Annotated in this window: 54 protein-coding genes, 1 tRNA gene and 1 pseudogene (2 of these 56 cut by a window edge); 29 read left to right on the forward strand and 27 right to left on the reverse strand. The window is 73.3% G+C overall.

The annotated features are described in order from the left end of the window. From ACFZDL_RS24745 to ACFZDL_RS24755, 3 genes are all read left to right on the forward strand, one after another. Positions 1 to 980, forward strand: partial view of a glycerol-3-phosphate dehydrogenase/oxidase gene (locus ACFZDL_RS24745; RefSeq protein WP_353592751.1) — the 3' portion only. 634 nt of this gene lie to the left of the window's left edge; the window shows 980 of its 1,614 coding nt (coding positions 635-1,614); its start codon lies off the left edge, out of view; its stop codon occupies positions 978 to 980. 366 nt (positions 981 to 1,346) lie between these two features. Next, complete coding sequence (locus tag ACFZDL_RS24750; RefSeq protein ID WP_353592750.1) at positions 1,347 to 1,817, forward strand: hypothetical protein; 471 nt, start codon at positions 1,347 to 1,349, stop codon at positions 1,815 to 1,817. Positions 1,818 to 1,986: 169 nt separating this feature from the next. Beyond that, entirely contained in the window at positions 1,987 to 2,658 is a 672-nt protein-coding gene (locus ACFZDL_RS24755; RefSeq protein WP_353592749.1) for a FadR/GntR family transcriptional regulator, read from the forward strand. Between the two features lie 85 nt (positions 2,659 to 2,743). Here ACFZDL_RS24755 and ACFZDL_RS24760 read toward each other — a convergent pair whose 3' ends face one another. From ACFZDL_RS24760 to ACFZDL_RS24790, 7 genes are all read right to left on the reverse strand, one after another. After that, complete coding sequence (locus ACFZDL_RS24760) at positions 2,744 to 3,592, reverse strand: amidohydrolase family protein (RefSeq protein WP_353592748.1); 849 nt, start codon at positions 3,590 to 3,592, stop codon at positions 2,744 to 2,746. A 52-nt stretch (positions 3,593 to 3,644) separates the two neighbouring features. After that, positions 3,645 to 4,652 (reverse strand): aldo/keto reductase, encoded by a 1,008-nt coding sequence (locus ACFZDL_RS24765; RefSeq protein WP_353592747.1) that lies wholly within the window; start codon positions 4,650 to 4,652, stop codon positions 3,645 to 3,647. Positions 4,653 to 4,670: 18 nt separating this feature from the next. Continuing rightward, the gene (locus tag ACFZDL_RS24770) at positions 4,671 to 5,717 is read right to left on the reverse strand and encodes an ABC transporter permease (protein ID WP_353592746.1); all 1,047 of its coding nucleotides are present in this window, start codon (positions 5,715 to 5,717) and stop codon (positions 4,671 to 4,673) included. After that, positions 5,714 to 7,345: a sugar ABC transporter ATP-binding protein gene (locus tag ACFZDL_RS24775; protein ID WP_353592745.1), complete on the reverse strand. Its 1,632-nt coding sequence runs from the start codon at positions 7,343 to 7,345 to the stop codon at positions 5,714 to 5,716. Before ACFZDL_RS24775 ends, ACFZDL_RS24770 begins: the two co-directional genes overlap by 4 nt. Positions 7,346 to 7,347: 2 nt before the next feature. Further along, a complete protein-coding gene (locus ACFZDL_RS24780) occupies positions 7,348 to 8,382 on the reverse strand; it encodes a sugar ABC transporter substrate-binding protein (protein ID WP_353592744.1) in 1,035 nt (344 codons plus the stop codon). A gap of 66 nt (positions 8,383 to 8,448) precedes the next feature. Beyond that, positions 8,449 to 9,234 (reverse strand): SDR family oxidoreductase, encoded by a 786-nt coding sequence (locus tag ACFZDL_RS24785; RefSeq protein ID WP_353592743.1) that lies wholly within the window; start codon positions 9,232 to 9,234, stop codon positions 8,449 to 8,451. Next, positions 9,231 to 10,634: an enolase C-terminal domain-like protein gene (locus ACFZDL_RS24790; RefSeq protein ID WP_353592838.1), complete on the reverse strand. Its 1,404-nt coding sequence runs from the start codon at positions 10,632 to 10,634 to the stop codon at positions 9,231 to 9,233. Before ACFZDL_RS24790 ends, ACFZDL_RS24785 begins: the two co-directional genes overlap by 4 nt. 316 nt (positions 10,635 to 10,950) lie before the next feature. Here ACFZDL_RS24790 and ACFZDL_RS24795 point away from each other — a divergent pair, with 316 nt between their 5' ends. Further along, on the forward strand, positions 10,951 to 12,090 hold the full coding sequence (locus ACFZDL_RS24795) for a PAC2 family protein (RefSeq protein ID WP_353592742.1): 1,140 nt from the start codon (positions 10,951 to 10,953) through the stop codon (positions 12,088 to 12,090). Between the two features lie 358 nt (positions 12,091 to 12,448). Here ACFZDL_RS24795 and mshC read toward each other — a convergent pair whose 3' ends face one another. The 4 genes from mshC to ACFZDL_RS24815 all read right to left on the reverse strand — a co-directional run bounded on the left by mshC (position 12,449) and on the right by ACFZDL_RS24815 (position 16,131). Next, the gene (gene mshC, locus ACFZDL_RS24800; protein ID WP_353592741.1) at positions 12,449 to 13,678 is read right to left on the reverse strand and encodes a cysteine--1-D-myo-inosityl 2-amino-2-deoxy-alpha-D-glucopyranoside ligase; all 1,230 of its coding nucleotides are present in this window, start codon (positions 13,676 to 13,678) and stop codon (positions 12,449 to 12,451) included. Positions 13,679 to 13,834: 156 nt separating this feature from the next. Continuing rightward, positions 13,835 to 14,725, reverse strand: coding sequence for an SCO1664 family protein (locus ACFZDL_RS24805; protein ID WP_353592740.1), 891 nt, complete (start codon positions 14,723 to 14,725; stop codon positions 13,835 to 13,837). Further along, complete coding sequence (locus ACFZDL_RS24810; RefSeq protein ID WP_353592739.1) at positions 14,689 to 15,279, reverse strand: DUF3090 domain-containing protein; 591 nt, start codon at positions 15,277 to 15,279, stop codon at positions 14,689 to 14,691. Before ACFZDL_RS24810 ends, ACFZDL_RS24805 begins: the two co-directional genes overlap by 37 nt. Positions 15,280 to 15,432: 153 nt before the next feature. Continuing rightward, a complete protein-coding gene (locus ACFZDL_RS24815; RefSeq protein ID WP_353592738.1) occupies positions 15,433 to 16,131 on the reverse strand; it encodes a histidine phosphatase family protein in 699 nt (232 codons plus the stop codon). A gap of 83 nt (positions 16,132 to 16,214) precedes the next feature. Between ACFZDL_RS24815 and corA the strand changes: the two genes are divergently transcribed. Further along, positions 16,215 to 17,204 (forward strand): magnesium/cobalt transporter CorA, encoded by a 990-nt coding sequence (gene corA / locus ACFZDL_RS24820; RefSeq protein WP_353592737.1) that lies wholly within the window; start codon positions 16,215 to 16,217, stop codon positions 17,202 to 17,204. 33 nt (positions 17,205 to 17,237) lie between these two features. Here corA and ACFZDL_RS24825 read toward each other — a convergent pair whose 3' ends face one another. Together ACFZDL_RS24825 and ACFZDL_RS24830 are read right to left on the reverse strand one after the other, a co-directional pair. Then, complete coding sequence (locus ACFZDL_RS24825) at positions 17,238 to 18,026, reverse strand: ferritin-like domain-containing protein (RefSeq protein WP_353592736.1); 789 nt, start codon at positions 18,024 to 18,026, stop codon at positions 17,238 to 17,240. A gap of 384 nt (positions 18,027 to 18,410) precedes the next feature. Beyond that, entirely contained in the window at positions 18,411 to 19,460 is a 1,050-nt protein-coding gene (locus tag ACFZDL_RS24830) for an LLM class F420-dependent oxidoreductase (protein WP_353592735.1), read from the reverse strand. Between the two features lie 127 nt (positions 19,461 to 19,587). On the opposite strand from ACFZDL_RS24830, the gene ACFZDL_RS24835 reads away from it, so the two are divergent. Beyond that, on the forward strand, positions 19,588 to 20,571 hold the full coding sequence (locus ACFZDL_RS24835) for an aldo/keto reductase (RefSeq protein ID WP_353592734.1): 984 nt from the start codon (positions 19,588 to 19,590) through the stop codon (positions 20,569 to 20,571). Then, a complete protein-coding gene (locus tag ACFZDL_RS24840) occupies positions 20,568 to 23,162 on the forward strand; it encodes a helix-hairpin-helix domain-containing protein (protein WP_353592733.1) in 2,595 nt (864 codons plus the stop codon). The genes ACFZDL_RS24835 and ACFZDL_RS24840 overlap by 4 nt, the downstream gene beginning before the upstream one ends. A gap of 449 nt (positions 23,163 to 23,611) precedes the next feature. On the opposite strand, the gene ACFZDL_RS24845 is transcribed toward ACFZDL_RS24840, so the two are convergent. Then, entirely contained in the window at positions 23,612 to 24,337 is a 726-nt protein-coding gene (locus ACFZDL_RS24845) for a hypothetical protein (protein ID WP_353592732.1), read from the reverse strand. Positions 24,338 to 24,384: 47 nt separating this feature from the next. Between ACFZDL_RS24845 and ACFZDL_RS24850 the strand changes: the two genes are divergently transcribed. Beyond that, positions 24,385 to 24,573, forward strand: coding sequence for a DUF5703 family protein (locus tag ACFZDL_RS24850; RefSeq protein ID WP_018537156.1), 189 nt, complete (start codon positions 24,385 to 24,387; stop codon positions 24,571 to 24,573). Between the two features lie 111 nt (positions 24,574 to 24,684). On the opposite strand, the gene ACFZDL_RS24855 is transcribed toward ACFZDL_RS24850, so the two are convergent. Together ACFZDL_RS24855 and ACFZDL_RS24860 are read right to left on the reverse strand one after the other, a co-directional pair. Further along, positions 24,685 to 25,545, reverse strand: coding sequence for a chaplin (locus ACFZDL_RS24855; protein WP_353592731.1), 861 nt, complete (start codon positions 25,543 to 25,545; stop codon positions 24,685 to 24,687). Between the two features lie 313 nt (positions 25,546 to 25,858). Further along, positions 25,859 to 27,196, reverse strand: a complete 1,338-nt coding sequence (locus tag ACFZDL_RS24860) for a M20/M25/M40 family metallo-hydrolase (protein WP_353592730.1) — start codon at positions 27,194 to 27,196, stop codon at positions 25,859 to 25,861. Between the two features lie 268 nt (positions 27,197 to 27,464). Between ACFZDL_RS24860 and ACFZDL_RS24865 the strand changes: the two genes are divergently transcribed. Continuing rightward, a tRNA-Leu gene (locus ACFZDL_RS24865) sits at positions 27,465 to 27,549 on the forward strand. A gap of 53 nt (positions 27,550 to 27,602) precedes the next feature. Here ACFZDL_RS24865 and ACFZDL_RS24870 read toward each other — a convergent pair. Continuing rightward, positions 27,603 to 30,278 (reverse strand): hypothetical protein, encoded by a 2,676-nt coding sequence (locus ACFZDL_RS24870; protein ID WP_353592729.1) that lies wholly within the window; start codon positions 30,276 to 30,278, stop codon positions 27,603 to 27,605. 496 nt (positions 30,279 to 30,774) lie between these two features. On the opposite strand from ACFZDL_RS24870, the gene ACFZDL_RS24875 reads away from it, so the two are divergent. Further along, the gene (locus tag ACFZDL_RS24875) at positions 30,775 to 31,005 is read left to right on the forward strand and encodes an antitoxin (protein WP_353592728.1); all 231 of its coding nucleotides are present in this window, start codon (positions 30,775 to 30,777) and stop codon (positions 31,003 to 31,005) included. Continuing rightward, on the forward strand, positions 31,002 to 31,421 hold the full coding sequence (locus ACFZDL_RS24880; protein WP_353592727.1) for a type II toxin-antitoxin system VapC family toxin: 420 nt from the start codon (positions 31,002 to 31,004) through the stop codon (positions 31,419 to 31,421). Before ACFZDL_RS24875 ends, ACFZDL_RS24880 begins: the two co-directional genes overlap by 4 nt. 452 nt (positions 31,422 to 31,873) lie before the next feature. Here ACFZDL_RS24880 and ACFZDL_RS24885 read toward each other — a convergent pair whose 3' ends face one another. Then, positions 31,874 to 33,883: a right-handed parallel beta-helix repeat-containing protein gene (locus tag ACFZDL_RS24885; protein WP_353592726.1), complete on the reverse strand. Its 2,010-nt coding sequence runs from the start codon at positions 33,881 to 33,883 to the stop codon at positions 31,874 to 31,876. 607 nt (positions 33,884 to 34,490) lie between these two features. Here ACFZDL_RS24885 and ACFZDL_RS24890 point away from each other — a divergent pair. The 4 genes and pseudogenes from ACFZDL_RS24890 to ACFZDL_RS24905 all read left to right on the forward strand — a co-directional run bounded on the left by ACFZDL_RS24890 (position 34,491) and on the right by ACFZDL_RS24905 (position 39,253). Beyond that, positions 34,491 to 35,237, forward strand: a complete 747-nt coding sequence (locus tag ACFZDL_RS24890) for an FCD domain-containing protein (RefSeq protein WP_353592837.1) — start codon at positions 34,491 to 34,493, stop codon at positions 35,235 to 35,237. Positions 35,238 to 35,629: 392 nt separating this feature from the next. Beyond that, positions 35,630 to 36,595, forward strand: a pseudogene (locus ACFZDL_RS24895) (arabinofuranosidase catalytic domain-containing protein); the annotation flags it as partial. Positions 36,596 to 36,778: 183 nt separating this feature from the next. Next, positions 36,779 to 38,143 (forward strand): glycoside hydrolase family 43 protein, encoded by a 1,365-nt coding sequence (locus ACFZDL_RS24900; RefSeq protein ID WP_353592725.1) that lies wholly within the window; start codon positions 36,779 to 36,781, stop codon positions 38,141 to 38,143. Between the two features lie 168 nt (positions 38,144 to 38,311). Further along, positions 38,312 to 39,253 carry an alpha/beta hydrolase gene (locus ACFZDL_RS24905; RefSeq protein WP_353592724.1) on the forward strand — a complete coding sequence of 314 codons (942 nt, stop codon included), beginning with the start codon at positions 38,312 to 38,314 and terminating at the stop codon, positions 39,251 to 39,253. A 171-nt stretch (positions 39,254 to 39,424) separates the two neighbouring features. Here ACFZDL_RS24905 and ACFZDL_RS24910 read toward each other — a convergent pair whose 3' ends face one another. Then, on the reverse strand, positions 39,425 to 40,087 hold the full coding sequence (locus tag ACFZDL_RS24910) for a GDSL-type esterase/lipase family protein (RefSeq protein WP_353592723.1): 663 nt from the start codon (positions 40,085 to 40,087) through the stop codon (positions 39,425 to 39,427). 760 nt (positions 40,088 to 40,847) lie between these two features. On the opposite strand from ACFZDL_RS24910, the gene ACFZDL_RS24915 reads away from it, so the two are divergent. Further along, the gene (locus ACFZDL_RS24915; protein ID WP_391192376.1) at positions 40,848 to 42,014 is read left to right on the forward strand and encodes an MFS transporter; all 1,167 of its coding nucleotides are present in this window, start codon (positions 40,848 to 40,850) and stop codon (positions 42,012 to 42,014) included. A gap of 334 nt (positions 42,015 to 42,348) precedes the next feature. Further along, entirely contained in the window at positions 42,349 to 43,005 is a 657-nt protein-coding gene (locus tag ACFZDL_RS24920; protein ID WP_391192379.1) for a response regulator, read from the forward strand. Here the strand turns inward: ACFZDL_RS24920 and ACFZDL_RS24925 are convergent. Then, on the reverse strand, positions 42,911 to 44,110 hold the full coding sequence (locus tag ACFZDL_RS24925; protein ID WP_353592720.1) for a hypothetical protein: 1,200 nt from the start codon (positions 44,108 to 44,110) through the stop codon (positions 42,911 to 42,913). The genes ACFZDL_RS24920 and ACFZDL_RS24925 overlap by 95 nt on opposite strands. Further along, on the reverse strand, positions 44,103 to 45,293 hold the full coding sequence (locus ACFZDL_RS24930) for an ATP-binding protein (RefSeq protein WP_353592719.1): 1,191 nt from the start codon (positions 45,291 to 45,293) through the stop codon (positions 44,103 to 44,105). The genes ACFZDL_RS24925 and ACFZDL_RS24930 overlap by 8 nt, the downstream gene beginning before the upstream one ends. Before the next feature lie 292 nt (positions 45,294 to 45,585). On the opposite strand from ACFZDL_RS24930, the gene ACFZDL_RS24935 reads away from it, so the two are divergent. After that, positions 45,586 to 45,798 carry a DUF5988 family protein gene (locus ACFZDL_RS24935; RefSeq protein ID WP_353592718.1) on the forward strand — a complete coding sequence of 71 codons (213 nt, stop codon included), beginning with the start codon at positions 45,586 to 45,588 and terminating at the stop codon, positions 45,796 to 45,798. A gap of 116 nt (positions 45,799 to 45,914) precedes the next feature. On the opposite strand, the gene ACFZDL_RS24940 is transcribed toward ACFZDL_RS24935, so the two are convergent. Continuing rightward, positions 45,915 to 46,655 carry an AfsR/SARP family transcriptional regulator gene (locus tag ACFZDL_RS24940; protein WP_353592717.1) on the reverse strand — a complete coding sequence of 247 codons (741 nt, stop codon included), beginning with the start codon at positions 46,653 to 46,655 and terminating at the stop codon, positions 45,915 to 45,917. 61 nt (positions 46,656 to 46,716) lie between these two features. Further along, complete coding sequence (locus tag ACFZDL_RS24945) at positions 46,717 to 47,478, reverse strand: AfsR/SARP family transcriptional regulator (protein WP_353592716.1); 762 nt, start codon at positions 47,476 to 47,478, stop codon at positions 46,717 to 46,719. Positions 47,479 to 48,168: 690 nt separating this feature from the next. On the opposite strand from ACFZDL_RS24945, the gene ACFZDL_RS24950 reads away from it, so the two are divergent. From ACFZDL_RS24950 to ACFZDL_RS24980, 7 genes are all read left to right on the forward strand, one after another. Next, positions 48,169 to 56,829, forward strand: a complete 8,661-nt coding sequence (locus ACFZDL_RS24950; protein ID WP_353592715.1) for a type I polyketide synthase — start codon at positions 48,169 to 48,171, stop codon at positions 56,827 to 56,829. 14 nt (positions 56,830 to 56,843) lie between these two features. Next, a complete protein-coding gene (locus tag ACFZDL_RS24955; protein ID WP_353592714.1) occupies positions 56,844 to 63,527 on the forward strand; it encodes an SDR family NAD(P)-dependent oxidoreductase in 6,684 nt (2,227 codons plus the stop codon). A 59-nt stretch (positions 63,528 to 63,586) separates the two neighbouring features. Further along, entirely contained in the window at positions 63,587 to 75,712 is a 12,126-nt protein-coding gene (locus ACFZDL_RS24960) for an SDR family NAD(P)-dependent oxidoreductase (protein WP_353592713.1), read from the forward strand. Positions 75,713 to 75,732: 20 nt separating this feature from the next. After that, complete coding sequence (locus tag ACFZDL_RS24965; protein WP_353592712.1) at positions 75,733 to 87,516, forward strand: SDR family NAD(P)-dependent oxidoreductase; 11,784 nt, start codon at positions 75,733 to 75,735, stop codon at positions 87,514 to 87,516. A gap of 45 nt (positions 87,517 to 87,561) precedes the next feature. Beyond that, positions 87,562 to 99,495 (forward strand): SDR family NAD(P)-dependent oxidoreductase, encoded by an 11,934-nt coding sequence (locus ACFZDL_RS24970; RefSeq protein WP_353592711.1) that lies wholly within the window; start codon positions 87,562 to 87,564, stop codon positions 99,493 to 99,495. A 20-nt stretch (positions 99,496 to 99,515) separates the two neighbouring features. Further along, entirely contained in the window at positions 99,516 to 104,537 is a 5,022-nt protein-coding gene (locus tag ACFZDL_RS24975; protein ID WP_353592710.1) for a type I polyketide synthase, read from the forward strand. A 161-nt stretch (positions 104,538 to 104,698) separates the two neighbouring features. After that, complete coding sequence (locus ACFZDL_RS24980) at positions 104,699 to 105,898, forward strand: cytochrome P450 (RefSeq protein WP_353592709.1); 1,200 nt, start codon at positions 104,699 to 104,701, stop codon at positions 105,896 to 105,898. Positions 105,899 to 106,015: 117 nt separating this feature from the next. On the opposite strand, the gene ACFZDL_RS24985 is transcribed toward ACFZDL_RS24980, so the two are convergent. Further along, positions 106,016 to 107,311, reverse strand: a complete 1,296-nt coding sequence (locus ACFZDL_RS24985) for an activator-dependent family glycosyltransferase (RefSeq protein ID WP_353592708.1) — start codon at positions 107,309 to 107,311, stop codon at positions 106,016 to 106,018. Positions 107,312 to 107,494: 183 nt separating this feature from the next. Between ACFZDL_RS24985 and ACFZDL_RS24990 the strand changes: the two genes are divergently transcribed. Genes ACFZDL_RS24990 through rfbH form a run of 3 tightly spaced genes read left to right on the forward strand, consistent with a single transcriptional unit; the run spans position 107,495 to position 110,807 of the window. Beyond that, the gene (locus ACFZDL_RS24990; protein ID WP_353592707.1) at positions 107,495 to 108,427 is read left to right on the forward strand and encodes a putative sugar O-methyltransferase; all 933 of its coding nucleotides are present in this window, start codon (positions 107,495 to 107,497) and stop codon (positions 108,425 to 108,427) included. 23 nt (positions 108,428 to 108,450) lie between these two features. Continuing rightward, positions 108,451 to 109,506 (forward strand): NAD(P)-dependent oxidoreductase, encoded by a 1,056-nt coding sequence (locus ACFZDL_RS24995; RefSeq protein ID WP_353592706.1) that lies wholly within the window; start codon positions 108,451 to 108,453, stop codon positions 109,504 to 109,506. After that, positions 109,503 to 110,807, forward strand: a complete 1,305-nt coding sequence (gene rfbH / locus ACFZDL_RS25000; RefSeq protein ID WP_353592705.1) for a lipopolysaccharide biosynthesis protein RfbH — start codon at positions 109,503 to 109,505, stop codon at positions 110,805 to 110,807. Before ACFZDL_RS24995 ends, rfbH begins: the two co-directional genes overlap by 4 nt. A gap of 42 nt (positions 110,808 to 110,849) precedes the next feature. Here rfbH and rfbB read toward each other — a convergent pair whose 3' ends face one another. Further along, the gene (rfbB, locus tag ACFZDL_RS25005; protein WP_353592704.1) at positions 110,850 to 111,842 is read right to left on the reverse strand and encodes a dTDP-glucose 4,6-dehydratase; all 993 of its coding nucleotides are present in this window, start codon (positions 111,840 to 111,842) and stop codon (positions 110,850 to 110,852) included. After that, the gene (gene rfbA / locus ACFZDL_RS25010; RefSeq protein ID WP_353592836.1) at positions 111,839 to 112,747 is read right to left on the reverse strand and encodes a glucose-1-phosphate thymidylyltransferase RfbA; all 909 of its coding nucleotides are present in this window, start codon (positions 112,745 to 112,747) and stop codon (positions 111,839 to 111,841) included. The genes rfbB and rfbA overlap by 4 nt, the downstream gene beginning before the upstream one ends. Positions 112,748 to 112,891: 144 nt before the next feature. Between rfbA and ACFZDL_RS25015 the strand changes: the two genes are divergently transcribed. Further along, entirely contained in the window at positions 112,892 to 113,890 is a 999-nt protein-coding gene (locus ACFZDL_RS25015) for a nucleotide disphospho-sugar-binding domain-containing protein (RefSeq protein WP_353592703.1), read from the forward strand. A gap of 91 nt (positions 113,891 to 113,981) precedes the next feature. Here ACFZDL_RS25015 and ACFZDL_RS25020 read toward each other — a convergent pair whose 3' ends face one another. After that, positions 113,982 to 115,343: the 3' portion of a type I polyketide synthase gene (locus ACFZDL_RS25020; RefSeq protein WP_353592702.1), read on the reverse strand. Its footprint extends 3,630 nt past the window's final position; the window shows 1,362 of its 4,992 coding nt (coding positions 3,631-4,992); the start codon falls outside the window, past its right edge; it ends in the stop codon at positions 113,982 to 113,984.

A 115,343-nucleotide genomic window follows, 5' to 3' on the forward strand; every position in this document is an offset into this window, starting at 1 on the left:
GGAAGACCGACGGCCGGGTCACCGGCGCCGAGCTGCGGGACCGGCTGGACGGGGCCGAGTTCGGGGTGAACGCCCGGCTGGTGCTGAACGCCACCGGCCCGTGGGTGGACCACCTGCGCAGGATGGAGGACCCGAACGCGGCCCCGTCCATCCGGCTCTCCAAGGGCGCGCACCTGGTCCTCAAGCGCACCGCGCCGTGGCGGGCGGCGCTGGCGACCCCGATCGACAAGTACCGCATCACCTTCGCCCTCCCCTGGGAGGACATGCTGCTGCTCGGCACCACCGACGAGGCGTACGAGGGCGACCCGGCCGATGTCCGGGTGAACGAGAAGGACATCGCCCAGATCCTCGACGAGGCCGCCTTCTCCATCCGGGACCAGCAGCTGAACCGCGACCTGATCACCTACGCCTTCGCCGGTCTGCGGGTGCTGCCCGGCGGCCCCGGGGACACCGCCAAGGCGAAGCGGGAGACCGTCGTCACCGAGGGCCGCGGTGGCATGCTCTCCATCGCGGGCGGCAAGTGGACCACCTTCCGCCACATCGGCCGCACGGTCATGAACAAGCTCGCGCAGCTGCCGGGCCATCCGCTGGCGGATGACATGGAGCCCATATCCCAGCTGCCCAAGCACGTCCCGCTGCCGGGCCTGGCCAACCCGCACGCGGTCGCGCACCGGCTGCTGGTCGACGGCGGCGCCCCCGGCCCGCGCATGGCCGCGGACACCGCGCGCCACCTGGCGACGCACTACGGTTCGCTCTCCTTCGACATCGCGCGGCTGGCCAACGAGGACCCGGCGCTCGGCGAGCGGATCCACCCGGACGCCCCGGAGATCTGGGCCCAGGTCGTGTACGCCCGCGACCACGAGTGGGCGCAGACCGCGGACGATGTGCTGCGCCGCCGCACCACGCTGACGATCCGCGGACTGGACACCGAGGAGGTGCGCGCCGGGGTCCAGGAGCTGCTGGACCGCCGCGCGGTCTGACCGGCCCGGCCCGTACGCCCGTACGCTCTCCGCACACCCGAGGGGGAGGCTCCGCCGTGGAGCCTCCCCCTCGGCTAACTGACTCGCCAGTAAAAAATCAGTGAATCGCTCTTGCGTTCTTCGATGGCGCGCGCATCAATAACAGCGCCCCTCCTGACGTCACGTCAGGGCTGGTGGGCGGTCCGCGCGAGGCCCGAGCCGCAGCCCCGCGCGATCTCACCCCCCGCACCGCGCACACGTACGCAGCGACGCGCCCTCGGGCGCGCCCGGGATCCCGCCGCGCCCCGTGTGCGCCGCTCCACGCAACAAGTCAACAAGCACCGCCGCGGCTTGGCAGGCACTTCCCCCACATCGGAAGGCAATCCCATGAGACGCATGAAACTCGGGATCGGCACGGCACTGGGAGCAGCGGGAATGGCCATGGGCGCGCTCGCGCTGGCGCCGACCGCCACCGCGGTCACCCCGACCACCGCGACCCTGACGGCCGAGTGCGGGACGTACGGCTCCGGCCTGGCCACCCTCACGGCCACGCAGAGCGGGACCTCCGCGACCATCACCCTGTCCTCAGGTGCCATCAAGGCGCCCATCGACGTTCCGGCGGGCTCGGTCAACTCGACGCTGACGCTGTCGAAGAACGGCTCCGGAACCACCACGTTCACCGGCAACTCCAACCCGGCCATCAAGACCGGGGCCGACGTGACCACCGGCCCGCTCAAGGGCACGGTCGCCGCCGGTGACAAGCTCGAGGCCAAGTCGCTGAAGCTGGTGATCTTCGGTCTCATCACGGTGAACTGCACCGCCACCTCGGCCCAGTCGCCGGGACCGTTCACCTTCTGATCGCGTACAGCGCGTCCAGGCACCCCATGTGATCGCCAGCGGACCGGCGTCCACCCCGGCAGGGGACGCCGGTCCGTTCGGCGTGCCCTGCCACCCTCGTCGGCGGACAGGCCACGCCAGGCGCCATAATGGAGGCAGACATCGGATGTCTGACCCGGGGAGGTCCATCATGGCGGTCACCGACGAGGCGATCGAAAAGATCAAAGGCATGATCGTCTCGGGTGCGCTGCGCCCGGGTGACCGGCTTCCGAAGGAGAGTGAACTCGCCTCCGAGCTGGGTCTGTCCCGCAACTCGCTGCGCGAGGCGGTGCGCGCCCTGTCGCTGATCCGGATCCTGGACGTGCGTCAGGGCGACGGCACCTACGTCACCAGCCTGGACCCGCAGCTGCTGCTGGAGGCGCTGAGCTTCGTCGTCGACTTCCACCGGGACGACACGGTGCTGGAGTTCCTGGCGGTCCGGCGCATCCTGGAGCCCGCGGCCACGGCGCAGGCCTGTGCCCGGATCAGCGACGCCACGCTGGACGCCCTGGGCGCGCAGCTGGACGCGCTCGGGCCGGAGCCGTCGGTGGAGGAGCTGGTCGCCTGCGACCTGGAGTTCCACCGGGGCATCGTCCAGGCCTCCGGCAACTCGGTGCTGTGCTCGCTGCTGGACGGCCTGTCCGGGCCCACCACCCGCGCCCGCGTCTGGCGCGGGCTGACCCAGGAGGACGCGGTCAGCCGCACGCTGCACGAGCACCGGGCGATCCTGGGCGCGCTGCGGGACCGCGACGCGGAGGCGGCGCGGTCCTGGGCGACGGTGCATGTCGCGAGCGTGGAGCAGTGGCTGCGCTCCACGCTGTGACGAGGCGTTCGGGGCGTGCGCGGTGAGAGTCCGGGACGCGGTGGTCGGGCGGTCGGGCCGTACGCCCTGAGGCCGTGCGCGGTGGCTACGCCTTCAGGCCGTACGCACGGACCGCGGTGCCCCCGAACACCGCCGCCCGCTCCGCCTCGGTGAGGCGGAGCGTGGCGCGGCCGGCCAGGTCGACCACCTGGTCGTAGGTGGCGGCGAGGGTGCACACCGGCCAGTCGGAGCCGAAGAGCACCCGGTCGGGGCCGAAGGCGTCCAGCACATGCCGGGCGTAGGGCAGCACCTGCTCCGGCAGCCAGGAGTCCCAGTCGGCCTCGGTCACCAGGCCGGAGAGTTTGCAGACGACGTTCGGCAGCGCCGCCAGCTCGGTCAGCTGCCGGTCCCACGGGTCGCGGGCGCCGCTCGCGACGGGCGGCTTGGCCGCGTGGTCGAGGACGAAGCGGACCTCGGGCAGCTCGCGGACGGCGTCGATCGCCGCGGGCAGCTCGCGCGGGGTGACCAGCAGGTCGTAGGCGAGGTCCGCCTCGCCCAGCCGGGCCAGCCCCTGGCGGACGTCGGGGCGGCCCAGCCACCGCGGGTCCGGCTCGTCCTGCACCTGGTGGCGCAGGCCGACGAGCCGGTCGCCGCCGGGCGCGGCGCGCAGGGCCGCGAGCACATCGGGCAGACGGGGGTCGGTGAGGTCGGCCCAGCCCACGACGCCCGCGACGCGGTCCGATGCCTCGGCCGCGGCGAGGAGTTCGAGCGTCTCCTCGTGCGAGGAGCTGGACTGGACGACGACGGTGGCGTCGACGCCGTGCGCGGCGAGGTGCGGCTCCAGGTCCGCGAGGGTGAACGTACGGTGGATCGGGTCGGCCCAGGGGCCGTCCATCCACGGCTGTTCGCGTCGGGCCAGGTCCCACAGGTGGTGGTGGGCGTCGATGCGCGGCACGGAGGGGAGCTCCTCGGGATCGGCGGCGGTTCGTCGGGCAGTGGGCAGTCGGTCAGCGGGCGATCGGCAAGGGGACATCCTCGTCGAGCAGGCCCCGGTCCACCAGGGCCCGCCACAGCTCGTCCGGGATGTCATGGCCGAACATCTCGGCGTTGTCCCGCACCTCCTCCGGCGAGGCGCAGCCGACGACCGCCGCGGCCACGGCCGGGTGGCCGAAGGGGAAGCGCAGGGCCGCCGCGCGCAGCGGCACCCCGAACTCGCCGCAGACCGCGGCCAGGTGCCGGGCGCGCTCCAGCACGTCGGCCGGAGCCCGTTCGTAGTTGTAGTGCGCGTCGGGGCCGGGGCCGGCGAGCAGCCCGGAGTTGTAGACACCGCCGACCACCACGGAGGTGCCGCGGCGCTCGCACACCGGCAGCAGGTCGTCGTAGGCGGTGCGCTCCAGGAGGGTCCAGCGGCCGGCGCACAGCACCACGTCGACATCGAGGTCGGCCACGAACCGCGCGAGCACATCGCTGTGGTTCATGCCGAAGCCGATGGCGCGTACGCGCTTTTGGTCGCGCAGCTCGGCCAGGGCCGGGAAGGCGGTCTCATAGACCTCAGGGATGTGGTTTTCCACATCGTGGAGGTAGACGATGTCCACGCTCTCCAGGCCGAGGCGGTCCAGCGAGGACTCCAGGGTGGCGCGGATCCCGTCCCGGGTCAGCGTCCACTCCCGGACGCGGTCCGGGGTCTCCACGAACCCCTGGGCGTCGACCGGCTCCCCGGGCCTCCGGGGCCGCAGGGCGCGCCCCACCTTGGTGGACACGGTGTACGAGGCGCGGTCGCGGCCCGCCAGGGCGCGCCCGAGGCGCTCCTCCGACAGGCCGACCCCATAGTGCGGCGCGGTGTCCATATAGGTGCATCCGGCCTCGAAAGCGGCCTGGACCGTGGCCAGGGCGCGCTCGTCGGGCATGGCCGTGTACAGATTGCCCAGGGTCGCGCAGCCGAGCCCGAGCGCCGGTACGTACACGCCCGTGCGCCCCAGCTCGCGCGGCCCTCCGGCCCCAAGTGGCTGCGCCATGGGTCACCGCCTTTCGGGTCAGTCCTGCTTCTCGCCGCTGGCGTAGCGGGAGATGATGAGCGCGACGATGATGATCGAGCCGTTGATGAACTGGTTCCACAGGGGCGGTACGCCGCCGAGCGTCATCACGTTGACCACCAACTGCAGCGTAAGCACACCGGTGAGCGCCCCGAAGAGCGTGCCGCGGCCGCCTTTGAGGCTGATGCCCCCGATGACCGCGGCGGCGAACACCTGGAAGATCCAGCCGTTGCCCTGGGTGGCGGCCACCGAGCCGTAGTGGCCGGTGTAGAGGATGCCGGCGAAGGCGGCGAGCAGCCCGCCGACGGACAGCACGATCCAGGTGATCCGGTCGACCCGGACGCCCGCCGCGCGGGCGGCCTCCGGGTTCCCGCCGATGGCGTACAGCGCGCGCCCGTGGCGCAGATAGCCAAGCGCCAGACCGCCGACGGCGTACAGCCCCAGGCAGATCCACACGGCCGCCGGGGCGCCCATCCAGCTGGCCTTGCCCAGGTAGCGGAAGGACTCGGGGACGTTGATGATCGACTGGCCCTCGGCGACGCCGACCTGGAGGCCGCGCAGCATGGTGAGCATGCCGAGGGTGGCGATGAAGCCGTTGACGCGCAGTTTGAGGATGAGGAAGCCGTTGGCCGCCCCGATCGCGGCGCCGACGGCCAGGCACAGCGGGATCGCGGTCCAGGTGGGCAGCAGGCCCAGGCCCTCGAACCGGGCGCCGTGGGCGGGCAGCACCAGCCACAGGGCGATCACGGGCGCGACGGCGATCGTCGACTCCAGGGAGAGGTCCATCCGCCCGCAGATCAGGATCAGCGCCTCGCCAAGCACCAGCAGCCCCAGCTCGGTGGACTGCTGGACGACGCCGATCAGATTGTCCTGGGTGAGGAAGGCGGGAGAGACGATGAAGCCGATCACGCCCAGGACGAAGATCACCGGGACCAGGGACAGATCGCGCCATCGGGCGATGTCGATCTTCGGCCGCGCCCGTCCCGCCGTCGCCGGTGCGCCGTCCGCCACCACGTCGGCGGGGCGCTGCCGTGCGGTATCGGTCATGACTGGCTTCCCTCTCTCCCCTTGATTCCGCCGCTCTGCCTTGTCTGCTCCGCGCCGTGCCCCGCGTCGTGCGGCGCGGTCTCCGGTTCTGTCATCCCCTCCATGGCGGCGACCAGCCCGCGGTCACTCCAGTCGCTGCCGAACTCGGCGACGACCCGCCCGTGGAAGAACGCCAGAACGCGGTCGCACACCCGCAGGTCGTCCAGTTCGTCGGAGACGATCAGCGCGCCGCTGCCGGCCGCCGCCACCTCCCGTACGACGCCCAGCAGCGCGTCCTTGGACTTCACGTCCACGCCCGCGGTCGGGCGGATGGCCACCAGGACGCTGGGCTCGCGCGCCAGCGCCCGCGCGATGACGACCTTCTGCTGGTTGCCGCCCGACAGGCCGGAGACGGCCTGGCCGGGGCCCGAGGTCTTGATGTCGAGCGAGGCGATCATGCGGCTCGCGAAGGCGCGGGTCCGGGAGGGCAGCACCGTCCCGAAGGGCCCCAGCTGGTCGGTCACGGTCAGCGTGGCGTTCTCGGCCACGCTGCGGCCCAGGACCAGGCCCTGACGGTGCCGGTCTTCGGGCACGTACCCGATGCCCGCGTCGATGGCGTGCGGCACGCTTCCGGGGCGTACGGCACGGCCGCGCACCACCACCCGCCCGCCGTCCGGTTTGCGCAGCCCCACCAGGGTCTCGCCGACCGCGGTGTTGCCGCTGGCCGTCGCCCCGGCCAGGCCCACCACCTCGCCCGGCCGCACCGCCAGGTCCAGGGGGTCGAACTCGCCCGCGCGGGCGAGCCCTTCGGTGCGCAGCACCGGCTCCGCGCCCGGGCCGGCCTCCTGGCGCGGTACGGGGGCGGGCACCGCGCCCCGCACCCCCTTCGGCGGCCCTGCTTCGGTGTCCCCGGTCATCGCCGCGACCAGCTCGTCCTTGGGCAGCTCGGCGACCGGGGCGGTCACCACGTGCCGGGCGTCGCGGAAGACGGTGACGGTGTCGCAGAGTTCGTAGACCTCCTGCAGGTGGTGCGAGATGAACAGGAAGGCCACGCCCTGGCCGCGCAGCTCGCGCAGCTTGGTGAAGAGCCGTTCGATGCCGCCCGCGTCGAGCTGTGCGGTGGGCTCGTCGAGGATGATCAGACGGGCGCCGAAGGACAGCGCCCTGGCGATCTCGACGAACTGCCCCTGCTCGACGGTGAGGTCCTTGGCGCGGGTCTGCGGGTCGACGTCCACCCCGTACTCGGCCAGCAGGGCGCGGGCGTCCTCGCGCAGCGCGCGCCAGCGGATCCGTCCGGTGCCCTGGAAGCGGCCGAGGTAGAGGTTTTCGGCGACCGTCAGATCGGGCACCACCATGGACTTCTGGTAGACGCAGGCCACCTTGCGCTGCCAGGCGGCCGTGTCGCCGTAGCCGGGGGCGGGCTCGTCCGAGAAGGTGACGGCGCCCTCGTCGGGGCGCTCCATGCCGGTCAGCACGGACACCAGCGTGGACTTGCCCGCCCCGTTGCGCCCGACCAGCGCATGGGCTTCCCCCGGCCGTACGGCCAGATGCGCGCGGTCCAGGGCCAGGGTCGGCCCGAACCGTTTGACGATGCGCTCCGCCCGTACGACGGTGGGCTCCGCGGCGGCGGGCTGGTCAGCGGCAGCCATGGCTACTTCTTCTCGAGCTGGTTGGCCCACAGCTTCTTGTCGTCGACGTTCTCCTTGGTGACCAGCGGCGCCGGGAGCTGGTCCTCCAGACCGTTCTTGATCTTGACGATCTCGGAGTCGTGGTCGGTCTTGCCAGGTTTGAACGTCTTGCCGTCCAGAGCCGCCTTGGCGTACTCCAGCGCGTACTTGGCGTACAGGTCTGCGGGCTGGGAGAGGGTGGCGTCGATCTTCCCGGAGCGGATCGCGTCCAGCTCCTCCGGGATGCCGTCGTTGGAGATGATCGTGATGTGCCCCTCGGACCCGGCGGGCTTGAGCAGCTTCTTCTGCTCCAGCAGCGCGAGCGTGGGCTGCAGGAACGCGCCGCCGGCCTGCATGTAGATGCCGTCGAGGTCCTTGTGCTGGGCCAGCAGGCTCTGCAGCTTGGCCGAGGCGACGTCGCCCTTCCAGTCGGTGGGCAGCTCGTGCACCTTGATGCCCGGGAACTTGTCCTTCATGCAGGAGGCGAAGGCCTCGGAGCGGTCGCGGCCGTTGATGGAGCTGAGGTCGCCCTGCAGCTCGGCCACCCGGCCCTTGCCGCCCAGTTGCTTGCCCAGGTATTCGCAGGCATTGGTGCCGTAGGCCCGGTTGTCGGCCCGTACGACCATGTAGACCTCGCCCGCGTCGGGACGGGTGTCCACACTGACGACCGGGATCTTCTTCCCCTTCAGCTCCTCGAGGGTGGAGGAGATCGCGCCGGTGTCCTGGGGGGCCATGATGATCGCCTTGGCGCCCTGGTCGGTGAGGGCCTGGACGTTGGCGACGAGCTTGGCGATGTCGTTCTGCGAGTTGGACAGCGGCAGCGCGTCGACCGTGCCGTCGTCGATGCCCTTCTCGAGATACTGCTGGTAGGAGTTCCAGAAGTCCGTGTCGGTGCGCGGCATGTCGATGCCGACCTTGCCGCCGCCGGCGCCGTTGCTCTCGCGGTTGCAGCCTGCGAGAGCGGCGGCGGCGAGCAGCACGGCACAGGCGACGGTGCCGGTCGTGCGGAGTCTCGTCATCGGGTCCCGTCCTTGATCGAATGGTGCGGCTCTGCTCCAGGGCTGTGGGGGTCGTGCCCCGGGTCGTTACGTGGCGGGGCGCAGGCGCAGGCCCTGCATCCCTCCGTCGACGGCCAGCGCGGTGCCGGTGACGGCCGCGGCGGCCGGGCTCGCCAGATACGCGACGGCCGCCGCCACCTCGTCGGGGGCCACGAGCCGTCCGCTCGGCTGACGGGCCTCCAGGGCGGCGCGTTCGGCCGCCGGGTCGTCGGCCCGGCCGAGCAGCCGGCCGACCCAGGGGGTGTCGACGGTGCCGGGGTTGACGCAGTTGACGCGGATGCCCTCGCGCACGTGGTCCGCGGCCATGGCCAGGGTCAGCGCGAGCACCGCGCCCTTGCTGGCGCTGTAGGCGGCGCGCTGCGGCAGGCCCGCGGTGGCCGCGATCGAGCAGGTGTGGGTGATGGAGACGCTGCCGGGCCGCTCGGCCGCGGCGGCGCGCAGATGGGGCAGCGCGGCGCGGGCGGTGCGGACCAGGCCCAGGACGTTGACGTCCAGCACCCGGTGCCACTCCTCGTCGGCGTTGTCCTCGACGGTGCCGAGCGCGCCGATCCCGGCGTTGCCCACGACGGTGTGCAGCGCGCCGAACTCGGCGACCACCTCGGCCACCCCGTTCCGCATCGCCTCGTCCGAGGTGACGTCGGCCTTCACCGCCAAGGTGCCGGCGGGGGCGCCCGCCGGATCGCGGTCGAGCACCGCGACCCGCGCGCCGCGGTCGCGCAGCAGGGCGGCGATCGCGGCGCCGATTCCGGAGGCGCCGCCGGTGACCAGCGCGGCCAGTCCCTCGAAGTCGCCGGTCGGATGGGCCTGGTTCACGAGGTTCCCTCCTGCTGCGCGGCGTTCCGGGCCTGCCACTCGGGCCCGTCGGGGTAGCGGTAGGCGGCGATGGACTCCGGGTGCATCCGGGCGGAGAAGCCGGGCGCGGTCGGGGCGAGGTAGCGGCCGCCCTCGACGACGGCCGGGGCGGCGAAGTGCTCGTGGAGGTGGTCGACGTACTCGATGACCCGGTCCTCCCAGCTGCCCGAGACGGCGACGAAGTCGAACATGGCCAGATGCTGGACGAGTTCGCACAGGCCCACACCGCCGGCGTGCGGGCAGACCGGCACGCCGAACTTGGCGGCGAGCAGCAGGATCGCCAGGTTCTCGTTGACGCCGGCCACCCGCGCCGCGTCGATCTGCACGAAGTCGACGCCGCCGGCCTGCAGCAGTTGTTTGAAGACGACCCGGTTGGCGACGTGCTCACCGGTGGCGACCTTGACGGGCTGTCCGCTGCGGATGGCTGCGTGCCCGAGGATGTCGTCGGGGCTGGTGGGCTCCTCGATCCAATGAGGCTCGTACGGCGCCAGGGCGCGCATCCAGCGCAGCGCCTCCGCCACGTCCCAGCGCTGGTTGGCGTCGACCGCGATCCGCACCTCGGGGCCGACGGCCTCGCGGGCCAGCCGCATCCGCCGCAGGTCCTCGTCGAGGTCGCTGCCGACCTTGAGCTTGATCTGGTCGAAGCCGTCGGCCACGGCCTCCTGCGCCAGCTTGATCATCTTCTCGTCCGAGTAGCCGAGCCATCCCGGGGAGGTGGTGTAGGCCGGATAGCCCTGCTCGCGCAGTCGCGCGGCCCGCTCGGCGCGGCCCGGTTCGGCCGCGCGCAGGATCTCCAGCGCCTCCTCGGGGGTGAGGGCGTCGGTGAGGTAGCGGAAGTCGACCAGCTCGACGAGGTCTTCGGGCGGCATGTCGGCGAGGAACTGCCACAGCGGCTTGCCCGCCTGCCGGGCGGCGAGATCCCAGGCGGCGTTCACCACCGCGCCGGCCGCCATGTGCATCACGCCCTTCTCGGGGCCGAGCCAGCGCAGCTGCGAATCGTGTGTCAGATCCCGGTAGAGCGCGCCGAGATCGGCCGCGGTCAGCGGCGCGGGGCGGCCCACGACATGGGGGCGCAGCGAGCGGATCGCGGCAGCGGTGACATCGTTGCCACGGCCGATCGTGAAGACGAAGCCGTACCCCTCGGCCGGGGCTCCGCCGGTCTGCCCGGCCGCGCCCTCCGTGGCGCCCACCGAGGCGTCCCCCGTGGCGCCGTCTGTGGCGCCCTCCGTCGCGTCCGTGCGCAGCACGACGTACGCCGCCGAGTAGTCGGGGTCGGGATTCATGGCGTCCGAGCCGTCAAGCTGTTCCGAGGTGGGAAACCGGACGTCATGGACCTCGATCTCGGTGACGGTCGGGCGCAGTCTCAATGGGGACTCCCTGTACGACGCGATAGAACATCGGACCTTTCGCGGTGATCCGATGTATAGCGCCGTTTGGGTCCGGCCGTCCAGAGGGGTGCGGGAAATTTCCTCGGAAAGACTGGGGAACAGGTCGGATGAATCTCTCCTCCCCGTCTAGTTACTTCCCCTGCCTCGCCCGCTGTCTCTTCCTCTTCCCCACCCCCACATGGGGGCTGCGGCCACAGGCCCGGGAAGCCGTAGGCTTGGGACGCACGCGAATGGAACTGCAGCCGGAGGCGGTACGGAACCGTCCGCCCCGGTCGGAAGGAGGCGCTGGGTGATCGAGCTTGAGGGGGTTCCCGAGCTGATCGACCCGGTCATGATCTGTGCCTTCGAGGGCTGGAACGACGCCGGAGACGCCGCCTCCACCGCGGTGGGGCACCTGGATCGGGAATGGAAGGGCGAGGTCTTCGCCGCGCTCGACGCCGAGGACTACTACGACTTCCAGGTCAACCGGCCGACCGTGGCGCTCGAAGGCGGGATCCGCAAGGTCACCTGGCCGACCACCCGGCTCTCGGTGGTCCGCGCGGGCGGCGGCGACAAGCCCCGCGACCTGGTGCTGGTGCGCGGCATCGAACCGAGCATGCGCTGGCGGTCGTTCTGCAACGAGATCCTCGGCTACGCCCACGAGTTGGGCGTCGAGATGGTCGTGGTCCTCGGCGCGCTGCTCGGCGACACCCCGCACACCCGGCCGGTGCCGGTCAGCGGCGTCACCTCCGACCCGGATCTGGCCCGCAGCCTCGACCTGGAGGAGTCGCGCTACGAGGGGCCGACGGGCATCGTCGGCATCCTCCAGGAGGCCTGCACCCATGCCGGCGTCCCGGCGGTGAGCCTGTGGGCGGCCGTGCCGCACTACGTCTCGCAGCCGCCGAACCCCAAGGCCACCCTGGCCCTGCTCAACCGCCTCGAGGACCTGATCGGCGTGCGCATCCCGCTCGGCGAGCTGACGGAGGACGCGCGCGCCTGGCAGCTGGGGGTGGATCAACTCGCCGCGGAGGACAGCGAGGTCGCGGAGTACGTCCAGTCCCTGGAGGAGGCCCGCGACACCGCGGAGCTGCCGGAGGCGTCCGGCGAGGCGATCGCCCGCGAATTCGAGCGCTATCTGCGGCGCCGGGACGGCCAGCCGGGCCCCGGCGGCCACGCGACGGACGCGGGCGGCGGGGTCGCGGACGGGCGCGACGGCGGTGCGGGCGGCCCCGGCTCGTACCTGCGCGACCCCTCGGGCCAGCCCTCGGGCCAGGGCCCCGGCAGCGGCTCCGGCTCCGCGCGGCCCCACAGACCTTCGGCGAAGGACGACGCGGCGCAGGACGACGCGGCGCAAGACGACGCGACACAGGATGACGCGGCGCAGGAGCGGGACGAGAACGGCGAGGGTGGCGAGGTCGGCCGCGAGCGCCCGGACGACCAAGAGGACTGAGCGGTCCGTGGCCCGGGGCGCCCCGCGCCACGGACCGGAGCCCCGGAGGCTCGCTCCGCCCCCGGCCCGGTTCCCCGGTCCCCGGCGGCTGCGGCACAGCCTCTGGGCGGAGCGCCCGATGGACAGAGTCCCCGTATAGCGCCGCGGGCGTCAGGGCAGGCACCGGCCCGGGCCCGGGCCGGCCAGTCGGAAGCCGAGCGGCCGGGCCGCGGGGCCGTGCCAACAAGCGGAGGCCGGGGCCGTAAGGGCCGTACCAGCCTGGAGCGCCGGCCCTCAGCCCGGGGCCAGGCCCGCGGCCTGGTCCGTACGGGACGGGGCCCGGCTCGTACGAGCCGGGCCGAAAAGAGGCGCGGCTCTCCTACAGCGCGACGCCCAGCAGCGCGTCCACCGCGCGGGACACCAGGCCCGGCGCCCCCTCGTCCGTGCCGCCCTCGGACGCCTGGGCCGAGGCCCAGCGGTCGACCGCGGCGAGCGCGGACGGGGCGTCGAGGTCGTTGGCCAGGGCGGTGCGGATCTCATCGAGGAGAGCGTCGGCCGGGGGGCCGTCGGGGCGCGAGACGGCGGCGCGCCAGCGGGCGAGGCGCTGCTCGGCCTCCTGGAGGACGCCGTCGGTCCACTCCCAGTCCTCGCGGTAGTGGTGGGCGAGCAGCGCCAGGCGGATGGCCGCCGGGTCCACGCCGTCGCGGCGCAGCGCCGAGACGAAGACGAGATTGCCCTTGGACTTGGACATCTTCTGGCCGTCGAGGGCGACCATGCCCGCGTGGACGTACGCCTTGGCGAACGGCCGCTCGCCGGTGAGCGCCTGGGCGTGCGAGGCACCCATCTCGTGGTGGGGGAAGGCGAGATCGGAGCCGCCGCCCTGCACATCGAAGCCCATGCCGAGGTGGTCGAGGGCGATGGCCACGCACTCTATGTGCCAGCCGGGGCGGCCGCGCCCCAGGGAGCCGCCGTCCCAACTCGGCTCGCCCGGGCGGGCGGCCATCCACAGCATGGGGTCCAGGGGGTTCTTCTTGCCGGGGCGGTCCGGGTCGCCGCCGCGCTCGGCCGACAGCAGCCGCATGGCCTCGGCGTCGAGCCCGGAGACGCCGCCGAAGGAGGGGTCCGACTCGACGGAGAAGTAGGTGTCGCCCTCGAGCTCGTAGGCGGCACCCGCGTCGCGCAGCCGCTCCACGAGGGGCACGATGCCCGGGATCGCCTCCACTGCGCCGATGTAGTGGCGCGGCGGCAGCATCCGCAGCGCCGTCATGTCCTCGCGGAACAGGGCGGTCTCACGCTCGGCGAGGGCGGTCCAGTCGTCGCCGTTCGCCACGGCGCGCTCGAGCAGGGGGTCGTCGATGTCGGTGACGTTCTGGACGTAGTGAACCTGCCGCTTGGTGTCAAGCCACACGCGTTGTACGAGGTCAAACGCGTTGTAGGTCGCCGCATGCCCCATGTGGGTGGCGTCGTACGGGGTGATTCCGCAGACGTAGATGCGGGCGACGGGGCCGGGGGCGAGGGTGATCGGTCCCCCGGTCGCGGTGTCGTGGATCCTCAGGTCGCGGCCTCTGCCAGGCAGGGCGGGCACCTCGGAAGCGGGCCAGGCATACATGTGTCGAGCGTAACCGGACGCTGCTTCCGGATACGAACCGGATGGGGGCTAGTTGGCTTGATAGGCGGTCTTGCGGAATCGCCCATGACCTGCTGTGTCTGTCCTGTCGGCGAATGGCCTGCCGGCGTCCTGCCGGCGAATGGCCTGCCGGCGGGCTCAGACCGGGGGCCAGGGGATGGCGGGCCACTGTCCGCTGGGCTTGGGGTGGCGCCCGGACCGCAGCAGGGCCGCGATCCGGGCCCGCAGCGCCGCGATCTCGGCTTCGGTGATCAGCTCGGCCAGCCGGGCGGTGAGCGGATCGCCGTCGGCCAGCCGGTCCGCGAGCCGCCGCAGCACGGTGAGCGTGTCGTCGGGCAGTGGCTCGCCCGCCCAGCCCCACAGCAGGGTGCGCAGCTTGTCGTCCGCGTTGAAGGTCACACCGTGATCAATCGCATAGATCCGCCCGTCGGCGGTGGGCAGCAGATGCCCGCCCTTGCGGTCGCCGTTGTTGATCACGGCGTCGAGGACGGCCAGCCGGCGCAGCCGCTCGTCGTCGGCGTGCACCAGCAGCGCGGTGCGGCCCTCGTCCACCTCGGCGAAGGCGACGGCCTTCCACCCCGGACCGGGCTCATCGCCGTCGACGAGCGCCAGCAGCTCGGGCGCTGTGTCGCCGTCCTCGCCGGTGGCCGCCTCGATCCACAGCTGGCACATGCCCTGCCCGTACGGCCCGTCCCGCAGCACCGTCGGCGGCACCAGGCCCCATCCGGTGGCCTCGGACAGCTCGAACGCCGCGACCTCGCGCTGGGCCAGCGTGCCGTCCGGGAAGTCCCACAGCGGGCGCTCCCCGGCCACCGGCTTGTAGACGCAGGCGGCGCTGTGGCCCTCGTACTCGACGGTGCAGTACAGCACCGCGTTGGACGCCTCCCGGACCCGGCCGCGCACCGTCAGCTCGCCCAGCGCCAACAGCTCGGACGGTTCGGGAACCTCCGAAGGCCCGGAGGGCTCCCGAGCCCCGGAGGACTCCGGGGGCGTCACGCCCCGCGGCGATATCCGTTCTGGCGCGGACATACGTGTCCCTCCGGGTCGAGCGGCAGACTGCACAGCGGGCACGGCGGGCGGCCGGCGTTGACGACCTCCAGGGCGCGCTTGGCGAAGGCGCGCGCCTGGGGCCCGGTGAGCCGCACCCGAAGCATCGGCGGCCCGTTGACCTCGTCCTGGAGCAGCCGCTCCTCGGCCTCCGCCAGGTCCTCCTCGGACTCGGCCTCGAGCTCGACGAGGGCCTGCGCCTCCACGATCATGCGCTGTTCCTCGCCGTCCCAGGCGAGGGCCATGGTGCCGACCCGGAACTCCTCCTCCACGGGGACTTCCAGCGGCCCGGTGTCGGTGAGGTCCGGAGGCGCGACGGCCGGCACCGGGGCGTTGCCGCCGGTGCGCCGCACCACTTCGTCCAGCAGCTCGTCTATCCGCTCGGCGAGCGCGGCGACCTGGGTCTTCTCCAGCGCGACGCTGGTGGTCCGGCCGCCCCCGGACGCCTGCAGGAAAAAGGTGCGGCGCCCGGGCAGCCCGACCGTGCCGGCGACGAAACGGTCCGGCGGGTCATAGAGGAACACCTGACGGGACAACGTCCTGCTCCATTTGGTTCGGCGTGTTGGTTCGGCGTGGTTTGCGACGTGGTTTTCAGGGTCTTGGCTGTCGACTGCTGGGACGCGCGTCTGCCCGGCCACGGCTGTGCGCGGTTGAGCAGCGCCGCGGCACCACCCTACTGCGCTCGGCGATCACGGTGCTCCCGCGCCGCCACCCACCTCCGCGTCCCCGGCCCGGCCCTCGGCCGCGCCCTCCTCGCGGGGCGCGAGGGAGCCGAAGTCGCCGGTGTCGCCCAGCCGTACGACGAAGGGGCGCAGCTGGGTGTAGCGGACGGCGGTGACCGAGCAGGGTTCGACCGAAATGCGCTGGAAGAGGTCCAGATGCAGGCCCAGGGCGTCGGCGACGAGCGCCTTGATGATGTCGCCGTGCGAGCACATCAGATACACCGCGTCGGCGCCGTGCTCCTCCTCGATCCGGGCGTTCCATTCGCGCACCGCGTCGACCGCGCGCGCCTGCATCGCCCGCATGGATTCGCCGCCCGGGAAGGCGGCGGCGGACGGGTGCTGCTGGACGACTCTCATCAGGGGTTCGTCGGCGAGCTCGGCGAGCTTGCGCCCGGACCAGTCACCGTAGTGGCACTCCCCGATCCGCTCGTCGGTGTGCAGGGGCAGCTCCGGCCGGGCGGCGAGCAGCGGGGCCAGGGTCTCCTGGCAGCGCTGCAGCGGGCTGGTGACGGCCGCGGCGAGCGGCAGCGCGGCGAGCCGCCCGGGCAGGGCCGCGGCCTGGGCGGTGCCGCGCTCGTCGAGTGCGACGCCGGGTGTCCAGCCCGCGAGGACGCCCGCGGTGTTCGCGGTGGACCGGCCGTGCCTTACGAGGATGAGCGTGGGCATGCCTGCCACCCTACGGCCCTCGCGGCGCGCTCCCGGGCTCGACCTGGAGACCGCCCGTGCGCTTTCGGCGCAAGCGGGGCAGAATGCCCGGCGTGATCGTGGACTGTGGCATCTACCGGGACGGGCGGCGTACCGAGGGGCCCGCCGACTTCTCCGACGCGCTGGACCAGGCGCGAGCAAACGGCGACTCCTTCTTGTGGATCGGCCTGCACGAGCCGACCGAGAAGGAGTTCGATCTGGTCACCAGCGAATTCGGGCTGCACCCGCTGGCCGTCGAGGACGCGCTGTCCGCCCATCAGCGACCCAAGCTGGAGGTCTACGACGACTCGCTGTTCCTGGTGCTGAAGCCGGTCGAGTACGACGACGCGGCCGACACCGTCACCACCGGCGAGCTGATGGTGTTCGTCGGCGACTCCTTCGTGGTGACCGTGCGGCACGGCCGGACCAATCCGCTGAGCGCGGTGCGCGAGCGGCTGGAGAAGGCGCCCGAGGTGCTGCAGCACGGGCCGACGGCTGTGATGTACGCGGTGTCCGACGCGGTCGTGGACCATTACCTGGACGTCGCGGACGCGCTCCGCATCGACCTGGACGAGTTGGAGACGGAGGTGTTCAGCCCGGTCGGGTCGGCGGCGAACACGGCCGGCCGGATCTACGGCTTCAAGCGCCAGGCGCTCGAGTTCCGGCGGGCCACGGGGCCGCTGGCGGAGCCGATGGCGCGGCTCGCGGGGACGGGGGTGCCGTTCGTCCACGAGGGGTCGCGGCCGTTCTTCCGCGATGTCAGCGACCATCTGACCCGGGTGAACGAGCATGTCGAGGGGCTGGATCGGCTGCTGTCGGACATATTGTCCGCGCATCTGGCGCAGATGGGCGTGCGGCAGAACGACGACATGCGGAAGATCTCGGCGTGGGCGGCGATGGCCGCGGTGCCGACGCTGATCGCCGGGGTCTACGGAATGAACTTCGACCACATGCCCGAGCTGTCGTGGACGTGGGGCTATCCTGCGGTGCTGCTGCTCATGGCCGGGGTGGTCTTCGGGCTGTACCGCTTCTTCAGGCGACGCGGCTGGCTGTGACCCGGCGGCGCGGCCCCCTGGGGCGGAGTGGGGTCAGGCGAACTCGGGGGCGGGCGTCGGGTGCCCGCCGAGCGCGTCCCGGCGCTCCGGCATCCGCAGCGTCACCATGCGCCGCCAGCCGCCCAGCCGCTCGAACAGGTACAGGGCGTGGATGCCGGCCGCCAGCAGCGCGGCCTTGGCTGTCGGCCAGCCCAGGATGCGGCGCATGTGGGCCATCACGGCGAGGCTGACGTCGCGGTGGACCCGCGCTTCGACGAGTGCGCACTCCTTGAGGGCCCGCTGGATGATCCGGCCGTGCCCGGCGGCGGCCAGACGCAGCAGTTCCTCGTGGCAGTAGGCGAGATGGTTGTCCTCGTCGTGCGAGATCATCCTGACCGCGCGGCCGACGAGCGGATCGTCCCCGAAGTAGCGGCCCAACATCGCCATCTGGGCGGAGGCCCGCTGCTCGGTCACCCGGCTGTGGACGAGGTAGGTGACGATGTCATGCTCGGTCAGTGGCTCGTCACGGCGCAGTTTGTCGTGGGCGAGGCCGATGCCGCGCGCTTCGAGCAGCATGGTGTAGTCGGTCTCGCGCGGGACCTCGACCGGTTCGAGGCCGCGTCGGCGCAGCAGGGCGTTGAAGATCCTGCCGTGCTTGTCCTCGTCCGCGCCATGCCGGGTGATCTTCGGGGCGAGGGAACGCTGGCTCTCCGGCACGAGGGCGGCGATCCTTCCGTTCTCCCAGCCGCCCTGGGTCTCGCCACTGGCGGCGATGGAGCAGAAGAGCCGGAACGATTCATCGTTGTCGATGATCTCCTGGAACAGCCTTTTCGCCGACAGCATCTCCGCCACCTCCGGGCACGGCGTCGCACGACCTCCACGCAGCAAAAGTCAAATGCCGTGCGTCGGCGGCGGCAACAGGTGGGGACGTCCGGCTCGGCCGGACGAGGGACCGCGCGGGGGTCGGGCGGGAGTCCGGGGGGTCGGGCGGGGGTCGGGGGCCGGGCGGGGGTCGGCGGCGGGCGGTCGGGCCGGGGTCGGGGGCCGGGCGGTCGCGTAACCGCGCGGGCGCCGAGGCGTTGTGCTGGGTGACGGCCGTGGCGGGGAAGACACCCCGAGCCCCCACCACGGCCGTAGGACTTCCCGGACCTCCCGAGCCTCCTGGATCTCCCCAGCCTCCCGGCCCCCCGAGCCTCCCGGATCTCCCTGTCTCCCGAGTCTCCCGGCCTAGGCCAGCCCCGCCCGCTCCAGCGCCTCGACGCCCGTACGGAGCCCCGCGATCCGCTCTTCGAGGGTGAAGCCCGAGGGGGACAGCGACAGCGTGGTGACCCCGGCCTCGGCGTACGCCTGCATGCGGTCGGCGATGCGCTCGACGGGGCCGAGCAGCGTGGTGGAGTCGATCAGCTCGCGCGGGACGGCCGCGGCCGCGCCCTCCTTGTCGCCGGCCAGGTACTTCTCCTGGATCTCGGCGGCCTCCTTCTCGTATCCCATTCGGCGCGCCAGCTTGTTGTAGAAGTTCTGCTTCGCGCTGCCCATGCCGCCCACGTACAGCGCGGTGTAGGGGCGGAAGACATCGGCGAGGGCGCCGATGTCCTCACCGACCGCCATGGGGACGGTGGGCACCAGGTCGAAGCCGTCCATGTCCTTGCCCGCCTTCTCGCGGCCCGCGCGGAGCGCGCCCAGGGTCGTCGCCTCGGCGTGCTCGGGCGAGAAGAAGACGAGCAGCGCGCCGTCGGCGATCTCACCGGTCTGCTCGAGGTTCTTGGGGCCGATGGCGGCGATGTACAGCGGGATGTACTCGCGCACCGGGTGCACGGTGAGCTTGATGGGCTTGCCCGGGCCGCCGGGCAGCGGCAGGGTCCAGTTCTCGCCCTCGTGCGTCAGGCGCTCGCGCGACATGGCCTTGCGGATGATCTCCACGTACTCGCGGGTGCGGGCCAGCGGCTTGTCGAACCGCACGCCGTACCAGCCCTCGGAGACCTGCGGCCCGGAGACGCCGAGCCCGAGCCGGAAGCGGCCCCCGGAGAGCGAGTCGAGGGTCGCGGCGGTCATCGCCGTCATCGCGGGCGTACGGGCCGGGATCTGGAAGATGGCGGACCCGACGTCGATGCGCTCGGTCTGTGCGGCCACCCAGGTGAGCACGGTGGCGGCGTCGGAGCCGTACGCCTCGGCGGCCCAGCAGACCGCGTAGCCGAGGCGGTCGGCCTCCCGGGCGACCGCGAGGTTGTCCGCGTCCATCCCGGCGCCCCAGTAGCCGAGATTGATTCCGAGCCTCATACGGCACCCCTTACCGATCAGTAACGTCCTTGTCGCCCGGACTCTAGCGCGCCGCGTCCCGGTACGTCAGGACCGGGTTATCCACAGGCTGACACGGTTCGATCTCCGGCCAGTAATCTCAACGTTCATGGAGCTAAGGCACCTCGGCCGCACGGGCCTGCGCGTATCCCGGCTCGGGCTCGGCACGCTCACCTGGGGGCGGGACACCGAAGAACACGACGCCGCGGATCAGCTGAAGGCGTTCTGGGAAGCGGGCGGGACGCTGGTGGACACCGCCGATGTGTACGCGGACGGCGGCGCCGAATACCTCCTGGGTCAGCTGATGGAGGGCCTGGTGCCGCGCCGCGATCTGCAGATCGCCACCAAGGCGGGCAGCGTCCCCGACCCCGACCGCCGCTTCGACGGCTCGCGGGGCCATCTGCTGGCCGCGCTCGACGGCTCGCTCGCGCGGCTCGGCACCGACTATGTCGACCTGTGGCAGGTGCACGCCTTCGACCCCGCCACCCCGATCGAGGAGACGCTTCAGGCGCTGGACATAGCGGTCAGCAGCGGGCGGGCGCGATATGTGGGAGTGTCCAACTTCTCCGGCTGGCAGCTCGCCAAGGCGGCCACGTGGCAGCTCGCCTCGCCCGGCGCGCACACCCGGCTCGCCAGTACGCAGATGGAGTACTCGCTGCTGCAGCGCGGAATCGAGCGGGAGGTGCTGCCCGCCGCCCTGGACCTGGGCCTGGGCATACTGCCCTCCTCCCCGCTGGGCCGCGGGGTGCTGACCGGCAAGTACCGCCACACGACCCCGGCCGACTCTCGTGGCGCCTCCGAGCAGTTGGCAGCCTTTGTCGCCCCGTACCTCGACGAGGAGGCGAGCCGGATCGTCGAGGCGGTCTCCACCGCGGCCGACGGCCTGGCGACCACCCCACTGCATGTGGCCCTGGCCTGGGTCCGCGACCGCCCGGGCGTGACCGCGCCGATCGTCGGCGCGCGGAACGCGCAGCAGCTCAGGGCGGCCCTGTCGGTGGAGGCGCTTACTCTTCCGGAGGAAATCTGCCAGGCGCTCGACGATGTGTCGGCGCCCGTGCACCGCTATCCCGATCAGGACTGGAGCACCCTGTGAGTACCGACCGCCTCGCCGGCGAGGCCGCCTCCGCGCCCGAGGAGGAGCCCACCACCAGCACCCCCGCGGCGCGGACGGACGCGGACACGCGCACAGACACTGACGCGCGCGCGGACGCGGAGACGGATGCCGCCACCCCGCCGGGCGCCGAGGGCGGCCCCGGTACGGACTCGGCCGACGCCGCCGGCGGTGCGGACGCGGAATCCTCCCCGTCGGCAGGCGGCCAGGGTGCCGCGGAAGGCCGGGCCGGGGGCGGTAAGCGGTCCGCCGCCGCGGAAGCGCTGGCCGCGGCGGTGCGGGCCGTGGAGAGTGGTGAGCGGTCGGCGGCCTCGTTCTTCACCGACACCCCCACGGCCCGCCAGGGCCGTGCCGCGGCGCGGGGCGCGGGAGGTGGCGGCGCTCGCCCGGGTGGCACTCAGGAGCGGACGGGCGGGCCCGGGCGCGGGCAGCCGGGGCCCGGCGGGCCCGCCCCGGCGCGCGGGGTCCCCGCCGTGCCGGGCGTCGGGCAGCCCGGCCGCGCGGTGGCCGGGCCCGGGCCCGGCTCCGCGGGGGACGGGCCCGGGTCCGCCGAGGTGCGCCGGGTGCTCGCCGAGGGCGGGGCTCCCGAGAGCCTGGCCGGTGCGGTCGTGGTCGCGCTGGGCGAGGCGGCCGCCGAGGTCCTGCGTGAGGACCCCTGGCAGCTGCTGGCCGTCTCCGGCGTGCGCCATGACCAGGCCGACGGCTTCGCCCGTGCCCTGCTCGGACCGGACTGCGGACCGGGCGACGAGCGCAGGTCGCAGGCGCTCACCGTCTGGCTGCTCGAGCGCGCCGCGCTCGAAGGACACACCGCGCTGGAGTCCTCCGCGCTGCGCGCCGGGCTCGCCAAGCTGTCCGTGCCGGATCCGGACGCGGCGCTGCGGTCCGCGATCGCGGACGGCCGGGTACTGGTCTTCCAGGACGCCGCCGAGGCCCCGGGCGCCGCCGCCCGCCCGGCGGCCGGAGACGCGGACGGCACCGAGGACGAGCAGCCGGTGCGGGTCCTGCTGGGGCTGGACCGCTTCGCCCTGGCGGAGGAGAGCCTGGCCGACGGCCTGGCCCGGCTCGCCGGCACCTTCGCCGACCGGTCGGGCGGCCCGGCGGCCGACGGTTCCGACGGCGACGGCGACGGCGACGGCGTTGACAGCGACGACGGTGCGGGCGCCGTTTCCGACGCCGGCTCCGCGGACGTCTCCGGCACCGGCGACGCGGACACGAGCGCTCCGGGCGCGGCCGAGTGGGAGGCCGCGGCAGCCGCCGCGCCGACCCCCTCCGCGGCAGAACTCATCCGCGCAGTCGCCGGCCACGGCCTGGTCGCACACAGCGGCGGCGAGGCGGCCCGGGCCGAGCCCGCGGCGCTCGTCGCCGCTGCCAGGACCCTGGGACTACGGGCGTACGCGGCGGCGCACACCGAGGACGGCAGGCGGCGGCTGGCCGGGCTGATCGACGCCGCCTCGGCCGCTTCGGCCACATCGGCCACATCGGCCACATCGGCCGTGGAAGGCGCCCCCGAGCCCGGCGCCGACGACCGTCCCGGCGCGGGCCGCGACCGTGACGGCGTCGGCGGCACCGGAGACCTACCGGTCGGCCGCGCCTACGCCGACGGCCTCGGCGGGTCCGACGCGGCGGTCACCGTAGCCGGGCTGCTCTCGGGCCACGAGGGCCCGGGCCGTGACGAGGACGGCGCCCTCGCGCTCGATGTGATCGCCGTGCTGGACGCCCCGCAGCTGGACGTGGAAACCGCGGCGATGCTCGTGGAATCGCTGCCGGACGGTGCGCGGCTGGTGCTCAGCGGCGACCCCGGTGTGCTGTGGTCGGCGGGCCCCGGCAAGGTCTTCGCGGATCTGCTGGCTGCCCGCCGCTGCCCCCAGGTCGTCTCCCGGACGCCGGACCCCGGGCCGATCGGCGAGCTGATCTCGGGCATCGGGATCGGGGAGCTCAACCAGGTCGAGGCCCCCGGCAAGGAGGTGGTGATCGTCCCGGTGCGGGACGCGGGCGAGGCCGTGCACCGCACGGTCCAGCTGGTCGCGGACTCGGTGCCGCGCGCGCTCGGCGTGCCTCCGGGGCACACGCAGGTGATCACCCCTGGCCACGGCGGCGCCGCGGGGACGCGCGCGCTCAACGCCGCCCTGAAGGAGCGGCTGAACCCCGGGCCCGGCCGGTTCGGCGGCTTCGACCCGGGCGACCGGATCGCATACGTCCCGGCGCCGGGCCGTGCGCTGCCGGGCACGGTGGTCTCAGCGGACGCCGAGGGCCTGCATCTGGACTGCGCGGGCGCGGCCGTCGTGGTGCCGCGCGAGCAGGTCGCCGACACGGTCCGCCACGGCTGGGCGCTCACGGCCCACCAGGCCGTCGGCGCGCGCTGGCCGGCGGCGGTCGTGGTGCTGCCCGGCGACGCGGCCGCCGGGCTGACCCGGGCCTGGGTGTACACCGCCTTCGGCCGTGGCGAGCGCCATCTGTCCGTGGTGCACGGCGCGGACGCGGCGCTGGCCCGGGCGGTGGCGGAGATCCCGGCGAAGGAGCGGACCACCCGGCTGCGGTCCCTGCTGCAGGCGCAGCTCCCGTCCGCCGGCTAGACCGGCGCCCCGCGCCGGACCACCGGCGCGGGGCGGCACCGGCGCGGGCCCCGCACCACAGGCCCGCCGGGCAGCGGGCGAAACGCCGCCCCTGCCGGGCGGTACGCCCCGGTCGCGGGCCACCGCGTCAGGGCCCGGCCGCTCACGCCCCCGACGGACCCCCAGCGCCGGACAGACAAGCCCCGGCCCCGCCGAGCGGCACGCCCCAGCCGCGGGCCGCCCGCCCGCGAGGGCCCAGCCGCCCACGCCCCGGCAGACACCCCGGCCACCAGGCGAAACCCCAGCCCCGCCGGGCGGCACGCCCGGTCGCGGGCCACCGCGTCAGGCCCCAGCCGCGTACCACCGCCCGCCAGCGCCCAGCCGCCCACGCCCCGGCACACGCCGAGCGCCGGACAGGCCTCTGGCCCGTCCGGCGCTCAGGGACGGTCGGTGGGAAACCCCGGCAAGGCTCAGTTCCCTGGGCCCAGCACCTCCAGGTCCTCCTCGTCCGCGTCTTCTCCGTCTTCTTCTACATCGTCCGGCACATCGTCTTCGTCATCCTCGTCGTCCAGCTCCTCGTCGAAAACCGTGCTGACGTCGAAGCGGCAGACGACCTGGTGCGGATCCGGCTGGTCGAAGGGGGTGGCCAGCCACTCCCCCGGTTCGGCGAGCTCGTCCCCGGCCGCCACCCACAGGGTCGAGTCGCCCTCCTCCAGCCCGAACTCCTTGTGCCGGGAGGCGATCTCGTCCGGTTCGTACTCGCCGAAGAGCACACCGATGGCGCTCTGGACGCTGTCGCCGACGGACGCCCCACCGCCAGCCCCGCCGCTGTCGGAGTCGGCGCCCCGGTCGAGCTCGGCGACGCGCCTGGCCTGCGAGAGCAGGCGCTGCGGTTCGACGACGGCGTAATCCCTGCGGATCAGCACGCTCAGGGCGCTCGGTTCCTCGGGCCCGGTGTAGGCGGGCAGGGAGTCGTCACCAGGGATCTCGAAGGGCGTCACCTCGTCGTAGGTGTCATAGAGCAGCTCGTCGTACACCTCGGCTGCCGCGGCCAGTTCGTTGAACGCGGCGTAGACGGCCGGGTCGTCTTCCCCGGACCGGCGTTCGACAGCGTCGAGGTGACGATCCAGTGCGGCTTTCACCGCTTCAGCGGCGGCGCGTACCTCGGCAGCGGATGGCTGCGCAGCATCAGACATAGTGCAGACGCTATCCGTAGCAGGCCCGGTCCCGCACAATAGATGCGATGCCGGAATACGAATTCTGTGATGTGTATGTGCCTCGCGGGGTCTCCCGCAAGGCCGCCACGCGCCTGCTGACCGACCATGCCGAGTATGGACACTGGGAGCTCGACCGCCTGAGACTCAACCCCGACGGCAGCCGCAGGGTGCGGCTGCGCCGTCGGATCATCCGCCAGCTCCGCGCCACGTGGTGAGCCGCCGCTGAAACGCCGGGCGGGCCCCGCCGGTGTGCGGGGCCCGCTCGACGCCGCGCTGTCAGCGCGATGTGCCGGTCTCAGTGTTGTTCAGCGCTGCTCGGCGCCGCCTCAGTGCTGCCTGGCCCGCGCCCTGCGGTAGAGCACGGTGCCCGCGAGCAGCGTGCCCGCGGCCGCCGGGATGGCCAGCTCGACCGGCCCGGCGCCGGTGTGCGCGAGCTGCTCGCTGCCCGTCAGCTGGGAGCCCCCGAGGTGCGAGGAGGCGCCGGCGCCGACCTGCTGTCCATGGTGCCCGCCTTGGCCCGCGGCGTCGCCCCCGCTGTGGCCCGGCGAGGAGGGAGCGGGCGTGTGGCCTCCCGGCTTGCTGTCCCCGGGGTTGTGCGGCTTGCCCGGCTTGCCCGGCTCATCCGGCTTTCCGGGGTCGCCCGGGTCACCAGGGTCGCCAGGGTCGCCCGGCTGCCCCGGGTCACCGGGGTCACCCGGGTCGCCCGGGTCGCTGGGGTCGCCCGGGTCGCTGGGGTCGTTCGGGACGGCATCCACGACGCCGCCACACTCGCCACCCATGTCGGTGTTCCCGACCGTGCCGACCCCGACGCCGTTCCCACAGGCGTTCACCGGCACATGGACCGGGACCTGGACGTCGTTGCCGGAGCCGATGCCCGGCGAGTTCTCGGTGCTGCTCTCCGCGCTGGAACCGGTGTGCTGGGACCCCCCGGAGCCGCCCTGGTGGACCACATTGCCGCAGCCGCTCCCCCCACTCCCGTTGAGCACCCCGAGGACGGTCGCGGTGTTTCCGCAGACGTTCACCGGGATCTCGATGGGCGCCTGGACCACATTGCCGGACGCGATGCCCGGCGAGTGCGCGGCAGCGCCGCCGGCCCCCGTGTCCGCGTAGGCGTAGCCGCCGGTCACGGCCAGGACGCCGCCCGCCGCCGCGATGGTGATCAGGCCCTTTTTCGCAACCTGTCGCATAACTGTCTCGCTCCCCTGCCTTCCGTCCTGCGGAATGCGCGCGAGCAAAAGCGCCCGCCCCCCATCCCGGCCTCCCCGGAGCACCTCACCGGCCTCCGGGGCCGCCCGGGATCGCACCCCTCTGGACTGTGACTCCACGTCACGTGATCGATGCAACGGCCCCGTTGGGGGCCGCACACCATGTAACGAGGACGGAGCAATCGAGCTATGAATCTACGACACCATTCACCCTTATTGATTCAGTCAGTATGTGTGATCGATTAGCGCCCGTCACGGAATCCACCGGGTGAGCGGCGGGCGTCCTGGGGCGCGGTCAGCACGCGTCGATGAACCGGTCGAGCACCCTCACCCCGAACTTCAGACCCTCCACCGGCACCCGCTCGTCGACGCCGTGGAACATCCCGGCGAAGTCCAGCTCCGGGGGCAGCTGCAGCGGCGCGAAGCCGAAGCAGCGGATGCCGAGGTCGTCGAAGGACTTGGCGTCGGTGCCGCCGGAGAGGCAGTACGGCACGGCGCGGGCGATCGGGTCCTCGGCCTTGAGCGCCGACTGCATGGCGTCCACGAGCGCACCGTCGAAGGTGGTCTCCAGGGCCTTGTCCGCGTGCACGTCCTCGCGCCTGACCCGCGGCCCGAGGATCCGGTCGAGGTCGGCCAGGAACTCCTCCTCGTACCCCGGCAGGAACCGGCCGTCCACATGCGCCGTGGCCTGGCCCGGGATGACGTTCACCTTGTAGCCGGCGCCGAGCATGGTCGGTGCGGCGGTGTTCTGCAGGGTCGCCCCGATGAGCTTGGCGATGCCGCCGAGCTTGGCGAGCGTCTCATCCATGTTCTCGGGGTCGAGCGGGGTGCCGAGCGCGTCGGACAGCTCGTCGAGGAAGGACCGTACGGTCTTGGTGACCCTGACCGGGAACTTGTGCCGCCCGAGCCGCCCGACCGCCTCGCACAGCTCGGTGATCGCGTTGTCGTTGTTGGTCATCGAGCCGTGGCCGGCGGTGCCGTCCACGGTCAGCCGCATCCAGTGCATGCCCTTCTGGGCGGTCTCGATCAGGTAGAGGCGCAGGTTCTCGTTGACCGTGAAGGAGAAGCCGCCGACCTCGCCGATCGCCTCGGTCACCCCCTCGAAGAGGTCCGGGTGGTTGTTGACGAGGTGCCGCGCCCCGTACACCCCGCCCGCCTCCTCGTCGGCGAGGAAGGCCAGCACGATGTCGCGCGGGGGCTTGCGGCCACTGCGCAGCCGGTCGCGCACGACGGCGAGCGTCATCGCGTCCATGTCCTTCATGTCCACCGCGCCGCGGCCCCAGACGCACCCGTCGGCGACCTCGCCGGAGAAGGGGTGGTGGGTCCAGTCGTGGGCGTTGGCCGGGACGACGTCGGTGTGGCCGTGGATGAGCAGCGCGGGCCGCGAGGGGTCCTCGCCCGCGATCCGCGCGACCGTCGACGCCCGGCCCTGGTGCGACTCGAAGACCTGCGGCTCGAGCCCCACCTCGGCGAGCTTCTCCGCGACGTACTCGGCGGCCGCGCGCTCGCCCGGGCCGGAGTGGTCGCCGTAGTTACTGGTGTCGATCCGGATCAGATCGCGGCACAGGTCGACGACCTCGTCCTCACCACTGACCGTGCCGGTCGCCCTCGCGGCCGAAGTCGACTCGCTCACACTGCCTCCTCAAGGTTCTGCTGCCGCGAAGCGCCCACGCGGGCAGGGCCCGCGACAGGGGTCCTCCGCCATCCTCCCCCGCACACCCGCCCAGCCCAAGACGGAGAAATACCGCCGTCACATCCTGTCCACACTTCCCCCGCGCCAGGCCGCCGCCGGGGCCTGGCGCGGGAGCCGCCCCGGGCGCGGGCACGCGTGATCGAGCACGTCCGGATGTTTGCTATGGTTTTCCCGTCGGAACGGCCGCGGGCCTAACGACAGACACCTTGTCCGGGTGGCGGAATGGCAGACGCGCTAGCTTGAGGTGCTAGTGCCCTTTATCGGGCGTGGGGGTTCAAGTCCCCCCTCGGACACTCAATCCAAAACTTGATCAGCGCGGTGTCAGGATTGCGCTCGCGGACAGACCCTAGTCACCTGGGCAGGCGAACTCATTGTCCGGCCCCCATGTCTTCCTTTCGTCGCCGTTGTCGCGCGCTCCGCACTCCAACGCCACCTCCGGCCCGCGCTTTGTGTCGTGCAGGATGAGGAGCCGCTTGGCCGCGGGGACTTTGCCGTCCCGTCCGAACGCCAGCGTCCCCGACGCGCCCCGTACCCCGGCCGCGCCGCCGACGCCGTTCACCAGTGCGGCCTGCACCGTGCCGCGGCCGAATGCCGCCGTCCCCGCGTCCTGACGCGCCTCGTTGAGCGCCGTGGCCAGCACTCGCAGGGCGTCAGAGGCCAGTGGCGTGCGGCCGTCGTTGCTCCAGGGGTCGCGATTGCCGTACGCGGCGATGTACTGCCGACGGAAGTTCTCGCCCATGACGTTGGGCGGGTAGGACTTGGGCAGGGCGTGCGCCGCGTAGTAGAGCCGCAGCCGAGGGTAGCACTCGCCGGGGCGCTGTTCGTCGACGACGGCGTTGGTGAGGTCGTTTCCGCCGAGCGCGGTCAGCTGCCCATTGCACGCCGTGCCACTGTTGTACTCATCCAGGAACGCGCCGAATTCATTCGCCCGCGCGGTCCAGTACACCACTGTGCGCGGTTCGTCCTTGAGTCGTCGGCAGACCTTCTCGGCCATTTCGGAGAATTTCCGGACCCATTCGACGTCGTCTTCCTGCGCGGGGTGGTGGCTCATGCGGTCGTCGCCCGTGGTGTACCAGATGCGGTGGGTGTCGCTGAACTCTTGGGTGAACCGCTCGCTGAGATTGGCGCTGTAGTTGTCGGTGGGGTCCGCGATCACTACGGCCCGCTCGGCGGGTGCGCACTTTCCCGGGGCAGTCTGCACGATGTTGCCTCGGCGGGCGAAGTCGGCGGCAATACGCGCCTCTCGGCGGTTGTCCGGTGCGACCTGCCGGTACATCGGGTGCCGCTGCATTTCCTCGGCAGTCGCGACGGTTCCGATGACCGGCAGCCCGCCCTCGCCCAGGATGTCCCGGGCCCGCAGGGTGTCCTCGCGGCTCTGGCCGAGGCCGACCACTCCCATGATCTGCTCGTCGCCCTGTTCCTTCTTCACTTCTCTCACGATCCTGGCGGCGACGGCGGGCGCCTTGGTGAACCGCGCGCCCGCGTCCTCGACCCGGACTCGCAGCCATACCTTGTTGCCCTCGTCCCGGGACGCCTCGCGGTTGAGTTCTTCCTGGGCCAGGGCGATCCCGCGCAGTTCGGGAATAGCTCCGCTGTACATCGCCTCCTTCCATGAGTTGACGGTGACAGGCACGCCCAGATAGACGACGGTTCTCACCATCGCGCCGGGCCGCGCGGCGGCCGCGCCGGCTTCCTCGTTCTGCCGCTCGATCATGGCGCGGACCGCTCGGTAGAGCTCCTTCGGGGACTTGCCGGAGGGGATACGGCCGGTGCCGGACGGCGCGGCGGGCTCGGTCGCGGCACTGCGGGTCAGGCAGTCGGTTTTCTCCCTCGCCGGCATCAGCCAGGTCAGGCCGTATGTGGCGAGGAGTGCCAGCGTGGTGGCCCCCGCCACCGACGCGAGGACGGCCTCGAGCCGCGGGGCGAGATCGGAGTGGGTCTTCTCGAGGTAGATCTCCGGGAAGCGGCTGAGCCAGCGCGCGGCGTCGGCGTCGTCGGCATGTGGCTTCACTCCCACCCGTACGACACGGGCCCTGCCCACCCCCGCGGTCACCTGCCAGGAGTTGAGGGTGACGGCGGCCTCGGCGTAGCTCTCCGTCGGCCCCCCGCCCGGCGGGACCGCAGCCACCAGGAGCACTCCGGTGCATCCGGTCTGCTCGACCGCGTCGGGGAATTGCGCCAGCAGCTGGCCCACCTGCGGCTCGGCGGGTTCGACCTGCGGGAAGACGAGGACGAAGCGGTGCTTGCGGCGACGCCGCCACGGGGACAGCAGCGGGTGGCGGCAGGCTGCCTGCAGATCGGCGAGCAGTGCCCGCAGCAGCACGGCCACGGTCTGGTCGAGCCCGGAGGAGCCGTCCGCGCGGGCAAGGCGCCGGGCGTCGGCGAAGAAGTCCGCACCCTTCTCGGGGAGTTCCGCCCACGTGCGGTACCAGCTGCCCTTACGCGTCATCCGGCGCCCGCTCCGCCATCCGTAGCACCAGCGTGGAAGCAGGCCCAGGAGCGGGCGGCGCAGCCAGTACCAGGCGGTGGCGGGGATGCTCGGCGGGGGCTGTTCGCCACCGCTGACGGCCTCCAGGGCCCGGAGAATCCTGGAGTCTTTGCAGCGCGCCTCGTAACACCTGTCCCGTAACTCCTCGGCCTGCACCAGGGGCTGGCTCTCGGTGAGTTGCGCCTCGACGATGCTGCACATGAGGCGGTACTGCGGCAGGCGCAGCCTGCCGAAGCCGCTGGGCCGGTTGCGGAGGAGTTCTTCCTCGATCTTCTGGAAGGTGTGGCCCACACCCTCGCGCCGCGGGCCGGAGGGCGCCCCTGCCACCTGCGCGTACGGGATCCTGGCCCGGCCCCCGGCGCTGAAGCGCCCGCACAGCCCGTCCGCGATGCGCTCCGCCTCCGTGCCGTCGCTCAGCTGCGTGAGGAGAACCTGGGGGGCTGGCCCGCGTCTCTTGGGCGGCTGCTTGATGAGTTGTTCGAGCGCCTCGACAAACGAGTTGATCTTGGGAAGCGGCGGAACGGAAGAGGACATGGCATTACCCCCCGGATGGCCCGCCACGCGGTGCGGACCATCGAAACCATGTGCACTGACTGTGCACCCCAGGAAGAGATCCGGCATTTGGTGCCCAGGGCTATCATCCTCGCCCACTGCGGAGCGCGCCACTGTGATCGCGCAATGTGACCGTTGTTGGCCACACCGCGCCCTGGGCGCCACACATGTGGTGGGGCAGGAGTTACCGGTCATGATCTGCGCGGGTCCCAGGTCCTGGTAGACCTTGTCCGGCCAGCAGGCGACCTTGCGTGTTCCGGAGCCGGTGGCCGGTGCCATGGGGTTGAGTAAGACCGCACGGCCCCGCCGGCTCAGGTGGCGGAGAAGCACCAGCGCCGCATGCGCCGGTATGGGCATTGCCGGAGCGCGGCCTGGGCCGTCACGTCTCGGATGCGGCCTACGGAGAGACACTGACAGCCGCCGAAAGTAACAATGGACGAAGCATGCACTCCGCATGCATTGCAGCTATAATGCAGGCATGACTGCTCTGACCATTCGCGACGTCCCGGACGATGCCCTGGCCACACTGAAGGCCCGCGCCGCGAAAGCGGGTAAGTCGCTTCAGGCCTACGCGCTCGACGTCCTCGTCAGCGAAGCCGCCAGGCCCACGCTCGCCGAGGCCGCCGCCCGCGCGGAAGCCGAGGCCGGGGCGAGCCTGAGCACGTCGGATGTGCTGGCCGCGATCGACGACGCGAGGGCGGGCCGTTGATCGTCGTCGACTGCTCAGCGCTGATCTTCTTCCTCAGCGACGAGGGTCTCACCGGGCACCGGGTGCGCGAACGTGTCGCCAAGGAGGACCGGCTCGCCGCACCGCACCTGATCGATTACGAGATCATGTCCGCATTGCTCGGCCTGGCGCGCGGTCGGCGTGGCGGCGAGCCCAAGCTGAGTGAGAAGCAGCTCCGCAAGGCTGTGGCGACGTACCGCGATCTGGCGATCGACCGGCATGAGACGTTGATCCTCTGGGAGCGCGTCAAGGGTTTGTCGAGCAACCTCTCCGTCTACGACGCGCAGTATGTCGCCCTGGCCGAGAGTCTGGGGCTGCCGTTGATCACCAGTGACGCCAGGATCGACAAGAGCGGCGTGGCTCGCTGCGAGATCGAGACATTCGAGACCTTTGCCTGAAACAGCCGCCATGGGCGGCCCAAGTGCTCGGCCTTCGGGGTCGCGATCAACGACGGGCACGCTTGACGTAGCGTGGTGAGCGGCACGGGAGCGGGCAGTCTGCTCGGGGCATCCAGGAAGAGTGCCGACAGCGCGCCGGCCCCAGCCGCGTATTGGTCGTACTCGCGCCGGGTGATTCCGGCTCGGGCGGCAACGTTCTCCCAGAGGTGGTCTGGTTCAGCGGTGACGACGGTGGCGACGCGGACGGTGCCGACCAGCGCCATCTCGGGCGCCGAGGCGTAGGGCACCACGAACGCCCCCGGAGGGAAGGCGACCTGACGCCGACGCAGCTCGACCGTCACAGGAGCCCGGGGCCGGGCCACCAGCCGGACCCCGGGCAGACCTAGGTGTAACGGGCGCGGTTGATCTCCCGCTCGGCGAGGCCGCCGAGCGGGATCAGCAGACACCTGTCCTCAGCGGCCGATGGAGGACCGTAGGCCGGGCTCGATGCCGGCCTGGTCCATGACCTGTCGTGCGGCCGTCGGCCAGTTGCCGCCGCTCACCTGGATGTTTCCGCTCAGGACGTTGTTGTGTGGTGAGCCGGTCGCCACTTGGGTCGCGCCGGTGTTGTACCAGTTCTCCGCGAAGGTGCTGTCGTTGGTGTTGTTGGTGGAACTGGCGTTGGTGAAGGCCCACACCCCGGAGTCCCGGATCACGTTGTGCGACAGCCTCACATAGCGCGAGCCCTCGTCCAGGTAGAGGCCGACGGTGTTGCGGTTGTCGTAGATGTAGTTGCCCTCGATGACGGTGCGGGGGCTCGCTGACAGGTTGTACAGGCTGCCGCCGTCGTGGAAGACCTTCTTGGTGCCGTGGATGAGGTTGTATCGCACGGAGTTGTCCGACAACGTGGTCGGTGTGCGGTAGACCGGCTGGTAGTTGTACAGGCCCCGGTTCCTGTAGTCCGTGCTGCCGCCGGGGTCGTTGGCTCCCCAGCCCCAGCCGACGTCGATACCGTCGTAGGCGAGGTCGGAAACCTCGTTGTGCTCGATGACCGCGCGGGTGACGTAGGTGGACAGGATGCCGGACATGTCCTTGTAGTCCTCGGCGACCCTGGTCACCAGGTTGTTCTTGATCGTGATGTCCTTGTTGACCATCGCGGGGTTGGACGGGTGGTGGGCGTCGGGCTGCACGCCGCCGGCCACGATGCCGGCGCCGGCGTCGTCGGCGAAGGTGTTGTGGTGGACGGTGATGTTCGACGCGCCCAGACCGACGCCGGAGGCGTGGGCGTTGGCGTCGTTGCCTATGCCGAGACCCACCTGGCCGAGATGGGTGAAGGTGTTGTCGGTGAAGGTGATGCCGCGCGCGGCCGAGACCTGTACGGCCGCGGGGATCTGGTGCCAGCTGTTACGCGCCGCCTCGAACAGCGGGCAGCCGGACTGGCAGGAAGTGAGGAAGTCGTTCGGTTGCTGGTGGGCAGCCGCGAGGAAGGTCCCGTTCTGCTGGTTGGCGTAGCCGGTCGAGGTGCCCGGCTGGAGCCAGGTGGAGTACTCGAAGCGGATGTGCTGGATGGTGATGTCGTGGGCCGGATTGTCGTAGGTGCCGCCGATCTGCATCAGCGAGGTGAGCTGTGGCAACTCGATGTCGCTGTTGGCGGGGTTCTTGCCGGCCGGTGCCTTGTAGTAGAGCTGGCCGGCGTCCCGGTCGAGGTACCACTGCCCGGCCGTTTTGAGGAAGGAGTAGGAGTTCTGGAGCATGAGAGTGCCGCCGGCGAAGGGCTTGGCGAGGGTGTCGTAGCCCCAGTTGTTGTTGTTCCACGCCGGCTGCTGCATCGTGATGGTGGTGCCGTCGATGCTCTGGACGGGTGCGAAGCGGTCGGTGAAGGAGTTCTGGCTCTCCACCTCGATCCGGTTCTGCCGGGGCAGTGAGGCCAGGTAGTTCAGGGCAGGATTGACGATGGTCAGCCCGGACTTGGTGACCCGGACGTCGTTGCGCGAGATCGTGATCGAGGCGCGGGGCGCACTGGCGCCGTCGACGTAGAGCTGGCGCGAATCCGTTCCCTTCGGTACCGGTGCGGCGTAGATGTTCGCCGCGGCGTCATGGACTTTCCAGTCGGTCACCCGCAGCGCGCCGGACAGGACGGGGGTCTGCCCGGACCGCCCCCGCCAGGTGACGGTGTGGCCGTTGCGCCCTGAGTCGGAACCGGTGAGCCGTAATGGTTCCGTCAGGCGGTAAGTGCCGCCCGCCAGCTCCACGACCACGTCGGACGTGCCGGACAGGGACCGGGCGAGTTGCCGCGCCTTGGCAAGGGTGGCAACGGGGTGGTCAGCCGTGCCAGCGTTGCGATCATTGCCTCCGGGCGCCACGACGATCCTGGCGATGTCCGCGGCCCCGGCGTCTGCGTGGGCCGTGGACAGCACGGACCCGGTGAAGGCCGTGAGGGCCGCGGTGAGGGCGGCTAGCGCCCTTCCTGGTTGGCGGAGCATGAGCATCCTCGGGGGTGAGAAGGTGGGGTGACGGTGGGCGGGCTGGGAAACGCCCACGCCGTGTGGGCCGCCAGCCGGTGCAGCGACAGCGCCGGTCCCGCGACGAACAGGACCAGTGCCGCCGCCCGGAAGACCAGGTGCAGTGCCACATCCTCGGCGGTGGGGAAGAGCCGGAGCTGAGGGCCGAGTGGAGATGGATCTTGTGGTACGGCTCCGAACGTGGCCTGGCAGGCGGACGCTGCCCCTGCCCGGGCCCGGCCCGTGACCCGGTCCGGGGCGGGGCGTAAGGGCCTCCCGGAGTACTGCGGACAGAACGTCGGCTTGGTCACACATAAAAACTGCCCGATAGGGCGCAGTCAACGGGATGAGTGAACCTATTTCCAATATTCTTCGGCGCCGACGACTTGGCGATGCAGCTTTACTGCCTCATTTACGCATAATTCGCTCCGTCGTCGCCGCGAATGGATCGGACACATTTTTCGAATGTGGCGAATATGGCCAGGTATATGCTCTTGAAGGATGGGGCGCGGCTGATCACCGGGCATATGCCCCCTGCGCTGAAGGAGGTAAGCGGTTGGACGGAAAGCCCTTACCGGCGACCGGCCACATGACGCCCTCGCCGCGGCGCCATGCCGAGTCGACGGGCTCCTACCGCCCCGGGTACGAGCTCGTGGCCGAGCAGATCCTCGAGCTCATCGCCGAGTTGCAGTTGCGTCCGGGCGACCGGATGCCGACGGAGAACGAGTTGGCCTCCCGCCTGGGCACGAGCCGCTCGGTGGTGCGGGAGGCGGTGAAGATCCTCTCTGCGATCGGGCGGGTGCGCGTGCAGAAGGGGCGCGGCCTCCATGTGTCGGACGACGAGGGCCTGCTGGGCTCCTCGCGCTGGGGAAGCCCCTTCCTGCCGACCGACCTGGACCACGTCTACCAGCTCTTCGAGTTCCGGCGAGTACAGGAAGCCGCGGCAAGCCGGTTGGCCGCCACCCGGGCGACCCCTGCCGAGTTGCGTGCCATCGAGGCCGCGGAAGAGATGTGCCGGGAGGGGTATGTGACGAGGCAGCGGGCGTTGTTCGACCGTGGTGACGACGACTTCCACATCGGCATCGCCACCGCCGCGCACAACCCGTTCCTCGTCGCGGCGGTACGCGAGGCGCGCCGGTTGCAGCGCCAGTCCAGCACGATCGGACTGCACGGCACGGTCGGCGGCCATGCCGCGGAAGCCGTGGAGGAACACGCCGCGATCTGCCGGGCCATCAGGGACGGCGATCCGGAGGCGGCGGCTCGGGCCGCCATGGCCCATCTTGACAACACCCTCGAGGACTACCGGCGTGAGATCCAGCGCCGGGTCTTCGGCTGACCTGCCCGACCGGTCGCGGCCGGCGGGTCGCCATCCCTCTCGCCACCGAAAGGGTTGACAAACCTCAGGGCCGCTCTACGATCCGGCCTATCGAGAGTACGACCAATGTTCGAGATCTCGAATATCACGCTGCTCGTGGGCTCCGCAGACACGCGCACAGACGGTCGGCTTGTCATGTGCATGGTCTGACAGTGTCCGCGACGTGGCTGCTCACCGCGCCATCGTCGACACGTCCCTCCAGGAGGAGAGCCATGCAGCCTTCGTCAGCATCCCCGTCCGCGCCACAGCGCCGCAGGCGGCATTCGCCCGTGGGGGTTGCCGCACGCTCGGCGCTGATGTCGATCGCAGTGCTGGCGACCGTGGCCACCTGGCCGGTGTCGGCGTCGGCAGCCGGCACCGGGCCGTGCGACATCTACGCCTCGGGTGGAACCCCGTGTGTGGCCGCGCACAGTACGGTCCGCGCGCTCTACGGATCCTATGGGGGCAACCTGTACCAGGTCAGGCGTTCGTCGGACAACGCCACCCGGGACATCGGCGTCCTCGGCGCCGGTGGCGTCGCCAACGCCGCGGCCCAGGACTCGTTCTGTTCCGGCGCCACCTGCGTGATAACCGTCGTCTACGACCAGTCCGGACGCGGCAACCACCTGTGGTACCAAGGGTCCAGCCAGGTCCCCGGCTCCACTCAGAGCAGCCCCGCCAAGGCGACTTCCGAGTCCCTGACGGCCGGCGGCAGCAAGGCCTATTCCCTGTACATCAACCCCGGCAACAGTTACTGGCGCGACGGCCACGCCACCGGCATCCCCACCGGCAGCAGCCCCGAGGGCATGTACATGGTGACGAGCGGCAAGCACGTCAACAGCGGCTGCTGCTTCGACTACGGCAACAGCGAGACCACGCGGAAGGCGGATGCCGCCGGCGCCATGGACGCCATCAACTTCAGCACCTCGTGCTGGTTCGGCGGATGCTCCGGCAGCGGCCCGTGGGTCCAGGCGGACCTCGAATGGGGTCTGTACCCGGGTGGAAGCCAGTCATGGAACCCCAAGCAGCGGGCCTTCACCAGCAAGTTCGTCACCGCCACCCTGAAGAACAACGGCACTTCCCGCTTCGCCATCAAGGGCAGCGATGCCCAGTCCGGCAGCCTGACCACCCTTTGGGACGGCACCCTGCCCAGCGGTTACAGCCCCATGAAGAAGCAGGGCGCCATCGTCCTGGGCAGCGGGGGCGACTGCTGCAAGCCCGGCGGCGGCGCCAACCTCAGCGCCGGCACCTTCTACGAGGGCGCCATGGTCGCGGGCTATCCGTCCGACCAGACAGAGAACGCCGTCCAGGCCAACGTGGTCGCCGCCGGCTACCGCTGACCAGCTCGTTCCGACTCGAAGCCGGCCGCCGCCCTCGTCCTGGTCGCGGCGGGGACCCTTTCGGCTGTCGATCCTCTGCGCCAACCAGTGCCTTGGGAGCCGACGATGACCTACGCCCGACCGCTTTCGCCAGCGTTACCGCTCTCGACCCGCAGGAGACTTCGACGAGCAGTCACCTGGGTCGTGGGGTTCATGCTGGCCTTCGCCGTGCCCGCCGCCGTCCAGCCCACCGCGGCAAGAGCGGACAACCCGATCGTGCAGACCATCTACACCGCCGACCCCGCGCCGCTGGTCCACAACGGCCGGGTCTACCTCTACACCGGGCACGACGAGGACAACTCCACCAACTACACCATGAAGGAATGGCGGGTGTGGTCCTCCGACGACATGGTCAACTGGACCGATCACGGCTCCCCGCTCGCCCTGACCTCCTTCAGCTGGGCATCCACCAACGCCTGGGCGGGACAGGCCGTCTACCGCAACGGCAAGTTCTACTGGTACGTGCCGATGACGAACCGGGCGACCGGCCGGATGGCCATCGGCGTGGCGGTGGCCGACAGCCCCACTGGGCCGTTCCGTGACGCCCTCGGTCATCCGCTGGTGGAGAACGGCCAGTTCGACCCGACGGTCTTCATCGACGATGACGGCCAGGCATACCTGTACTGGGGCAACCCGGACCTGTGGTACGTCAAGCTGAACGCAGACATGACCTCCTACTCGGGCAGCCCCACCAAGATCCCGCTCACCACCGCGGGCTTCGGTACCCGTACGGGAGACGCCAGTCGGCCCACCCTGTTCGAAGAAGGTCCCTGGGTCTACAAGCGCAACGGCCTGTACTACATCGTCTTCGCGGCCAAGTGCTGCTCGGAATTCATCGCCTATTCGACCGCCCCTGGCCCGACCGGGCCGTGGACCTACAGAGGCACGGTCATGCCCACGCAAGGGGGCAGCTTCACCAATCATCCGGGGATCACCGACTTCAAGGGAAGTTCATACTTCTTCTACCACAACGGCGCCCTCCCGGGCGGGGGCGGCTTCACGCGCTCGGTCGCGGTTGAGAAGTTCTCCTACAAGTCCGATGGCACGATCCCGACGATCAACATGACCAACGCCGGGGCGCCTCAGGTCGGCCCGCTCAATCCGTACACACGTCAGGAAGCCGAGACGATCGCCTGGGAGTCCGGAGTCGAGACCGAGCCGTCCGGCGAGGGAGGGCTGAACGTCGGATACATCGACAACGGCGACTACATCAAGGTCAAGGGCGTCGGGTTCGGTGCGGGTGCGTCGTCCTTCACGGCACGTGTGGCCTCGGCGGTCGACGGCAGCGCCGTCGAACTGCGCCTGGGCGGACCCAGCGGGACGGTGGCGGGCCGGTGCAGTGTGCCGAACACCGGTGGGTGGCAGACCTGGACGACGGTGTCCTGCCCGGTCAGCGGCGCGACGGGCACCCAGGACCTGTATCTGAGGTTCACCGGTGGCAGTGGCTATCTCCTCAACGTGAATTGGTGGCGGTTCACCGCTGCCTCCGCCGCGGCGGCTTCGAAGTAGCGCCGTGCCGAGGTGCTGCCCCATCCGCCACGGGACCGACAGGAGCAGCATCCGTGTTCGGGACGGGGCCGGAGCCCGGACCGAACACGACGCAAGTGATCGCTCACAGGCTCAGGCGACGGAGCCTGGCAACCACATCACCCCCTCATCCACCACCAGGAGTCATCGATGTCGATGCGACGGCGTACCTTCCTCGGCAGGGCCGCAGCGGCCGGCGTGGGCTTATCCGCGTTCGGCGGGGCAGCGTTCGGCGGCACAGCGGTCGCCGGCACAGCGGCCGGTACCCCGGCACCCCATACGGCCACCCCGCGGCAGGCGCCCACACAGAAGTTCGCCATTGGGGTGCGGCAGTTCAACTGGTCCCGCGGAGGGCGCCAGATCCTCACGAAGGTCTTCTACCCGGCCGCCGGCACCCCGGGCGGCAATCCCATCCCCAACGCGCCCATCGCAAGCGGCGTCTTCCCCATCGCCGAGTGGAGCCACGGCATGGGGTGCAACTCCGACTGCTACTCGTCGCAGACCCACGACCTGGCCTCCGCCGGCTTCATCTGCCCCGCTCCCTCGTTCTCCGACAACACCAACATCGGCAGCGTCTACAACGGCAACTGGTCGAAGGACGTCTCCGAGGTCATCACCCGGACACTGGCGCTGAACAGCGCGTCGGGCAGTCCGTTCGCCGGGCACATCGACACCAGGGCCGGGGTCGGCGTATCCGGCCACTCGATGGGCGGTATGACCACCCACGGCCTGCTCACCGCCTGGCCGGACAACCGCATCGTCGCCGCCGTCCCGGTCGCCTGCGTGGACATGGGCAACCCGGCAGGCCTGGCCGCCAAGGTGCTGTTCATCCACGGCAGCAACGACGGGACCTGCAACATCAACTCGGCGCGGCAGGCGTACAACGAACTCCGCGCACCGAAGGCGTTCCTCACCCAGAACGGCGCCGACCACGGCTCGTTCCTGACTCCGCAATACCCGTACTACGCCCAGACGGAGAACACCTTCCTGGACTGGTTCCGCTGGGGCCTGTACGGCGACACCGCCGCCCGTGACCGCCTCCAGGGCGACGCCACCAGCAACGGCACCTCCTGGGTCGCGGCCCTGGGATAGCCCCGCCCCTTGGCCGGGCCGCCGGCCGGGCCCCGGGCAGAACCAGCTAGTTCTGCCCGGGGAGGTCGGTGGCGCGGCCGGCGCGGTGCGGCCGTTGATCCGGTGTGGGCCGGACGCCCGGCTCACGAAGATCATCCGTGTTCCGGCCCCCTGCGGTGTGCAGGGGCCCGGTCATGCGACCAGGCGCAGCCAGGCCGCCGCGAGTGCGGCGTGACCGGCCGGCGTCGGGTGGACGCCGGCCGCCGCCCAGTACTCCGGCCCGGTCGTCGGGGCGAGTTCGGCGAACATGCCGTCGGCGGCGAGCAGATGCGCGCCGTACTTGCGGGCGAGCCTGCGCACGACCTGGATCTTCGGGTCCAGGTCGGCGCGCCATTTCTTTCGCTCTTCCTCTCCGATGAGCGCGGCACCGGCCTCGACGACGCCGTGGATCGGCAGGAGGAATGGCTCGATGAGGATCAGCTTCGTGCCCGCCTCGGCGAGGGGTGCGAGCAGACGGTCATAACCCGCTTCGAACTCCTCCGCGGGGATCACGTACCCCTTCGGATCCAGCGTGTGCCAGCCCATGTCGTTGACCCCGACGAGGATCGACACCACGTCCGGGCGCGCGTCGAGTACGTCTGTCTGCCAGCGGGCTTCGAGGTCCATCACCTTCTCGCCCGCGTTCCCGGTGTTCAGCCAGGTCACGGGCCGGTTCGGGTGCCGGAGTCCCCACTCGCCCGCGACGCGCAGCGGGTAGCCGAACCCGAGACCGTCTTCGCTCTCCAGCCGTTGGCAGTCGGTGATCGAATCGCCGGTGAACATCACGGTGCTTCCCGGTCGGACGGTGATCGTCATATGCGCTCCTTGAACTCGGTGAGGAGAGGAAAGTGGCTGAGAACGTCGGGCTTCGCCTTGCATGGGCACCCGGCAGGACCTCTCGAAAGGTGTCAGGCCCCACCGACATGGGACCGACGGTCCCCGATATGCCACCGACGCCGGACTGACGGCCCCGATGTGGCCCCGACAGCCTGGGCGGGGGCCCCACGTGGGCTTGCCTCCGGGGCGGCCGTGGACGCCGGCGTCGAAGAAGTCGCGAAGTCGCGAAGTCGATCACACCGGAGAAGGTGCCGTCGGTGGTCAGGATGTTGGCCGGATGTCTGCCAGGTCGGGGTGTTGCTCGCGCGGCAGATCCCGGACCAGGTCCGCTGTGATGTCCATCTGGGTGGCTGTCATGTCGGGCAACGGGGGATGGGGTAGCGGTCGTCGGCCAGGACAGCCGTTGCCCTTCAACGTACACACCGGGGCCGTCGTGCGCGCGGGCAGGAGAGCGCGTCCCCGCGCCGGCGTCAGCCGACGCGCCCGGTGTGCCGCGGGTGCACAGCGGTCATCTCCGATGGAGATAACTGATATCCGCAGCCATCGCCGAGAGCGGGGAAGCAATGAGACGCGCCGCGCGCTTTCACCCGGTGAGAGCAGCGAGGAAGCCGCTCGACCACCACCAGACGTCATCGAAGAAGGTCCCGTGTCCCAGTCAATTGATCTGCGCACATCCGAGCCGCGCACATCACACCGCGCCGCGACCAGCACCCCCGCTCCCCTCGGCGTCCCGGGCCGGCTGGTCGCGCTGCTGGCCGTCGCCTCCGGTATGACGGTCGCCAACCTCTACTACGCGCAGCCCCTGCTGTCCTCGCTGCGCGATGTCTTCCACATCACGACGGCCACCGCGGGTGTCCTGATCACCCTCACCCAGGTCGGTTACGTGATCGGCATGCTCTTCCTGGTCCCGCTCGGCGACCGGCTGGAGAAGCGGAGCCTGATCACCGCCCTGCTGACGGTCACCACCCTGGCCCTGGTGGCGGCCGGCCTCGCCACCGGGTTCCCCATGCTGCTGGCCGCCTCCCTGACCAGCGGTGCCACATCGGTCGTCGCCCAGATCCTGGTGCCGTTCGCGGCGAGCCTGGCCCCCGACCACGCCCGCGGCCGGATCGTGGGCCGGGTGATGAGCGGCCTGCTCACCGGCATCCTGCTCTCCCGCACCGTGAGCAGCCTGGTCTCCGACGTCGCCGGCTGGCGCGTCGTCTACCTCGGCTCCGCGGCCCTGATGGCCGTCCTGGCCGTGGCCCTGCGGGCAGCGCTGCCCAAGCACGCGCCCACCACCTCGGTGCCGTACCACCACGTGCTGCGCTCCACCGTCGCGCTGGTGCGCACCCATCCCGCGCTGCTGCGCCGCGGCCTGTACCAGGCGGCGATGTTCGGTGCCTTCAGCGCCTTCTGGACCACCGTCTCCTACGTCCTGACCGGCCCCCACTTCCGCTACTCCCCCATCGGCGTCGGCATCTTCGCCCTGGTCGGAGCCGCCGGTGCGGCCATCGCCCCGCTCGCCGGGCACTGGGCCGACCGCAAGCTCGTCCGCCCCATGACCGGCGTCGCGTTCGCCGTCGCCGCGGTGGCCTCCGCGGTCGCCGGCTTCGGTCAGCACAGCATCGTGCTGCTCGCCCTGGCCGCGATCCTCATCGACATGGCCGTGCAGACCACCCTGATCCTCGGCCAGCACACCATCTACCAGCTCGACTCCAGCGCCCGGGCCCGTCTCAACTCGGCCTTCATCGCCACCTTCTTCCTCGGCGGCGCCCTGGGCTCCCAGCTCGGCTCGATCGCCTACCGCGCCGGCGGCTGGGGCGCCGTCAGCGCCCTCGGCGCGGCCCTGCCCGTGCTGGCGCTGCTGTACTGGCTCACCGAGCGCCGCGCCGCCGGACGGAAGACGGCCCCTGTTTCCAGGTGAGTGTGGCATCACCGGGAAAGCCGTGACTTGGAGCCCGGTGCGGTCCGTCCTCGCGGACCGCACCGGGCTGTCCGGTTCCTCCGCTCGGTGTCACAGGCACGACCCGGACATACGTTTACTTTGTCGAACATGCGTTCATTAACGGAATCTTTCACCGCACTTCCGCATCCGACGTGTGAAACCCGGGGAGCCTTTGAGCAGGATCGGCTCCGATGACACGGGAACCTCAAGCATGACGTGAAGCATCACAGCAAGCAGGTCCATGCCACACAACTCGGGGCACGCCAGTTTGTCTACTCGTTGTACAGGTTCTCTCACGAATGGGTGGGTGGGTGTGGAGTTAGGGATTCCCCTCAGCGTCGTCCTGGTTGATGATCACCCCGTGGTGCGCGCGGGCATCTCGGCGTGGTGTGCCGCCGCCGACGCGCCGATCAAGGTGGTGGCTGAGGGGGCGAACGTGTCGGTGGCGCTCCACGGGCCGGGGCGGGGGGCGGATGTCGTGGTCATGGATCTGCTGTTGCAGAACGGGCGGCCCGCGTACGACGAGCTGCAGGAGCTCGTGGCCCAGGAGCGCAAGGTCGTGGTGTATACCATGCGGGACAGCCAGGAGGCGGCGTTGACCTGCATGGATCTGGGGTCGGCCACCTACATCACCAAGGCGGAGGGGCAGCGGCACCTGGTCAAGGCGATCCGGGCCGCCGCTGAGGACATCCCCTATACGCCCCCGTCGCTGGCCGGCGCCTTCGGCAGCGACACCCGGCAGAGCCGGCCCGTGCTGTCCGTACGGGAGGTGGAGGTGCTGGTGGAGTGGTTCCAGTCGGAGTCGAAGGCCGTGGTCGCCCAGAGCCTGGGGATCTCCGAGCGCACGGTGAACACCTACCTGGACCGGGTGCGCATCAAGTACGCGAACGCCGGCCGCCCGGCGACCACGAAGGCCAAACTGGTGGCCAGGGCGGTTCAGGACGGGCTGATAGCTCTGGACGAGCTGTGATCCGGCACGCGGCCTCCACGAGGAGACGGTCCTCGGCGTGGACCGTGCGCACCCGGATCCCGTTGGCCGCGGGCGCGGGCGGCCGGTCCTGCAGCGCGTCCACCACGATGCCCACCCGCACCTGATCCCCGCCGCGGACGACGGTGACGCGCGCCGTCTGCCCGGCGGCGGCGAGGGCGGCGATGACCGGGTCCAGGAGCGCGCGGCGCAGGGGCAGCGGCAGTTCGAGGGGGTCGCCGCGGACGGCGAGTTGCACGGTGGTGCCGTTGCGCTCGGCGACGTCGATGCAGGCGCGCATCTCGTGGACCAGCGGGTCGAACGTACAGTCGCTCTCCGCGAACAGCCGCCTCAGCCGGGCGGCTTCCAACGCGCAGGCGCGCCGCACCTCGTCGTCCTCCGGGTCGAGGGAGCCGCTGGCGAGGCCGGTGAGCAGGGGGAGCACGGTGGTGTTCAGCTCGGCGTACCGGCGGCGCTGGTCCGCCTGGATCTGCCGGGCGACGGCGATACGGGTGCGCACCCGCTCCTGGGCCCGCAGGGCCTCGCCGATGGCTCTGCTGCTGTCGAGGAGGAGCTTCGCGCCGGCGGCGATGATCATCTGGAAGCAGCAGGCGGAGAGGACGCTCAGGGCCATGCTCGCTCCGGTGTGCCGCGAGGGCACCTGGACCGTCAGCAACAGGGCGCCGGTGACGGCCAGATGGCAGCCGAGGAAGACGCCGGAGACCACCGGCCCCCGGTCGGCGAGCAGGACGACGGCGAACCAGCCCGCGAGGGAGTAGGACCAGTGGGAGGTGGTGAGGAAGTAATGGTCCGCCGGGACCTGGGTGGTGGTGGCCACCGAGGCCGCGAAGACGCCGGTCAGCGCCGCCGGCACCCAGCCGCGCGGCCATGGGCGCCCGTCGAGGCCGAGGACGACGCTGCCGCCGAGGACCAGCGTGAGCAGTCCGTAGGCGGCGAGGGGGACAAAGGGGTGCCGGTAGTCGTCCAGAGCGCCGAGCAGGCCGGGCAGGGCGGCCCCGATGTGGAGGGTGACCAGGATGAGCAGCCCCCCGACGCGGATGCCGCGGAGCTGATGACGGGTGATCAGCTGACGGAAGTCCTCACCCACGCGGCCACTCCAGCCGCACCGTCGTACCGTGTCCGGGCCGGGACTCCACCGTGGCGCGGCCCCCCACGTTCCACATCCGTCCGCGGATCGAACGCTTGATCCCGATCCGCTGGGTGGGGATGCGCTCGGGGTCGAACCCCACCCCGTGGTCGGCGATGGTCACGACGATCACCTCCCCCGCGCGGTGCGCCGTCACCCGTACGACCTCGACGCCCGCGTAGCGGGCCACGTTGCGCAGCGCCTCGCCGAGACCGCCGCGCAGGGCCGCCGCGACGGGGCGCCAGGCCGTGCCCAGGTCCTCGTCGAATCTGCTGATGACGCGGAGGGGGTGCGCGACGATCTCGTCCAGCAGTTCGGCGGCCAGGTCCACCTCCCCCGCCACCGGCTGCTCGGCGCGCAGCCGCACGAGGTCTCTGGCGGCCTGGGCCCGCAGTGTCTCGGTCCGCATCGACGCCCACGGCGCCGACGCGATCAGCAGGGTCGCGCAGGCGGTGTCATGGAGCGCGGCCAGGTGCTCCCGCTCCGCGGCGCAGCGGGCCTCCGCCGCCTCCCCGTGCCGCCGTGCCCGCGCGGCCCGGTCGGCGGCGTCGTCGGCCGCCCGGCTCTCGCTGAACACCAGCCGGACCACGGCCCGGGCCAGGACGGTGTTCACCACCACCCAGATGACACTGCGCAGCACGCCGGGCCACTGGAGGTGCGGGTGCAGCGCGGCGCCCACCACATCCGCGCAGCACAGCCACAGCGTCGCCAGCATCGCGGTGCGCAGCGGCTGCATCAGCTGGTACGCCACGGCCGTGAAGTTGACGCACACCATGACCCATGTGCCCCCGTGCGTGGTCTGCGTCTCGGGGATGGTGAACCGCTGGCTCAGACACAGCGCCGTCATGACCGCCAGGTCCAGGGTGAGCAGCGACCTCGGCGGCATCGCCGGGGTGGTGGCCAGCCGCAGGTGGATCCAGCTCCAGGCGAGCACGGCCGCCGCGACCACCGCCGTGGGCGCCATCTCGTCCACCGGCATGGCCACCACGCCCAGCACGGCGCACGCGCTCATCACCCCGGCGCGCCCGTAGAGCGCCAACCGCCGGTTGAACGCGACGTATTCACGCGCCCAGGGCCCTCCCGAGCCGGGAAGGCGCGCCGCGGCCGGCGGGTCGATACCGGGCGACAGTGAGCGAATCGGCATGGGCATCCATCCTCGGCGGCCATCGATGTGGCGGGGCGGTAGAGGTGACCTCACGATCCGTGAGGAAATCGAAGCCTTTTGTCGGTCGAACGACCCTCACACCGGAGGACCCGGCGCGTCTAGGCTGGACCGAGCGCAGTGGCTTGGGGGCGCAGATCGGGATGATCTGGAAGCCCGCCCACGTCGGGCCCCCACAAGCCCTTTGCGAGCAAGAAGTATGCCGCCCATCGGCGCGCTTTCCGCCTCATGCCAACCTTCTCTTGGGTGTATAGCGAAGGGAATGCAGCCTTTTATGTCCGCATCTGCGCCCAATGTCATCCTGCTCGGCGGCCCCACGGAGCTGGCCGATCCGCACACCCGGTACGTCGATGACACCGAGTCGACCCTGAAGCTCCTCATCGGCAACGCGTACGAACACTTCGAGCCCACAGGCCAGTTCATGGAGCACCACGGGCGGCATCTGCGGGTCTTCGAGTGGATCCGCCGGACGTATGTCGCCGAGTAATCAGCCACGCGGCCAGGGCCCGGTCTTCGCCGGCGGGTTCACTCGCAGATGTGCGAGTCGAACCCCCGGCGAGCTCGGGCGGTGGCCTGCAGAACGAGTCCGCCAGGCGCGGTCCGTCAGGTCGAGGCGAGAACCGTGTGCCGGAGCTCCCTGAGTTTCCGGCCGGGTTCAAGCCCCAGTTCCCTGTCGAGAACACGTCTGGCGGACTCGTATATGCCAAGCGCCTCGGACTTCCGGTCGGAGCGGTAGAGGGCCAGCATCAGCTGTCGGTAGAACGTCTCCCGGAGCGGGAACTCGGCGACGAGGGAGTGCAGCCGGCCGACGAGTTCCCGATGGCGGCCGAGTTCGAGATACGCCTCGGCCGACATCTCAGCACATTCAATACGCATCTCGTCCAGCCGCTTAAGAAAACCGGTCACGATCGGTCCCGTCTGGACATTCCCGAACGCCGGGCCCCGCCACAGCGCCAGGGCCTGTTCGAAACACAGCGCCGCCTGCGCGGGCTCCTCGTATCTGACGTACTTCCGCCCGTCGGTGACCAGCTGCTGGAAGGCGTCGAAATCGCATTCGCTCGACGCCCTGCGCAGCATATATCCACCCGGGCGGGTGATGATGGGATTCTGCTGGCCCGAACGGCTCAGGAACTTGCGCAGCCGCGAAATGCAGACGTAGATACTCGCGGTGTCGCGCCGAGGCGGCAGCTCGCCCCAGATCTCTCTGGTGAGCTGTTCCGCCATCACGACCTGATCCGAGCGGATCAGCAGGACGGCGAGAACGGTAGCGAGTTTCTGCGCTCTGAGCGGCGAACCGCCCTTTTCGTCGACTACACGGAGAGGTCCCAAAATCTCGTACCGCACGAATTACCCCCTGTTCTGCTGTTCCTGGATGCGTGACGAGTCGGCGGTGCGCGCGATTCGGCTAGGCGGCTTCGAGTTCCGGGGCGTCGATGAGCACGGCATGGTGCAACCGCTTGAGGGCGGCGGACGGCTCAAGCCCGAGTTCCTCGCTCAGCACGGTCCGCGCCGACTGGTAGACACTCAGGGCGTCGGCCCTGCAGCCCGAACGGTAGAGCGCCAGCATGAGCTGCCGGTAGAACGCCTCGTTCAGCGGAAGCTCCTCTATCCGGGCGTAGAGGTAGCTGACGAACTCACGGTGGCGGCCGAGCTCCAGGCCGGCGTCCACGAACGACTCGACGCATTCCAGCCGGGCCTGCTCGGCCCAGCACACGAAGCCGTTGACGATCGCCCCGTCGCGCAGGTCCTCGAGGACCGGGCCGCGCCAGAGGTCAAGGCCCTCTTCGTAAGCCTCGCAGGCCTCATGGGTGCGCCCGGCCCGCTGTGCGGCCCGCCCCTGGCGCACCAGCCCCTGGAAGACATGGAAGTCCAGCTCGTCCGCGCCGAGACGCAGCACATACCCGCTGCGAGCGGTCACGATGGGGCTCTCGGTGCGGTTGGGGCGCCTGAGGAACTTGCGGAGTTGGGACACATAGACGTGGAGCGCCGCCACGGCCTGCCGCGGCGCCCGGGTGCCCCAGATCTCCTTCACCAGATCTTCGCTGCTCACCACCTCGTCGGCCCGCACGAGTAATGCCGCCAGCAGCACCTCGATCTTGCGGGCACTGATTGAGGTGACCGAAGATCCGTCAACCACGCGCAACGGGCCCAGTATCTCGTACCTCATGATACGCGAACTCCCCCCATCGCCGGCGTCGTGTCGAACCAGGAGTGCGCTCCATTGTGATCGAATTCGGCCAGCATCCGAAAAATTCACCCCGATTTTGGAAGCCTTTATGGTCGCGCTTCAGACCTCAGCGTCGATGCCTACCCACGCCACCGACAGCTTAGCCAGATCGCAGCCACCTCCGCGCATTTCACATGGCTGCAACATCGCCCCCAGTGAGGTTTTCGGTCAGATGGGAGGTGGTCTTCTGGCTACGGAGATCGACGGCGTTGCTCTGCGATCGACGGCTGCGCCGACTCATGGTGCCGAACTGCGCCCGGCATCACGGGCCGCGGTCCTCTCCGAAGGGCGAACAACCAGCAGCAGTGATCGCAGAGAGGGCAACATCAACGCATCCTAACTGTGCGGCGCGCGCCAGTGTGAGGGTCAATAGACCCACAACCAAATCGGCACATAGGGTGATTCGTCGATCGGTGACCGTCACCGTACCCTGCCGTTTCGGTGGCGGCCCCACGCAGGTCACCGCTCTGATCCGAAGCATCAGCGGGTCAAGTTTCGCCCGGCGTATACAAGGAGCTCCCCAGACATTCCCGGTTAGATCAACTTTAGAAAACATTCGGAGAATGAGCGCTGTTCGGGGCATCTCGTAAGCCATAGCCAGCGGTTTCGCGATTCAGGTATGGGGGTGTCATGGCCGGGAGCAGCCCGAGCCACGCGCAGCAGGCGGCGTCTCCCGTCGCGATCGTGGGGCTGGCCTGCCGGCTGCCCGGCGCACCCGATCCCGAGGCGTTCTGGCGCCTGCTGCGCGCGGGCGAGAACGCCGTCGTCCCGGTCCCGGACGACCGCCTGTCCGCCGAGCCCGGTTCCGCGCCGTACTTCGCCGGGCTACTGGAGCACATCGACACCTTCGACGCCGGATTCTTCGGCATCTCGCCGCGCGAGGCCACGGCGATGGATCCGCAGCAGCGGCTGATGCTCGAACTGGCCTGGGAGGCCATGGAGGACGCGGGGCTCGGCCCCGGGAACCTTGCGGGGTGCCGGACCGCGGTGTTCACCGGCGCGATCTGGGACGACTACGCCACGCTCCTCCACCGGCACGGGCCCAGCGACATCGCCATCACCCGGCACACGATGGCGGGCCTGCACCGCGGCATCATCGCCAACCGGATATCCCACCTCCTGGGCCTGCGCGGCCCGAGCCTCACGGTGGACGCGGCGCAGTCCTCCGGGCTCGTCGCCGTACACCTGGCCTGCGAGAGTCTGCGCCGCAGGGAGGCGGATCTGGCGCTCGCGGGCGGGGTGAACCTGATCCTGGCCGAGGAGAGCATGCGGATGGCGAAGGCCCAGTTCCAGGGCCTGTCGCCGGACGGCCGGTGCTACACCTTCGACGCGCGCGCCAACGGCTTCGTACGCGGCGAGGGCGGCGGAATGGTGCTGCTCAAGCCGCTGGCCGCGGCCGTCGACGACGGCGACCCGGTGTACTGCGTGATCGAGGGCAGCGCGGTCAACAACGACGGCGCCACCGACGGCCTGACCCGGCCGAGCGCCGAGGCCCAGACGGATGTGGTGCGGCAGGCGTGGCGGCGGGCCGCGGTGTCGCCCGCCGAACTCCAGTACGTCGAACTGCACGGCACCGGCACACCGGTCGGCGATCCGACCGAGGCCGCGGCCCTCGGCGCCGCGCTCGGCGGGCACCACCAGGACCAGCGTCGGGCCGCCCCCCTGCGGGTCGGCTCGGTCAAGACCAACGTGGGCCACCTGGAGGCCGCCGCCGGGATCGCGGGCCTGCTCAAGACGGCCCTGAGCATCCACCACCGGCGGCTCCCGCCGAGTCTCAACTTCGCCACCCCCAACCCCGCCATCCCGCTGGCCGAGCTCGGGCTGCGCGTCCAGACCGCGTTCGAGCCGTGGCCCGACGAGCGGCGGCGGCTCACGGCCGGGGTCAGCTCCTTCGGCATGGGCGGCACCAACTGCCATGTCGTCCTGGCCGAACCGCCCGCCGCCGCCACACCGTCGGACCGGCCCACGCCGCCCGGGGACGTGCCGAAGCGCACCGTCCCGCCGGTCACGCCGTGGGTCGTCTCCGCGGCGAGCCCGACGGCGCTCGCGGCCCAGGCCGCCGCGCTGTGCGAACACCTGCGCGCACACCCCGGACTCCACCCGGTGGACGTCGGCCACGCGCTCGCCACGACCCGGACGGCGTTCCCCCACCGAGCCGTCGTCCTGGGCACGGGGGTGGCCGAACTGCACGGCACTCTGGACGCGTTGGCGTCCGGGACACAGACGTCGGGGGTGATCCGCGGCCGCGCGGGCGGGGGCCGGGTCGCGTTCCTGTTCAGCGGCCAGGGCAGCCAGCGCCCCGGCATGGGCCGCGAGCTGTACACGGCGTACCCCGTCTTCGCCGACGCGCTGCGTGAGGTGTGCGGGCACCTGGACCCCTTGCTCGACACCGACACCCCGCTGCTGGACCTCATGTTCGCCGAGGCTCCCGCGGACGGTGAGCCGCCGCTGAACCGGACGGCGTACACCCAGCCCGCGCTGTTCGCCGTCGAGGTGGCCCTCTACCGCCTGGTGACGTCCTGGGGCCTGACCCCCGACCACCTGATGGGCCACTCGGTCGGCGAGATCACGGCCGCGCATGTGGCCGGGGTGCTGTCGCTGCCCGACGCCTGCACGCTGGTGGCGGCCCGGGGCCGCCTCATGCAGTCCATCACCACCCCCGGGGCGATGGCCGCCTGGCAGGCCACCGCCGAGGAGGCCGAGCAGGCGCTGGAGGCGCACGGCGGGCGGGTGGGCCTCGCGGCCGTCAACGCACCCGCCTCCGTGGTGATCTCCGGTGACCGCGAGGCCGTGGCGGAGGCGACCGCCGGCTGGCGGGCGCGGGGCCGCAAGGCCACCGTGCTGAAGGTCAGCCACGCCTTCCACTCCCCGCACCTGGACGGCATCCTCGGCGAGCTGCGCGCGGTCGCGGCCGGGCTGACGTTCGCCGCGCCCGCCATCCCCGTCGTCTCCAATGTGACCGGCGGGCCGGCCACCGAGGCCCAGTTGCGCTCCCCCGACTACTGGGCCGACCACGCGCGGCAGGCCGTACGGTTCGACGCCGGTGTGCGGCACCTGTGCGACGCGGGGGTCGACACCTTCCTCGAACTCGGCCCCGACGCCTCGTTGACCGGCATGGCGCGGGAGAGCGCCGCCGCATGGGCCGGGGACGCGCCTCGTCCGACGGCGGTCGCGGTGCAGCGCCGCGGCCGGCCGGAGGCGCACAGCTTCGTGTCGGCGATGGCCCAGGCACACGTACGGGGCGCGGCCGTCGACTGGGCGGCCGCCTTCGCGGGCCACGAGCCCCGGCGGGTACCCCTGCCGACGTACGCCTTCCAGCGCGAACGCCACTGGCCCGACGGGCTGGACGGGCGAGGGGCGGGGCGTACCCGGATCTCACCGGTCGCGCCGCCGGCCGAGGCGTCGCCGCGGGCCGATGCCGCGCCGCGGGCCGATGCTGCGCCGCCCGTCGATCGCGCGGCCACGGCCTCCGTGGGCGAACTGCTGGCGCTCGTCCGTACCCACGCCGCCCTCGTCCTGGGGCACGACAGCCCCGACGGCATCGACCCGGCCCTGACCTTCAAACAGCTCGGCTTCGACTCGCTGGCCGCGACGGAGCTGAGCGAACGCCTCGGCGCGGCCACGGACACCGCACTGCCCGCCACCCTCACCTTCGACCATCCGACGCCGAACGCCGTGGCGGCGTGGCTGCGCGCGGCGCACGAGGAGCAGCCGGCCACCGCCCCGACGGCGGCGGTCGGGGCGGCCACGGCCGATGACCCGGTCGCCGTGGTGGCCGTCAGCTGCCGCTACCCGGGCGGGGCCGACTCCGGCGAGGCGCTGTGGCGCCTGGTGGACGAAGGCGTGGACGCCGTGGGCGAGTTCCCCGGCGACCGGGGCTGGGATCTGGCCGAACTGTTCGGCCGGGCACCGGACGGGAGCGGCGGCAGCGCGACGGGCCGGGGCGGTTTTGTGTACGACGCGGGGGACTTCGACGCGGAGTTCTTCGGGATCAGCCCGCGTGAGGCGCTGGCCATGGATCCGCAGCAGCGCCTTCTGCTCGAACTCTCCTGGGAGTTGCTGGAACGGGCCCAGATCCCGCCGGCCTCGCTGGCCGGCAGCGCGACCGGCGTCTTCGTGGGCGCGACGGCGGCGGACTACGGGCCGAGGCTGCACGAGGCCGCCGCCGAGCTCGACGGACATCTGCTGACCGGTTCCACGCCGAGCGTGGCGTCCGGCCGGGTGGCCTACACCCTCGGCCTGGAGGGACCGGCGCTCACCGTGGACACGGCGTGTTCGTCGTCGCTGGTGGCGATGCACCTGGCCGCGCAGGCGCTGCGGCAGGGCGAATGCGATCTGGCGCTCGCGGGCGGTGTGACGGTGATGGCCACGCCGGGCATGTTCACTTCGTTCTCCCGGCAGCGCGGCCTGGCCCCGGACGGGCGGTGCAAGCCGTTCGCGGCCGCCGCCGACGGCACGGGATGGAGCGAGGGCGCCGGGCTCGTTCTGCTCGAACGCCTGTCCGACGCGCGCCGCAACGGCCACCAGGTGCTCGCCGTGATCCGCGGCTCGGCGGTCAACCAGGACGGCGCGAGCAACGGCCTGTCCGCCCCCAACGGCCCCTCCCAGCAGCGCGTCATCCGCCAGGCCCTGGCCAACGCCCGCCTCGGCCCCGCGGACGTGGACGCGGTCGAGGCCCACGGCACCGGGACGACGCTGGGCGACCCCATCGAGGCCCAGGCCCTCCTGGCCACCTACGGCGGGCACCGCCCCGACGACCGGCCACTGTGGCTGGGGTCCATCAAGTCGAACATCGGCCACACCCAGGCCGCCGCCGGTGCCGCGGGCGTCATCAAGATGGTCATGGCCCTGCGCCACGGCCGCCTCCCGGCCAGCCTCCACATCGACGCCCCCAGCCCGCACATCGACTGGTCCGGCGGCACGGTCAGGCTCCTCACCGAGCCCGTCGACTGGCCCGGGGCCGACCGGCCCCGCCGCGCCGCCGTCTCCTCCTTCGGCATCTCCGGCACCAACGCCCACCTCATCCTCGAACAAGCACCCGACCAGCCCGAACCGGAGCCCGCCACCGCCGCGGGCGGCGTGGTGCCCTGGGTGCTGTCGGCCCGTACCGCCGACGCGCTGCGTGCCCAGGCCGGGCGCCTGGCCGAGTGGGTCACCGCCAAAGCCCCGCCCTCCCCGGCGGACGTGGGGTGGTCGCTGGTCACCACGCGGTCGGCGCACCGCCACCGGGCCGTGGTCAGCGGTACGGACCGGGACGAGCTGCTGTCCGGGCTGCGCGCGGTGGCGGACGGCCCCGCGCCCGCCGCCGTCCCGGCGGGGTCCGCCCCCGGCCCGGTCATGGTGTTCCCCGGGCAGGGGTCGCAGTGGCGTGGCATGGGCGTGGAACTGCTGGACTCCTCCCCCGCCTTCGCGGCCCGCGTCGCCGCGTGCGAGGCCGCGCTCGGCGAGTTCGTCGACTGGTCCCTCACCGCCGTGCTGCGCGGCGCGCCGGGCGCGCCCGAGCCCTCCCGGGTCGATGTACTCCAGCCGTGTCTGTGGGCGGTGATGGTGTCGCTCGCCGCCGTCTGGGAGAGCTTCGGGGTGAAGCCCACCGCGGTCGTCGGACACTCACAGGGCGAGATCGCCGCCGCATGCGTCGCCGGGGGCCTCTCGCTCCGGGACGGCGCCAGGGTCGTGGCGCTGCGCTCCCGGGCCCTGCGCGCCCTCGCCGGCCACGGCACCATGGCCTCGCTCGCGCTGAGCGGCGAGGAGGCCGAGCGCTTCCTCGCGGACCTGGGCGCGGCGGCCGCGCGGGTGACGGTGGCGGTGTTCAACGGGCCGTTCTCCACGGTGGTGTCGGGGCCGACCGACCAGGTCACCGCGGTGGTGGCGGCGTGTGAGGCGGCGGGCCACCGGGCCCGCGCGATCGACGTGGACTACGCCTCGCACGGCCCGCAGGTCGACCGGCTCGCGGACACCATCCGCGCCGACTTGGCGGACCTCGCCCCCGGTGGATCGGGCGCGGTGTTCTACTCCTCCGTCACCGGCGCCCGGCAGGCGACGGAGGAGCTGGACGCCGACTACTGGTTCACCAATCTGCGCCGGCCGGTCCGGTTCGCCCCGGTGATCGACACCCTGCTGGCCGCCGGACACCGCGTGTTCATCGAGGTCAGCCCGCACCCGGTGCTGATCCCCGCGCTGCGGGAGTGCTTCGAGGCGGCCGATGTGGCGGCGGCCACCGTGCCGACGCTGCGCCGGGACCAGGGCGGCCCGGATCAAGTGGCGCGCGCCCTGGGGGACGGCTTCGCCGCGGGGCTCGCGGTCGACTGGAGCCGCTGGTTCGCGGGCGACGAGGGCGGCAGGGGCGACGAGGGCCACCGGCCGCGTACGGTCGAGCTGCCCACCTACCCGTTCCAGCGGCGGCGGTACTGGCTGGCGCCTGACCAGGGCCGCCGCGAGGGGCGTGCGGCCGGAGCCGGAACCCGGCCGGCCGGGCACGCCCTGCTGTCCTCGGCGGTCGAACTGGCCGACGGCGGCCTGGTGCTCAGCGGCCGGCTCCCCGGCGACGCGGCCTGGCTGGGCGCGCACACCGTGGCGGGCGTCCGGTTGGTGCCCGGCGCGGTCCTGGTGGACTGGGCGCTGCTGGCCGCCGACGAGGCGGGCGGGGCGTCGCTGGAGGAACTGCTGCTGCGCGCTCCGCTGGAGCTGCCCGGGGCATCCGGTGCGCCCGGAGCGCCCGGAGCGCCCGGAGGTGTGCTGGCGCAGGTCGCGGTCGGGGCCCCGGACGGGTCGGGCCGCCGTGAGCTGCGGATCTCCTCCCGGCCAGCCGAGGCCACCGCGGGCGGGGGGTGGACGTGTCACGCGGTCGGGTCGCTGGTCCCGGGCGGCCCGCCCGCTCCGGCGGACACCGGGGCGCCGGTCGCCCCCTGGCCGCCGGCGGGCGCCGAGGCGCTGGAGCCGGCCGGGCTGTACGAGCGGGCCGAGCGGCGCGGCTACGGCTACGGGCCCGCGCTGCGGGGAGTGGCGGCGCTGTGGCGGGACGGGACCGAGCTGGTCGCCGACCTGGTGCTGCCCGAGGAGGCCGGTGACGTGGGTGGCGAAGACGGCGGCGGTTCGGCCGGATTCGGTCTGCACCCGGTCCTGCTGGACGCCGCGTTGCAGCCCGCCCTGCTGACCGAGCCGGACGACGCGGGGGGCGAGGGAGAGGGGCCGGAGGCCCGGTTGTGGCTGCCGTTCGCGTGGAGCGGCGTCCGTCTGTGGGCGACCGGGGCGCGCGCCGCGCGGGTCCGGCTGACGCCGCTGGACGGGGACGGCGGGGACGATCGCGAGGTGCGGATCGAGGTGTCCGACCCGGCCGGGGCCCCCGTGCTGAGCGTGGCGTCGGTGGTGCTGCGCCCGCGCACCGTACGGCAGGTGCGCGGGGCGAGCGGGGCCGCGGCGGGTGGTCTCTTCGTCCTCGACTGGACTCCTGTGACGCCTCGGGAGCCGTCCGGCACCGAGGACGACGCCGGGTGTGTGGCCGTGCTGGGCGAGGCGCCGACGGAGCCGGGCGCGGACGGGTGCCGGGACACGTATGCGGACCTCCCGGCGCTGCTGGCCGCCCTGGACGCGGGCGTGCCCGCGCCCTCCGTGGTGGTGTGGCGGCCACCGACCGCCGACCCCGGCGCCGCGCCGGAGGACGCCGCCCTGTTCGCCGTACGGGGCGTGGCGGCGGCGCTGCGCACCTGGATCGGCGAACCGCGGCTGGCGGGCAGCCGTCTCGCGGTGGTCACTGGGTGTGCGGTCGCGGCGGGCGGCGCCGAGGGCGAGCCGGTGGACACGGCCGCGGCGGCTGCCTGGGGCTATGTGCGTGGTGTCCAGGCGGAACACCCCGGCCGCTTCGTCCTCGTCGATGTGGACACGGACACCGACATCGGCACCGACGTCGGCACGGTGGGGGCTCGGGCGGCCGCGCTCGGTGAGCCGACAGTCGCGGTGCGCGGAGACACGCTGCTCGCGCCACGCCTGGCGCGTTTCGCCGCCGCTTCGGGCGGCGTGGCGTTCGACCCGGAGGGCACGATCCTGGTCACGGACGCCGGGGGCCCGCTCGCCGGTGCGGTCGTCGAGCAGCTGGTGCGCGCGGAGGGCGTCCGCCACCTGCTGCTCGTACGGTTCGGCGGCACGGACGACACCGACGACGCGTACGGCACGCAAGACGCCCACGTACGCGTGGTCATGGTCGATCCTGGCGACACCGCCGCGCTCGAACAGGTCGTGGCGCAGGTCGATCCGGCCCATCCGCTGACCGGCGTCATCCATGTCGCGGGGCTGTCCGCCGACATCGAGACACGTGGCGCGGCGCGGGGGTGGGCCGTGGCGGCCGGGGCGGTGCGGGCGCTGCACCATGCCACCGCCGGGCTGCCGTCCGTCCGGTTCGTGACGCTCTCCGACGCCGCCACGGCCTGGGACGGCCCGGTCGCCCCCGAAAGGGCCGCGGCCGGTGCGTTCTGCGAGGCCGTGATGGACGTACGGCGCCGGGCCGGACTGCCGGGCCTCGCGGTGGCGTTCGGGCCCTGGGCCGCAGCCGATGCCGCAGCCGATGCCGACGGCGGCGACGACGACGGCGACGACGGCGGGCGCTGGACGGGGGTCCTCGGCGCGGACCGCGGGTTCGCACTGCTGCGCGCCGCCTGCCGCGCCGACGGACCGGGGCTGGTGGCGGCCGACATCCGTACCCGGGCCCTGACCGCCCACCCGGTCCATGAGCTGCCGGCCGCGCTGCGCGCGCTCGTCGCGGGGTCGGCCGGCCGGGCGCCGGTCCGGCCGGTGGCCGCCGCCGCGCCCGGCCGCGCCACCGACTGGGCGAGCCGGCTGGTGGGCCTCGGGCCGACCGAACGGCGCCGCGCCGTCCTGGAGCTGGTGCGCGATCACGCCGCCGCCGTGCTCGGGCAGCCCGACCCCAAGGCCGTACGGGCCGACGCCTCGTTCAAGGAGCTGGGCTTCGACTCGGTGACCGCCGTCGAGCTGCGCGACCGGCTGGTGGCGGCCGGCGGGCTGCGGCTGCCCGCCGCCGTCGTCTTCCGCCATCCGACGCCGGAGGCGCTGGCCCGCCGGATCGAGCAGCAGCTCGCGCCCGACGGCACGAACAACACCGACGGTGCGAACAACGCCGACGGTGCGGACAACGCCACAAAGAACGCTGGGAACAACAGCAACGGCCCGGCGCTCGACGCGGCGGACAAGCTCGCGTCGGCCACGGCCGACGAAATCCTCGACTTCATCGACAACGAGCTCGGCGTGCTCTCCGAGGCGCGTCCGCGCCCCTCCAACTGAAGGCAGGTGACGACATGGTCAGCGAGGAGAAACTGGTCGAGTACCTGCGCCGGGTCACCACCGAGCTGCACGACGCCAGGACCCGGCTGCGGGAGCTGGAGGAGGGTGAGCAGGAGCCGGTCGCGGTGGTCGGCATGGCCTGCCGTTTCCCCGGCGGGGTGCGGTCCCCCGAAGACCTGCGCCGGCTCGTCCTGTCGGGCGGCGACGCGATCGGTGACTTCCCCACCGACCGGGGCTGGGACCTGGACGGCCTCTTCCACCCGGATCCGGCGCACTTCGGCACCAGCTATGTGAGGCAGGGCGGCTTCCTGTACGACGTCGACCGGTTCGACGCGGGGTTCTTCGGCATCAGCCCGCGCGAGGCGCTGGCGATGGACCCGCAGCAGCGGCTGCTCCTGGAGCTGTCGTGGGAGGCGCTGGAGTCCGCCGGGGTGGTGCCCGGCGCGCTGCGCGCCAGCCGGACCGGTGTGTATGTGGGGGTGTCCAGCGAGGACTACATCTCCGGACTGCCGCGGATCCCGGAGGGCTTCGAGGGCTACGCCACCACCGGCAGCCTGACCAGCGTCATCTCCGGCCGCGTCGCGTACACCTTCGGCTTCGAGGGCCCCGCGGTCACCGTGGACACCGCGTGCTCGTCGTCGATGGTGGCCATCCATCTGGCGGGGCAGGCGCTGCGGCAGGGCGAGTGCTCCCTGGCGCTGGCGGGCGGCGTCACGGTGCTGTCCACGCCGCTGATGTTCACCGAGTTCTGCCGGCAGCGGGCGCTCACACCCGACGCCCGGTGCAAGCCGTTCGCCGCCGCCGCAGACGGCACCGGTTTCTCGGAGGGGGCCGGCCTGCTGCTGCTGGAGCGGCTGTCCGACGCGCAGCGCAACGGCCACGAGGTGCTGGCCGTCCTGCGGGGCTCGGCCATCAACCAGGACGGCGCGAGCAACGGGCTGACCGCGCCCAACGACGTCGCCCAGGAGAACGTGATCCGCGACGCGCTGGCGAGGGCCGGGCTGTCCGGCGCGGACGTGGACATGGTCGAGGCGCACGGGACGGGCACCCGGCTGGGCGACCCCATCGAGGCGGAGGCGCTGATCGCCACGTACGGGGCGGACCGCCCGGCGGAACGGCCGCTGTACCTCGGCTCGATCAAGTCGAACATCGGCCATACGCACGCGGCGGCCGGGGTCGCGGGCGCGATCAACACCGTGATGGCGCTGCGGGACGGCAAGCTGGCCAGGACCCTGCACATCGACGAGCCGACCCGCCACGTGGACTGGAGCTCCGGCACGGTGCGGCTGCTGACGGACCCGCACGACTGGCCGGTGACCGACCGGCCGCGCCGGGCGGCGGTGTCGTCGTTCGGCGTGTCCGGCACCAATGCCCATGTGATCCTCGAACAGGCCCCGGACCAGCCCGAACCGGCCCCGTCCGGCACCGCGGACGGCGGCCGCCACGGCGTGGTGCCCTGGCCCGTCTCGGGGCGTACCGAGGCGGCGCTGCGGGACCAGGCCGCGCGGCTGGGCGCCTTTCTGACGGCGGACGGTGCGGCGAGTGGCGCCGCGGACGTGGGCTGGTCGCTGGCGACGCGCCGCTCGGCGTTCGAGCACCGGGCCGTCGTGGTGGGCCGCGAGCGGTCGGACCTCCTCGCCGCGCTCGACGGTCTCGCGGCCGACGAGCCGGGCCCCGCGGTGGTGCGCGGGGTGGCGGCGGACGTGGGCGCGGGCCCGGTCATGGTGTTCCCCGGGCAGGGGTCGCAGTGGCTCGGCATGGGCGTGGAACTGCTGGACACCTCCCCCGTCTTCGCGGCGCGCCTCGCGGCGTGCGAACGGGCCCTGGCCGCGCATGTCGACTGGTCGCTGACCGACGTGCTGCGCGGCGCGCCGGGGGCGGCCGACATCGGCCGGGTCGATGTGGTGCAGCCGGTGTTGTGGGCGGTGATGGTGTCGCTGGCCGCGGTGTGGCAGGCGCACGGCGTACGGCCGGCCGCCGTGGTCGGCCACTCGCAGGGGGAGATCGCGGCGGCCTGTGTCGCGGGCGCGATGACGCTGGAGGACGGCGCCCGTGTGGTGGCGCTGCGGGCGCGGGCGCTGCGGGCGCTGGCCGGGCAGGGCGCCATGGCCTCGCTGGGCTGCGGTGTCGAGGGGACGGAGCGGCTGACCGCCGCACACGCGCCGGACGTGGCGGTCGCGGCGGTCAACGGCCCGTCGTCCACGGTGGTCTCCGGGCCGCCCGAGCAGGTCGAGAAGCTGGTGGCCGCCGCGCGCGCCGACGGGCTGCGGGCCCGCGCGATCGACGTGGACTACGCCTCGCACGGCCCGCAGGTGGACGGCATCGCGGACGAGCTGGCCGAGGTGCTGGCCGGGGTGTCCGGCGCCTCCTCCGACACCGCCTTCTACTCGACCGTGACCGGCGCCCGTATGGACACCTCCGGTCTCGACGCCGGCTACTGGTTCACCAATCTGCGCCGGCCGGTGCGTTTCGCCGAGGCGGTCCAGGCCCTGCTCGACGCCGACTACCGGGTGTTCATCGAGGTCAGCGCGCATCCCGTGCTGCTGCTCGGCCTGCAGGAGTGCTTCGAGGCGGCAGGCGTCCCGGCCGTGGCGATCGGCACGCTCCGCCGGGACGAGGGCGGCCCCGAGAGGCTGTGCCGGGCGCTGGCCGAGGCGCATGTCGCGGGCGTGGCGGTGGACTGGGCGAGCTGGTACGCCGAGGGGCCCGCGCCCGCGGCGGTGCCGCTTCCGGTGTACGCCTTCCAGCGGGAGCGGTACTGGCTGCCGGCCGGTGGGAGCTCCGGTCCCGGCGATGTCGCTGGCGCAGGGCTCACCGCGGTCGGACACGCGCTGCTCCCGGTGTCCGTGCGCCTGGCCGACGGGAGCCTGGTGCTCAGCGGGCGGCTGCCGGAGGCGGCGCGGGGCGGCTGGCTGGCCGAACACCTGGTCGCGGACCTGCCGTTGCTGCCCGGCGCGGTGCTGGTCGAATGGGTGCTGCGGGCGGCCGACGAGGCCGGCTGCGGCGGTGTCGAGGAGCTGGCGCTCCAGGTCCCGGTGGCGCTTCCCGCATCGGGCGGGCTGGTGATCCAGGTGGTCGTGGACGCCGCCGAGGGCGACGGGCGCCGTCCGGTGCGGGTCTACTCCCGGCCCGAGGAGGACACAGCGGCGCCGGACACCTGGGTCTGCCATGTCTCGGGCACGCTGCTCCCCGGCGCGGCCGGGCCGGTTCCGCCGCCCGGTCTCGGCGGGGCGTGGCCGCCGCCGGGGGCGCGGCCGGCGGCGATCGAGGGGTTCTACGAGCGGGCCGGGGCAGCTGGTTACGGCTACGGCGCGTTCTTCCGGGGCCTCGCCCACGTATGGCACGACGGCGAGGACACGCTGGCGGAGGTGGTGCTGCCCGAGGAGGCGGCGGAGCAGGCGGGTGGCTTCGGTATCCATCCCGCCCTGCTCGACGCGGCGATGCAGCCCGTACTGCTGGCCGGTCAGCTCGCCGCCGCGCCGGGTGTCGACGCGGCGCCCGGGACGGGGACGGTGCTGCTCCCGTTCACCTGGAGCGGGGTGCGGCTGTGGGCGGGTGGCGCCACCCGGCTCAGGGTCCGGCTGTCGCCGCGGCCGGAGGGGCTGCGGGTGCTGCTGGCCGACGCCACGGGCGCCCCCGTGCTGACGGCGGACGCGGTCGCGCTCCGTGAGACGGGCGTCCGGCAGTTGCGCGCGTCGAGCCGGGTGCGGGGGTCGCACGGGCTGTTCGCCGTCGAATGGATGCCGCCGCTGTCCGCCCCGGCGGGCGGGACGGCGTCCGGGACGGCCCCCGCGTCGCTCGCGGTGCTGGGCGACGAGGCCCCGGACCTGGCCGGCGCCGACCGTTATCCCGACCTCGACGCGCTGTTCCGCGCCGTGGACGGCGGAGCCACCGCACCGGATGTCGTCGTCGCCCCGGTGCGTACGGACCCGGCGGAGGCGGACACCGGCTTGGCGGCCGCGCGGCGGACGCTGGCGCTGGCCCAGGAGTGGCTGGCCGGCAGCGGGGTCGAGGGGGCGCGGCTCGCCGTGGTCACCCGGTCGGCGGTGCGGACCGGGGACGGCGACCCGGAGCGGGTGGACCCCGCGGCGGCCGCGGTGTGGGGGCTGGTGCGCAGCGCCCAGACGGAACACCCGGGGCGTTTCCTCCTGATCGACATCGACACCGACACCGACACCGACGCCGACGCCGACACCGGCCTGGAGGCATTGCGGGACGCGTTGCGGGAGGCGGTGCGTACGGACGAGCCGCAGCTCGCGCTGCGTGGCGGGCGCGCGTTGGTGCCCCGGATGGCCCGGGTGGACGCCGAGCGGGAGCTGGTGGCCCCGGCGGGTGAGCGGGCGTGGCGCGTGGTGGCCGGCAAGACCGGCCCCGACGACCTCACGGCGGTGCCCAGCCCCCGGGCCTCGGCTCCCCTCGCGCCCGGCCAGGTGCGTATCGCCGTACGGGCCGCGGGGCTCAACTTCCGCGATGCGCTGATCGCCCTGGACATGTACCCGGACGCGGCGGCGTCGATCGGCAGCGAGGGCGCCGGTGTCGTGCTGGAGGTGTCCGAGGGGGTGGCCGGGATCGCCGTCGGCGACCGCGTGATGGGCCTGTTCGACGACGCGTTCGGCCCGGTGGCGGTGGCGGACGCCCGGATGGTCGCCCCGGTGCCGGACGGCTGGAGTTTCCGGGAGGCCGCGGCGGCCCCGGTGGCGTTCCTGACCGCGTGGTACGGCCTGGTGGAGCTGGGCGGGCTGCGCTCCGGCGAGACCGTGGTGGTCCACGGTGCGGCCGGCGGCGTGGGCATGGCCGCCGTCCAGGTCGCCCGGCACCTGGGCGCGGAGGTGTTCGCGACGGCGAGCCCGGCGAAGCACCCGGTGCTGGAGGGCATGGGTGTGGACGCCGCCCACCGGGCGTCCTCGCGGGATCTGGGCTTCGAGGCGGCGTTCTCGTCGGCGACCGGCGGCCGGGGCGTCGACGTCGTCCTCAACAGCCTGGCCGGGGAGTTCACGGACGCCTCGCTGAGGCTTCTCGCACCCGGCGGGCGGCTGATCGAGATGGGCAAGACGGACGTACGCGACCCCGATCAGGTCGCCCACGAACACTCGGTCGCCTACCGGGCGTTCGACCTGATCGCGGACGCCGGTCCGGAGCGCATCGGGCGGCTGCTGGCGGCCCTGGGCGAGCGGTTCGCCGACGGCGCGTTCACGCCCCTGCCCGTCACCGGGTGGCGCCTCGGCCAGGCCAGGCAGGCGCTGCGGCGGCTCAGCCAGGCCCGGCACACCGGGAAACTGGTGCTTGACGTGGATCCGGCGCCGGACCCGGACGGCACGGTGCTGATCACGGGCGGCACCGGCACCCTCGGCGGCCTGATCGCCGAACACCTGGTGCGCTCGCACGGGGTACGGCATCTGCTGCTGCTCAGCCGGCGCGGCCTGAGCGCCCCGGGCGCCGAGGAGCTGACGGCCCGCCTCACCGAACTGGGCGCGCGGGTGCGGGTGGCCGCGGTGGACGTCGGGGACGCCACCGCCCTGGACGAGGCGGTCGCGGGCGTCGACCCGGCGCATCCGCTCACGGGCGTCGTCCACGCCGCGGGCGTGGTGGCCGACGCGATGCTGCCCTCGCAGGACGAGGAGCGCCTGGCGGAGGTCTGGTCGGCCAAGGCCGCGGCGGCGGACCGTCTGCACCGCGCGACCGCCGGGCTGCCGCTGGCCATGTTCGTGCTGTTCTCGTCGTTCGCGTCCACCCTGGGCACCCCGGGGCAGGCCAACTACGCGGCCGCCAACGCGTACTGCGACGCCCTGGTCGAGCGGCGGCACGCCGAGGGGCTGCCGGGCGTGTCGGTGAGCTGGGGTCTGTGGTCCGCCGCGAGCGGGCTCACCGGAGGGCTGACCGAGGCCGATGTGGCGCGCATCGCCCGGCAGGGCATCGTCCCGAACAGCACCGAACAGGGACAGGACCTGTTCGACGCGGCGCTCGGGCACGGGCGGCCGGCGCTGCTCGCGTGGAACCTGGACACCCGGGCGCTGGCCGCGCAGCCCGTCGCGGCCCTGCCCGCGCCGCTGCGCGCCCTGGCGGCGGACGCCCAGGCGGGCGCCCGCCTGGCCGGCCCGGCGGCGCGGCCGACCGCGGCGGCGGCCGAGGAGCCCGGGGACTGGGCGGCCCGGCTGGGCGCCCTCGCCCCGGCCGAACAGCGGCGCCTGCTCACCGACCTGGTGCGCAGGCACGCCGCCACCGTGCTCGGCCACGCCGACCCCGAGGCCGTACCGGCCGACGCGGCGTTCAAGGAGCTCGGGTTCGACTCGCTGACCGCCGTCGAGCTGCGCAACCGCGTCACCGCCGCCACCGGGCTGCGGCTGCCCGCCACGGTCATCTTCGACTACCCGGAGCCGGGGGCGCTGGCCGAGCACCTGCGCGCCCAACTCGCCCCCGAGGCGGGGGCGACGACGGCGCCGGACCTCTACGCGCCCGTACTCAGCCGGCTGACGGGCCTGGAGGAGACCCTGACGGCCCTCACCGCGTCCGGGGTGAACGGCGGTACGAGCACAGCGGCCGACCCCGGCGCGGTGACGGCGCGTCTGGAGTCGCTGCTGGCCACGTGGAAGGCGGCGCACGCCCCGCACCGGAACGGCGGCACCGCGGCCGAACGGCTCGAAGCCGCGACGACCGACCAGGTCCTGGACTTCATCGACAAGGAACTCGGAGTGCAATGAGCCCGGTCTGCCAGGAACGCCGAGAATCCCGAGAAACCTCGAAGGCGAAGTGACGCGCCGTGACCACTGAGACCAACGAAGAGCGGCTGGTCGACTATCTCAAGCGGGTCGCCGCCGATCTGCACGACACCCGGGCGCGGCTGCGCGAGGTGGAGGACGGGCAGCGGGAGCCGGTGGCCATCGTGGCGATGGCCTGCCGCTACCCCGGCGACGTCGCCTCCCCCGAGGCCCTGTGGGACCTCGTCGCCGCGCGCCGGCACGCGATGACCGCGTTTCCGGACAACCGCGGCTGGGACCTGGAGCGGCTGTTCCACCCGGACCCCGACCACCCGGGCACCAGCTACGCCCGCGAGGGCGGATTCCTGCACGACGCCGACCGGTTCGACCCGGAGTTCTTCGGCATCAGCCCCCGCGAGGCGGCGGCGGTCGACCCGCAGCAGCGGCTGCTGCTCGAAGTGGCCTGGGAGGCGCTGGAGCGGGCGGGCATCGCGCCCGGGTCGCTCAAGGGCGCGCCCGTCGGCGTGTACGCGGGCACCGCCCTGCCCGGCTTCGGCACCCCGCACATCGACCGGGCCGCGGAGGGTTATCTGGTCACCGGCAACGCGCCGAGCGTGCTGTCCGGCCGGGTGGCGTACACCCTGGGTCTTGAGGGGCCCGCGGTCACGGTGGACACGGCGTGTTCGTCGTCGCTGGTGGCCATGCACCTGGCCGCTCAGGCGCTGCGGCAGGGCGAGTGCGAGCTGGCGCTGGCGGGCGGCGTGACGGTCATGACCACGCCTTACGTGTTCACGGAGTTCGCGCGGCAGCGCGGCCTGGCGGCCGACAGCCGGTGCAAGGCCTTCTCCGAGGCGGCCGACGGCACGGCCTTCGCCGAGGGTGCGGGGCTGCTGGTGCTGGAGCGGCTGTCGGACGCCCAGCGCAACGGGCACCCGGTGCTGGCCGTGGTGCGCGGTTCGGCGATCAACCAGGACGGCGCGAGCAACGGGCTGACCGCGCCCAACGGCCTGTCGCAGCAGCGCGTCATCCGGCAGGCGCTGGCAAGCGCCCGGCTCTCCCCGGCGGATGTGGACGCCGTCGAGGCACACGGCACGGGCACCACGCTCGGCGACCCGATCGAGGCCCAGGCGCTGCTGGCCACCTACGGTCAGGAGCGGCCCGAGGGGCGGCCGCTGTGGCTGGGCGCGATCAAGCCGAACCTCGGGCACACGCAGGGCGCGGCGGGCGTCGCCGGCGTGATCAAGATGGTGATGGCGCTGCGGAACGCCTCGCTGCCCGCCCTGCTGCACGCCGACCGGCCCACGCCCGTGGTCGACTGGGACGGCGGCGCGGTGCGGTTGCTGGCCGAGCCGGTCTCGTGGCCGGCCGGGGACCGGCGGCGCCGGGCCGGTGTCTCGTCCTTCGGCATCAGCGGCACCAACGCGCATCTGATCCTGGAGGAGGCCCCGCCACGGCCGGACACCGAGCTGCCCGAGAACGGGCCTCAGCGGCCGGAGGGCACCGCCGTGCCGTGGGTGGTGTCCGCGCGCGGCGCGGCGTCGCTGCGGACGCAGGCCGCGGCGCTCGCCGAGCACGTGGCGGCGCACCCGGACGTCCCGGCCCGCGACATCGGCTGGTCGCTGGCCACCACGCGCTCGCCGCTCGACCACCGCGCGGTCGTGCTGGGCGCGGACCGCGAGGAGTTGTCGGCCCGGCTCGCCGACCTCGCCGAAGGGCGGACACACCCCGATGTGACGCGGGCGTCCGCTCCGGCGCGGCTCGGTGGCAGCGCGTTCCTCTTCACCGGGCAGGGCAGCCAGCGCCCGGGCATGGGCGCCCAGCTGTACCGGGCCCACCCGGTGTTCGCCGCCGCGTTCGACGAGGCGTGTGCGGCCCTGGACCCCCAGCTTGACCCCCATCTGGGGCGGTCGCTGCGGGAGTTGGTGTTCGCACCGGCCGACGGAGACGGGGCCGGGGCGGGCGCGCTGGACGCGACGGAGGTGACCCAGGCCGCGCTGTTCGCGGTCGAGGTCGCCCTGTACCGGCTGGTCGAGTCGTTCGGTGTGGTCCCCGGCTATCTGGCGGGACACTCGGTCGGCGAACTGGTCGCCGCGCATGTCGCCGGGGTGCTGTCGCTGCCGGACGCGGCGCGGCTGGTGGCTGCCCGGGGGCGGCTGATGCAGGCGCTGCCCGAGGGCGGCGCGATGGTCGCGCTGGAGGCCGCCGAGGAGGAGGTGGCGCCGCTGCTCGCCGGACGGGCGGACCGGGTGGCGCTGGCGGCCGTCAACGCGCCGACGTCGGTGGTGGTCTCGGGCGACGAGGAGGTGGTCGAGGAGATCGCCCGTACGATCCGGGAGCGGGGACAGCGCACCAGGCGGCTGCGGGTCGGCCACGCCTTCCACTCGCCGCGGATCGACCCGATGCTGGAGGAGTTCCGGCGGGTCGCCGCCTCGCTCACGTACGCCCAGCCGCGGATCGCCGTCGTCTCGAACGTCACCGGCGCCCTGGCCGGGGCCGAGCAGCTGTGCGACCCGGACTACTGGGTGCGGCACGCGCGGCAGCCGGTGCGGTTCCGCGACGGCGTCGCCGCGCTGCGCGCGGAGGGCGTCACCCGCTTCCTGGAGCTGGGCCCGGACGCCGTGCTCACCACCATGGCGCGTGACTGCCTGACCGCGGAGGGGGCCCCCGGGGCAGCCGCCGGGGAATCGGCTCAGGGTGCGGGTCCGGGGTCCGGTCCCGGCGCGCCGGTGTTCGCCACGGTGCTGCGCAAGGGCCGCGACGACTCCCGTACGCTGCTGACCGCGCTCGCCCGGCTCCATGTGGACGGCGAGAGCGTCGACTTCTCCGCCGCCTTCCCGCCCGGCGCCCGCGCCACCGACCTGCCCACCTACCGCTTCGACCGGCGCCGCTACTGGCGCGACGCCCCGCAGGCGGAGGCGGACGTACGGGCCGCGGGGCTCGAGGCGAGCGACCACCCGCTGCTGGGCGCAGCCCTCGAACCGGCGGACGGCGGGCTGCTGCTGACCGGCCGGCTGTCGCTGCGGAGCCAGCCCTGGCTGGCCGACCACGCCATCGTGGACGCCGTGCCACTGCCCGGCACGCTCTTCGTGGAGCTGGCCCTCCAGGCCGGCGAGCGGACCGGCTGCGACCGGATCGACGATCTCACCCTGGAGGCGCCGCTGCTGCTGCCTCCGGTGGGTGCGGTGGACCTCCAGGTGGCCGTCGGGGCCGCCGACGCGGCCGGCCGCCGGGCCGTCACCGTCTATTCGCGCCCGTCCGGCGACGGCTCGGCGGACCCTGGTGTCCCGGAGGAGTCGGGCGACGGCCCGTACAGCCCGTGGCGCCGGCATGCCACCGCCACGCTCGGCACCGCGCCGGCCGGCGCGGGGACCGGCGTCACCGAGCCCGCGGCGGAGCCGGCCCAGTGGCCGCCCGCCGGGGCGGAGGCCATCGACGTGGCCGGGCTGTACGAGCGGCTGGCCGCCGAGGGCTACCGGTACGGGCCCGCGTTCACCGGGCTGCGCGCCGCGTGGCGGGTCGGCGAGGAGATGTTCGCCGAGGTGAGCCTCGCCCCGGACCGGCGGGGCGACGGCGCGGCGTACGCCGTCCACCCCGCGCTCCTGGACGCCGCGCTGCATCCGATCGGCGCGCTGTTCACCGGCGAGGACCAGGCGGGCGGCGCACCGGGCACGGTCCGGCTGCCGTTCTCCTTCGGCGGCGTACGGCTGCTCGCGCGCGGCGCGTCCAGGCTGCGGGTCCGTATCACGCCGACCGGGCCGGACACCGTGACCATGCGGCTGTCCGACGACGCCGGTGCCGAGGTCGTGGCCGTCGACTCGCTCACGCTGCGCGCCGTTTCCGCGCGGCGGTGGCGGTCCGGCGCGATCCCGGCGGACAGGCCGCTGTACCGGCTGGACTGGGAGGCCTTCGCGCCGCCCACCCCCGCGGTACCGGCGCCGGACCGCTGGGCCGTGGTCGCCACGGACGCCGTGAACGGGCCCGACAGCGCTGGCCGTACGGGCGGGACGTTCGCCACCGACGCCGCCACGGCCTCGCTGCCCGGGGAGCACGTCACGCGCCACCCGGACCTGGCCGCGCTGAGCGCGTCGGTCGCCGCCGGCGCCCCGGCCCCCGACCTGGCCGTCCTGGCCTGCCTCGGCGCCCCGTACGACACGTCGGGCGGCGACGAACCGCCCTCCCGGGTACGCGCCGCCACCCGCCACGTCCTCGCGCGGCTGCGGGAGTGGCTGGCGGACGACGCCCTCGGCGCCTGCCGGCTGGTGGTCCTCACCGCCGGAGCCGTGGCCGCCGGCCCGGACGACGCGCCGGCCGACCTGGCGGGCGCGGCGGTCCTGGGCCTGCTGCGCGCCGCCCAGGCCGAACACCCGGGGCGGCTCGTGCTGGTGGACACCGACGACGCCCCGGCGTCCCGGGACGCGCTGGCGGCGGCGGTGGCCGCCGCCGTGGCCGCCGGCGAGGGGCAGCTGGCGCTGCGCGAGGGGCGCGCGCTGGTGCCCCGGCTGGTGCCGGCGCACCCCGACCCCGACGCGGAGCCGGCGGCGCTCGACCCCGACGGCACCGTGCTGGTGACCGGCGGCACCGGCTCGCTCGGCCGGCTGCTCGCCCGCCACCTCGTCGAGGCGCATGGCGCCCGGCATCTGCTGCTGGTGAGCCGGCGCGGGCCGGCCGCCGAGGGCATCGAGGCGTTCGCGGCCGGGCTCGCGGCCGACGTACGGATCGTCAGCTGCGACACCTCCGACCCCGAGGCGCTGGCCGCCCTGCTCGCCACCGTCCCCGAGGAGCACCCGCTGACCGCGGTCGTGCACACCGCGGGCGTACTCGACGACGGCGTGGTCACCTCGCTGACGCCCGAACAGCTCGACGCCGTGCTGGCGCCGAAGGTGGACGCGGCCTGGCATCTGCACCGGCTGACCCGGGGCGCGGACCTCGCCTCCTTCGTCCTGTTCTCGTCCGCCGCCTCCGTGCTGGGCAGCGGCGGACAGGGCAACTACGGCGCGGCGAACGCGTTCCTCAACGCCCTCGCCGAGCACATCCGCGCCGCGGGCGGCCCGGCCACCTCACTGGCCTGGGGCCTGTGGGCGGTGGACGAGGGGATGACGGAACACCTCGCCACCGCGGATCTGGCCCGGATGGCGCGCTCGGGCACGGCCGCGATGTCCGGGGATGCGGGCCTGGCCCGGTTCGACGCGGCGCTCACCTCCGCGCCGCCCGTGCTGATCCCGGCCAGGTTCGACCTCGCCGTCCTGCGCGAGCAGGCGGCCGCGGGCACGCTGCCCCCGCTGCTGCGCCGCCTGGTGCGCCTGCCCGTCCGTACGGCCGCGGCTACCGAGGCGTCACCCTCCTGGGCCGGGCGGCTCGCCGGGCTGCCGGAGAGCGAACAGGACCGGGTGATCGGGGAGCTGATACGCGACCGGATCGCCGCCGTCCTGGCGCACCCCGACCCGGAAACCCTCGAACTGGGCCGGACGTTCTCGCAGCTCGGTCTCGACTCGCTGACCGCGCTGGAGCTGCGCAACGCGATCCATGAGGCCACGGGTGTCCGCCTCCCGGCCACGGCCGTCTTCGACTACCCGACCCCCGAGACCCTGGTGAGCCATCTGCGCACCGAACTGCTCGGCGCCACCGCGGCCACCGCGCCGCTGCCGCCGGGGGCCGGAGCGCCGGCCCGGTCGGAGAGCGCGGAGGACCCCGTCGTGATCGTCGGCATGGCCTGCCACTACCCGGGCGATGTGCACTCCCCGGACGAGCTGTGGCGGCTGGTGGCCGACGGGGTGGACGCGATCGGGCCGTTCCCCGAGGACCGCGGCTGGGACGTGGCCGGGCTGTACGACCCCGACCCCGAGCGCACCGGCAAGAGCTACGCCAGGGAGGGCGGCTTCCTGCACCAGGCGGCCCTGTTCGACGCGGAGTTCTTCGGGATCAGCCCCCGGGAGGCGCTGGCCACCGACCCGCAGCAGCGGCTGCTGCTGGAGACGGCGTGGCAGGCGTTCGAGCACGCCCGGATCGATCCGGCGGCGCTGCGCGGCAGCCGGACGGCGGTGGTCACCGGCATCATGTACGACGACTACGGCGCGCGGTTCCTCGGCCGGATCCCGGAGGGGTACGAGGGCCAGATCATGACCGGTTCCACGCCGAGCGTGGCGTCCGGCCGGGTGGCCTACACCTTCGGCCTGGAGGGGCCGACGCTGACCGTGGACACGGCGTGTTCGTCGTCGCTGGTGGCGATGCACCTGGCCGCGCAGGCGCTGCGGCAGGGCGAATGCGAGCTGGCGCTCGCGGGCGGTGTGACGGTGATGGCCACGCCGAACACGTTCGTCGAGTTCTCCCGCCAGCGCGGCCTGGCGCCGGACGGGCGGTGCAAGCCGTTCGCGGCCGCCGCCGACGGCACGGGATGGAGCGAGGGCGCCGGGCTGCTGGTGCTCGAGCGGCTGTCGGACGCGCGCCGCAACGGGCACCGGGTGCTCGCGATCCTGCGGGGTTCGGCGGTCAACCAGGACGGCGCGAGCAACGGCCTGACCGCGCCCAACGGCCCCTCCCAGCAGCGGGTGATCGGCCAGGCCCTGGCCGCGGCGGGGGTGGATCCCGCCGGGGTCGATGTGGTGGAGGCGCACGGCACGGGTACGACGCTGGGCGACCCCATCGAGGCCCAGGCCCTGCTGGCCGCCTACGGCCGGCACCGCCCGGACGACCGGCCGCTGTGGCTGGGCTCTGTGAAATCGAACATCGGGCACACCCAGGCCGCCGCCGGTGCGGCGGGCGTCATCAAGATGGTCATGGCCCTGCGCCACGGCCGGCTGCCCGCCACCTTGCACGTCGACGAGCCCAGCCCGCACGTGGACTGGGCGGGCGGAAACGTCCGGCTGCTCACCGAGGCCACCGACTGGCCCGAGACCGGCCGGCCCCGCCGCGCCGCGGTCTCCTCCTTCGGTATCTCCGGCACCAACGCCCATCTCATCCTGGAACAGGCGCCCGACCAGCCCGGACAACCACGGCCGGAGCAGCCGGAGTCCGCCGCCGCGGGCGGCATCGTGCCCTTCGTGCTCTCCGCCCGCACCGCCGAGGCGCTGCGCGCACAGGCCGCGAACCTGGCGGGGTGGCTCCCCTCGGCCGAGGTGGCGGAGGTGGGCTGGTCGCTGGCGACCACCCGCTCGGCCTTCGAGCACCGGGCGGTGGTCGTGGGCGAGGACCGGGACGCGCTGCTGGCCGGTCTGGAGAAGCTGGCCGCGGACGAGCCCGATCCGGCGGTGGTGGCGGGAGCGGCGACCGCCGCGGCCGCGGGCCCGGTGTTCGTCTTCCCGGGCCAGGGGTCGCAGTGGCGCGGCATGGGCGTGGAACTGCTGGACACCTCGCCGGTGTTCGCGGCCCGGATCGCGGAGTGCGAGCGGGCCCTGGCGCCGTACGTGGACTGGTCGCTCACCGCCGTACTGCGCTCCACCGAGGCCGACACCGGCACCGGTACCGGCACCGGCACCGAAGCCGCCGACCTCCAGCGCGTCGATGTCGTGCAGCCCACCCTCTGGGCGGTGATGGTGTCCCTGGCCGCCCTGTGGCAGCACCAGGGCATCACCCCGGCCGCCGTGATCGGCCACTCCCAGGGCGAGATCGCCGCCGCCTGTGTGGCCGGGGCCCTCACCCTCGACGACGCCGCCAAGGTGGTGGCCCTGCGCAGCCAGGCGCTGCGCGCCCTGGCCGGCCACGGCACCATGGCCTCGCTGACCCTCGGCGCCGACGACACCGCCCAGCTCCTGGACGAGCTGGGCGACCAGGCCGACGACGTCACCCTGGCCGCCGCCAACGGGCCCGCCACCACCGTCGTCTCCGGCGCGGTGGAGCAGATCGCCACCGTCCTGGCGGCCGCCGAGGCGCGCGGCGCGCGGACCCGCACCATCGATGTGGACTACGCCTCGCACGGGCCCCACGTCGACCGCATCCGCGAGGACATCGTCTCCGTCCTGGGCGACCTCGCGCCCACCGCCTCCGACATCGCCTTCTACTCCACGGTGACCGCCGAACGCCTGGACACCGCAGGGCTCGACGCCGACTACTGGTTCACCAACCTCCGCCGGCCGGTCCGCTTCGCCGACACCCTCACCGCCCTCCTCGCCCATGGACACCGCCACTTCATCGAGGTCAGCCCGCATCCCGTGCTGATCCCCGGGATGCAGGACGGCTTCGAGGCGGCCGGCGCCCCCGCCACCGCCGTCCCCACCCTCCGCCGCGACCAGGGCGGGCCCCACCAGCTCGCCCAGGCCGTGGCCCGCGCGTACACCACCGGTCTGGCCATCGACTGGGCGCCGTGGTACCCGGCCGGGCCGCGCACCACCGATCTGCCCACCTACCCCTTCCAGCGCCGCCGCTACTGGCTCGGCATGGACGGCGGACCGGGCGATCTGCGCGGCGCCGGACTCACCTCGCTGGCCCACGCCCAGCTCGGCGCCGCGGTCGAACTGGCCGACGGGGGGCTGGTGATGACCGGCCGGCTGCCCGCCGCCGGGAACGGCGGCTGGCTCGCCGACCACGTCGTCGCCGACACCCCCCTGGTGCCGGGCACGGCCCTGGTGGAGTGGGTGCTGCGGGCGGCCGACGAGGCGGGGTGCGGCGGGATCGAGGAGCTGGCGCTCCATGTTCCGATGGCGCTGCCCGCGTCCGGTGGGCTGCGGGTCCAGGTCGTGGCGTACGCGCCCGACGGGGACGGCCGCCGCGAGGTGCGGGTGCACTCCCGCCCCGAAACGGAGGACGGCTCGTCGCCCTGGACCTGCCACGCGACCGGACACCTCTCCCCGACCGCCCCGGGCGCCGCGGACCCGGCGCCGGCGGGGGTGTGGCCGCCGCGGGACGCCGAGCCGCTGGACGTGGCCGGCTTCTACGGCCGCGCCGAGGCGATCGGCTACGGCTACGGCCCGGCCTTCCGGGGCCTGACCGCCGCCTGGCGGCAGGGCGCCGACCTGCTCGCCGAGGTGGTGCTGCCGGAGGCGGCCCACGAGGGGGCCGACGGGTTCTCCCTGCACCCCGCGCTGCTCGACGCGGCCCTGCACCCTCTGGCCCTGGACGGCCGGGGTGAGGACGGGCGGATGCGGCTGCCGTTCGCGTGGAGCGGTGTGTCGCTGTGGGCCACCGGGGCACGCGCGGCCCGGGTCCGGATGTCCCCGCTGGAGCACGGCTTCCGGCTGGTGGTGGCCGATACGGCGGGCCAGCCGGTGCTCAGCGCCGAGTCCGTGGTCGTACGCCCGACGAGCGCGCGGCAGTTGCGCGAGGCGGGCGCGCGGCGGGTGGACGGGCTGTACGCGGTGGCGTGGGTGCCCCTGCCGACACCGTCGGACACCACGGCGCAGGTGGAGGCGGGGGCCGCCGAGGGGTGGGCGCTGCTGGACGGCGGCCCGCTCCCGTTCGACCCGTCAGAGGCCGGATCGCCGCCCCGTCACGCCGACATCGACGCCCTGCTCGCCGCCCCCGCCAGGCCTCACACGGTGCTCGTCGGCGTTCCGGCCGCCGAGGGCGACCGGGAATCGGCCGACGGCGCGTTGGCCGTGACCACCGGTGTGCTGACGCTGGCGCGTCGGTGGCTGGACACGCCGGAGCCGGCCGACGCCCGGCTGGTGCTGGTCACCCGGGGCGCGGTGGCGGCTGCGGAAACCGACAACGGCCCCGACCCGGCGGCGGCCGCCGTGTGGGGGCTGCTGCGCAGCGCACAGGCGGAGAACCCGGGCCGTTTCCTGCTGTGCGACATCGACGACGGCGCCGGGCCCGACGATGTGCTCGGCGCCGTCACCCGGGCGGTGGCCCTGGACGAGCCACAGGTGGCGGTGCGCGGTGGCCGCGTGCTGGCGCCCCGGCTGGAGCGGGCGGGCGCACCGGAGCTGATGCCGCCGCCGGACGAACCGGCATGGCGGCTGGCGGCCGGTGACACCGGCACCATCGACAGCGTTTCGGTCGTGGCCTGCCCGGAGGTGCTGGAGCCGCTGGCGCCCGGCCAGGTGCGGATCGGGGTGCGGGCCGCGGGCATCAACTTCCGCGATGTGCTGATCGTGCTCGGGATGTATCCGGACGAGGGGGTGTTCCGGGGCAGCGAGGGCGCGGGTGTGGTGCTGGAGGTGGCCGGGGACGTGACGTCGGTGGCCGTCGGCGACCACGTCTTCGGGCTGTTCGAGGGCGCCTTCGGGCCCGTGGCCGTCGCCGACGCGCGCGCGGTCGTGCCCATCCCGCCGGGCTGGACGGACCAGCAGGCCGCGGCCGTCCCGACGACGTTCCTGACCGCCTGGTACGGGCTGGTGGACCTCGCGGGCCTCAGGGCGGGCGAGTCGGTGCTCATCCATGCCGCCACGGGCGGCGTGGGCACGGCGGCCGTGCAGATCGCCCGCCACCTGGGCGCCGAGGTGTACGCGACGGCCAGCCCCGGCAAACACGCCGTACTGGAGGCCATGGGCATCGACGAGGCCCACCGCGCCTCCTCCCGCGACCTCGACTTCGAGGAAGCCTTCCGCACCGCCACCGGCGGCCGCGGCGTCGACGTGGTCCTCAACAGCCTCGCCGGCGAGTACACCGACGCGTCCTTGCGCCTGCTGTCCGAAGGTGGGCGCTTCGTCGAAATGGGCAAGACCGACAAGCGCGACGCCGAGCAGATCGCCGAGGCGTACCCCGGTGTCCGCTACCGCTTCTACGACCTGGTGCCGGACGCCGGTTTGGACCGGGTCGCGGAGATGCTGGACACGCTCGCCGGCCACTTCGCGCGGGGCGTCCTGGCGCCGCCGCCGGTGCGGGCGTGGCCGCTGGCCGAGGCCCGCCAGGCGCTGCGCCACATGAGCCAGGCCAAGCACACCGGCAAATACGTGCTGGACATTCCCCGCACGCTCGACCCCGACGGCACCGTCCTGATCACCGGCGGCACCGGCACCCTCGGCGCCCTGGTCGCCGAACACCTCGTCACCACCCACCACATCACCCACCTCCACCTGCTCAGCCGCCGGGGCCCGGACGCTCCCGGCGCCGCCGATCTGACGGCCCGGCTCACCGAGCTGGGCGCCACCGTCCGTATCACCGCCACCGACACCACCGACCCCCAGGCCCTGCGCCAGGCCCTCGACACCGTCGAGCCCGACCACCCGCTCACCGGTGTCATTCATGCCGCGGGGGCCCTGGACGACGCGGTGCTGACCGCGCAGACCCCGGAGCGGCTGGCGTCGGTCTGGGCGGCGAAGGCGACGGCCGCGGCCAATCTCCACCGGGCCACCCAGGGGCTCCCCCTGGCCATGTTCGTGATCTTCTCCTCGGCCGCCGGCACCCTCGGCACCCCGGGGCAGGCCAACTACGCCGCCGCCAACGCCTACTGCGACGCCCTCGCCACCCGGCGACACCGCGCGGGACTGCCCGCCACCTCCATCGCCTGGGGACTGTGGGCCGCCACCAGCGAGATGACCGGCCATCTGGCGGAGGGCGACCTGGCCCGGATGAGCCGCACCGGCTTCACCCCGCTGTCCACCCCCAAGGCGCTGGCGCTGTTCGACGCCGCCCGGCGCCAGGGCGGCGCGACCCCGCTGGCGCTCGACCTCGATCCGCGGACGCTCGGCGCCCAGCCGTCCGACGCGGTGCCCGCCGTGCTGCGTACCGTCGCCGCCGCGGGAGCACCGGTCAGGCGTACCGCAGCCGTCGCAGGGTCCACCGACTGGGCCGGCCGCCTGGCCGCGCTCTCCGACGCCGAGCGCCACCGCGAGCTGGTCAACCTGGTGCGGACGCACGCGGCGACGGTGCTCGGCCACAGCGACCCCGCGGCGCTCCGCGCGGACACCTCCTTCAAGGAGCTGGGGTTCGACTCGCTGACCGCGGTGGAGCTGCGCAACCGGCTCTCGGCCGCGACCGGGCTGCGGCTGCCCGCCGCGCTCGTCTTCGACTATCCCGACGCGGAGACCATGGCCCGCTTCCTGGACCAGAAGCTCGCCCCCGCGGACCGGACGGATGCGGCCGTCGACCGACTCGCGCCCGTCCTGAACGACTTGGCCCGGCTGGAGTCCACTTTGGGCAGCCACGACGTGGACGGGAAGGCGCGCGAGACGATCGCGGGCCGGCTCCACGCCCTGCTGTCCAGGCTGGAGGGGTCCACGGCCAGTGCGGCGGACATCGACGGCGAGGCGCTGGAGTCCGCCTCGGACGACGAGATGTTCGCGCTCATCGACCAGCAACTGGGCTCGTCCTGACGAGAGGTGGGGGAGGACCAATGCCGTCCACGGAAGACAAGCTGCGCCAGTACCTCAAGCGGGTCACCGTCGACCTGGGCGAGGCCCGGCAGCGCCTGCGCAAAGCGGAGCAACGCCACCACGAGCCCATCGCCATCACCTCCATGGCCTGCCGCTACCCCGGCGGCGTCACCTCCCCGGAAGCCCTGTGGGAGCTGGTCGACAGCCGGACCGACGCCATCGGCCCCTTCCCGGCCAACCGCGGCTGGAACCTGGCCGCCCTCTACCACCCCGACCCCGACCACCCCGGCACCAGCTATGTCCGGGAAGGCGGCTTCGTCCACGACGCCGACGAATTCGACGCCTCCTTCTTCAACATCTCCCCGCGCGAAGCCCTCGCCATGGACCCGCAGCAGCGGCTCCTCCTCGAAACCGCCTGGGAACTCCTCGAACGCGCCCACCTCGACCCCACGGCCCTCAAAGGCACCCCCACCGGCGTCTACACGGGCTGTGGTGTGCCCGGCTTCGGCACACCGCACATCGAGCGCAGCGCCGAGGGGTTCCTGCTGACGGGCAACGCGCTCAGCGTCGTGTCCGGCCGTATCGCCTTCACCCTCGGCCTGGAGGGGCCCGCGGTCACGCTGGACACGGCGTGCTCGTCCTCGTTGGTGGCGATGCACCTGGCGGTCCAGGCGCTGCGGCAGGGCGAATGCGATCTGGCCCTGGCCGGCGGGGTGACGGTCATGGCGACCCCGAACGTGATCACGGAGTTCTCCCGGCAGCGGGGCCTTGCCCCGGACGGCCGGTGCAAGCCGTTCGCCACGGCGGCCGACGGCACGGGCTTCTCCGAGGGCGCGGGCCTGGTGCTGCTGGAGCGGCTGTCGGACGCCGAGCGCAACGGGCACCAGGTGCTCGCCGTCATCCGGGGTACGGCCGTCAACCAGGACGGCGCGAGCAACGGGCTGAGCGCCCCCAACGGGCCCTCGCAGCAGCGGGTGATCCGCCAGGCGCTGGCCAACGCCGGGCTGGCCACGGTCGAGGTGGACGCGGTGGAGGCCCATGGCACGGGCACCACGCTCGGCGACCCGATCGAGGCCGAGGCGCTGCTGGCCACCTACGGCCAGGAGCGGGATGAGGACCGCCCGCTGTGGCTGGGGTCGATCAAGTCCAACATCGGCCATACGCAGGGCGCCGCCGGGATCGCGGGCGTCATCAAGATGGTGATGGCCCTGCGCCACGGCTCGCTGCCCGCCACCCTCCACGTCGACGAGCCCACCTCGCATGTGGACTGGAGCCGCGGCACGGTGCGGCTGCTGACCGAGCCGGTCGACTGGCCGGCGGCCCCCGACCGCCCGCGCCGGGCCGGCGTCTCGGCGTTCGGCATCTCCGGCACCAACGCCCACGTCATCCTGGAGGAGGCGGCCCGGCCCACGGCGGTGGAGGCACAGGGCGCCGCGCCGGAGGCCGAGGCGGAGACAGCGGAGGAGGAGGCCGCCGAGCCTGCCGTCCTGGGCGGCGTGGCGCCGTGGCTGCTCTCGGCCCGTACCCCACAGGCCCTGGCCGACCAGGCGCGGGGGCTGGCCCGGGCCGTCACCGGCACCGGCGCCCCGGGCGCCGCGCCCGCCGAGGTGGCCTGGTCGCTGGCCACCACCCGCGCCACGTTCGACCACCGCGCGGTGGTCACCGGCACCGAACTCGCCGACCTGACCGCCGCGCTCGATGCCCTGGCCACCGGCGGCGAACACCCCCGCCTCGTCCGCGGCACCGCCCTCGACCCACAGGCGGGCCCGGTCTTCGTCTTCCCCGGCCAGGGCTCCCAGTGGCCCGGCATGGCCGTCGGACTGCTGGACTCCTCGCCCGCCTTCGCCACCCGGATCGCCGCCTGCGAACGGGCCCTGGCGCCCTACGTCGACTGGTCGCTCACCGCCGTGCTGCGCTCCACCGACACCACCACCGACCCGCACCGCGTGGATGTCATCCAGCCGACCCTGTGGGCCGTCATGGTGTCCCTGGCGGGCCTGTGGCAGGACTTCGGCGTCACCCCCGCCGCCGTGATCGGCCACTCCCAGGGCGAGATCGCCGCCGCCTGTGTGGCCGGGGCCCTCACCCTCGACGACGCCGCCAAGGTGGTGGCCCTGCGCAGCCGGGCGCTGCGCGCCCTCGCCGGCCACGGGGCCATGGCCTCCCTCACCCTCGGCGCCGAGGACACCGCCCGCGTCCTGGCCGGACTCGGCCAGGCGGCCGAGGACGTCGCGGTCGCCGCCCACAACGGCCCCCGCTCCACCGTCGTCTCCGGACCGCCGGACCAGATCGCCACGGTCCTGGCGGCCGCCGAGGCACAGGGCGCCAGGACCCGCACCATCGACGTGGACTACGCCTCCCACAGCCCGCACGTCGACCGCATCCGCGACACCATCCTCGCGCAACTCGCCGACCTGGCCCCCACCACGCCCACCATCCCCTTCTACTCCACCGTCACCGGCGAGCAGCTGACCGGCACCCCGCTCGACGCCGAGTACTGGTTCACCAACCTCCGCCGCCCGGTCCGCTTCACCGACACCCTCACCGCCCTCCTGGACCACCACCACCGCCACTTCATCGAGGCGAGCCCCCACCCCGTCCTCACCCCCGGCATCCAGGACGCCATCGACGATGCCGACCTCCCCGCCACCACGATCCCCACCCTCCGCCGCGACCACGGCACCCCCCACGACCTCGCGGACGCCCTCGCGCTCGCCCACACCACCGGCCTCGCCGTCGACTGGCGGCCCTGGTACGCCGCCACCCCGCCCGCCACCACCGATCTGCCCACCTACCCCTTCCAGCGGCAGCGCTACTGGTCGGCGGCGGGCCGCCGGGCCGGTGACGTCAGCGCGGCCGGGCTGCGGCCGGTGGACCACCCGCAGCTGTCGGCCGCGACGGGCCTCGCCGACGGCGGGCTCCTGCTCACCGGGCGGCTGCCGGCGGCCGGGGACGCCGGCTGGCTGGGCGAGCACGAGTTCGCCGATGCGGTCCTGGTGCCCAGCACGGCCCTGGTGGAGTGGGCGCTGCGGGCGGCCGACGAGGCGGGCTGCGGCGGTGTCGAGGAGCTGACCCTTGAGGTCCCCCTGACCCTGTCCGCCGCCTCCGAGCTGCGCGTCCAGGTCGTGGTGGACGCCCCCGACGAGGACGGCCGGCGGGCCGTACGCATGTCCACCCAGCCCGCGGTCGACACACCGGACGGAGCCGACGGGCCGGACACCTGGACCTGCCATGCGACGGGCACCCTCACGGTCTCCCCAGCCGCCGGGACTGAGCTGGCGGGCGCCTGGCCACCGGCCGGTGCCGAACCGGTGGACCTCACCGGCCTGTACGCGCGCGCCGAGGCCGCCGGCTACCGGTACGGGCCGACGTTCCAGGGCGTCCGGGCGGTGTGGCGGCACGGCGCCGACCTCCTCGCCGACGTGGCCCTGGACCAGGGGGCCGAGGAGGGCGGCGACGAGTTCGGCATCCATCCCGCGCTGCTCGAATGCGCCCTGCACCCGGTGGCGCTGGACGACGCGGACACCGACGGCCCGCTGTGGCTGCCGTTCTCCTGGAGCGGCGTGTCCCTGCACGCGGGCGGCGCCACCGGCGTACGGGTCCGGATCGGACAGCGGGAGCACGCCGAAGGCCGTGAGCTGACCGTCGTCGTCGCGGACCCGGCCGGCGCCCCGGTGCTCACCGTGGATTCGGTCGCGCTGCGGCCCGCCGACGGAGACTGGCTGAAGGCCGCGGAACGCCGCTCCGCCGGCGGCCTGTTCACGGTGGAGTGGACACCGCTGCCGCCGCCGGAGAGCCGGCCCGAGCCGGGTGAGGCCGAGGAGCGCTGGGCGACGCTCGGCGACCTGGGCCCCGGGCGCCACTACGCCGACCTGGCCGCGCTGCTGTCGGCGGTGGACGAGGCAGAGCCCGCTCCGCCCGTGGTCCTCGCCGCCGTGCCACCTGCGGCCGGCTCCGGGGCCGACACGGCTCCGGTCACCGTCCGGCACACGTTGGAGCTGGTCCAGGGCTGGCTGGCGGAGCCGAGGTTGCGGGACTCCCGGCTGGTGCTGATCACCTCCGGCGCGGCCTCGGCCGGCGAGGACGACGGGCCGGTGGATCCGGGGAGCGCGGCCGTGCTCGGCCTCGTCCGGGCGGTCCAGGCCGAGCACCCGGACCGCTTCACGCTGGTCGACCTGGGCGCCGAAGCGGGCGCGGGCTCGGACTCGGGCACGGACTCGGGCACGGGCTCGGGCTCGGGGGCGGAAGAGACGTTGGTCGAGGCGGTGCGCCGGGCCGTCGCCGCGGACGAGCCGCAGATCGCAGTCCGTTCGGGCGCGGTGTCGGTCCCCCGCCTGGTACGCGCCGTCACCCGCCCCGATGAGGACACGGCGGTCGAACTGTCCGGCGGCACGGTGGTGGTGTCCGGCGGGGCGGACCACCCGGCCGGCGGCCAGGTCGCCGAGCAACTGGTGCGCGCGTACGGCGCCGAGCGTCTGCTGCTCCTCTCCCACCCGGACAGCGGGGCCCCCGGCGCGGCCGACCTGGCCGAGCGGCTGACGGCGCTGGGCGCCCGGGCGGAGGTGGCGGCGGTCGATGTCGCCGACCGCTCCGCTCTGGCGGAGGTTCTGGCCTCCGTGCCCGACAGCCACCCGCTGGTGGGCGTGGTGCATCTGGCCGGGGCGTCCGACGGCGCCCCGGTGGAGTCCTGGGACGACGGGCGAGTGTCGCGGGCGTGGGCGCCGGGGGCCACCGGCGTGTGGAACCTGCACGCCCTCACCCATGGCCTGCCGCTGCGGATGTTCGTGGTGTTCTCCTCCGCCGCCGATGTCACGGGCGGCCCCGGCCGGGCCGGACACGCCGCGGCTCACGCCCACACCGACGCGCTGATCGCCCACCGGCGCGCAGCGGGTCTCCCGGGTACGGGCCTGGCCTGGTCCCTGGGGGAAGAGGCCACTCCCGACGCCTCGCACCTGCTCGACGCGGCGTTGCACGCCGTACACCCCCTGGTCGTGGCGGCGGACCTGGACGTCGCCCGGCTGGGGCCCGCGGCTCCCGCGCTGCTGCGCGCCCTGGTCCGGCCCGGCCGGCGCCGCGCCGCGGAACGGCAGTCGGCGGTCCTCGCCCTGGCCTCGCGCCTCGACGGTCTCGACGCCTCCGGACAGCGCGAACTGCTGCTCGATGTGGTGCGCCGGATGGCCGCCGTGGTGCTGGGCCACTCCTCCGACGCGGCGATCCGGGCCGAGGCCGCCTTCAAGGAGCTGGGCTTCGACTCCCTCACGGCCGTCGGGCTGCGCAACCGCCTGGTCGACGCCACCGGGCTGCGGCTGCCCTCGACCCTCGTCTTCGACTATCCGACCCCCCGGGCCCTGGCCGACCACCTCCTGCAGCACCTGACCAGCACCGCGCCCGCCACGGCGGTGCCGGTGGGGCCGGCCCGGGCCGCGAGCGCGGACGACGAGCCCATCGCCGTGGTGGCGATGGCGTGCCGCTTCCCGGGCGATGTGACCACGCCCGAGGGGCTGTGGGACCTGGTCGCGGCGGGAGAGCACATCCTGGGGCCCTTCCCCACCAACCGCGGCTGGGACCTGGCCAACCTGTTCCACCCCGACCCGGAACACCCGGGCACGACCTACGCCTCCCAGGGCGCGTTCGTCTACGACGCCGACGGCTTCGACGCCGCGTTCTTCGGCATCAACCCCCGCGAGGCGCTGGCCATCGACCCCCAGCAGCGTCTGATCCTGGAAACCGCCTGGGAGGCCCTGGAACGCGCCGGTATCGACCCGCACACCCTCAAGGAGAGCCTGACCGGGGTCTACACCGGTGTCATCTACCACGACTACGCCGCCGGTCTGCCCGCGGGCGACCCCCGGCTGGACGGCTACACCATGCTGTCCAGCATCGGCAGCATCATCTCCGGCCGGGTGGCGTACACCCTCGGCCTCCAGGGCCCGGCCGTCACCGTGGACACCGCCTGTTCCTCCTCCCTGGTCGCCATGCACCTCGCCGCCCAGGCCCTCCGTCAGGGCGAATGCGATCTGGCGCTCGCGGGCGGGGTGACGGTCATGGCCACCCCTGACCCGTTCACCGGGTTCTCCCGGCAGCGCGGGCTGGCCCCCGACGGGCGGTGCAAGCCGTTCGCCGCCGCCGCCGACGGCACCAGCCTGAGCGAAGGAGCCGGTCTCGTCCTGCTCGAACGCCTCTCCGACGCCCGCCGCAACGGCCACCAGGTGCTCGCGGTGGTGCGCGGCTCGGCGATCAACCAGGACGGCGCGTCCAACGGGCTGACGGCCCCCAACGGCCCCTCCCAGCAACGCGTCATCGGCCAGGCCCTCGCCAACGCCGGCCTGGGCCCCGCCGACATCGACGCCGTGGAGGCCCATGGCACGGGTACGACGCTGGGCGACCCCATCGAGGCCCAGGCCCTCCTGGCCACCTACGGCCAGGACCGCCCCGAGGACCGGCCCCTGTGGCTCGGCTCGGTCAAGTCCAACATCGGCCACACCCAGGCCGCCAGCGGCATCGTCGGCGTCATCAAGATGATCATGGCGATGCGCCACGGACGGCTGCCCGCCAGCCTCCACATCGACGAACCCAGCCCGCACATCGACTGGACCAGCGGAAACGTCCAGCTCCTCACCGAGGCCACCGACTGGCCCGAGACCGGCCGCCCCCGCCGCGCCGCCGTCTCCTCCTTCGGCGCCTCCGGCACCAACGCCCACCTCATCCTCGAACAAGCCCCCCACCGGCCAGAACCCCGGCCGGTGGCCGGCACTCCCCCGCCCGGCACCGTCCCCTGGCCACTGTCGGCGCGCGACGACCAGGCCCTGCGCGAGCAGGCCGCCGCGCTCGCCGAGCAGCTGCGGGCCGACGGCAGCGCGTCGGTGGCGGCCGTGGGGTGGTCCCTGGCCACGACGCGGGCGGTGTTCGAACGGCGGGCCGTGGTCGTCGGCGAAGGCCTGGAGGAAATGACCGCCGCGCTGGAGGCGCTGGCCGCCGGCGATCCGCACCCCGGCCTGTCCACCCCCACCGGCGCCGGGTCAACGGCGCCGGGGAACGTGGTGTGGCTGTTCTCCGGGCAGGGCAGCCAGCGGCCGGGCATGGGCGCCGACCTCTACCGGCGCTTCCCGGTCTTCGCCGACGCCTTCGACGAGGTCTGCGCGCTCCTGGACCCCCACCTCGACCATCCGCTGCGCGAGGTGGTCTTCGCCACCGACCCCGGACACGGCGACCTGATCCACCACACCACCTACACCCAGGCCGGTCTCTTCGCCCTCCACCTCGCCCTCGCCCGCCTCCTGACGAGCATGGGCCTGGCCCCCGACGCCGTCGCGGGCCACTCCATCGGCGAGATCTCCGCCGCCCACCTCGCGGGCGTGCTCTCCCTGGAGGACGCCGCCCACCTGGTCGCCGTCCGCGCCACCCTGATGGGCGGTCTCCCGCCCGGCGGCGCCATGGCCACCGTCCACGCGAGCGAAGAGGAGATCACCGCCACCCTGGACGACCACCCCGGCCTGGCCATCGCCGCGATGAACACCCCGGGCCACACGGTCATCTCGGGCCCCGCCGACCAGGTGGCCGCCGCCACCGCGAAGTGGCGGGAACAAGGCCGCAGGACCCGCTCCCTCCCGGTCTCCCACGCCTTCCACTCACCCCTGATGGAGCCCATCCTCGCCCCCTTCACCGAGGCCATCGGCCATCTGACCTTCCACCCGCCCCGTACCCCGCTGATCAGCAACCTCACCGGCCGGCCCGCGGGCGAGGAGATCACCACCCCCGAGTACTGGGCCCAGCACATCCGCCGGCCGGTCCACTTCCACCAGAGCGTCAGCCACCTCGCCGAGGACACCGCCGTCTTCCTCGAGCTGGGCCCGGCTCCCGTGCTGACCCACGCCGTCCACCACACCCTGCCCGAGGAGACCAACGCCACCGCGCTGGCCACCCTCACCGGCAAGCAGCCCGATGTGCGGGCCCTGGCCCACAGCCTGGCGTCGCTGCACATCGCCCACGCCCCCCTGGACTGGACGCCCTGGTATCCCGCCGACCCGGCCCCCGAGACGGTCGCGCTGCCCACCTACCGCTTCCAGCGCCGGCCGTACTGGATCGCCCCCCACACCTCCGGCAACGCCGCCCCCGGCGGCACCGGCCTTGACCATCCGCTGCTGGACGCGGCGGCGCCCCTGGCGGACGGCGGCGTGGTGCTCACCGGGCACGTCCCACCGGCCGACCACGACAGCTGGCTCACCGAGCACACCATCGCCGAGACCGTCCTGCTGCCCGGCACCGCGCTCCTCGAACTCGCGCTGTGCTCCGCCGAGCACACCGACAGCCCCCACGTCGAGGAACTTCTCCTCCACCACCCGCTCACCCTCCACCCGACCTCCCCCCTCGATCTGCAGATCGTCGTCGGCACCGCCGATGACGCCGACCGCCGGGTCCTGCACATCTACACCCGCCCCCAGTCGGCCCCCGCGGCCGAGTGGACCCGTCACGCCACCGCCACCCTCGCCGCCGAGCCCGCCACCGGCCATCCGGCGCAGGTGCGGGAGGCGGCATGGCCGCCCGCCGGGGCCGAACCCGTCGACATCACGGGCTTCTACGACCGCGCGGCGGCGAACGGCTATGCGTACGGGCCCGCTTTCCAGGGGCTCCAGGCGCTGTGGCGGCGCGGCGACGACCTCTTCGCCGAGGTCACCCTGTCTACGGGCGAGGCCACCGACGACACGGCCGAGGCCCTCACCGTCCATCCCGCGTTCCTCGACAGCGCGCTCCACCCGCTGGTCGCCGTCACGGACACCTCGGGCGGCGAGGTCTGGCTGCCGTTCTCCTGGAGCGGCGTCACCCTCCACGCCACCGGCGCCACCCACGCCCGGGTCAGGATCACCTCCCGCAACGAGAGCGAGCACAGCGTCACCCTCACCGACGCCACCGGGCAGCTCGTCCTCACCGCCGACGCCGTCACCACCCGGCCCATGCGCCTGGACGCGCCCCAACCGGCCACCACCGAGGGCCTGTTCACGCTGGAGTGGACGCCCGCGGCTCCCCTCGCCGAACGGGCGGAGGAGCCCGCACCGCCCGAGGTGGTCTTCGCCGAGGCGCCGGTCGCAGACGCTGACGGCGGCGAGCTGGAGGCCGTCGAGCGGGCGTTGGCGCTGGTGCGGAACTGGCTGGCCGAACCACGGCCCGACGACGCCCGGCTGGTGGTGCTGACCCGCAAGGCCGTGGCCGTGGACGAGGAGACGGACCTCGACCCCGTCGCGGCGGCCGTCTGGGGCCTGGTCCGCAGCGCCCAGTCGGAGAACCCCGGCCGCTTCGTCCTGCTGGACACCGACCTGCCCACGGACAAGGACACCGCTCCGGCGTCCGACGGCCGGGTGGCCGACGCGGTCCGCTGCGCGCTCGACCTCGACGAACCGCAGCTGGCGCTGCGCGGCGGCCGGGTCCTGGTGCCCCGGCTCGTCCGCGCCACCGCCTCGGCCGCGCTCGTACCCCCCGTCGGCCAGGGGGCGTGGCGGCTGGACGCCGCGGGCACGACGGGCTCCGCGACGATCGACTCCGTGGCGCCGGTGCCGTTCCCCGAGGCCGAGGAGGAGCTGGCGGCCGGGCGCGTACGCATCGAGGTGCGCGCGGCCGGTGTCAACTTCCGCGATGTCCTGATCAGCCTGGGCATGGTGCCCGACCAGACCCGCATCGGCGGCGAAGGCGCGGGCGTCGTCCTCGAAGTGGCCCCCGACGTCACCACGGTGGCGCCCGGCGACCGCGTCCTGGGCGTCTTCGACGGGGCGTTCGGCCAGGTCACCGTGGCCGATGCGCGGATGGTGACCAGGATGCCGGCAACCTGGGACTTCCCCCGGGCGGCGGCCGTCCCCGTGGCGTTCCTGACCGCGTGGTACGGGCTGGTGGAGCTCGGCCGCCTGAAGGCGGGCGAGTCGGTGCTCATCCACGCGGCGGCCGGCGGTGTGGGCATGGCCGCCGTGCAGATCGCCCGCCACCTGGGCGCCGAGGTGTACGGCACCGCTAGCCCCGGCAAACACGCCGCGCTGGAGGCCATGGGCATCGACGAGACCCACCGCGCCTCCTCCCGCGACCTCGACTTCGAGACCGCCTTCCGCGCCGCCACCGGCGGCCGCGGCGTCGATGTGGTCCTCAACAGCCTGGCGGGCGACTTCATCGACGCCTCGCTGCGTCTGCTGGCCAAGGGCGGCCGGTTCCTGGAGATGGGCAAGACCGACCTCCGCGACCCGGAGCAGGTGGCCGAGGACTTCGCCGGGGTGGACTACCGGGTGTACGACCTGGTCTCGGACGCCGGGGCGGAACGCGTCGCGCTGATGCTGGCGACCCTGGTGGAGCTGTTCGACGAGGGCGCTCTGACGCCGCCCCCGGTGCAGGCGTGGCCGCTGGCCAGGGCCCGCCAGGCGCTGCGCCACATGAGCCAGGCCAAACACACCGGCAAGATCGTCCTGACCGTCCCCCCTGCTCTCGACCCCGACGGCACGGCCCTGATCACCGGCGGCACCGGCACCCTCGGCGCCCTGGTCGCCGAACACCTCGTCACCACCCACCACATCACCCACCTCCACCTCCTCAGCCGCCGCGGCCCGGACGCCCCCGGCGCAGCCGACCTGACCGCCCGGCTCACCGAGCTCGGCGCCACCGTCCGCATCACCGCCGCCGACACTTCGGACCTGCGGGCCGTGCGGCAGGCCGTCGACGCGATCGACCCCGACCACCCGCTCACCGCCGTCATCCACACCGCCGGTGTCGTCGACGACGCGATGGTCACCTCCCAGACCCCCGACACCCTCCGCCGCGTCTGGGCGGCCAAGGCGGCGGGCGCGGCCAACCTCCACCGGGCCACCCGGCACCTCCCGCTGGCCATGTTCGCCCTCTACTCCTCCGTCTCCGGCACCCTGGGCAACCCAGGACAGGCCAACTACGCCGCGGCCAACGCCTACTGCGACGCCCTGGCCTCCCGGCGACACCACGCGGGACTGCCCGCCACCTCCATCGCCTGGGGGCTGTGGGACGCCACCAGCGACATCACGGGAGCGCTCACCGAGGCCGATGTGGCGCGGATGGGCCGCACCGGCGTCACGGCGCTGGCCACCGACCACGCGCTGGCCCTCTTCGACGCGGCCCACCGGCACGGGGACCCGCAGCTCGTGGCGCTCGACCTCGACGTCCACGCGCTGGCCGCACAGCCGGCGGCCACCCTCCCGGCCGCGCTGCGCGCCCTGGCCGCCCGCCCGAGCGGGGCCACGCGGCGCGCCGCCGCGGCCGCGCAGCGCCCCGACGACTGGACGCGCCGGCTCGCCGGACTCCCGGAGGCCGAGCAGCGGCAGCAGCTGCTCACACTGGTGCGCACGAACGCCGCGACGGTGCTCGGCCACGCCGACGCCGAGAGCGTACGGGAGGAGGCGCCGTTCACCGATCTGGGCTTCGACTCGCTGACCGGTGTCGAGCTGCGCAACCGGCTCTCGGCGGCGACCGGGCTGCGGCTGCCCGCCGCGCTGGTCTTCGACTTCCCCTCGGCCCGGGCGCTGGCCGACCATCTGCGCGGCCAGCTGGTGGCGGACGGGGGAGCCGGCGCCCAGGGCGGGGTGGACCCGGTGCTCGGCGAGCTGGCGCGGCTGGAGTCCACACTGTCGGCCCTCGACCTGCCCGAGGCGGACGCGCGGGCGGTGACAGATCGGCTTGAGGGTCTGCTGGCCCAATGGAAGGCGGCGTCCGCGCCGCCGGCCGAGGACAACGCGACCGACCGGCTCACGCTCGCCACCGCCGACGAAGTGCTCGCGTTCATCGACAACGAACTCGGCACCTCGTGAAGGCTCAGTTGCTCGCTTCGACGCGTATGAAGGTCGTGACTGCGGATGCCGGATGAAGAGAGGCTTGTCGACTACCTCAAGCGTGTGGCGACCGATCTGCACGACACGCGGCGGCGCCTGCGCGAGGTGGAGGAGCGGGCCCAGGAGCCCATTGCCATCACCGCGATGACCTGCCGGTTCCCCGGCGGGGTGGATTCGCCCGAGGCGTTGTGGGACCTGGTGGCCTCCGGTGTGGACGCCGTCGGGCCGTTCCCCGCCGACCGCGGCTGGGACCTGGACGGCCTGTACCACCCCGACCCCGACCACCCGGGCACCACGTATACGCGCGAGGGCGGGTTTCTGCGCGACGCCGACAAGTTCGACGCGGGCTTCTTCGAGATCAGCCCCCGCGAGGCGCTGGCCACCGACCCACAGCAGCGCGTACTGCTGGAGGTGGCCTGGGAGCTGTTCGAGCGGGCCGGTATCGACGCCACGGGCCTGCGGTCCAGCCGGACCGGTGTCTTCGTCGGGGCCGCCACCATCGGCTCGGCCACATCGGGTGTCCCCGTCCGCAAGGAGACCGAGGGGTACGCGGGCGTCGCCCCCAGCATGCTGTCGGGCCGGCTGTCGTACACCTTCGGCCTCGAGGGCCCCGCGCTGACGGTGGAGACGGCCTGCTCCGCGTCGCTGGTGGCGATGCATCTGGGCATTCAGGCGCTGCGGCAGGGCGAGTGCGAACTCGCGGTGGCCGGTGGCGTGACCATCATGGCCTCGCCCGCGGTGTTCACCGGCTTCGCCCGCCAGCGCGGTCTGGCGCCGAACGGACGCTGCAAGCCGTTCGCCGCGGCCGCCGACGGCACGGGCTGGGGCGAGGGCGCCGGTCTGATCCTGCTGGAGCGGCTGTCGGACGCCCGCCGCAACGGCCATCAGGTGCTCGCCGTCATCCGGGGCTCGGCCGTCAACCAGGACGGCGCGAGCAATGGCATCACCGCGCCCAACGGCCCTTCCCAGCAGCGCGTCATCCGCCAGGCGCTGGTCAACGCCCGCCTGTCGTCCGCCGAGGTGGACGTGGTGGAGGCACACGGGACGGGCACCCGGCTCGGCGACCCGATCGAGGCGGACGCGCTGCACGCGACGTACGGGCGGCAGCGGCCGGCCGACCGGCCGCTGCTGCTGGGCTCGCTCAAGTCGAACATCGGCCACACCCAGGCCGCGGCGGGGGCGGCGGGCGTCATCAAGACGGTGATGGCGATGCGCCACGGGACGATCCCCGCGACGCTGCACATCGACGAGCCGACGCCACATGTGGACTGGAGCTCGGGGGCCATCCGCCTGGTGACCGAGCCGGTCGACTGGCCGGAGACGGACCACCCGCGCCGGGCCGGGGTGTCCTCGTTCGGCGTGTCCGGGACCAACGCACATGTGATCATCGAGCAGGCACCCGACGCGGCCGAAACCACCCCGGCCGGCCCCGCCCCGGAGAGCCAGGAGGGCGCCCCGGAGGCGAACCGAGCCGCAATAAGAGGCACCGTGGTGCCGTGGGTGCTGTCCGCGCGGGGCGAGGCGGCGCTGGCGGAGCAGGCGCGGCGGCTGGCCGAGGCGGTGGAGCGCGATCCGGCCGCCGAGGTGGCGGACGTGGGCTGGTCGCTGGCGACGGCGCGGGCCCGGTTCGAGCACCGGGCCGTGGTGGTCGGCACGGACCGGTCGGCGCTGCTGGGCGGTCTGGCCAAGCTGGCCGCCGACGAGCCCGATCCCGCGGTGGTCACCGGCGCGGCGGGCCCGACGGGCGTCGGCCCGGTGTTCGTCTTCCCCGGCCAGGGGGCGCAGTGGCCGGGCATGGCGCGTGAACTCCTCGACTGCTCCCCGGTCTTCGCCGCCCGGATCGCCGAGTGCGAGCGGGCCCTGGCGCCGTACGTGGACTGGTCGCTGACCGCCGTGCTGCGCGGCACGGACGGTGCGACGGACCCCAAGCGGGACGATGTCGTCCAGCCCGTGCTGTGGGCCGTACACGTCTCGCTGGCCACGCTGTGGCAGAGCTTCGGCATCACCCCGGCGGCCGTCGTCGGGCACTCCCAGGGCGAGGTCGCCGCCGCGTGTGTCGCCGGGGCCCTCACCCTGGACGACGCCGCCAGGATCATCGCCCTGCGGGTCCAGGCCCTGCGCCCGCTGATCGGCCACGGCGCCATGGCCTCCCTCACGCTGAGCGCCGAGGACACCGCCCGGCTCATCGGCGACCTCGGCCCGGCGGCCGGGGACGTGGCCGTCGCCGCCGTCAACGGCCCGCGGGCCACGGTCGTCTCCGGCTCCCCGCGGCCTCTGGCCGCCGTGCTGGCGGCGGCGGAGGAGCGCGGCGCGCGCACTCGGACCATCGACGTGGCGTACGCCTCCCACGGCCCGCACGTGGACCGCATCCACGACGACGTCGTCTCGGCGCTGGGTGAGGTGTCCCCGGTCGAGTCCGAGATCGCGTTCTACTCCACCATGACCGCGGAACGCCTGAACACCGCGGGGCTCGACACCGAGTACTGGTTCGACAACCTCCGCCGGCCGGTGCGTTTCGCCGAGGCCGTGGACCGGCTGCTGGCCGACGGATACCGGGTGTTCATCCAGTGCAATCCGCACCCCATCCTGTCCACGAGCCTGCAGGAGACCTTCGAGGAGTCCGGCGTCCCCGCCACCTCCCTCGCCACCCTCCGCCGCGACCACGGCGGCGCGCACCAGCTGGCCCTCGCGCTCGCCGAGGCGCACGCCGCGGGTCTCGGGGTCGACTGGCGCCCCTGGTTCGCGGGCGACGGCGTCCCCCGCACGGTCGAGCTGCCCACCTATCCCTTCCAGCGCCGCCGTTACTGGATACCGTTCGGCGGAAAGGGCACCGGCGACATGTCCGCCGCCGGTCTGCGCGCGGTGGAACATCCGCTGCTGGCCGCCGCGGTGAGCCTGCCCGACGGCGGCATGGTGCTGACCGGGCGCCTTCCGGCCACGGGCGACGGCTGGCTCGCCGACCATGTCGTCGGCGGCACCGCGCTGCTGCCCGGGGCGGCCCTGGTCGAGTGGGCGCTGCAGGCCGCGCACGAGGCGGGCTGCGCCGCGGTGGAGGAGCTGGCCCTGCGGATCCCGCTCGTGCTGCCCGCCTCGGGGGCCCTGCGCATTCGTGTCGCCGTGGGGCCCGCCGACGACGACGGCAGGCGGACCGTGGATGTGCACTCGCGCCCCGACGAGCTGGACACGGAGGCGCCCGACGGGTGGGTGTGCCACGCCATGGGCACGCTCGCGCCCGAGGACGCCGCGGACCCGGCCGCCCCGCCGGACACCGCGGCGGCGCCCTGGCCACCGCGGGCGGCGGAGCCGCTGGACGTCGCGGACTTCTACGAACGGGCCGCGGACGGCGGCTACGGCTACGGCCCCGCGTTCCGCGGTCTGACCGCGGCGTGGCGGGACGGCGCCGATCTGCTCGCCGAGATCGCGCTGCCCGAGGCGGCCGGCGAAGGCCCCGACCGGTTCGGCATCCACCCGGCGCTGCTGGACGCGGCCCTGCACCCGACGCTCCTGGACGGCGGCCGTCAGGGCGCGTCGCGGGACGGTCAGGTGTGGCTGCCGTTCGCCTGGAGCGGCGTGTCGCTGTGGGCCACGGGGGCGCGCCGCGTACGGGTGCGCGTATCCCCGCTGGAAGGCGGGCGGCGGATCTCGCTGACCGACGAGACCGGCGCGCCGGTCCTGGACGCCGAGTCGGTCTCCGTACGCCCCACCGGCGTCGCCGAGCTGCGCGCCATCGGCGAGCGCGCGGCCGAGGGCCTGTTCGTCGTGGACTGGGTGCCCGCGCGTGGCGGGACGGGCGACGCGCCGGCGCTGCCGGACGACGGCTGGGCGATCATGGGCGACGGCTGGGGAGCAGCGGGCGACGGTGGCGTACTCGCCGGGGTGGCGGCCCACGCCGACCTCGGCGCGCTGCTCGCCGCGGTGGACGACGGGACCCCGGTGCCGACGGTCGTCCTCCACCCGGTGACAGCGCCTGCCGCCCCCGACGGCGGCCTGGCCGCCGTCGGGGGCGTGCTGAGCCTCGTCCAGGGGTGGCTGGCGGAGCCGCGGTTGGCGGACTCCCGGCTGGTCCTGGTCACCTCGGGCGCCGTGTCGGCCGGCGACGACGAGGGGTCGGTGGATCCGGGCGGCGCGGCCGTGTGGGGTCTGGTCCGTTCGGTCCAGGCCGAGCACCCGGGCCGGTTCACCCTGGTCGACACGGCCGGTGCGGCGGACGGGGACCGGCTCCTGGCCGAGGCGGTGCGCCGGTCTCTCGACGCCGACGAGCCGCAGGTGGTCGTGCGCGCGGCCGGAGCGCTGGTGCCGCGCCTGGTGCGCACCTCTCCGTCGGCCGAGGACGAGGCCCCGGAGCTGTCCGGTGGCACGGTGGTGGTGTCGGGCGGGACGGGGGTGCTGGGCGGTGAGGTCGCCGAACACCTGGTGCGTACGCATGGGGTGGAGCGTGTGCTGCTCCTGTCCCGGCGCGGCGCCCAGGCGCCCGGCGCGGCCGAACTCGTGCGGCGGCTGGTCGACTTGGGGGCCGAGGCGGAGGTGGCGGCGGTCGACGTGGCCGACCGCGCCGCGCTGGCCGAGGTGCTGGCGGCGGTCCCCGAGGACCACCCGCTGGTGGGTGTGGTGCACGCCGCCGGTGTGATCGACGACGCCCTGGTGGAGTCCTGGGACACCGGCCGGCTCGCCCGCGTCTGGACCCCCAAGGCCCTCGGCGCGTGGAACCTGCACACTCTCACCCGTGATCTGCCGCTGCGGCTGTTCATGGTGTTCTCCTCGGCCGCCGGCGTCGTCGGCAACTCCGGCCAGGCCGGATACGCCGCCGCCAACGCGTACACCGACGCCCTGATCGCCGACCGCCGCGCGGCCGGGCTGCCCGGCACCTCGATCGCGTGGACCCTGTGGCAGCAGACCTCGGCCATGACCGAGCACCTGACCGAGGCCGATCTGACCCGTCTGGGCACCCTCGGCATGCGTCCCCTCGCCACGTCCCGTGGCCTCGGGCTCCTCGACGCGGCGCTCCATGTCGCCCACCCGCTGGTGGTGGCCGCCGACCTCGACGCCACCCGGCTCGGCCCCGACGCCCCCGCCATGCTGCGCGCCCTGGCCAGGCCGGCCCGCCGCCGCGCCATGGAACACCACGCCACCGGCCCCAAGCTGGCGGGCCGGCTGGCCGGTCTCGACGACACCGCCCGGCGCGATCTGGTGCTCCATACGGTGCGCCAGATGGTCATGGTGGTGCTGGGCCACTCCTCGGACGCGGCGATCCGCGCCGAGGCCGCGTTCAAGGAGCTGGGCTTCGACTCGCTGACCGCCGTCGAGCTGCGCAACCGCCTGGCAGGCGCCACCGGGCTGCGGCTGCCCGCCACCCTGGTCTTCGACTATCCCACCCCCCAGGCCCTCGCCGACCACCTGTTGGAGCGGCTGACCGCCACCGCCGCGCCCGCGCCCCGCGGTGCCGCGCCGTCCAGGGCCCGGGCCGCCGACGAGCCGGTCGCGGTGGTGGCGATGGCGTGCCGCTTCCCCGGTGGCGTGAGCTCGCCCGAGGGGCTGTGGGACCTGGTCGCGGCGGGACAGCACGTACTCGGGCCCTTCCCCACCAACCGCGGCTGGGACCTGGCCAACCTGTTCCACCCCGACCCGGAACACCCGGGCACGACCTACGCCTCCCAGGGCGCGTTCGTCTACGACGCCGACGGCTTCGACGCCGCGTTCTTCGGCATCAACCCCCGCGAGGCCCAGGCCATGGACCCCCAGCAGCGCGTCCTGCTGGAGACCGCCTGGGAGCTCCTGGAGCGCGGGGGTATCGACCCGCACACCCTCAAGGACAGCCTGACCGGCGTCTACACCGGCGTCATGTACCACGACTACGGCAGTGGTCTGCCCGCCGGGGACCCCCGGCTGGACGGCTACGGCAATCTCGCCGGCACCAGCAGCATCATCTCCGGCCGGGTGGCCTACACCCTCGGCCTCCAGGGCCCGGCGGTCACCGTGGACACCGCCTGCTCGTCGTCGCTGGTCACCATGCATCTGGCCGCCCAGGCGCTGCGGCAGGGCGAATGCGATCTGGCGCTGGCGGGCGGGGTGACGGTACTGGCCACCCCCGATGTGTTCACCGGCTTCTCGCGGCAGCGCGGGCTGGCCCCCGACGGGCGGTGCAAGCCGTTCGCCGCCGCCGCCGACGGCACGGGCTTCGGTGAGGGCGTCGGCCTGGTGCTGCTGGAGCGGCTGTCGGACGCCCGGCGCAACGGGCGGGTCATCCTGGCCGTCATCCGGGGTTCGGCGGTCAACCAGGACGGCGCGAGCAATGGGCTGACCGCCCCCAACGGCCCCTCCCAGCAGCGGGTCATCCGCCACGCCCTGGCCGGCGCGGGGCTCACCCCGGCGGATGTGGACGCCGTGGAAGCCCATGGCACGGGTACGACGCTGGGCGACCCCATCGAGGCCCAGGCGCTGCTGGCCACCTACGGCCAGGACCGCCCCGACGACCGGCCACTGTGGCTGGGTTCTGTGAAATCGAACATCGGGCACACCCAGGCCGCCGCCGGTGTCGCGGGCGCCATCAAGATGATCATGGCGATGCGCCACGGACGGCTGCCCGCCAGCCTCCACATCGACGAACCCAGCCCGCACATCGACTGGACCAGCGGAAACGTCCAACTCCTCACCGAGGCCACCGACTGGCCCGAGACCGGCCGCCCCCGCCGCGCCGCCGTCTCCTCCTTCGGCGCCTCCGGCACCAACGCCCACCTCATCCTCGAACAAGCGCCGCACACACACCAGCCGGTGGCCGACACTCCCCCGCCCGGCATCGTCCCCTGGCCGCTGTCCGCCCGGAGCGATGACGCCCTGCGCGCCCAGGCCACGGCGCTCGCCGAGCGGCTACGAGCCGATGGCCGGCCCGCCGAGCCCCTGTCGGTCCCGGGCGTCGGGCGGGCCTTGGCCGCGACGCGTTCGGTGTTCGAACGACGGGCGGTCATCGTCGGCAGCGACCAGCAGGAGATGACGGCCGCCCTGGACGCCCTGGCCGAGGGGCGCCCCCACCCCGGGCTGATCACCGCCGCGCCAGGCGCCACGCCCACATCAGGCCGGACCGTATGGCTGTTCTCCGGACAGGGCAGCCAGCGCCCCGGCATGGGCGCCGACCTGCACGGGCGATTCCCGGTCTTCGCCGAGGCCTTCGACGAAGTATGCGCGCTGCTCGATCCGCACCTGGACCACCCGCTGCGGGACATCGTCTTCGCCACCGGCGACGAGACCGCCGACCTCATCCACCACACCACCTACACCCAGGCCGGTCTTTTCGCGGTGCAGGTGGCACTGGCCCGGCTGCTGAAGGAGTGCGGTGTGCGGCCGGATGCGGTGATCGGCCACTCGATCGGCGAGATCACCGCCGCCCATATCGCCGGAGTCTTCTCCCTCGAAGACGCCTGCCGCCTGGTCGCCGCCCGCGCCACCCTCCTGGGCAGTCTGCCCCCCGGCGGCGCCATGACCGCCCTCGAAGCCACCGCCGAGGAGGCCGCCGAAGCCCTCGCCCCCTACGACGGCCAGGTCGCCATCGCCGCCCTCAACGCCCCCACCAGCACCGTCATCTCCGGCCCACTGGACCTGGTGACCAAGATCGGCACGGCGTGGAAGGAACGCGGACGCAGGACCAAGGCGCTGACCGTCAGCCACGCCTTCCACTCCCCCCTGGTCGAACCGGTCCTGGACGACTTCCGCGACGCCGTCGCCGAGCTGACGTACCACCAGCCCAGCGTCTCCCTCATCAGCAACGTCACCGGCGAACCGGCCGACGAGACCATCACCACCCCCGACTACTGGGTGCGCCACATCCGCCAACCCGTCCGCTTCCACCCCGCCATCACACACATCGCCCCGCACACCGCCGCCTTCCTCGAAGTCGGCCCCGACGCCGTCCTCGTCCCCGCAGCCCAGGACGCCCTCGACGCGCTGGACGACCTGCCCGCACACCCACCCCTGCTGATCCCGACCCTGACCCGCGGCCAGCCCGACATCCGCGCCCTGGCCCATGCCCTGGCCCGGCTGCACACCCACGCCCCCGTCGACTGGGCCCCCTGGTACCCCGCCGGCCCCACGCCCCCTGGCGTCGACCTGCCCACCTACCCCTTCCAGCGCCGGCCCTACTGGCTGACCCCGACCCACGCGGGGCCGGCCACCCCCGGCGCCGCCTCGCTCACCCACCCCCTCCTCGCCGCCACCGCGCCGCTCGCCGACGGCGGCATCCTCCTGACCGGGCAGGTGCCCGCCGCCGGCCACGAGGGCTGGCTCAGCGAGCACACCATCGCCGGCGCGGTCCTCCTGCCCGCCACCGCCCTCCTCGACATCGCCCTGCACGCCGCGGACCACGCCGCCACCCCCCACATCGACGAACTCCTCCTCCAACAGCCCCTCACGCTCGACCCCACGCACCCGCTCTCACTCCAGGTCATCGTCAGTCCACCCGACGACACCGGTCACCGCACCCTGGACATCTACGCCCGCTCGCAGTCCGGCCCCACGGCGGAGTGGACCCACCACGCCGCCGCCACCCTCACCGACGAGCCCACGGCCGCGCCGCCCCGGGACGGAGCGGAGGCGGCCTGGCCACCCCCGGGAGCCGAACCCGTCGACATCACCGGCTTCTACGACCGCGCCGCCGCGGGCGGCTACCACTACGGACCCAGCTACCAGGGCCTGCGGGCCGTCTGGCGCCACGGCGACGACCTCCTCGCGGACATCGAGCTCCCCGCCGCCGACGCCACCGACCCCACCGCCGATCCCCTCGCCCTCCACCCCGCCCTCCTCGACGCCGCGCTCCACCCGCTCCTCGCCACCGCCGACAACCCGGCCGGCGAGATCTGGCTCCCCTTCAGCTGGGGCGGTGTCACCCTGCACGCCACCGGCGCCACGCGGGCCCGCGTCCGGATCACCCGCCGTGGCGACAGCGAGCTCGGCCTGGCCCTCCTGGACACCACCGGGCGGCCCGTTCTGACCGCCGACACCATCACCACCCGGCCCATCGACACCGCGCGCCTGCGGACCAGCGGGCCGAACGACGGTCTGTACCAGGTGCGGTGGATCGCGCTCCCGATCCCGGCGGAGCCGCCGACGGCCGAAGCGGACGGCTGGGCGGTGCTCGGGGACGGCCGGCTCGACGAGGCGGTGCCGTCGCTGTCCCGGTATCCGGATGTCGCCGCGCTGATCGCGGCCATGGACGACGGCGCGCCCGTGCCGCAGACCGTCCTGACCGGCCCGGCACCCGCCGAGGGCGGCAGCGACGGCGACGGCTCCGATGTGGTGGCGCGGGTTCTGACGACGGCGCAGGAGTGGCTGGCCGAGCCGCGGCTCGCCGGCTCCCGGCTGGTGGTCGTCACCCATGACGCCGCCGCCGTGGCGCAGGACACCCCCGCCGGCCCGGAGGGCGGCGCCGTGGATCCGGTGGCCGCGGGCGTATGGGGGCTGGTCCGCAGCGCCGAGGCGGAGCACCCCGGCCGGTTCGCGCTGCTCGACCTCAGCGGCCGCGACGCCGGTCCGGCACCGGATGTCGTGGGGGTGCTGGGCGCGGCCCTCGCCGCGGACGAGTGGCAGGTGGCCGTGCGCGGCGGGGCGGCGTGGGTGCCGCGGCTGACGGCCGCGGACGCGACCGCCGACATCGTGCTGCCCGTGACCTCGTCCGCCTGGCAACTCGTCATGGCGGACGAGCACGCCGGAACGGTCGACGGGGTGGCGCCGGAGGAGTGCCCCGAGGTGCTGGAGCCGCTGGCGCCCGGGCAGGTGCGCATCGCGGTCCGCGCCGCGGGCGTCAACTTCCGCGATGTGATGGTGACCCTGGGCGTCGTGCCCGACCGGCGCGGGCTGGGCGGCGAGGGCGCGGGCGTGGTGCTGGAGGTGGCCGGGGACGTCACGTCGGTGGCCGTCGGCGACCGCGTCATGGGCCTGTTCCAGGGCTCGTTCGGGCCCGTGGCCCTCGCCGACGCGCGCGCCGTCGTCCCGATCCCGCCGGGCTGGACCGACCGGCAGGCCGCGGCCGTGCCCATCGCGTATCTGACCGCCTGGTACGGACTGGTGGACCTCGCGGGCCTCAGGGCGGGCGAGTCGGTGCTCATCCATGCCGCCACGGGCGGCGTGGGCACGGCGGCCGTGCAGATCGCCCGCCACCTGGGTGCCGAGGTGTACGCCACGGCCAGCCCCGGCAAACACGCCGCGCTGGGGGCCATGGGCATCGACGAGCCCCACCGCGCCTCCTCCCGCGACCTCGACTTCGAGGAAGCCTTCCGCACCGCCACCGGGCCCGAGGGCATGGACGTGGTGCTTGACTGCCTGGCGGGCGAGTTCGTGGACGCCTCGCTGCGGCTGCTGGGCCCCGGTGGCCGGTTCATCGAGATGGGCAAGACCGACATCCGCGACCCCGAGCAGATCGCCGACGCCCATCCCGGCGTCCACTACCGCGCGTACGACCTGGTCTCCGACGCCGGCCCCGACCGGATCTCGGAGATGCTGGACACGCTCGCCGACCTCTTCGCGCGGGGCGTCCTGGCGCCGCCCCCGGTGCAGGCGTGGCCGCTGGCCAGGGCCCGCCAGGCGCTGCGCCACATGAGCCAGGCCAAACACACCGGCAAGATCGTCCTGGACATTCCCCCCGCCCTCGACCCCGACGGCACCGTCCTGATCACCGGCGGCACCGGCACCCTCGGCGCCCTGACAGCCGAACACCTCGTCACCACCCACCACATCACCCACCTCCACCTCCTCAGTCGCCGGGGCCCGGACGCCCCCGGCGCAGCCGACCTGACCGCCCGGCTCACCGAGCTCGGCGCCACCGTCCGCATCACCGCCACCGACACCACCGATCCCCAGGCCCTTGGGCAGGCCCTCGACACCATCGACCCCGAGCACCCCCTCACCGCCGTCGTCCACACCGCCGGCACCGTCGAGGACGCCGTGCTCACCTCTCAGACCCCCGACACCCTCCGCCGCGTCTGGGCGGCCAAGGCGACGAGCGCGGCCAACCTCCACCGGGCCACCCAGGACCTCCCCCTGGCCATGTTCGTGATCTTCTCCTCGGCCGCCGGCACCCTCGGCAGCCCCGGGCAGGCCAACTACGCCGCCGCCAACGCCTACTGCGACGCTCTCGCCACCCAAAGGCACCACGCGGGACTGCCCGCCACCTCCATCGCCTGGGGACTGTGGGCCGCCACCAGCGGCATGACCGGAGCGCTCACCGAGGTCGACCACGCCAGGATGAGCCGGTCCGGGATGGTGCCGCTGGCCACCGACCACGCCCTGGCGCTGTTCGACGCGGCACACGCACACGGCATGGCGCGGCTGCTGGCCGCCCAGCTCGACCTGGCGGCGCTGTCCGCCCAGCCCGCCGAGGCGCTGCCGCCGCTGGTCCGTTCGCTCACGAGCGCCGGGGCCCGGGTCGTACGGCGGTCCGTGGCGGCGCCGGTGGCCGACCTGTCCGGCCGACTGGGGTCGATGGGCGCCGACGAACAGCTGGCGCTCCTGCTCGATCTGGTCCGCACCCACGCGGCCACCGTGCTGGGGCACGCGGACCCCGGGGCGGTGGCGATGGACACGCCGTTCAAGGATCTCGGGTTCGACTCGCTGACGGCGGTCGAACTGCGCAACCGGCTCACCATGGCGACGGGGCTGCGGCTGTCCGCCGCGTCGGTGTTCCGCCACCCGACGCCCGCCGCCATGGCCGAGCACCTGCGGGGCGAGCTGTGCCCGGCGGAGGACGACGCGCTGCGGCCCGTGCTGCGGGAGCTGGAGCGGCTGGAGGCGGCGGTGGGCGAGGTGAAGCCGGAGGGCGAGACCGGTGCCCAGCTCGTCAAACGGCTGCAGTCGCTGTTGTGGCGGCTGGGCGACGGCGCCTTGGGGGTCGATCACACCGTCGACGGCGAGGCGCTGGAGTCGGCCTCGGACGACGAGATGTTCGCGCTCATCGACCAGCAACTGGGCTCGTCCTGACCGGCAGCGAGGGAGAAGCCATGTCCACCACCGAAGACAAGCTGCGCCAGTACCTCAAGCGCGTCACCTTCGACCTCGGCCAGGCCAAACAGCGGCTGCGCGAAGCGGAAGAGCGCCACCAGGAGCCCGTCGCGATCACCGCCATGGCCTGCCGCTACCCGGGTGGGGTCACCTCCCCGGAAGCCCTGTGGGAGCTGGTGGCCGACGGCACCGACGCCATCGGCCCCTTCCCCACCAACCGGGTCTGGGACCTCGACCGCCTGTACCACCCCGACCCCGACCACTACGGCACCAGCTATGTGACCGAGGGCGGCTTCCTGCACGACGCCGACCGGTTCGACGCCTCCTTCTTCAACATCAGCCCCCGCGAGGCCCTGGCCATGGACCCCCAGCAGCGCGTCCTGCTGGAGACCGCCTGGGAGCTGCTGGAGCGCGCGCGGATCGACCCCACCAGCCTCAAGGGCTCCGCCACCGGCGTCTACACGGGGGTGTCGAGCCAGGACTACCTGTCGCGGATACCGCGGATCCCCGAGGGGTTCGAGGGCTATACGGCCACGGGCGGACTGACCAGCGTGGTGTCCGGCCGCGTGGCGTACACGCTGGGTCTGGAGGGCCCGGCGGTCACCCTGGACACGGCGTGCTCGGCGTCCCTGGTGGCGATGCACCTCGCCGGGCAGGCGCTGCGGCAGGGCGAGTGCGACCTGGCCCTGGCCGGCGGTGTGACCGTGTTCAGCACTCCCACCGCGTATGTGGAGTTCTCCCGGCAGCGGGGGTTCGCGCCGGACGCCCGCTGCAAGGCGTTCGCCGCGGCCGCGGACGGCACCGGTTTCTCCGAGGGCGTGGGCCTGGTGCTGCTGGAGCGGCTGTCGGACGCCCGGCGCAACGGCCATCGCGTGCTCGCCGTGCTACGCGGCTCGGCGGTCAACCAGGACGGCGCGAGCAACGGGCTGTCCGCGCCCAACGACGCCGCCCAGGAACGTGTGATCCGGCAGGCGCTGGACAGCGCCCGGCTCACCGCCGACCAGGTGGACGCGGTGGAGGCGCACGGCACGGGCACCACGCTCGGCGACCCGATCGAGGCCCAGGCGCTGCTTGCCACCTACGGCCAGGACCGCCCGGCGGACCGGCCGCTGTGGCTGGGGTCGGTGAAGTCGAACATCGGGCACACCCACGCGGCGGCGGGCGTGGCGGGCGTGATCAAGATGGTGATGGCCCTGCGCCACGGCCGGCTGCCCGCCACCTTGCACATCGACGAGCCGACCTCCCATGTGGATTGGGACTCCGGCGCCGTACGGCTGCTGACCGAGCCGGTCGACTGGCCGCGGGGGGACCGTCCGCGCCGGGCCGGTGTGTCCTCGTTCGGCATCTCCGGCACCAACGCCCACGTCATCCTGGAGGAGAACACCCAGCCCGCCGGCACTCCCCCGGACGCGGCCGGCGAACGGCCCGAGGACCGGGTCACGCCGTGGGTGGTCTCGGCGCGCGGCGCGGACGCGCTGCGCGCCCAGGCCGGGCGGCTGCTGGACGCGGCGGCTCTCGACGGCGATCCGGACGCGGTGGGCTGGTCGCTGGCCACCTCGCGCACGGTCTTCGACCACCGGGCCGTGGTCATGGGCCGGGACACCGCGGCGCTGCGGGCGGGCCTGGCCGCGCTGGCGGCCGGGGAGGACCATCCGGCGCTGGTACGGCGCGAGGCGGGGGTGCGGGGCTCCGGGTGGCGGGTGTTCCTCTTCTCCGGGCAGGGCAGCCAGCGGCCGGGCATGGGCGCCGACCTCTACCGGCGCTTCCCGGTCTTCGCCGAGGCCTTCGACGAGGTGTGCGCGCTGCTCGATCCGCAGCTGGCCCACCCGCTGGCCGATGTCGTACTGCGCGGCCGGCCGCGAGCGGACCTGCTGAACCACACCACCTACACCCAGGCCGGGCTGTTCGCCGTGCAGGTCGCACTGGCCCGGCTGCTGAAGACCTGCGGCACCCGCCCGGACGCGGTGATCGGCCACTCCATCGGCGAGATCGCCGCAGCCCACATCGCCGGAGTCTTCTCCCTCCAAGACGCCTGCCACCTCGTCGCCGCCCGAGCCACCCTCCTCGGCAGCCTGCCCCCGGGCGGCGCCATGACCGCTCTCGAAGCCACAGAAGAAGAAACCACCGAAGCCCTCGCCCCGTACGACGGCCAGGTCACCATCGCCGCCCTCAACGCCCCCACCAACACCGTCATCTCCGGACCGGCCGACCTCGTCACCGAAATCGGCACGGCCTGGAAGGAACGCGGACGCCGAACCAAAGCCCTCACCGTCAGCCACGCCTTCCACTCCCCCCTGGTCGAACCGATCCTGGACGACTTCCGCGACGCCATCGCCGGCCTGACCTACCACCAGCCCACCATCCCCCTCATCAGCAACCTCACCGGCGAACCAGCCGGCCAGGACATCACCACCCCCGACTACTGGGTGCGCCACATCCGCCAACCCGTCCACTTCCACCCCGCCGTCACACACATCGCCCCGCACACCGCGGCCTTCCTCGAAGTCGGCCCCGACGCCGTACTGATCCCGGCCGCGCAGAACACCCTCGACGCGCTGGACGGCCTGCCCGCGCACCCTCCCCTGCTGGTCCCGGCCCTGACCGGCAAGCAGCCCGACGTCGAGGGCCTGGCCCACGCGCTCGCCCGGCTGCACACCCTCACCCCCGTCGACTGGCGCCCGTGGTTCACCGACGGTGCCCCGCCGCCGACCGTGGACCTGCCCACCTACCCCTTCCAGGGCGAGCGGTACTGGCTGCCGGACGCCCTGGCGGACGCGCCGCCGGCGGAGGCGGACGAGGAGGAGGTCCGGTTCTGGAGCGCGGTGGAGGCGCAGGACCTCCCGGCGCTGTCCGAGGCGCTGGGCATCGGCGAGGAGGACGGGCGGCGCTCGTCGCTCGGCGCGGTGCTGCCGACGCTGTCGCGCTGGCACCGGGAGCGCCATGAGCGGTCGACCCTGAGCTCCTGGCGCTACCGGGTCGGCTGGCGCCGGCTGCCGGAGCTCGGCCCGGCGGCCACGGCGGGCCCGTGGCTGCTGGTCGTACCCCCCCGGGGCGCCGGGGAGGCCGAGGAGTGGGCCGACGCCTGTGAGCGGGCCCTCACGGCGGACGGCGGTGCGGTGTGGCGGCTGGTGACGGACGGCCGGGCGGAGGTGGCCGGGCTCGCCGCGTCGCTGCGGGTGCTGTGCGACGAGGGCGGGGCCCCGGCGGGGGTGCTGTCCCTGCTGGCGCTGGACGAACGCCCACACGAAGCGTTCCCGGCCGTGATCGGGGGTGTGACGGGCACCCATGTGCTGCTGCGGGCCCTGCTGGAGGCGGGGCTCGACGCGCCCCTGTGGTGCGCCACGCGGGGCGCGGTGGCCGTCGCGGACGGCGAAGGGTCACAGGCGCCCGCGCAGGCCCAGGTGTGGGGGCTCGGCCGGGTGGCCGCGCTGGAGCATCCGGCGGCGTGGGGCGGGCTGGTCGACCTGCCCGCCTCGCCCGAGGACCTCGCCCCCGATCTGCTGCGCGCCGTGCTGGCGGGGCGGGCCGGGGAGGACCAGGTGGCGCTGCGGCCGGCCGGGGCCTTCGGGCGGCGGCTGCTGCCCGCACCACTGAGCGGCCTCGGGGAGGCGCCGGCGCGTGAGTGGACTTCCCGGGACGGTGTGCTGGTCAGCGGCGGGGTCGCCGGGACCGCGGCTCTCGTGGCGCGGTGGCTGGCCGCGGGCGGCACCAAGCGCCTCGTCCTGCTGGCGCCGGACGGCCCGGCCACGCCCGGTGGCGCGGAGCTGGTGGCCGAACTGGCGGAGCTGGGCGCGGAGGCGACGGTGGTGGACGGCGTGCCGTCCGAACCCATGGCGCGGCGGCAGCTGGCCGACCGGCTCGCGGCCTCGGGGCTGCGGGTCCGTACGGTCGTCCACACCGGGGCGCCGAGCGACTGGGCGCCGCTGGCGGAGTTCACGCCGGACGGGCTGGCCGAGGCGGTGTCGAACGCCATGGGGGGAGCCGACCGGCTCGCGGAGCTGTGCGGCCTGGAGCCCGACGATCCGGTGGTGGTCTTCTCGTCCATCGCCGCGGTCTGGGGCGGTGGCGGGCATGGCGCCCGGGCTGCGGCCGACGCGTATCTGGACGCGGTGGCGCGGCGCCGTCAGGCGGCCGGCGGCCATGTCGTCCGGCTGGCGTGGGGCGTGTGGGACGGTTCGGAGGGCCCGGAGGCGGCCGAGCGCGCCGAACGGCTGGGGCTGCCGGCCCTCCCGCCCGAGCTGGCGCTCGCCGCGCTGCGGCGCACCCTCGACGAGGGCGGTCACGGCGGCGAGCAGTGCGACGCCGAGGGCACCCGTGAAGGGCGGGGCGACGCGCACGCGGTGGTCGCGGACATCAACTGGGAGCGTTTCGTCCCGCTGTTCACCATGGCGCGCCCCAGCCGTCTCTTCGACGAGATACCGGCGGCCCGGCGGGCCTGGCAGGCGGCGCTCGACGCCCCGGACGAGGAGGGTTCCGAGAGCCTGACGGCCCTGCGGGAGCGGCTGGCGGCCCAGGCGCCCGAGGCCCGCGCCGGCACGCTGCTGGCGCTGGTGCGCTCCCATGTGGCGGGTGCGCTGCGCTACCCGGCCGCGGAGTCGGTCGACCCGGACCAGCCCTTCAAGGAGCTGGGTTTCGACTCCCTGGCGGCCGTCGAGTTCAAGAACCGGCTGCGCGGCGCCATCGGCCTGAGCCTGCCCGCCACGCTGGTCTTCGACTATCCGACGCCGACCGCGCTGGCCGGCCATCTGGTCACGCAGGTGCTGCCCGAGGAGCCGGAGGCGGAGCCGGTCGCGGCGCACCTGGACGAGATCGAGGCGGCGCTCGCCGCCCTGGACGCGGACGATCCGCGCCGCTCCGGGCTGACGCACCGGCTGCGGGTGCTGCTGTGGCGATACGACGAGGGGCAGGGCGCCGGGGACGGTGGGCCCGAGCCTGCCGAGGCGACGGGCGGGGACGACCTGGAAGCGGCGTCCGCGGACGAGATGTTCGCCCTGATCGACCGGGAGTTCGGGGAGTCCTGAGCAGTGGCCGAGCCCGTCGCCCGCAGTTTCCCGCGCCGCCGGGGCGCGCCCTGGTGGACAGTTCCGCTTTAGGCGGTTCGCCGATCATCTACGGAAAGGGACCTGTTGCGGGCGAAAGGGAGAGTTTCGTGATGACCGCGCGACAATTCTGAGGAGGAGTCATGCAGAACACCCCGATCAACTTTTCCCGGCAGGGCCGCCCCCGTCCCTTCGACCCGCCCGATGAGCTCAAGCGCATGCGGGAGGAGCGGCCGATCTCGCCCATGCGATTCGCGGACGGCCATTGGGGCTGGCTGGCCACCGGGCACTCGGCGGTGCGGGCCATTCTGGGCGACGCCCGGTTCAGCGCCCGGCAGGAGCTGGACACCCGGACGTTCATCCCCTCGGCCTCCGAGTTCATCTCCGGCATGGGAATCAGCAGTCCCGGCATGCTCCCGCTGTTGGACCCCCCGGAACACACCCGGTACCGGCGTCTTTTGATGGCCGAGTTCTCCACTCGGCGGATGAAACGGCTTGAGACGGCGATCGCCGCGATCACGCACGGACGTCTCGACGCGATGGAGGCTTCCGGCCCGCCGGCGGACCTCATGGCCGAGTTCGCCGCGCCCATTCCGTATCTGATGATCTGTGAACTGCTGGGCATCCCCGAGGAAGGCCGGGAGGAACTCCGGCAGGCGATCGACACCCTGTTCGCCCTGGACACCGAGCCGAAGAAGGCGGAGTCGGCCCTGACCGTCACGCTCAGCTTCTTCCCGCCGCTCATCGAGCGCCGCCGCGCGGAACCCACCGACGACCTCTTCAGCGGTCTGGTCAACGGCGGTCAGCTGACGGAGGGGGAGCTGGCCACCATCGGCCTCCTCCTGTTCGCGAGCAGCCTCCACACCACCGCGAACACGCTGTCGCTGGGCACCTTCGCCCTGCTGTGCCACCCCGAACAGATGGAGGCGCTGCGCCGCGACCCGGGTCTTGTCGACACCGCGGTGGAAGAGCTCCTGCGCTATGCGACGGTCGGCCAGTTCGGTCCCGTGCGCACGGCATTGGAGGATGTCGAGGTCGAGGGGACGATGATCAGGAAGGGTCAGTCGGTGACGGTGTCGCTGCCGACGGCCAACCGTGACCCGGCGCGCTTCGAGGACCCCGACACCCTCGACATCACCAGGCCCGTCGGCGGCCATGTCACCTTCGGCCACGGCTTCCACCAGTGCCTGGGCCAGCACTTGGCCCGCACCGAGCTGCGGCAGGCCTTCCCGGCGCTGCTGAACCGCTTCCCGGGCCTGCGGCTGGCCGTTCCGCCGGAGCAGGTCCCGACCAGGGAAGACCTGTACCTCAACGGTGTCCATCAGCTGCCGGTCGCGTGGTGAGCGGGCGGGCGGCGCCGCGACGGTGACACCGCCCCGGGAGGGCGCGCGGGTTCGGACGCGCGCGCCCTCCCGGGGCGGCCGCGGTCGGCTGACCGACCAGGGGTGTTCAAGGGGGGATCAAGCGGAGCGGTATTCGGCGGCCAGCCGCTCGAGTTCGGGCACCAGCTGGTTGGGCGACGGCTGGGCCAGTACGTCCTGACGGAGCCGTTCGGCGCCGGACCGCAGCGAAGGGTCTTCCAGCATCCGCGCCAGGTATTTCCCGATTTCCTTGCCCGTCGTGCGGTGGGGCGGAAGCCACTGACCTGCCTGGGCCTCTTCGAGGCGCGCGCCGCGCAGCGCGGCGTCCGGGGTGCTGCGGCTGACCATGAGCTGGGGCAGCCCATGCGCCAGCGAGCTGCAGAAGGTGGGAAATCCACCGTGATGGATCACGGCCGAGCAGGACGAGATGATGGCGTGCAGGGGAACGAACTCCACGAGCCTGGTGTTCCGCGGTACGCGCTCCAGCTCCTTCTGGATTCCGGCCGGCAGGGTCAGGACCAGTTCGATGTCCAGGCCGGCCACGGAGTCCAGCATCTTCTGCAGCTGGGCGCTGGAGAGCAGCGGCTTGGTCATGTCCCACATGCTCGTCCCGAATGTGGCGAGCACCCGGGGCGCCTTCCCCTCATGGTGGACCCAGTCGGGCACGAGGGACCGGCCGCTGTAGGGAGCTCGGCCGTTGTACGGCACATAGCGGGTCGAGAGATGGGGCACACCGGTCTCCAGCCTCATGGAATCCGGCCACTGTTCGATGGTGAACTGCCCGGTCAGCAGCTCTTCGGAGAAATCGAAGCCGTATTTCTCCCCCCATCCGCCGAGCCATTCGCGCACGGGGTCCACCCGCTCCCCCGGGTCCTGCCGCGCCATCGTCTTCAGGAAGTGCCGGCGGAGCCGTACGTCCAGTCCGAGGCCGATCGGCATCCGCGCGTGTGCCGCGCCGACCGCCGAGGCGGCGACCGCGCCCGCGTTGGTCAGCCACTCCCAGACGACCAGATCGGGTTTCCACCAGCGGCAGTACGCGACCAGATCGTCGATCATCGCGTCGTTGACGATCCTGGATCTCGCGACGGCACCGGAGCACAGCGCCTTCAGATAGCTCCACGGAAGCAGCTCTTCGCGGTTCTCGCCCAGATCGATGGGGTCGACGATTCCCTTCCCGTCCCCGAACGCCTCCTTCTGCTCTCGGTACGCCCTTTGCAGGATGGGTTCCTTCGATCCCACCGGGACCGCCGTCAGCCCCGCTTCGGTGACATTGACGGCGAATTCCCGGCTGCTCGCGACATGGACCTCGTGGCCGGCCGTGCGCAGCGCCCAGGCCATCGGCACGGTGAACCAGAAATGAGTTCGCCAGGGAAATGCGACGAACAGGACGCGCATGGGCGCCATCCTCTCTCTCATGGGAGGGACCGCCCTTATTGTCGCCGCCTCCACTAAAGCGGATCTTGCGCACCGGCAGCCTCGTTTTCCGGGCCGGCGCTCCATGTCAGTCCGCCTTTAGCGGCGTACGGGAAGCTGCGTACCGGCAGTCACCCGAGCAACATCGACGAGTGGGAGAGCGAGATGGTGCAGGGTTTCCAGGCCAGTCGGCAGTGGGAGCGCATCAGCGAACTCTGGGTCACCGAGGACGCGGCCACCGATCTGACCGGTTTCAAGTCGGATCGGCGGAATTTCAATATCGCGCTCTGGGATCCGACGGCCAATGGGGTCAGGTATTTGAGGGCCCTTGTGTACGAGCTGGCCACGCGGCTGAGCGAAGACGACTGGTCGAAGATCGAGAATGTCCGCAACCGTGAGGTGGGAGACCCCGTCACGGTCCGCTACGAGGGCAGGAGCATCTGTCTGGACTATCTCCAGGCGGCGCTCGAGCTCGGATTCATCGAGAAGGAGCTGGACCTGGGCGGCGCCCGTGTCCTGGAAATCGGCGCGGGGTACGGCCGCACCTGCCACGCGATGCTGTCCAACTACGACCTCGCCTCCTACACCATCATCGATCTGAAGAACACGCTCGCGCTGAGCAGGGCGTATCTGCGCGCCGTCCTGGATGAGAAGCAGTTCGCCAAGATGAAGTTCGTGCAGGTGGAGGACATCGACACCGCGCTGGGCGCGGACCGCTTCGAGCTGTGCGTCAATGTGCACTCCTTCACGGAGATGGCCCCCGACACCGTCGCCGCCTATCTGCGTCTGATCGACGAGAGGTGCGGGGCGTTCTTCGTGAAGAACCCGGTCGGGAAGTTCCGGGACAAGAGCATGGACGGCCACCAGAAGGGCGAGGAGGCCGTGCGGCTGGCCATGGAGAGCGGACCGCTGCGGCAGGTGCTCGACATCCACGACAGCGAGGCCGTGGCGGCGGCCGTGCCCGCCTTCGTCGACGCGTACCGGCCCGGCGACAAATGGACCTGCGCCGCCGATACGCGGGGCCTTCCCTGGAGCTACTTCTGGCAGGCTGTCTTCCGGAAAACAGGCGGCGAGAAGACCGGCAGCGACCTTCCGTAGCCCCGTCCTCCCGGGAGGGAACCATGGCCGCCTCTCCGGCGCCCGCGCTCCGCGCTGACGACGCTCCGGCCGGCACGCCGGTCCTGGTGCTGGGCGGCTCCGGATACCTGGGGCGGCACATCTGCGCGGCGTTCGCCGCCACGGGCGCCCGGGTGTCACGGGTCTGCCGCGGCACGCGCGGTGGCGGCGCGGACGGGGACGGCGCGGACGGGGACGACTGCGGCTCCATACGCCTGGACCTGAGCGCGGCCGGCCCCGCCGAGCTGGCCCGGCTGTGCTCCGACACGCGGGCGCGGGTGGTGGTGAACGCCTCGGGCGCGGTCTGGGGCGGCGGCGAACGGCAGATGACGGAGGCCAACTCCGCGTTCGTGTCCCGGCTCGCCACCGTCGTCGCCGGGCTGCCGGACCGGCCGCGGCTGATCCATCTGGGCAGCGCCTACGAGTACGGCCCGGCCGCGCCCGGGACCTCGATCGGCGAGGACTGGCCGACCGACCCGGCCACCGTGTACGGCCGCACCAAACTGCGCGGCTCGCAGGCCGTGCTGCGGGCCGCGGCCGAGCGCGGCGTGCCCGGGACCGTGCTGCGCATCTCGGTCGCCTGCGGTCCTGGCGCCCCGGGCAACAGCCTCGCCGGGGTCGTGGCCGCCCATCTGGCCTCCGGGCGCGGCGAGTTGCGGCTGGCGCCGCTGCGCGACCACCGGGACCTGGTGGACGTCCGGGACGTGGCCGACGCGGTGGTCGCGGCGGCCGTGGCGCCGGTGCGCGCGGTCGCCGGAACCGTCGTCAACATCGGCAGCGGCCAGGCGGTGCCCGTGCGCCGGCTGGTCGACCTGATGATCTCGCTCAGCGGGCTGCCGGTGCGCGTCGTCGAGGACCCGGCCCTGCAGCGGACGCGCTCCGACGCGGCCTGGCAGCGACTGGACATCGGACGGGCGCGGCGCCTGCTGGGCTGGGCGCCGCGCCGAACCCTGCGCGAGTCACTGCGTGATCTGCTCGCGGCCGCCGGCTCGCCGCCCGCGGCGGCGCGTACGGCGACGGCATGCGGGCCCGGGAACAGCCATGGGAAGGACAGCAGATGAGCGAACGGGTCGCGCGCATCCTCGACGAGGTGCGCAAGTACCACCAGGACACTCAGGAGGGGCGGGGCTTCATCCCCGGGGTCACCGAGATCTGGCCCTCGGGTGCGGTGCTGGACGAGGAGGACCGGGTCGCGCTGGTGTCGGCCGCGCTGGAGATGCGGATCGCGGCGGGCGCGTTATCCCGGAAGTTCGAGTCGGCCTTCGCGCGCAGGATGAAGCGGCGCAAGGCCCATCTGACGAACTCCGGGTCGTCCGCGAACCTCCTGGCGCTCTCCTCGCTCACCTCCCATCTGCTGGGCGACCGCCGGCTGCGCCCCGGCGACGAGGTCATCACGGTGGCGGCGAGCTTCCCGACCACCGTCAACCCGATCCTGCAGAACGGGCTGGTCCCCGTCTATGTGGACGTCGAGCTGGGGACGTACAACGCCACGGCCGAGCGGGTGGCGCAGGCGATCGGGCCGCGCACCCGGGCCATCATGATGGCCCATACGCTGGGCAACCCCTTCGAGGCCGCGGAGCTGGCCCAGCTCGCGCAGGACCACGATCTGGTCCTGATCGAGGACACCTGCGACGCCGTGGGCTCCACCTACGACGGGCAGCTCGCCGGCACCTTCGGCGATCTGACGACCGTCAGCTTCTATCCCGCACACCATCTGACGATGGGCGAGGGCGGCTGCGTGCTGACCTCGAACCTGGCGCTGGCGCGGATCGTGGAGTCGCTGCGGGACTGGGGCCGGGACTGCTGGTGCGAGCCGGGGGAGAGCGATACGTGCCGCAAGCGGTTCGGCTACCAGATGGGCACGCTGCCGGCCGGCTACGACCACAAGTACATCTTCTCCCACATCGGATACAACCTGAAGTCGACGGATCTGCAGGCGGCGCTGGGGCTGGCCCAGCTCGACAAGCTCGACGCATTCTGCTCGGCACGGCGGCACAACTGGCGCCGGCTGCGCGAGGGTCTTGACGGGCTGCCGTGGCTGATCCTGCCGGAGGCGACGCCGCGCTCCGATCCGAGCTGGTTCGGGTTCGTCCTGACCGTCGACCCGCGGGCCCCGTTCAGCCGCGCCGAGCTGGTCGACTTCCTGGAGTCCCGCAAGATCGGCACCCGTCGGCTGTTCGCCGGGAACCTGACCCGTCACCCCGCGCACGCCGAGGCGCCGCACCGGGTGTCCGGCGAGCTGACCAACAGCGACATCATCACCGAGCACACGTTCTGGGTCGGCGTCTACCCTGGGCTGACCGAGGAGATGATCGACTACATGGTCTCGTCCATCACCGAGTTCGTCGGGGACCGCGGCTGAGCGGCGCCACGGCACGCCGATGGCCGCGCGGGCGCCGCGCGGTCATCGGCGTATCGGCTGGGCGGAGTGCTTGAGCGGTTCCCACCAGCCGCGGTTGTCCCGGTACCAGGCGACCGTCTCGGCCAGCCCGGCGGCGAAGTCGTGGCGCGGGCGGTAGCCGAGTTCGGCCCTGGCCTTGTCGTCCCGGATCGCGTAGCGCCGGTCGTGTCCCTTGCGGTCCGCGACGTACCGTACGCGGCCCCAGTCGGCGCCGCAGGCCTCCAGCAGCCGGCCGGTCAGCTCCCGGTTGGTCAGCGCGGTGCCGCCGCCGATGTTGTAGATCTCGCCGGGGCGCCCCTTGGCGCGCACCAGTTCCACGCCGCGGCAGTGGTCCTCCACGTGCAGCCAGTCGCGCACGTTCAGCCCGTCGCCGTACAGCGGCACGTCCTCGCCGTCGAGCAGGTTGGTGATGAACAGCGGGATGATCTTTTCGGGGAACTGGTGGGGACCGTAGTTGTTGCTGCACCGCGTGACGCGCACGTCCAGGCCATGGGTGCGGTGGTAGGCGAGGGCGATCAGGTCCGACGCGGCCTTGGAGGCGGCGTAGGGCGAGTTGGGGTCCAGTACGGCGGTCTCGGGGCTGGAGCCGGTCTCGACGGAGCCGTAGACCTCGTCCGTGGACACGTGGACGAAGCGCTCCACGCGGTGCCGCAGGGCCGCCTGCAGCAGCGTGTGGGTGCCCTGGACGTTGGTGCGCACGAACGCGTCGGCGCCGTCGATGGAGCGGTCGACGTGGGACTCGGCGGCGAAGTGGACCACCTGCCCGGACCGCGCCATCAGGGTGTCGACCAGCTCGGCGTCGCAGATGTCGCCGTGGACGAACGTCAGCTGTGGGTCGGCGAGGTCGAGGTTGCGCCGCGTCCCGGCGTAGGTGAGCTTGTCCAGCACCGTGACATGGGAGACCTCGGGGCCCCACGGGTCACCGTCCCGCGCGAGGAGCCCGCGTACGTAGGTGGAGCCGATGAACCCCGCGGCCCCGGTGACGAGGAGTCTCATATTTCCTCCAGGAACCGCGCGGGCGGCAGGCCCTGCCGGTACGAGCGGGCCCGGTCCATGACGTACTGGCCGTAGGGCGAATTGCTCATCTCCGCGCCGAGCGCATGACAGTCGTCGGGTCCGATGAATCCCATGTACATCGCGATCTCCTCGACACAGCCGAGCCGGGTGCCCTGGTAGTGCTGTACGTCGCGCACCATGCGGCCCGCGTCCAGGAGGGTTTCGTGGGTGCCGGTGTCCAGCCAGGTGACGCCCCGGCCGAGCCACACCAGGTCGGCCCTGCCCTCCTCCAGATAGGCCCGCAGAACGTCGGTGATCTCCAGTTCGCCCCGGGCCGAGGGGACCAGGCGCTTGGCGATGTCGACGACGCTGCCGTCGAAGAAGTACAGGCCGGGAATGGCCAGGTTGGACCGGGGCCGCTCCGGCTTCTCCTCGATGGACAGCAGCTCGCCCCGGTCGTCGATCTCGGCGACGCCGAAGTGCCGGGGATCGGCGACCTCGTGCCCGAACAGCACACATCCGCGCAGCCGCTGGGCGCTCCTGCGGAGCAGCGCGGGCAGGTTCGCGCCGTGGAAGAGGTTGTCGCCCAGGATCAGGGCGCACTCCTCACCGCGAATGTGATCCGCGCCGACCCGGAAGGCGTCGGCGATTCCCCGCGGTTTCTCCTGGGAGGCGTACGAGATGTTCAGCCCCAGATGGCCGCCGTCCCCGAAAAGCCGGCGGAACTGCGGCAATTCGGAGGGGCGGCTGATGATCAGAATGTCCCGGATACCGGCGAACATGAGGACGGACAGCGGATAGTAGATCATTGGCTTGTCGTAAACCGGAACCAACTGTTTGGACCCCGCCAGGGTGAGCGGTTGCAGCCGTGTTCCGTTCCCGCCCGCGAGAACGATGCCTTTCATCATATGCGACATCGTCACCCACCGGTCTAAAGCATGACTAACCGCGAATGGGCGCCGGCGCGGGCTCGCAAGAACCGCTTTAGAGGTGTCGGGACGATAGCGGGTGAGAGATGCGGCGTGGTCGACGGCGAGGAGATGGCAGCCATGCGGGTCCTGTTCGTCACTTTTCCCGGGCGGAGCCACTTCCAGCTCAATGTGCCGTTGGCCTGGGCACTGCGGACCGCGGGACATGAGGTTCATGTCGCGAGCGCCCCCGAATTCGCCGACGTCGTCACCGGAGCGGGGCTGGCCGCGGTCGCTGTCCAGCCGAGCGCCGAGGACCTGGTGGAATACTGCCGCTGGTGGCGGCCCGATCTGGTGATCGGGGAATCGGCGAGTCAGGCGGGCGCGGTCGCCGCCGCCGCGGTGGGCGCACCGCACGCACGGATGCGACCGGTCTTCGGCGAGGAATACGGCGACCCGCCGGAGGAGCCGCTGACGGGCCGTTTCACCATCGATCAGACACCGGGATCCCTGCGGCCCGAGAGCGGTCCAAGGACCGTGTCCGTGCGCTACGTCCCGTACGACGGCCCTTCCGTCGTACCGGAGTGGTCCCGCCGCGATGCGGAGCTGCCGCGCGTCCTCGCGGCCTTCGGGGTGAGCAAGTGGAACGGGGGCCGGCCCGTTTCCGCCGAGGAGGCCCAGGAGATGCTGGACGCGACGGCCGACCTCGACATCGAGCTGGTGCTGACGCTCCCCGCGGGAATTCGGCGGACGCTCCAGCGCGTGCCCGCGCACGCGAGAATCGTCGACTTCGCACCGCTGCACGTCCTCCTCCCGTCCTGCTCGGCGGTGGTGCACCGCGGGGGTCTCCCGGCCTTCTGCGGCGCGCCGGCGTACGGAGTTCCGCAGCTCATGGTCGGCCCCGGCGGTCCGGAATCCCGGGCCCGGGGCGGGCGTCTTGCGGAGGTCCGGGCCGGGCTGTGGATTCCGCCCGAGGCCATGAGCGGGCCGAGGTTCCGGGAGGATCTGGTCCGGCTGCTGGACGATCCGTCGTTCCGGTCCGGGGCGGAAGGGCTGCGTCAGGAGATGCTGGCTCAGCCGTCCCCCAATGACGTGGTTCCCGAACTGGAGAAGCGGGTGGCCGAGTACGGCTCCCGTTGACGCATCGACGCTGTTTTCCCCGAATTCCCCCGAGGGGTTCGCCGGACCGCCGGCGAACCCCTCTTTTCTTCGGCCCTTCTTCGGGCCCCGCTCAGGACTTTCCGAATTCGGTGGTGATCAGGTCGAAGATCTCCTCCGCCGTGGCCGTCTCCAGATCGTGGTGGGACCCGGCGGCGCCGGCCGTACGGGCCGGGTCTGCCCACTTGTCGGCCAGCAGCCGCAGCCTGGCGGCGATCCGGGCGCGGGCGGCCTCGTCCACGGCGTCCGGCGCGTGGCCGGCGTCCCAGCCGTCGAGTTCCGACATGAGCTGCTGTTCGCCCGAGGCCGCCTCGGCGCCGAGCAGCCCGTGCAGATGACGGGCCAGTTCCTCGGCCGATGGGTAGTCGAACAGGACCGTCGTGGGCAGTCGCAGCCCGGTGCCGGCGTTGAGCCGGTCGCGCAGCTGGACGGCGGTGATCGAGTCGAAGCCCAGCTCCTGGAAGGGCTTGGTGGGCGGGACGGCGTCCGCGTCGTCGTGCCCCAGGGTGCTGGCCGCGTGCGCCTGCACATGGCGTACCAGGATGTGGTGGCGCTCGGCCGGCGGACTGCCGGCGAGCTTCCGCCGGAGCGGGTCCGCCTCCTCCTCCGACGCCCGGGACGGCTCCTCGGTCCGCGCCGTCGCGGCCTCGGGGAGGTCGGACAGGAGGGGGCTGGGGCGCAGCGCGGTGAAGCTCGCCAGGAAGCGGCGCCAGTCGACGGCGGCGATCACGGCGCCGGCCTCCCGGCGCTCGACCGCCTGCTGGAGCGAGGCGACGGCCAGGTCGGGGTCGAGGGGGTGGATACCGCGGCGGCGGAAGAAGTCGATCTCCTCGGCGGAGGTGGCCATGCCCACCGCGCCCCACAGCCCCCAGGCCACGGAGGTGGCGGGCAGGCCGAGGCCGCGGCGGTGTTCGGCCAGGGCGTCCAGGTAGGCGTTGGCGGCGGCGTAGGCAGCCTGCCCGCCGCTGCCCCAGGACGCGGTGACCGAGGAGAACATGATGAACGCCGAGAGGTCCAGGTGCTGGGTCAGCTCGTGCAGGTGCCGGGCCGCGAGCGCCTTCGGGGCGAGCATACGGTCCAGATGCGCGTCGTCCACGTCCGCGATGAGCTCCTGCTCGCTGACGCCGGCGGCGTGGATGACGGTGGACAGCGGGTGCTCGTCGGGGATCGCCTCCAGGACGCAGCGCATGGCCTCGCGGTCGGCGGCGTCGCAGGCGGCGACGGTCACCGTGGCGCCCAGGGCGCGGAGTTCGGCGGCGAGTTCCCCGGCGCCGGGGGCGTCGGGGCCGCGGCGGCTGGTGAGCAGCAGATGGGCCGCCCCGTGTCCGGCCGCCCAGCGGGCCAGCAGCGCGCCGACCCCTCCGGTGCCACCGGTGATCAGCACGCTGCCCCGCGGCTGCCACGGCCGGCGCGCGGTGGAGCGGTCCGAGGTGGC

It is taken from the genome of Streptomyces sp. NPDC007917 (genome assembly GCF_042959105.1).
In the GTDB taxonomy this organism is placed as follows: domain Bacteria; phylum Actinomycetota; class Actinomycetes; order Streptomycetales; family Streptomycetaceae; genus Streptomyces.

Coding starts and splice junctions, on each gene's coding strand:
- ACFZDL_RS24750 (WP_353592750.1), top strand. CDS start 1,347: ATGAGACGCATGAAACTCGGGATCGGCACGGCACTGGGAGCAGCGGGA.
- ACFZDL_RS24755 (WP_353592749.1), top strand. CDS start 1,987: ATGGCGGTCACCGACGAGGCGATCGAAAAGATCAAAGGCATGATCGTC.
- ACFZDL_RS24765 (WP_353592747.1), bottom strand. CDS start 4,652: ATGGCGCAGCCACTTGGGGCCGGAGGGCCGCGCGAGCTGGGGCGCACG.
- ACFZDL_RS24770 (WP_353592746.1), bottom strand. CDS start 5,717: ATGACCGATACCGCACGGCAGCGCCCCGCCGACGTGGTGGCGGACGGC.
- ACFZDL_RS24775 (WP_353592745.1), bottom strand. CDS start 7,345: ATGGCTGCCGCTGACCAGCCCGCCGCCGCGGAGCCCACCGTCGTACGG.
- ACFZDL_RS24780 (WP_353592744.1), bottom strand. CDS start 8,382: ATGACGAGACTCCGCACGACCGGCACCGTCGCCTGTGCCGTGCTGCTC.
- mshC (WP_353592741.1), bottom strand. CDS start 13,678: ATGTATGCCTGGCCCGCTTCCGAGGTGCCCGCCCTGCCTGGCAGAGGC.
- ACFZDL_RS24805 (WP_353592740.1), bottom strand. CDS start 14,725: ATGTCCGCGCCAGAACGGATATCGCCGCGGGGCGTGACGCCCCCGGAG.
- ACFZDL_RS24815 (WP_353592738.1), bottom strand. CDS start 16,131: ATGCCCACGCTCATCCTCGTAAGGCACGGCCGGTCCACCGCGAACACC.
- corA (WP_353592737.1), top strand. CDS start 16,215: ATGCCCGGCGTGATCGTGGACTGTGGCATCTACCGGGACGGGCGGCGT.
- ACFZDL_RS24825 (WP_353592736.1), bottom strand. CDS start 18,026: ATGCTGTCGGCGAAAAGGCTGTTCCAGGAGATCATCGACAACGATGAA.
- ACFZDL_RS24830 (WP_353592735.1), bottom strand. CDS start 19,460: ATGAGGCTCGGAATCAATCTCGGCTACTGGGGCGCCGGGATGGACGCG.
- ACFZDL_RS24835 (WP_353592734.1), top strand. CDS start 19,588: ATGGAGCTAAGGCACCTCGGCCGCACGGGCCTGCGCGTATCCCGGCTC.
- ACFZDL_RS24845 (WP_353592732.1), bottom strand. CDS start 24,337: ATGTCTGATGCTGCGCAGCCATCCGCTGCCGAGGTACGCGCCGCCGCT.
- ACFZDL_RS24850 (WP_018537156.1), top strand. CDS start 24,385: ATGCCGGAATACGAATTCTGTGATGTGTATGTGCCTCGCGGGGTCTCC.
- ACFZDL_RS24855 (WP_353592731.1), bottom strand. CDS start 25,545: ATGCGACAGGTTGCGAAAAAGGGCCTGATCACCATCGCGGCGGCGGGC.
- ACFZDL_RS24870 (WP_353592729.1), bottom strand. CDS start 30,278: ATGTCCTCTTCCGTTCCGCCGCTTCCCAAGATCAACTCGTTTGTCGAG.
- ACFZDL_RS24875 (WP_353592728.1), top strand. CDS start 30,775: ATGACTGCTCTGACCATTCGCGACGTCCCGGACGATGCCCTGGCCACA.
- ACFZDL_RS24885 (WP_353592726.1), bottom strand. CDS start 33,883: ATGCTCCGCCAACCAGGAAGGGCGCTAGCCGCCCTCACCGCGGCCCTC.
- ACFZDL_RS24890 (WP_353592837.1), top strand. CDS start 34,491: ATGACGCCCTCGCCGCGGCGCCATGCCGAGTCGACGGGCTCCTACCGC.
- ACFZDL_RS24905 (WP_353592724.1), top strand. CDS start 38,312: ATGTCGATGCGACGGCGTACCTTCCTCGGCAGGGCCGCAGCGGCCGGC.
- ACFZDL_RS24910 (WP_353592723.1), bottom strand. CDS start 40,087: ATGACGATCACCGTCCGACCGGGAAGCACCGTGATGTTCACCGGCGAT.
- ACFZDL_RS24930 (WP_353592719.1), bottom strand. CDS start 45,293: ATGCCGATTCGCTCACTGTCGCCCGGTATCGACCCGCCGGCCGCGGCG.
- ACFZDL_RS24935 (WP_353592718.1), top strand. CDS start 45,586: ATGTCCGCATCTGCGCCCAATGTCATCCTGCTCGGCGGCCCCACGGAG.
- ACFZDL_RS24945 (WP_353592716.1), bottom strand. CDS start 47,478: ATGAGGTACGAGATACTGGGCCCGTTGCGCGTGGTTGACGGATCTTCG.
- ACFZDL_RS24950 (WP_353592715.1), top strand. CDS start 48,169: ATGGCCGGGAGCAGCCCGAGCCACGCGCAGCAGGCGGCGTCTCCCGTC.
- ACFZDL_RS24955 (WP_353592714.1), top strand. CDS start 56,844: ATGGTCAGCGAGGAGAAACTGGTCGAGTACCTGCGCCGGGTCACCACC.
- ACFZDL_RS24965 (WP_353592712.1), top strand. CDS start 75,733: ATGCCGTCCACGGAAGACAAGCTGCGCCAGTACCTCAAGCGGGTCACC.
- ACFZDL_RS24970 (WP_353592711.1), top strand. CDS start 87,562: ATGCCGGATGAAGAGAGGCTTGTCGACTACCTCAAGCGTGTGGCGACC.
- ACFZDL_RS24975 (WP_353592710.1), top strand. CDS start 99,516: ATGTCCACCACCGAAGACAAGCTGCGCCAGTACCTCAAGCGCGTCACC.
- ACFZDL_RS24980 (WP_353592709.1), top strand. CDS start 104,699: ATGCAGAACACCCCGATCAACTTTTCCCGGCAGGGCCGCCCCCGTCCC.
- ACFZDL_RS24985 (WP_353592708.1), bottom strand. CDS start 107,311: ATGCGCGTCCTGTTCGTCGCATTTCCCTGGCGAACTCATTTCTGGTTC.
- ACFZDL_RS24990 (WP_353592707.1), top strand. CDS start 107,495: ATGGTGCAGGGTTTCCAGGCCAGTCGGCAGTGGGAGCGCATCAGCGAA.
- ACFZDL_RS24995 (WP_353592706.1), top strand. CDS start 108,451: ATGGCCGCCTCTCCGGCGCCCGCGCTCCGCGCTGACGACGCTCCGGCC.
- rfbH (WP_353592705.1), top strand. CDS start 109,503: ATGAGCGAACGGGTCGCGCGCATCCTCGACGAGGTGCGCAAGTACCAC.
- rfbB (WP_353592704.1), bottom strand. CDS start 111,842: ATGAGACTCCTCGTCACCGGGGCCGCGGGGTTCATCGGCTCCACCTAC.
- rfbA (WP_353592836.1), bottom strand. CDS start 112,747: ATGAAAGGCATCGTTCTCGCGGGCGGGAACGGAACACGGCTGCAACCG.
- ACFZDL_RS25015 (WP_353592703.1), top strand. CDS start 112,892: ATGCGGGTCCTGTTCGTCACTTTTCCCGGGCGGAGCCACTTCCAGCTC.